This window comes from Streptomyces sp. NBC_00576 (assembly GCF_036345175.1).
Taxonomy (GTDB): domain Bacteria; phylum Actinomycetota; class Actinomycetes; order Streptomycetales; family Streptomycetaceae; genus Streptomyces.
This window is the reverse complement of the sequence record NZ_CP107780.1, coordinates 2,645,496-2,760,838: the sequence shown is the minus strand read 5'-3', so window position 1 is coordinate 2,760,838 and position 115,343 is coordinate 2,645,496. Positions and strand designations below refer to the sequence as shown.

Here is a 115,343-nt window from a genome sequence, read left to right as displayed (position 1 = left end):
CCGAGAACGACTTCGTGATCGTCCCCGACCCCGAGAACGTCATCGACCTCCCCCCGGCCGCCGTCGCCGTCCTGTGCGACCGGCGTGCGGGCATCGGGGGTGACGGACTGTTGCACGTCGTACGGTCCGCCGCGCACCCCGAGGCCAGGGGCATGGCGGCCGAGGCGGAGTGGTTCATGGACTACCGCAACGGCGACGGCTCGATCGCGGAGATGTGCGGCAACGGGGTGCGGGTTTTCGCGCGCTACCTCCAGCGGGCCGGACACGTGACCGAAGGGGACCTCAAGGTCGCCACGCGCGGGGGCGTGAAGGTCGTGCACCTCGCCAAGGAGGGCGACGTCACCGTGGGTATGGGCAAGGCGTTCCTCCCCGAAGGGGAGGTCACCGTGCGTGTCGATGAGCGCAGCTGGCCCGCGCGGAACGTGAACATGGGCAACCCGCACGCGGTCGCCTTCGTGGACGATCTCGCGCACGCTGGAAACCTGTTCACCCCGCCGCCGTTCAGCCCCGCAGCCGTCTATCCGGACGGGGTCAACGTCGAGTTCGTGGTCGACCGGGGCCCGCGACACGTCGCGCTGCGCGTGCACGAGCGCGGTGCCGGTGAGACCCGCTCGTGCGGCACGGGCGCGTGTGCCGTCGCCGTGGCCACCGCCCGGCGCGACGGCGCCGACCCGGCTGTGACCGGGACCCCGGTGACGTACACCGTAGATGTGCCCGGCGGGCGCCTGGTGATCACCGAGAGGGCCGACGGCGAGATCGAGATGACCGGGCCCGCGGTGATCGTCGCCGAGGGCGAGATCGACGCGGAGTGGCTGGAAAACGCGATCAACTGAAGTGTTTATGCCCGGGTATCGCAGGCTGCAGGTTCGATGGAATGCGGAAACGTAATCCTTGGGCCTGTCCAGGATTGAAATCAGGGATGATCGCGGACTGGGTGGCTTGAATGCACGGGCCCCCGAACCGTCGCTCGAATGGGTGATCCGTTTCACGCTCGACGAGAGGTGGTCAGTCGCGCGTGATGGGCTCGGTAGCATCAAGCACCGGCCCGGACGGGGGAACAACGCCATCCCCTGAGCCGCCGTCCGCCATGGGGCATCCCGTCCGCCGGTCCAGGTAGCCGGAGGTGCCCATGAGTGCGGAGGCCACGAATCCCGCGAGCCCAGGTGCTGTGACGTCCTCGCCCAAGCTCGCGGCCTCGCTGGAACAGGACGGGCCCCCGTCGCCCCGCCGACGGACCCGCCCCCGGATCGATCTGCGCCGACTCGGCAGAGCGGCGTTCCTCGGCTCCGCGACCCGCGACCGGCTGCCCGACGCCATCGGCCATGTCGCCGAGGCGCACCGAGCCCACCACCCCGACGCCGACCTGGAACCGCTGCGCCGGGCCTACGTCCTGGCCGAGACCTCGCACCGCGGCCAGATGCGCAAGAGCGGCGAGCCGTACATCACGCACCCCCTCGCCGTGACTCTGATCCTCGCCGAACTCGGCGCGGAGACCACGACCTTGACGGCGTCTCTGCTCCACGACACCGTCGAGGACACGGATGTGACGCTGGATCAGGTCGGTGAGGAGTTCGGCGCCGAGGTCCGCTACATCGTCGACGGCGTGACGAAGCTGGAGAAGGTCGACTACGGCGCCGCCGCCGAGCCCGAGACCTTCCGCAAGATGCTGGTCGCCACCGGGAACGACGTGCGCGTGATGTCGATCAAACTCGCCGACCGGCTGCACAACATGCGCACCCTGGGAGTGATGCGCCCCGAGAAGCAGGAGCGCATCGCCAAGGTGACGCGGGACGTGCTCATCCCGCTCGCCGAACGGCTCGGCGTCCAGGCGCTCAAGACCGAACTGGAAGATCTGGTCTTCGCGATCCTGCACCCGGAGGAGTACCAGCACACCCGGGAGCTGATCGTCGACAACGCCTCCCGCGCCGACGACCCGCTCGCCGAGATCGCCGACGAGGTACGCGTGGTGCTGCGCGACTCGGGGATCCAGGCCGAAGTCCTCATCCGGCCACGGCACTTCGTGTCCCTGCACCGGGCGTCGCGCAAACGCGGCCGGCTGCGCGGCTCCGACTTCGGGCGGGTCCTGGTGCTCGTCAACGAGGACGCCGACTGCTACGGCGTACTGGGCGAGCTGCACACCTGCATGACGCCCGTCGTCTCGGAGTTCAAGGACTTCATCGCCGTACCCAAGTTCAACCTCTACCAGTCGCTGCACACGGCCGTCGCCCGTGCGGACGGTCAGGTCGCCGAAGTCCTCATCCGCACCCACCAGATGCACAAGGCCGCCGAGGCCGGAGTCATCGCGCTCGGCAATCCCTACGCTCCTCCTTCGGAGGAGCAGACCGACACTGACCGGGCACGGACCGACCTCGACGGCGACGGCGAGCGCATCGACCCCACCCGGCCCGGCTGGCTGTCCCGTCTCCTCGACTGGCAGGAGGCCGCGCCCGACCCCGACACCTTCTGGTCCACCCTGCGCGAGGACCTGGCCCAGGACCGCGAGATCACCGTCTTCCGGGCCGACGGAGGCTCGCTGGGGCTGCCAGAGGGCGCGAGTTGCGTGGATGCGGCGTACGCGCAGTACGGAGAGGACGCGCACGCCTGTATCGGCGCCCGGGTCAACGGCCGGCTGGCGACGCTCAGCACGGTCCTGCGGGACGGCGACACCGTCCAGCTCCTCATGGGGCAGGACCCGGCCTCCGAGCCCTCCAGGGAGTGGCTGGAGCACGCGCACACACCCGTCGCCAGGATCGCCATCCAGCGCTGGCTGGCCGCCCACCCCGTGCACAGCGATCCGGCGGACGCGCCGAGGACCTTCGGTGCCCCCTGGGAAGCCGAGGAGGCCACCGCCGAGGCCGCCCGCGCGGCCGTCGACGCCCGCTCGGCCCAGGACGATGCCGCGTCCCCCGACCCCGCCGCGACCGCCGTCGTCGACCAGCCCGGCGCGACCGTACGGCTCGCCGGTTGCTGTACGCCCGTACCGCCCGACGAGGTCACCGGCTTCGCCGTGCGCGGGGGAGTGGTGACCGTCCACCGGGTGGAGTGCGCCGGGGTGGCGCACATGAAGAGCACGGGGCGCGCGGAGGTCGGGGTGCACTGGGGGGACACCACCGAGGCCCGCGTCACCCTGGTCGCCGAATCGTTCGGGCGGCCCCATCTGCTGGCCGACCTCACCGAGGCCATCGCCCTGGAGGGCGTCGCGATCGTCTCGGCGACCGTCGAACCCCCCAGCCAGCAGCGCGTACGCCACACCTACACGCTCCAACTCCCGGACGCGGCGCACCTTCCGGCCCTCATGCGGGCCATGCGCAACGTGCCGGGCGTGTACGACGTGAGCCGGGCGCAGCATCACGTGGCGGCTCCCTGAGGCACCCGTTCGGGTGGGCTCGGTGCGAGTCGTCGCCCTCCGGCGCGCGGGCGCTGGTAGCGGTGGTGCATGCTGCTCAACCCCCGCACCCGGTTCACGTCGGCGCTGCTCGCCTCCGCCGTCTCCGTCTGCCTCGTCGCCGCGAGTGCCCCAGTGGCCCCCCTGGGCGTCGGCGACCGCCTATTCCCGCACCTGGGCAACCCCGGGTACGACGTGGCGTCGTACGACCTGGCCTTCAGCTACTCCGGCTCCAACAGCAAGCCGCTGTCCACCGTCACGACCGTCGACGCCTGGACCACCACCGCACTCGAACAGATCAACCTCGACTTCTCCCACGGCAGTGTCGGGTCGGTCGAGGTCGACGGTGAGCCGGCGTCGTTCACCAGTGCGGGCGAGGACCTGGTGGTGACGCCCCGAACACCGCTGCCCGCCGGGAGCTGGACGCGGATCACCGTGCGGCACACCAGCGACCCCGTGTCCGCGGCGGGCCGGGACGGGGGCTGGGTGCGGACCCACGACGGGCTCGCGATGGCCAACCAGGCCGATGTCGCGCATCTGGTGTTCCCGTGCAACGACCACCCCTCCGACAAGGCGATGTTCACCATCAGGGTCACCGCTCCGAACGGATACACGGCGGTGGCCAACGGGCTGCCGGCAGGCGTCGACCGGGTCGGCGGGGCCACGACCTGGACATACCGCACCCAGCACCCCATGGCCACCGAGCTGGCGCAGGTGTCCATCGGCCGCTCCACCGTGCTGCACCGCACCGGACCGCACGGGCTGCCCCTGCGCGATGTCGTGCCCACCAAGGACCGTGCGCTGCTGGAGCCGTGGCTGAAGAAGACGCCCGCGCAGATCGAGTGGATGGAGAGCAAGGTCGGCCGCTACCCGTTCGAAACGTACGGGCTGCTCATGGCCGAGGCGTCGACCGGCTTCGAACTGGAGACACAGACACTCTCTCTCTTCGAGAGAGGACTGTTCACCGAGCCCGCGTACCCCGAGTGGTACGTCGACTCGATCATGGTGCACGAGCTGGCCCACCAGTGGTTCGGCGACAGTGTCAGCCCGCGCGTCTGGTCCGACCTGTGGCTCAACGAAGGACATGCCACCTGGTACGAGGCCCTGTACGCGGAGGAGAAGGCAGGCCGGAAGCTGGTGGACCGGATGAAGGCGGCGTACGGGTCCTCCGACCGCTGGCGGGCCGCCGGCGGACCACCGGCCGCCCCCAAGCCGCCCAAGCCAGGCCAGAAGATCGGCATCTTCCGCCCCAACGTCTACGACGGGGCCGCCCTCGCGCTCTACGCCCTGCGCCAGGAGATCGGCCGCCCGGCGTTCGAGCGGGTGGAGGAGGCGTGGGTCGGCCTCCACAAGGACGGTGTCGCGGGCACCGCCGACTTCGAGCGCCTCGCCTCCGGCATCGCCGGGCGGGACCTGGGCGCGTTCTTCCAGGCGTGGCTGTACGCGGAGAAGACACCGCCGATGCCCGGGCACCCGGACTGGAAGTCCGTCGCGCCCACGACATAGCGCCGCGGAATAACACCGTGACGAGACGGGGCGTGCCGTGCGACCATCTTCAGGTCGGCGGCGCTGCCCCCGGCTTCACGGGACGGGTTCCGGGAATCTCCCGGGCGGCTCGTGCGTTGTGATCAGTGACGGGGCTCGCTCCGCCGCCACACACGAAACCTCATCGACGTTAGGACCCAATGACCTCCTCTTCTTCCCCTTCCCAGGACACTGAGCGCCTCGCGCACACCTACCCCGAAGGTCTTCGGGCCGATGCCCTGATGGAAGAGGACGTCGCCTGGAGCCACGACATCGACGGAGACCGGGACGGCGAACAGTTCGACCGCTCCGAGCGCGCGGCCCTGCGCCGCGTGGCAGGCCTCTCCACCGAGCTCGAGGACGTCACCGAGGTCGAGTACCGCCAGCTCCGCCTGGAGCGGGTCGTGCTTGTCGGCGTGTGGACCACGGGGACCATCCGGGACGCGGACAACTCGCTCGCCGAGCTCGCCGCCCTGGCGGAAACCGCGGGCGCGCTCGTGCTCGACGGCGTCGTCCAGCGTCGCGACAAGCCCGACGCAGCCACCTACATCGGCTCCGGCAAGGCCAACGAGCTGCGGGACATCGTCCTCGAAACGGGCGCGGACACCGTCATCTGCGACGGTGAGCTGAGCCCGGGCCAGCTGATCCACCTCGAAGACGTCGTCAAGGTCAAGGTCATCGACCGTACGGCCCTGATCCTGGACATCTTCGCCCAGCACGCCAAGTCCCGTGAGGGCAAGGCCCAGGTCGCGCTCGCGCAGATGCAGTACATGCTGCCGAGGCTCCGCGGCTGGGGTCAGTCGCTGTCCCGTCAGATGGGCGGCGGCAAGGGCGGCGGCCTCGCCACCCGTGGTCCCGGTGAGACCAAGATCGAGACGGACCGGCGCCGGATCCGCGAGAAGATGGCGAAGATGCGCCGGGAGATCGCGGAGATGAAGACCGGCCGCGAGATCAAGCGCCAGGAGCGCCGCCGCAACAAGGTGCCGTCCGTAGCCATCGCGGGTTACACCAACGCCGGCAAGTCCTCGCTGCTCAACCGCCTCACCGGCGCGGGCGTGCTGGTCGAGAACTCCCTGTTCGCGACCCTCGACCCGACCGTGCGCCGGGCCGAGACCCCGAGCGGTCGGCTGCACACGCTGACCGACACGGTCGGTTTTGTGCGGCACCTGCCGCACCACCTGGTCGAGGCGTTCCGCTCCACCATGGAGGAGGTCGGCGACGCCGACCTGATCCTGCACGTGGTGGACGGTTCGCATCCGGACCCGGAGGAGCAGCTGGCGGCCGTGCGCGAGGTCATCAGGGACGTCGGCGCCACCGGCGTACCCGAGATCGTCGTGATCAACAAGGCGGACGCGGCGGACCCGCTGACACTCCAGCGGCTGATGCGGATGGAGACGCGTTCGATCGCGGTCTCCGCACGCACCGGTCAGGGCATCGACGAACTGCTCGCGCTGATCGACAACGAGCTGCCCCGGCCCTCGGTCGAGATCGAGGCGCTCGTGCCGTACACCCGCGGCAAGCTGGTCGCCCGTGCCCACACCGAGGGCGAGGTGATCTCCGAGGAGCACACCGCGGAGGGCACGCTGCTCAAGGCGCGGGTGCACGAGGAACTGGCGGCGGAACTGGCGCCGTACGTTCCGACGGCAGCGGCGCTCTAGGCTCCGCCGGGCAGGTGCATCGTCGCCTGCGGGTGCGATGTGGCTGGTCGCGCAGTTCCCCGCGCCCCTGAACAGGCCCCATGCCTTCGGCATGGGGCCTGTCGCGTCACTGCCCCGCGTACTTCCCGCTCACCTCGTCGTACACACCCTTGGCCACCTTGCCCAGGCGCGGGCCCGCCAGCCAGCCCGAACTCACCGGGCCGATCGAGGTGTTGGAGACCAGGGTCGGGTTGCCGTCCGAGCCCGTGGCGACCCACCCGCCGCCGGAGGAACCGCCGGTCATGGTGCATCCGATCCGGTACATCGTCGGGTCCGACCTGACGATCGACAGCCGGCCCGGCTCGTCCTGGCACTCGTACATCGTCTCGCCGTCGAACGGCGCCGCCGCCGGATAGCCGGTCGCCGTGATGCTCCCGACCTGCGAGACGGCAGGCGCGGCGAAGTCCACCGGAAGGGCCGAACCGACCGTCTCCTCCAGCGACTTGCCGCTGCCGCCCTTCTCCGGCGTCACATGGATGACCGCGAAGTCGTACGGAGCTCCGTCGCCGCCCGTCGAACCGCCCTGCTCGATCCACTGGTCCGAGGTCTGAGCCCAGTCACCCCACCAGACGCCGTAGGGAGCGATCTCCGCGCGGGGGGTGTTCTCCACCTCGGCGCTCGACCTGCCCGAGTTGTTGTACGAGGGCACAAAGGCGAGGTTGCGGTACCAGCCGCCCTTCTTGCCGGCGTGCACACAGTGGCCCGCCGTCCAGACGAGGTTCGACTTCCCCGGGTGAGCGGGGTCCGCCACCACGGTCGCCGAGCAGACCATCGTGCCCTCGGGGGCGTCGAAGAACACCTTGCCCGCCTCGGGCACGTTGGCGTGGTAGGCGGGCGGCACGGCCTTCGCTTCCACAGCCCGCGGTGTCGGGTCGGTGACGCCCTGGTCGCCCGAGAGGTCGTTCGCGTCGACGCTCTTCTCCGGATCGTCGGCGTCCCGCATGCGGTCCGTGTCCCAGAGGCCCTCGATGATCGGGTTGACGTAGTCCTCGGCCTCGCGCAGCCAGTCGTCCTTGTTCCAGTTCTTCCAGGCGCCGTTCTTCCATTTGTCGAGGTCGATCCCGTGCTCTTTGAGCTTGTCCTTGAGCCCGTCCGGGATCGTGATCTTTCCGGCCCCGTCGTCGGTCGCGGAGGCGGAGGACTGTCCGCTCGCGTCGGAATCCCCGGAGTCGGAGGCGCCGCAGGCGGTCGCGGTGAGTGCGAGGGCCACGGCCAGGCCGACGGCGGCCTGCACGGGGGGGGTTCCGCGGCGCGTGCCCCTCCCTCTGCGGGCGATGAAGGGTGGGCGTATCGGTCGCATGGTGTGACTCCCCCTGGCGTGGTCGAACCGTGTGCTGTCCTCGCACGGCATCACACACTATGCGGTCGCTGTGGGGGGCGACCGGTGGAACGGCAACGGTTTCGCTACGGGTGCGCTGATCTGCTGATCGTGCGGCGGAGCGCCGATGGGACGTCCTGTCACGGCTGTTTTTGGAGTGCCTGCGGGGCGTTAGGTTTCGCGGTCGCGCTGTTCGCGGAGGAGCTGGCGGCGCTGTCCGCCGCGCATGACGCGTGGGGTTCTCGACCGGCGCCCGCGTCGGCCGGGAGCAGCGCGCTGATCGACGGCAGGGCTCCGGGAAGGCCACGGATGCCGCCTGGCGTGCAGGGGGTGTCGGCCTGTGCGCATCGGGCCGAGTCGCACCAGCAGCACTCCGTCACGGCAAGGATCTTGAGAAGACCCGTGACTCCCGTGGTGCGCCGGGTGTTGGTAACGGGAGGGGTGTATCGGCGAGTTGGTGGTTGGCGGGGCGGCGGAGCAGTGGGGAGTCGGGGCATTGGGGTTGCGGGAGTCCATGGAGACGGGGGAGCACGCGGGAGCGCGGGAATCCCGGGCGGCGTCGGCGGAAAGGGACGCGGAGGTCGAGGTGTGCGCGGGCGCGCGCGGGGCGCACGAGGGGATTCTGCGGCGTCAGTCGGCGCGTGAATCGTCGGCACGCACCTACGCGCGCGCCCTGCCGATCGTCCCCGTTCGGGCACGCGGGCTGACGATCGAGGGTGCCGACGGCCGCCGCTACCTCGACTGCCTCTCGGGCGCGGGCACACTGGCCCTCGGACACAACCACCCCGTCGTGCTGGAGGCGATCCGCAGGGTCCTCGACTCGGGGGCGCCGCTGCACGTCCTCGACCTGGCGACCCCCGTCAAGGACGCCTTCATCACCGAACTGTTCCGCACCCTGCCGCCCGGCCTCGCCGACCACGCGCGCGTGCAGTTCTGCGGACCGGCCGGGACGGACGCGGTGGAGGCCGCGTTCAAGCTCGTGCGCGCCGCGACCGGCCGCACCGGCATGCTCGCCTTCACGGGTGCCTATCACGGCATGACCGCAGGGTCGCTCGGTGCCTCCGGCCACGCGACCGACGTACGCGTCGCCCGGCTGCCTTTCCCCCAGGACTACCGCTGCCCCTTCGGGATGGGTGGCGTGCGGGGTGCCGAACTGGCCGCCCGCTGGACCGAGTCCGTCCTCGACGACACCAAGTCGGGCGTGCCCTTGCCCGCCGGGATGATTCTCGAACCCGTCCAGGGCGAAGGCGGGGTGATTCCCGCGCCGGACACCTGGATGCGGCGCATGCGACGGATCACCGAGGCCCGCTCGATCCCGCTGATCGCCGACGAGATCCAGACGGGAGTCGGCCGCACCGGGACATTCTGGGCGGTGGAGCACAGCGGGGTCACCCCCGATGTGATGGTGCTGTCCAAGGCCATCGGAGGCAGCCTGCCGCTGGCCGTCGTGGTCTACCGCGACGACCTCGACGTCTGGGAACCCGGCGCCCACGCGGGAACGTTCCGCGGCAACCAGCTCGCCATGGCCGCAGGCACGGCCACACTGACGTACGTCCGCGAGCACGGCCTCGCCGACCGCGCGGCCAACCTCGGCGCCCACATGCTCTCCCAACTCCGGCGGCTGGCAGCGGAGTTCCCGATCATCGGCGATGTGCGCGGCCGGGGACTGATGATCGGGGTCGAACTGGTCGAACCGGACACGGAACGGGGAGCAGACGCCGTTTCGGACTCCGCCGACGGCTACCGGGAACCCGATCCGGACGTCTTCCCCGGGCCCGCCGACGGTGGGCCGCGTCCCGCCGCGCCCGAACTGGCCGCCGCCGTACAGCGGGAGTGCCTGCGACGGGGTCTGATCGTCGAGCTCGGTGGACGCCAGGCGAGCGTCGTCCGCCTGCTGCCCCCACTGACCATCAGCGACGAACAGGCCACCGCGGTACTCGACCGGCTGGCCGACGCGGTGGCGGCCGTGGCGCGCGGCCACACCGACTCCGGCCGCCCGCACGCCACGCACTCCGAGCGAGCCGGGTAGCCCCGACCCGATGCCCGACCGTACCAACCCGGTTCACCCCCGCACGCGCACTCGAACAACCTCAAGAGGAACCGTCTTGAACAGCACCCCCGTACCCGAAGGCCGTTCCCACCCCACCTCCGCGCGAGGGTCCGGGCACGGGAGGGAAACCGTGCCCCGGCAGAAGGGAGCAGCCGCAGGAGCCGCGTGGTCGCGCGGTGCCACGGCCGACCTCCTGGAACACCTCGACCCCCACACCGCGGCCCAGGCCGCCGCCACCGAGAACCTGTTGCGCTGCTGGGTACGGGAGAACAACCTCGCCGCCCCCGACGGCGGCACCCTCCGCATCCCCCTCCCCACCAGCGGCACCGCCCTGCTGGCCCCGGTCCACTACTGGTCCCCGACCGGCTGGCACCGTTTCGGCCTCCCCCACCTGGCCGACGCCCCCGCAGGCGCACCAGCCGCCGACGCGGTCACCGTCGCGACCCTGCTCGCGAGGGAGGCGTACGACGGCCCGAAGCCGGCCGAAAGCGATACCGGCCCGGTCACCGCGGCGCCCACGGCCGACGTGAACGGCATGTCAGCAGCGATCGATGCGCCGGCACCGCCGACTCCCGTCCCCTCCCTCCTGCCCCCCGACGCCGTCGATCTGGTCGCACGGGTCGCCGACTCCGTTCGCCGGACCGCCACCTTCATCACCGACCGCCGTGCACAGCCGGCCGACGGCCCCGACCTCTTTCTCGCCGCCGAGCAGGCGCTGCTGCTCGGCCACCCGCTGCATCCGACCCCCAAGAGCCGCGAAGGGCTTGCCGAGGCCGAAGCACGGCTCTACTCACCGGAGTTGCGCGGCTCCTTCCCGCTGCACTGGCTGGCGGTGGCACCCTCCGTACTCGCCACGGACTCCGCCTGGACCGAGCGCGGCCGCCCCATCCGCGCCGAACAGCTCACCGCTCAGCTGATCGGCGCCGCACTGCCGCTGCCGCTGCCCGACGGCTACGCGGCCCTCCCACTGCACCCCTGGCAGGTCCGCGAGACCCGGCACCGCCCACAGATCGCGGCCCTGTTCGAGGCCGGTCTGCTCCGCGACCTCTGCACCCATGGCTCCCCCTGGCACCCCACCTCCTCCGTACGCACCGTCCACCGCTCGGGCGCCCCCGCGATGCTGAAGCTCTCGCTGGGGCTGCGCATCACCAACTCCCGGCGCGAGAACCTCCGCAAGGAACTCCACCGGGGCGTCGAGGTGCACCGGCTGCTGCGCGGCGGACTGGCCAAGCAGTGGCAGTCCACGCACCCGGCCTTCGACATCGTCCGCGACCCGGCCTGGCTCGCCGTCGACGACCCGGACGGCAGCCCTGTCCCCGGCCTCGACGTGGTGATCCGGCACAACCCGTTCCACCCGGCGGACGACGTGTCCTGCATCGCGGGACTCGTCTCGCCCCGGCCTCGCACCCACTTGGACGACACATCCGACCACCAAGCCGAGGGCCCGGTCCTGCGGTCCCGACTGGCCGAGGTCGTCACACGTCTCGCCGGACGAACCGGCCGCCCGCGCGGAGCCGTCGCCGCCGAGTGGTTCCTGCGCTACCTGGAACAGGTCGTACGGCCCGTGCTCTGGCTGGACAGCGAGGCAGGCATCGCCCTGGAGGCCCACCAGCAGAACACCCTGCTCCTACTGGACGGCGAAGGCTGGCCCCGGGGAGGCCGTTACCGCGACAACCAGGGGTACTACTTCCGCGAGTCCCGGCGCGCCGAACTCGACGCCCGGCTGCCCGGCATCGGTGAACAGAGCGACACGTTCGTCTCCGACGAGGTCACCGACGAACGCTTCGCCTACTACCTCGGCATCAACAACGTACTGGGCCTCATCGGCGCGTTCGGCTCGCAGCACCTCGCCGACGAACAGCTGCTGCTCGCCGCCTTCCGGCGCTTCCTCGGGGACATCGCCTCGGGTCCCGCCCGACTTCGTACGTCCCTGCCCGGCTCTCTGCTGGACTCACCCGTCCTGCGCTGCAAGGCCAACCTGCTCACCCGGCTGCACGGTCTCGACGAGCTCGTCGGCCCTGTCGACACCCAGTCCGTCTACGTCACCATCGCCAACCCCCTTCATTCCTGACACCTCCGGCACCCCTGACCGCATCAACTCCCTTTCACCCCGAGGAACACGACACACCCCATCTCCTGAGAGGAGCGTCCCGTGCCTTCTGCCGACGCGAGCACCGACGCCCGTACCGACTCCCGAACCGCCCCGACCGCCCCGAGGTACGCCGATTTCCACACCGGCGGCGACAGCGAGGACACGCTGGAGCTGCGCCTGCCAGACGAGTTCGTCGCGCTGTTCGCCGACGACAGCGGGGCGGCGGACACCGTCGCCCCGGGAACCGATGACGATCTTCCCGACCGCATCGGGGACTGGGGGCCGAGCCTCACGCCCGCGGGCTCGTTCCACCTCGTCCCCGTACAGATCGAGCGCGATCTCCCGTTGATCGGCCGCTGGATAAACGACCCCACCGTCGCCACCTTCTGGGAGCTCGCCGGCACCGAGCGCGTGACCGAGGCCCATCTGCGGTCCCAGCTCGACGGTGACGGACACAGCGTCCCCTGTCTCGGCGTGCTGGAGGGCACCCCGATGAGCTACTGGGAGGTCTACCGCGCCGACCTCGACCCACTGGCCCGGCACTATCCCGCCCGTCCCCACGACACCGGAGTGCATCTCCTGCTCGGCGGTGTCGCCGATCGTGGGCGCGGACTGGGCAGCGTCCTGCTCAGAGCCGTCGCCGATCTCGTACTCGACAACCGCCCTTCCTGTGCGCGCGTCGTCGCGGAACCCGACCTGCGCAACACGCCCTCCGTGTCAGCCTTCCTGAGCGCAGGCTTCCGGTTCTCCACAGAGGTCGACCTGCCCGCCAAGCGGGCCGCCCTCATGGTCCGGGACCGGGGCCTGCGCGATGTGCTGTAGACCTCCTGTGTCCCTCCTGATCCCACCGTGCACTCCCGCCTTGATCACCCGATTGTCAGTGCCGCCCCGTAGGGTGGTCGCGCTATGACGAAGCCCTCACTCCCCGAACTCCTGCATGCTGCCGTCACCGCTGTCGGCGGTACGGAGCGCCCCGGCCAGGTGACCATGGCCGAAGCTGTCGCCGAGGCGATCGACGACGGTTCCCATCTGCTGGTACAGGCAGGCACCGGCACCGGAAAGTCGCTCGGCTACCTCGTACCCGCGCTCGCGCACGGGGAGCGGGTCGTCGTCGCGACCGCGACCCTCGCGCTGCAGCGCCAACTCGTGGAGCGCGACCTGCCCCGCACGGTCGACGCACTGCATCCCGTGCTGCGCCGCCGCCCCGAGTTCGCGATGCTCAAGGGGAGATCGAACTACCTGTGCCTGCACCGACTCCATGAGGGCGTGCCGCAGGACGAGGACGAGGGTCTCTTCGACCAGTTCGAGGCGGCCGCGCCCACCAGCAAGCTCGGCCAGGACCTGCTGCGCCTGCGCGAATGGTCGGACGAGACCGAGACCGGCGACCGTGACGGCCTCACCCCCGGTGTCTCCGACCGGGCCTGGGCACAGGTCTCCGTCTCCTCCCGCGAGTGCCTGGGCGCTTCGAAGTGCGCGTACGGAGCCGAGTGCTTCGCCGAGATGGCCCGCGAGCGCGCCAAACTCGCCGAGGTGATCGTCACGAACCACGCGCTGCTCGCGATCGACGCCATCGAGGGCGCGCCCGTCCTCCCACAGCACGAGGTGCTGATCGTCGACGAGGCGCACGAACTGGTCTCGCGGGTCACCGGAGTGGCCACAGGCGAGCTCACTCCCGGGCAGGTCAACCGTGCCGTGCGCCGCGCGGCGAAGCTGGTGAACGAGAAGGCCGCCGACCAGCTCCAGACCGCGGCCGAGGGCTTCGAGCGGGTGATGGAGCTGGCCCTGCCGGGCCGCCTGGAGGAGGTCCCGGAAGACCTCGGGTACGCCCTGATGGCGCTGAGGGACGCCGCCCGCACGGTGATCTCCGGGATCGGAGCGACCCGCGACAAGTCGGTCCAGGACGAGGACGCGGTCCGCAAACAGGCGCTGGCCTCGGTGGAGTCCGTGCACGACGTCGCGGAGCGGATCGCGAACGGCTCCGAGTGGGACGTCGTCTGGTACGAGCGGCACGACCGCTTCGGAGCCTCCCTGCGGGTCGCCCCCATGTCGGTGTCGGGCCTCCTCAGGGAGAAACTCTTCACGGACCGCTCCGTGGTCCTGACCTCGGCGACGCTCAAGCTGGGCGGCGACTTCAACGGCGTGGGGGCCTCCCTGGGCCTCGCCCCGGAGGGCACCGCGGGCGAAGACCTCCCGCACTGGAAGGGCGTCGACGTCGGCTCGCCCTTCGACTATCCGAAGCAGGGCATCCTGTACGTCGCCAAGCACCTGGCGCGCCCCGCGCGCGACGGCGACCGCGGCGACATGCTCGACGAGCTCACGGAGCTGATCCAGGCGGCGGGCGGGCGCACCCTCGGCCTGTTCTCCTCGATGCGGGCCGCCCAGCTCGCCGCGGAGGAACTACGGTCCCGCGTCCCCGAGTTCCCGATCCTCCTGCAGGGCGAGGAGACGCTCGGTGAGCTGATCAAGAACTTCGCGGCCGACCCGAAGACCTGCCTGTTCGGCACGCTGTCGCTCTGGCAGGGCGTCGACGTCCCGGGCGCCAGCTGCCAGCTGGTCGTGATGGACAAGATCCCGTTCCCACGCCCGGACGACCCCCTGATGAGCGCCCGCCAGAAAGCCGTCGAGGACGCCGGGGGTAACGGCTTCATGGCCGTCGCCGCCACCCACGCGGCGCTGCTCATGGCCCAGGGCGCCGGCCGCCTCGTACGGGCGACGGGGGACCGTGGTGTGGTCGCCGTACTGGACCAGCGGCTGGCCACGGCCCGGTACGGGAGCTATCTGAAGTCGTCCCTGCCGGACTTCTGGTACACCACGGACCCCAACGTGGTCAGGCGATCGCTGGCCGCGATCGACGTGGCGGCGAAGCAGACGGAGGACGCGCCGGCGGCCGAGGAGGCCGAGTCGGTGGAGGAAGCGTAGACACCGATGTGCCGGCCACCGACTTCAGTCGGTGGCCGGCACATCGGTGCGCCTGAACACGGGACAGCGCAGGGCCCCGGAACCGGCGCAGGGGTTCCGGGGCCCGGTCAGGGACGGAGGCGGGTCGTACGGCCCGCCTCCGGCAGCCCGTAGCTCTCACACGCGGCGGAGGACTGCCACCACCTTGCCGAGGATCGTCGCCTCGTCGCCGGGGATCGGCTGGTAGGCGGAGTTGTGCGGGAGGAGCCAGACATGGCCGTCCTCGCGCTTGAAGCGCTTGACCGTGGCTTCGCCTTCCAGCATCGCGGCCACGATGTCGCCGTTCTCGGCGACCGGCTGGCGGCGTACCGTCACCCAGTCGCCGTCGCAGATCGCGGCCTCGATCATCGAGTCACCGACGACCTTCAGTACGAAGAGCTCTCCGTCACCCACCAGTTGGCGGGGGAGGGGGAACACGTCCTCGACCGATTCCTCGGCGAGGATGGGACCGCCGGCGGCGATACGTCCCACAAGCGGGACGTACGACGCGGCGGGTTTGCCCGCGGTGTCCGTGGGCTGCACGGAAGCCCCTTGGTCGGAACCCCGTACTTCATAGGCGCGCGGGCGATGCGGATCGCGGCGCAGGAATCCCTTGCGCTCCAGGGCCATGAGCTGGTGTGCGACGGATGAGGTACTGGAGAGGCCGACTGCCTGCCCGATCTCACGCATCGACGGCGGGTAACCGCGTCGTTGCACGGAGTCCCTGATGACCTCGATCACGCGCCGTTGCCGGTCTGTGAGTCCCGAGCTGTCCGCTCGGATTCCTGGAGGTCGTCCAGGGAGGGACCGCTTGTGTCCCTCAGGATTCGTGGCTTCGTTCATCGCATGCACCGGCTCGAGTCGGCCCTGGGAGCGGTCCTGGGCAGTGATGGTGGCACTGTCTGCGGTGGTGGTCACGTCGGCCCCTCTCGATGGTCTCCCGTGCAGTGCAACGGTAGTTGCTTTCGAAAGGTTGCGCCAAACACACGTTCGAGTGAAAAACTGGGGATGGCCTGCCGCGATCAGATGTTTGGGTGTATGGCTGACGCCGTGCCGGGCGGACAAAAGGGCTGATTGTTGTACCTTCACCGCCGGGGCGGCGACCTCGTGGGCCGGTGCTCAAGTCTGCCACCCGGAACCCCGTCAACCGGGAACCGACCCCCGCTGTGCGCGGTTCTCACCGTATCTCCGCATGTTCCTCAGCGGTATGGCCGTGCGGCATATGTCGATACCGGTGCGACACGCGCGTACGCGGTGGATGTACGGGCCAATCCCCACATCTAGTGGTTGGATTGCGGCAGTAGCCCAGAAGTTGTGGTCCCCCGGGTCTCCGGCCCCTCGGACATCACCTATGCTGGGGGCTGCTTCGAGGGGCTCAAGGGCCCTTACGAGGCTATTGAGTCTGCTGTTACGGAGGGTTGGAGAGCATGCACTGCCCCTTCTGCAGGCACCCTGACAGCCGCGTGGTCGACAGTCGCACGACCGATGACGGGACGTCGATCCGCAGGCGCCGTCAGTGTCCTGACTGTTCCCGTCGGTTCACGACCGTCGAGACGTGCTCGCTCATGGTGGTCAAGCGGTCCGGGGTCACCGAACCGTTCAGTCGTACGAAGGTCATCAATGGCGTGCGCAAGGCATGTCAGGGGCGGCCTGTCACCGAGGACGCACTCGCCCAACTCGGCCAGCGGGTCGAGGAAGCAGTGCGGGCCACCGGAAGTGCCGAGCTGACCACCCATGACGTTGGGCTGGCCATACTCGGTCCGCTGCAGGAACTGGACCTCGTCGCCTACCTGCGATTCGCGTCCGTCTACCGGGCGTTCGACTCGCTGGACGACTTCGAGGCCGCCATCGCGGAGCTCAGGGAAGCGCCGTGCCGCCCCGCCGTGGACGACGAAGACCCGGTTGTGGGGCGCCAGGACGATCGCGGGTCCGGGGGGACTGCTCAGGTCCCCGTGCCTGCCAACGCCGCCGACTGACCGGCGGGCCGGACCCGGACAGCGCGTCGGACCCGGCCCCGGATGACGGCGAGCCGAAGACCTGCTGCGGGCGCATCGAGAAGGTGCCCGTGGCGCAAGAAACAACACCGTGTCATGGGAACAACGTGACACTTCTGGGCGTTTTGCCCGATACAGGGAGGCGGCATGACAGAGACGGCGAGCGGTCCGGCACGGAGTTCCCGCGCCAAGGGCAGCACCAAGGCGAGCAAGGGGCTGCGCATCGAGCGCATCCACACCACCCCCGGCGTGCACCCGTACGACGAGGTCGAGTGGGCGAGCCGTGACGTCGTCATGACCAACTGGCGCGACGGCTCGGTCAATTTCGAGCAGCGTGGCGTCGAGTTCCCCGACTTCTGGTCGGTGAACGCGGTCAACATCGTCACCAGCAAGTACTTCCGCGGTGCAGTCGGCACCCCGCAGCGCGAGGTGAGCCTCAGGCAGCTCATCGACCGCATCGTGAAGACGTACACGAAGGCCGGTGAAGACTACAAGTACTTCGCCTCTCCGGCCGACGCCGAGATCTTCGAGCACGAGCTGGCGTACGCCCTCCTGCACCAGATCTTCAGCTTCAACAGCCCCGTCTGGTTCAACGTCGGGACCCCGCAGCCCCAGCAGGTCTCGGCCTGCTTCATCCTGTCCGTCGACGACTCCATGGAGTCGATCCTCGACTGGTACAAGGAAGAGGGCATGATCTTCAAGGGTGGCTCCGGCGCCGGCCTGAACCTCTCCCGGATCCGTTCCTCCAAGGAACTGCTCTCCTCCGGCGGCAACGCCTCCGGCCCGGTCTCCTTCATGCGCGGCGCCGACGCGTCAGCAGGAACGATCAAGTCGGGCGGCGCCACCCGCCGCGCGGCCAAGATGGTCATCCTCGACGTCGACCACCCCGACATCGAGGACTTCATCGAGACCAAGGTGAAGGAAGAGGAGAAGATCCGCGCCCTGCGCGACGCGGGCTTCGACATGGACCTGGGCGGCGACGACATCACGTCCGTCCAGTACCAGAACGCCAACAACTCGGTCCGGGTGAACGACACGTTCATGAAGGCCGTCGAGTCGGGCGGCAAGTTCGGGCTCACGTCCCGGATGACCGGCGAGGTCATCGAGGAGGTCGACGCCAAGACGCTCTTCCGCAAGATGGCCGTGGCGGCCTGGGCCTGCGCCGATCCGGGCATCCAGTACGACGACACGATCAACCGCTGGCACACGTGCCCGGAGTCGGGCCGTATCAACGGCTCGAACCCCTGCAGCGAGTACATGCACCTGGACAACACGTCCTGCAACCTCGCCTCGCTGAACCTGATGAAGTTCCTGAAGGATGACGGCAAGGGCCGCCAGTCCTTCGAGATCGACCGCTTCGCGAAGGTCGTCGAGCTCGTCATCACCGCGATGGACATCTCCATCTGCTTCGCCGACTTCCCGACCGAGAAGATCGGCGAGAACACGCGCGCGTTCCGCCAGCTCGGCATCGGCTACGCCAACCTCGGCGCCCTGCTGATGGCGACCGGTCACGCGTACGACTCCGAGGGCGGCCGCGCCCTGGCCGGCTCCATCACCTCCCTGATGACCGGCACGTCGTACCGCCGCTCCGCCGAACTCGCCGCGGTCGTCGGCCCGTACGACGGCTACGCCCGCAACGCGCAGCCGCACCTGCGGGTCATGAAGCAGCACGCCGACGAGAACGACAAGGCCGTCCGGATGGACGACCTGGACACCCCGATCTGGGCCGCCGCCACGGAGGCCTGGCAGGACGTCGTCCGCATCGGCGAGAAGAACGGCTTCCGTAACGCGCAGGCGTCCGTCATCGCGCCGACCGGCACCATCGGTCTCGCGATGTCCTGCGACACCACGGGTCTTGAGCCCGACCTCGCGCTGGTCAAGTTCAAGAAGCTCGTCGGCGGCGGCTCGATGCAGATCGTCAACGGCACGGTCCCGCAGGCCCTGCGCCGCCTGGGCTACCAGGAGGAGCAGATCGAGGCGATCGTCGCCCACATCGCCGAGCACGGCCATGTGATCGACGCCCCGAGCCTCAAGCACGAGCACTACGAGGTGTTCGACTGCGCCATGGGCGAGCGGACCATCTCCGCGATGGGCCACGTCCGCATGATGGCCGCGATCCAGCCCTGGATCTCCGGCGCCCTGTCCAAGACGGTCAACATGCCGGAGACGGCGACCGTCGAGGAGGTCGAGGAGATCTACTTCGAGGCCTGGAAGATGGGCGTCAAGGCGCTCGCGATCTACCGCGACAACTGCAAGGTCGGCCAGCCGCTCTCCGTCAAGAAGAAGGAGAACGAGAAGGTCGCGGTGACCGCGAAGACCGAGGCGACGATCCGTGAGGCCGTCGAGAAGGTCGTCGAGTACCGCCCGGTCCGCAAGCGCCTCCCCAAGGGCCGCCCCGGCATCACCACGTCCTTCACGGTCGGCGGCGCCGAGGGCTACATGACCGCCAACTCCTACCCGGACGACGGTCTCGGCGAGGTCTTCCTGAAGATGTCCAAGCAGGGTTCCACCCTCGCGGGCATGATGGACGCCTTCTCGATCGCCATCTCGGTGGGTCTGCAGTACGGCGTGCCGCTGGAGACGTACGTCTCGAAGTTCACGAACATGCGCTTCGAGCCGGCCGGTATGACGGACGACCCCGATGTCCGTATGGCCCAGTCGATCGTCGACTACATCTTCCGCCGCCTGGCGCTGGACTTCCTTCCCTTCGAGACGCGTTCCGCCCTCGGCATCCACTCCGCCGACGAGCGCCAGCGTCACCTGGAGACGGGGTCCTACGAGCCGACCGAGGAAGAGGTCGACATCGAGGGCCTGGCCCAGTCGGCGCCCCGCACCCAGGAGCTGAAGGCCGTAGCGGCCCCGACGGCCGCCGTGGAGGCGCCCGAGCCCCTTCTCCAGCAGGTCCACACCAGTGCCGAACTGGTGGAGATGCAGCTGGGCATCCAGGCGGACGCCCCGCTGTGCTTCTCCTGCGGTACGAAGATGCAGCGGGCCGGGTCCTGCTACATCTGCGAGGGATGCGGGTCGACCAGCGGTTGCAGCTGACCTCGATCGACGGTCCTTGACCGGTGAGTGAGGGAGGAGGGGTGCCGGCCATGTGCCGGTGCCCCTCCTTCGTCCTGTCGTGGGCCACGTAACCTCCGTCCATGGGCGACGCGTTGCGGCTGCACGACGGTGACATCGGTGAACTCTCGGGGGCTGTCCGGGCTGCCGCTCTCGAAGCGCTGGTCCTGGATCTCCGGTCCCCGGATCCTGTGGTGCGTGACGAGCGCGCCTATGTCACGGCTGTCCGCTGGATACCCGGCCTCGACGCGGTGGAGCGGCGGTGGCTCGGGGACCGTGCGGCCGAGCTGTTCGACGATCCCGGCATTCAGGCGCGTGCGTTCGCTCCCCTGGTCCTCGCCCGGATCGTCGACGCGGGGGACTGGCGGCAGGAGTGGTGGGAGGCGTTTGCCGGGTGGTATCCCGTCGAGACCGATCTGCGCGGTTACGACGCCACGCTCGGCTGGGTGCACGCCGCCGCGCACGGAGCTGATCTGCTGGCGGCTCTCGCGGGGCGCACGAAGCAGGATCCCGCACCGCTGTTCGAGCTGGCCGTCGCGCGGTTGCTGGCCGATACCGGGCAGGTCTTCGACGCCCAGGAGGACGACCGGATCGCTCGTGCGCTGGCCCGGATTCTGTGCCGGCCCGGGCTCGTTGTCACCGAGTCGGTGGGATGGCTGGACGCCGTCGCGGCGGCGTTCCGGACGGGGCAGCCGGGGCCGGTTCCCCCGTGGGCCTCCAACACCATGCGCACGCTGCGCATGCTCTACCTGTTGGCCGACCGCGGACTGCTGACACCAGGAGGGGACGGCCCGCCGAGTACGGTCACCCATCGGGAGGCCGTACTCGATGCCCTGGCCGCCACCCTTGCGATGGTCACCCCCTACCTGCCCTCCCCTTCGGGGAGGGATCAGGTCTGACGCGTGCGGCCCATCTCCCTGGTGAACGTCGATGGGTCGTCCTCGAAGCCCTGGACGCCGGAGTGGAAGTCCCAGGACCCGGTCTCGTCGCGCACGAACTCCGCGACCGTGGCCGCCGTAGATCCCAGAACGCCGCCGAAGTCGTCCTCGGCCAGGACGTTGTAGCCCTCGCGAATGCGCAGGCCGGGATTGAGGACGCTCACGAACGTCCGGTGTGTGGAGCGCTGTTGGATGATGACGCCGACCACCACGCGCGTGTACTGGGCGCCCAGTCGGTCGAACTCCAGTGTCATGACCTCGTCCCAGCCGAAGCCCTTGCCGTCCTTGCTGTCCCGGTTGAGCGTGATCGTGCCGTCCGGGGAGCGGCTGTCGAAGTGCACCGCGTAGGCGGGATCGCCGTACGGATCGGTCGCCGAGTAGGTCGCGGCGACGATGTCGAGATCGGTGGGCGGCTGCCCCGCCGGACTCGGATCCCACTTCAGTGAGACTTCGGCCTTGCGGATCCCCTTGCTGAGGGCCTTCACCAGACTTCCCTTCCCCGTTCGCCGTGTCCTGTCGCTCCAACTGCCGGTACATCACAGCTGGTTGTACATCGTGCCACGCGCGCGGGGGCGCTCGCGCGGTCGTACTCCGCCCGAGCGTGACCGGCGCCACGCTGAGGGGCCTTACGATGGCGCGGTGCTGGTCAAGTGGATTCGCTGCACCGTGGTGGACCGCCGCGGTTTCGAACGGGGGCAGCGAAAGTGGGCGGGACTTCTGGGGGAGCCGGGATTCCGGGGGCAGGGTGGGGGCTGGAGCCGGGGGCGTCCCGGCGTGGCGCACGTCTTCGCCTTCTGGGAGAGCCGCGCCTTCTACGACTCCTTCATGGCCCGATCCCATGACCGGCTCGCCACCGCTCAGTCGGGCACCTTCAAGGACCAGCAGGTCAAGCTGTTCGACCACCGTTTCGATGTGAAGACTGGCTTCGAGCCCCGCTTCACGGACTCCGACCTGGTACGGGTGGCGCACTGCCGCGTCCACGAGGAGCGCGCCGAGCACTTCGCCCTGATGCAGGAGAAGGTCTGGAACCCCGCGATGGCGGGTTCGCCCGGCATGGTGCGAGGGCTGTTCGGCGAGGCGCCGGGGCACGAGTTCCTGATCCTGTCGATGTGGCGGTCGGCCGCTGAGCACGGCAAGTACCGCGCCGAGCGGGTGGAGCGGCTGGCGCTGCGGGCCCAGCTGGAGGCGGATGTCGCGGCTCTCGCCGGTGACATCGTCGAGCTGGAACCCACCTGGATAGTCTGAGATCCGAACTCTGCGTGCTCCAGTGCGCACGACATGTGTGACATACGCCGTATAGAGGCCGTGCAAGTGCCCGGTCGGCGCCGACCCGATCTAGGGTTTTGGCATGGTAAGACCACGGCGCATCGTCCTTGTCCGGCACGGCGAGTCAATGGGCAATGCCGATGACACCGTCTATGAGCGCGAGCCGGACCACGCCCTCGCCCTCACCGAACGCGGCTGGCGGCAGGCGGAGGAGACGGGCAAGCGGCTGCGCGAAGTGTTCGGGAAGGAGCAGGTCAGCGTGTACGTCTCCCCCTACCGTCGCACGCACGAGACCCTGCGCGCGTTCAGCCTGAACCCCGACCACATACGCGTACGCGAGGAGCCCCGGCTCCGCGAGCAGGACTGGGGCAACTGGCAGGACCGGGACGACGTACGGCTGCAGAAGGCGTACCGGGACGCGTACGGGCACTTCTTCTACCGCTTCGCCCAGGGGGAGTCCGGCGCCGACGTGTACGACAGGGTCGGCGGCTTCCTGGAGAGCCTCTACCGCAGCTTCGAGGCACCCGATCATCCGCCCAACGTGCTGCTGGTGACCCACGGGCTGGCCATGCGGCTGTTCTGCATGCGCTGGTTCCACTGGACGGTCGCGGAATTCGAGTCGCTGTCGAATCCGGGGAACGCGGAGATGCGGATGCTCGTTCTCGGGAGTGACGGCAGGTACACCCTTGACCGGCCGTTCGAGCGCTGGCGTGATCCGGAATCGTATGGAATCACCGGATAGAGTGGCAGGGCGATGACCGTTGATTCCTCACCTCAAGAGCGCCTGGAGCGCGCCCTGGCCAGCCTGCGCGGGCTTGCGGTGGGGGACGCGCTCGGGTCGCAGTTCTTCGTGCCCGTGAACCACCCCCTGCTCAAGCTCCGCGAGCTGCCGTCCGGCCCCTGGCAGTGGACGGACGACACGGAGATGGCGTGTTCCGTGGTGGCCGTGCTGGCCGCGCACCACCGCATCGACCAGGACGCACTGGCCCGTTCCTTCGCGCAGCACCACGACTTCGACCGCGGGTACGGCCCCGCGGTGAACCGGCTCCTGCGGCTGGTCCGGGAGGGCGGTGACTGGCGCGAACTGGCGTCCGCCCTGTTCAAGGGGCAGGGCTCCTGGGGCAACGGCGCGGCCATGCGCATCGCTCCCCTGGGGGCCTGGTACGCGGGCGACCCGGAGCAGGCGACCCATCAGGCGGAGATCTCCGCCTACCCCACGCATCAACACCGCGAGGCCGTGGTCGGTGCCATGGCGGTCGCCGCGGCCGCCGCCCTGGTGGCCGCTCCTGGCGGGCCGCCGGGCCCCGGTGCGCTCCTCGACGGTGTGATCTCGCTAGTCCCGAGAAGCGCCGTCTCCGCCGGGCTGCGGCGTGCCCGGGACATGCTCGACTACGCCGACGCGGGCACGGTCGCGGCCGTACTGGGCTGTGGCCGGCGTACGTCGGCGCACGACACCGTGCCGTTCGCGCTCTGGTCCGCCGCGCGTGCCCTGGGCGACTACGAGGAGGCCTTCTGGGCGACGGCCCAGGTGGGTGGCGACGTGGACACGAACTGCGCCATCGTGGGCGGCGTACTCGCCGCGGGAAAGGCCGGGGCGCCGCCGTCGGCGTGGCTGGAGCGGACGGAAACGCTGCCGGAGTGGGCACCTGCAGGGGCGTAGTGCGGGCGTGGGGCGGGCGTGGGGCGGCGAGCCGCTCCGCGGACGTCGCCGCTGTCGTACTGCACGCGCGCGTGCGGAATGCGTGTACCTGGGGCGAGGGCGCCTCGGCGAGGCGCCGCTGTGAGCGCCGTCGATCCAGGCGCTGGGGGAGCGGCGCCCGATGCTGGATTTCGGCCGCACCCACCCCCGCGCGGTCCCGCAGCCGCCATAGGTCGCTCCGGCGCTCGCAGCGACGTGTGGAGAGTGCGCCAGGCACCACACGCCCGTCTGGGAGCCGTGGCCCCGTCAGCAGCGCTTGCGGCCCGCTGCCGGGAGATCAGCCGCCCGCCGGGCCCGCGGTGCTTGCCGTGCCCGACAGGGCCTCCAGGTCGCTCTTGCGGACGCGGATCACGAACCAGGCGGTGGCGAGGGCCAGTAGGGCCATCGCGGCGGCCGGGATGAACGCCGTGGAGATGCCGTGGGCGAGTACCTCGTGGCTCCAGGGAGCGGGGAGTTGCTTGGTCCTGGCGAACTCCACCTTCTGCTCTGCCGTGGCCTCGGCGAGGAACTTGGGCACCTGTTTCTCCGCCTCGTCGCGGCTGGCCGCGCCGAACACCGTCGTCAGGATGGAGAGGCCGAGCGAACCGCCCACCTGCTGCGTGACGTTGAGCAGCCCGGACGCGGCGCCCGCCTCGTGCGCGGCGACCCCGGAGACCGCTGTCAGGGTCAGCGTCACGAAGTTCAGGCCCATACCGAAGCCGAACACCAGCATCGGGCCGAGCACCCCGCCGAGGTACGAGCTGTCGGGGGTGATGAAGGCCTGCCAGGTGAGCCCGAGCGTGGCCAGCGCCGAGCCGACCACCATGAACGGTTTGGGCCCAAGGACCGGCAGGAACCGCTGCGAGAGGCCCGCGCCCACGGCGATCGCGAAGGTCACCGGCAGGAAGGCGAGGCCCGCCTCGATCGGCGTGTACAGCAGCACGTTCTGTACGAACAGGACGATGAAGAAGAACATGCCGAACATCGCGGCGGCCAGGCTCAGCATGATCACGTACGTGCCCGAGCGGTTGCGGTCGGCGAACATCTTCAGCGGGGTGATCGGCTCCTTGGCGCGCATCTCCACAAAGACGAAGGCGGCCAGCAGGATCACCGCCGTGCCGAAGGACGCGAGGGTCACGCTGTCCCGCCAGCCCTCCTCCGCCGCGCGGATGAAGCCGTACACGAGGGACGCCATGCCCAGCGTCGAGGTCAGCGCGCCCACGATGTCGAAGCGGCCGGGGTGGCGTTCGGACTCGCCGATGTAGATCGGTGTGAGCACGGCGATCAGAAGGCCGATCGGTACGTTGACGAAGAGCACCCAGCGCCAGTCGAGCCACTCCGTGAGCATGCCGCCGGCGAGCAGGCCGACGGCGCCGCCGCCGGCCGAGACGGCGGCGAAGACCCCGAACGCCCGGTTGCGCTCCGGGCCTTCGGCGAACGTGGTGGTGATGAGCGCCAGCGAGGTGGGTGAGGCGATCGCACCGCCCACGCCCTGGAGAGCCCGCGCGGCCAGCAACTGCCAGGGCTCCTGGGCGAGTCCGCCCAGGAGAGAGGCCGCGATGAAGAGCAGGATGCCGGTCAGGAAGACCCGGCGGCGGCCGAGGATGTCACCGGCCCGGCCGCCGAGCAGCAGCAGGCCGCCGAAGGTGAGCGTGTAGGCGCTGACCACCCAGGTGAGGTCGGTGGTGCTGAACTTGAGGGCGTCTTGAATGTGCGGCAGCGCGATGTTCACAATCGTCGCGTCGAGTACCACCATGAGTTGGCAGGCCGCGATGACGGTGAGTGCTATTCCGGGATGCCCCTCCCGGCGGGCCGCACCTGGTTTCTGGTCCTTCGTCAACGAAGAGGTAGTCACTATTGGGTCCCCCATAAGAGCACTAGTGAACGCTTGCGTTCACTGTCGCGTCAAACGGTAGTGAGTCCCCGACAGTGAACGCAAGCGTTCACTGAACTCGCCGTCGCGTCGCCTGCCGGTCGCCGGGATAATCTCTGCGATTCACCTCGTCGGCGATCATGGCAATACCGACAATCCTGATAATCCTCGCACTCGCCACTCCCCCCTGCTCGCTGGAGACACTCAGATGGTTACTTCGCGCTGGACGGCTGCCCCCGCTCGGACGGCCTCCCCCCGCCGGCGCGGCGCCGTGCTCGAACGCGCGATCCTCGATGCCGCGCTGGAGCAACTCAGTACGGTCGGCTGGAACGGGCTCACGATGGAGGGTGTCGCCGCCGGAGCGCAGACCGGCAAGGCCGCGGTCTACAGGCGCTGGCCCTCGAAGGAGGACCTCGTCGCGGACGCGCTCCAGGCCGGGCTGCCGCGGTTCGACCGGGCACCCGACCTCGGGAACGTGCGGGACGACCTTGTCGAACTGTGCCGGCAGGTGCGGGAGGCGATGTTCTCGCGCCCTGGATTCGCCCTGCGCTCGGTGATTCACGAATGCGACAACCCCCAGGCGGAACGCTTTCAGAGCGTGATCTTCGGCGGGCTCGTCGAGCCGATGGTCAGGCTCCTCCGGGAGATCATCGACCGGGGAATCGAGCGGGGAGAGACACGTCCCGACGCTGCTAACGGCTACGTCTTCGACGCCATTCCGGCGATGATGATGTACCGAACGAAGGTGTGCGCGAGCGAATGGGGGGAGCGGGACATCGAGGAGATGATCGACCAGTTGATGGTTCCGCTGCTGCGGGCGGAGAGGGTCTGAAGTCGCTTGGGGGAACCGGGGTGACAAGGGGGGTTCCGGGCGGCGTAGGCTAAGACCGCCATGCCGTACGAAGCACCCACCCACACCATCGAGCGCTCCTTGCGCGCCACGACCGGAGCGAAGGTCATCGCCGGCGTCGACGAGGTCGGGCGGGGCGCGTGGGCCGGCCCCGTCACCGTCTGCGCGGCGGTCACCGGTCTCCGGCGGCCCCCGGAGGGGCTCACCGATTCCAAGCTCATCGCGGTCAAGCGGCGTACTCAACTCGCGGAGGTACTGCGGGAATGGGTCACGTCGTACGCGTTGGGGCACGCCTCTCCGGAGGAGATCGACGACCTGGGGATGACGGCCGCGCTGCGGCTCGCCGCGGAGCGTGCCCTTGAGGCGTTGCCGGTTCGCCCCGACGCGGTCATCCTCGACGGGAAGCACGACTACCTGGGGTCGCCGTGGCAGGTCCGCACGGTGATCAAGGGTGACCAGTCGTGCGTGGCGGTCGCGGCGGCGTCTGTGATCGCCAAGGTTCAGCGCGACAAAATGATGGCCGAACTGGGTATCGACCATGCAGACTTCGGTTTTGCGGCCAATGCCGGGTATCCGTCGCCCGTGCACAAGGCCGCGCTGGAGGAGCGGGGCCCCACCCCGTACCACCGGCTGTCGTGGGCGTATCTTGATGCGCTGCCCCAGTGGCGGCACCTCAAGAAGGCCCGCAGTTGGGCGAACGGGGGCGTTCCGGAGATCGAGGGCCAGCTCGGCTTCGACTTCTGACGATTCCGTCCGCACTCATGTGCCACCCGCCGATGCGAGTCGCATCGGTGTTTGATAAATATCAGGTCATGCCTCTCATTCCCGAGGAGCCTCAGATTCACGAGAGTGCCCAGGGTCCCCGCGTAGCTCCGGCCAGTGGCCGCACCGCGCAGACCCCTCGTCCCGTACCCGGTCCCCGCCCCGCGGCTTCGCCGCGTCCCGGCCGTCCGGGTCCCTTCCGGCCCACGGCGCCGGCCCAGCGCGCATCGCACGACGCGCCTGCGGCCGTGGCCTCGACCGCGGGCGCGGTCAAGCCCGGGCCGTCCGCGGCTCCGGCCGCCCCTGTCCCTTCTGCCCCTGCCTCCGAGGCCGCAGCGACCCCGCAGATCCAGCTGATCCCGGCTTCGGCCGAGGGTGCGCTGGACGCTGCCGAGGAAGCCGTCGACCTGCTCCTGGAGTCGGGTCGGGCCCCCGGCGAGGTGCTGGTGATCACCACCGGCGATCCGCACCCGTGGGCCACGCACGAGCTGTCCTTCGGCGAGGCGCCGTACTGGGCGCAGCACGACGCGGGCGACGACGTCTTCTACACCGACGCCGCCGCTCTGACCCGTGCCGGCTCTCGTCCCGTGGTCGTGGTCGCCGTCAACGGCGGTGCCGACGCGACCGCTGCGGCTCTTCCCCTGGCCCTCGGCCGAGCCGGTGCCCTGTTGATCGTCTGCGGTGACCAGCAGCAGATCAACTCGGTGCTGGGCGCGGGGGTCTGAGTCGGTTCCGGTTCGTCCGCGCAGCCCCGGGAACCGTCCCGGGGACGGCCGGTCCAGCGACACCGGACCGGCTGACGGAGGGTCACTGAAGCGGTAACGCGCGGAGGGCGCTTTGGCGTTCCCCGACACAGGCGCGCCGCGGCGGCGAAAGCACGCGTGCGCGTGCGGCCGTCGTGCGCGTTGCTTGCCGTGCGTGTCGGTTGCCGTCCAGGCGAGTTGTGTCCCTGTGTGTGGGGTTGTCGCTGTCGTACGTCGTACCGACGGACGCCGTTGTCCGCGGTGACTGTTCTTTGTGCGACTCCTCGTACGACGTGGACGTCACTCCTGGCCGGCAGGCGTGGCCGCACGGCGTGGTCAACCGGTGAAGCACCGGAAAGGCGACGCGGGGCGGCTGCTGTGCGCCGCAGTCAGCGGGCTGCCGCGCGGCGCAGGATGTCCGAGGCGGTGCCTCCGGTGCGGGGCATCGGCAGCGGTGGCGGTGCCTCGGACATGGCGAAGGGCTCCGGTGGCGAATCCGCGTTCGGGCGGCGCCCGCCGCGGCCCTCGCCGAGCACCTGCCAGCCGTCGCGGGTCAGCGTGATGTACGCACCGCAGCGCAGTCCGTGCAGTGTGCACGCGTCACGCAGTCCCCACATCCACGCGCCGTCCTCCTCCGTCCAGCGAGCGTCGCCGTCACGGCAGTAGAGCAGGACGGCAGTGCGCACCGGCGTGCGGCGACGCAGGTCGTGGGGGATGACCCGGCGCAACTGCGCGAGCAGCGAGTTGCGGAACATCCAGCCGTCGGCCGGCGCCGAGCGTCGGGTGAACGAGGCGCTCGCCCGCAGCCGTTCGTCCGGATCGAGGACAGCGACGATCGCGGTCGCGGGCCCCGGACGGTGCCTGGCGTGCAGTCCGCTGACGACCTCGCGGGGATTGCGCAGCAGGGGAATCCCGGCTGCGGCCCACTCCGCGGGTTCGAGCATGCGGGCTGCTGAGTTGGTGGAAGCGGCGGACAGGTCGGCAGACGTCGACATGGATGCCGCGGGGGACGGAGCAAATCCGAAGGTCACGGTCCTCCCTTCGGCTACGCGCCCACACTGCGGGCGGGAGATCGGACTTGGGGGAGCGCACACCGCGGCGGAGCCCTGCCGGACCACGGACACGCCGTGCGGGGAGCGGACTCCAATTCTTGCTGTCGAACTGGGTTGCGGCAACGAGCAAATGGGGCCACCGACCGGCTTCTGGCGATCTGTGGATTATATCCCTGCCAGGTGTGTCATTTGTAGATGCCTGGGGTGGCCAGGAACGTGCCGTTGGTCCGCTTGTTCGGCTTGGTTCATGTTCTCGTCATCAGCCCCGTAGAGCGGGGACCAGCGGTGACATACCCCACCCAGGGCCCGTCGGGGTATCCGGACCGTCATCGCGAGGGTCCACCTGGTCTCCGCGAAGTCGTCCGAAAGGGGGACCGGCTCCCCGGCGTACCGACGAGTGCCCTCAGTCGCCGGGTGCTGGTGCCGGACAATCGGCCCAACGTGCGCCCCGTAGAGGCTTGTTCACCGGCCGGAATACGTCCCTTCAGGTCTGCTTCGGTCGGCCCGCTGCCTCTCGTACGTCCAGGGCCGGCCCGTGGCGATGCGGCCGCCCTTGACCCGGTTGGCTGCTCCGTGACGGGTCGTGCGCACTTTGTCACCGTCGGGCGATTGGGCCGTTGTCAGTGCTGTGGGGTTGCATGGGGGCATGAGTAACCAGGAGCTGCGTGCCGAAGCCGACGCCATCCTTGCCGAGCTGGTCGGTGCCCGTGGAGGCTCGGCGCGGTTGCGGGAGGACCAGTGGCAGGCTGTGGCGGCCCTGGTGGAGGAGCGCCGGCGGGCTTTGGTGGTGCAGCGCACCGGCTGGGGCAAGTCGGCGGTGTACTTCGTCGCCACGGCTCTGTTGCGTCGGCGTGGCTCCGGCCCGACTGTGATCATCTCGCCGCTGCTGGCGCTGATGCGCAACCAGGTCGAGTCGGCGGCACGGGCCGGGATCCGCGCACGCACCATCAACTCGGCCAACCCGGAGGAGTGGGACACCATCTACGGGGAGGTCGAGCGCGGCGAGACCGACGTTCTCCTCGTCAGCCCGGAACGCCTCAACTCCGTGGATTTCCGTGATCAGGTGTTGCCCAGGCTCGCCGCCACGACCGGCCTGCTGGTGGTCGACGAGGCCCACTGCATCTCCGACTGGGGTCACGACTTCCGCCCCGACTACCGACGGTTGCGCACGATGCTGGCGGAGTTGCCGGCGGGGGTGCCGGTGCTGGCCACGACGGCGACCGCGAACGCGCGGGTGACGGCGGATGTGGCCGAGCAACTGGGCACGGGCGGCGGGGACGCCCTGGTGCTGCGGGGGCCGCTGGACCGGGAGAGCCTGCGGCTGGGGGTGCTGGCCCTCCCGGATGCGGCGCATCGGCTGGCGTGGCTGGGGGAGCGGCTGGGGGATCTGCCGGGTTCGGGGATCATCTACACGCTGACGGTGGCGGCGGCGGAGGAGGTCGCGGCGTCCCTGCGGCAGCGCGGGTATCCGGTGGCCTCGTACACGGGGAAGACGGAGAACGCCGACCGGTTGCAGGCGGAGGAGGATCTGCTGGCGAACCGGGTGAAGGCGCTGGTGGCGACGTCCGCGCTGGGGATGGGCTTCGACAAGCCGGACCTGGGATTCGTGGTGCACCTGGGGTCGCCCTCGTCCCCGATCGCCTATTACCAGCAGGTGGGGCGTGCGGGGCGTGGCGTGGATCATGCGGATGTGCTGCTGCTGCCGGGACGGGAGGACGAGGCGATCTGGGCGTACTTCGCCTCGGTCGGTTTCCCTCCCGAGGAGCAGGTGCGGCGCACTCTGGCGGTTCTGGAGGAGGCGGGACGCCCGTTGTCGCTGCCGGCGCTGGAGCCGTTGGTGGATCTTCGGCGTTCGCGGCTGGAGGCGATGCTGAAGGTCCTGGACGTGGACGGGGCCGTCAAGCGCGTGAAGGGGGGCTGGACCGCGACAGGGCAGCCGTGGGTGTACGACGCCGAGCGCTACGCCTGGGTCGCCAAACAGCGGGCCGCCGAGCAGCAGGCCATGCGGGACTACGTGGCGACCGACGGGTGCCGGATGGAGTTCCTGCAGCGGCAGCTCGATGACGAGAAGGCGGTCCCGTGCGGTCGTTGCGACATCTGCGCCGGACCCTGGCTCGATCCCGCCGTTTCGCTGGGTGCCCTCGCGGCGGCGACCGGTGAGCTGGATCGTCCGGGTGTCGAGGTCGAGCCGCGCCGGATGTGGCCCTCGGGCATGCCGGCGGTCGGGGTCGACCTCAAAGGCCGTATCCCTGTGGGGCAGCAGGCGGCCACCGGGCGCGCACTGGGCAGGCTGTCGGACATCGGCTGGGGCAACCGCCTGCGTCCGCTGCTGTCGGCGCAGGCCGCGGACGGGCCGGTTCCGGACGAGGTGCTGGCCGCCGTCGTGACGGTGGTGACCGACTGGGCCCGCTCACCCAGCGGCTGGGCGAGCGGCTCCCCTGACGCGATGGCGCGGCCGGTGGGGGTCGTCGCCATGCCCTCCCGCACCCGCCCGCAACTGGTCGCCTCCCTGGCCGAGGGCCTGGCCCGGGTCGGCCGACTTCCGCTACTGGGCAGCCTCGCCTACACCCCGCAGGCCGACGAGCACGCGGCTCACCGCAGCAACTCGGCCCAGCGACTGCGCGCCCTGGCTGCCTCGTTCACCGTGCCCGACGACCTTGCCGCTGCTCTTGCCGCCACCCCCGGCCCGGTGCTGCTTGTCGACGACTACACCGACTCCGGCTGGACGCTGGCCGTAGGAGCACGCCTCCTACGCCAGTCCGGAGCCGACCAGGTACTGCCGCTCACCCTTGCCCTGGCCGGGTGAGGGAGCCGTCGCTGACGGCCACACACCGCCGAACCAGCACAGCGTTCGGGCGTGGGTCCGTCCGCGTTTTCTGCGTCGGCGCGGCGATGTCGAAGCCTGCGATCTCCGACGCGTCGCTCGCGCAGGCCGCCGTAGACCGCCACGGTGCCGAGGCCGCGGCGGCCACACCGCCGTCCACCTGCCGCAGTACCCGGTCGTCGACGGTGGGGGGCCGCCTCCAGCGGTTCCCCGGCACGTAACCACTCGACGTGTGCGAGTTGTAGGAGCTGCGGGCCCGCCGTCACCATTTGCCGGATCGTGTTCGTCGCCCCTGACGGCGAAAAGGTGACCGGGTGCCGGCAAGTCCAACGCCGAAATCGCCGATCAACTCGTCCTGAGCCCGTTGATCGTACGCAGCCGCATCCGGCGCGCGATGACCAGACTGCCCGCCCGTGGTCGCGCTCAACTCGTCGTGGTCGCCTGCCGGAGCGGCCTGGTGCAACCGCGCCCGCATCCTGACAATCGATCGGACGCCCCGCGTCGGGCCGCCTTTGACGTGTCCCTGGTCGAGGTTATCCACAGGCTCAAGCGGAGTCTGGAAATCCGCGAGATCGTCATCGCATGACGAATCACGGCGAAACGCATCAGGTCACCCTCCGAACCCCGGCCGAACTGGCCGACGCCCTGCCCTATTTGCTCGGCTACCACCCCGAGGACAGCATCGTGCTGGTCGCGCTGCACGACAGGGACGGCCGCGGCCGGTTCGGCGGCCGCGCCCGGCTGGGAATTCCCGCGAACCCGGACGACTGGCCAGCCGTGGCACAGCAGTTGACGCACGGCCTGGTGACCGGAAGCCAGCGCAGAGGCGCGCGGCCCGAGAGCATGGTGGTGTACCTCTGCCAGGAACCGGCGGAGGGCGAAGCCCGGCATCAGGTGCGGGAACGGCTGCGCCCGCTCGCCCAGTTGCTGCGCACCGAGTGCGGCCGTCTCGACGTACCGGTGGTCGAGGCGCTGTGCATCGCCGACAGCCGTTTCTGGTCCTACTGCTGCGTGACACCCGAGTGCTGTCCGGACGACGGAGTGCCCATGGGCCTGCCCGGCACCTCGGTGCTGGCCGCCGCCGCGACCTATGCCGGTCTGCAAGTGCGGGGCACACTGAGCGAGTTGCGGGCCAGGTTCCACCCCTGGGAGACCGCTGCGGCACTGGAACAGGAACGCGCGCTCGACAGCGCGAACGCCCGTCTGGTCCCGCGGATCCTCGACGACGCGAGCCGCGCGGACGTGGCTGACGAGACCCTGCGACAGGCAGGCCGGGTCAGGAGCCGATTCGCCGACGCCCCCGCCGTGGCAGGCACGCTCTTGGCGGACCTCCGCGACGACGAACTGCTCACACACGACGAGGCCGCCACGCTGATTCTGGGCCTGCAGGATCGTACGACCCGCGATCGCGCGGCGGAGTGGATGGAGGGTGACGAGGCGGCACCTGCCCTGCGCCTCTGGCGGGCTCTCGCCCGCCGCTGCGTCGGGCCGTACCGCGAGCACGCCGCAGCACCTCTGACGCTCGCCGGCTGGGTCGCCTGGTCGACCGGCGACGATCTGGAGGCCAGGGAAGCCCTGGCCATGGCACTCGGCGCGGACCCTGGTTACCTGTTCGCCCGCCTGCTGCACCAGGCCTGCAACGAGGGCTTGGACCCGGAGTCGATCCGCCGCTGTCTGCGCGCGGAGCGCGGCGGCCGAACACGCGTGACAGCCGGGCCACCCCGAACGACGCAGGCCACCGAGCGAATCGGGACCGGCGACGCGGGCGAGGACACGGGCATCGGCTGGGGTGAGGACCCGGAGGGGTACGAGGCCATGAAGAGGTCATCAGGGACGAGCGGGGTCGATCGGCCGCAGAGGATCGACAGCGACCGCCGGATCGACGGCACCGAGGCCGCGACCCCCTCCGGCGACGTCGCGGGTCCCCCGTCCTGCTCGACGTCGATCAGCGGCGCTGCCCGGGCACTGGAGTCGGCCACGAGGCGCCGACGTCGGGTGGGCCCGGCAGACGGCGCCCAGACCCGCCCCCGAGCCGGGGGGACGGGCGGCACTCGTCCCCAGATCTCGGGCAGGCCCGTCGTACGTCGGCGCAGCGCCGGCGCGGAGGGAGCTGCCCTTCGCCGCGACCGGACGAAGGGGGACGAGGCGTGAACAGGCGGGGCGCAGTTCATGGGAGCCCTGGCGGGAATCGGGTGCCGGGCGGACGGATCGACATGGGCGAGACAGCAGAGGGACGCCCGCACCCTGACGGGAAAGGCGATCGCCGGCTGAGCAACTGCGGGATGCCTGAGGAACGACCTGCTGGTGGCGGGACAACTGACGGGTGTCCGGGCAACCGAGTGACGGTGTGCGGGCGGTTCGGCAACGGCGGAGCGCGCAAGGGGCGATTGAGCAACGGCAGTGCGCCCCACGTACAACTGACCGACGCCAGGACGGCTCACGGACGCCTCACCACCCCGACCCCAGCGGACAGCCGGTGCGGTCGTCCCGATACTGGCCGGACGCATGCTCCACCTCACCGCCATTCGGTCGGCTTGTCCCGCCGGAGGCGTGACTCGGGGAAGCTCTGGTCCGTTCACCTGAGTGGCGGAACCCCTGGACGGGCCGAGCCGCCGCACCACCCCCGTCCCGCCGAAACCCCCTATCAGGCGCCGAGCGCGCCCTCGGCGCCCAGAGAGCAGAAGAAGCCGCCCATGTATCCGCCGCCCCCGCCCTCGGCCGCCGACGACGACCGGCGGCCCGCAAGCACACCCACGCCGCCCTTGCGGGGAGGTGGCGGCGGAGTACCCGGGAGCGCAGGGGACCCGCGCGGCCCACAGCCGCGTTTCCCGGGCCCCGGGCGCCCTTCCGCACCTCCGCCGAGGGACACGCCATCGCTCGCGCCGCCTCCCTCGCCTCGAACACCGCTTGCTCCGGCCCCTGGCGCCCGGCGTGCAGCCCAACTGCCCCCGACCCACACCACCCTGATCTGCGTCGCCCTCCCCGGGCTCGCGATCTCCACGGACCAGGGGCAGCTCACCGGCCGGGGGCTGGAGGGTTTCTACCGCGGGGGCAGGCGTGTGCTCGCCCGGTGCCAGGTCCGTGTGGCCGGTCGCGAACCGCTCGCGGTACAGGCCCGGATGACCGCTGCCGACCGAGCCCGCTTCGTGGGGACGTTACGAGCCTCCCCGGACGGCGGTCCGGACCCTGACGTCGTCGTCGAGCGGATCCGCCACGCGGACGGCACGGAGCGGATCACCCTGCACAGCTCGGCGCAGCGCCTGCTGCGCCTGCCAGTCGAGGTATCACTCGGTACCGACCTGGCGGACCTGGGCGCGATCGCCTCCGGCACCGCAGGCCCCGAACTGCCCGCCAGTGTCCACGCCTTCGGCCTGCGCTGGTCCTGTGCCACCGGCGGCGCCGCCGTCACGGCCGACCCGCCACCCACCGACGCGCTGGCTTCCGCCGGCCTGTTGCGCTGGGAGCTCGTACTCCCCCCGGGTGGTTCCACGACCTTGGAGCTGCGCATAAGGCAGGACGGGGCGGGACCGGTGCGGGCCGTGGGACACGCGGCGACGAGCCCCCTCGCCCCGGCACGGGCGGTCGGTGACGATCCACGCGTCGAGGCGCTCCTCAAGACCAGCATCGATGACCTGCAGGCACTGCTCCTGCGCGACCCCGCGCACCCCTCCGACACCCATCTCGCCGCAGGGGCACCGTGGCGCTGTGGCATGGCCCCGGCCGAGGCCCTTGCCGCCGCACGAATGACGCTCCCACTCGGCACCGGGCTCGCGGCGGGCACGCTTCGAACCCTCGCTCGTACCCAGCTCCCGGGGCCGGGCCCGAGATCCGGCATGCTCCCCGGACCGCGCAGGGATGCCGGCCCACACCTGCCACCGGGCTGCACAGGCACGGAGGCCACCCTGCTCTTCCCCGTGCTCCTTGCCGAAGCCCGTCGCTGGGGGCTCCCGGAACAGACGACCGAGGAACTGCTCCCGACTGCCGAGCGCTGTCTGACCTGGCTGCTCACGACCGTGGACGACGACACCTACCTTGCCGATCCGCACCCTGGCGGCCCGCTGCGCTGTGAGACACAGGCCCATGCCCACCGCGCCGCCCTTCTCGGCGCCGATCTCCTCGACGCGTACGGCCGACCGGGCGGTGCCGGGCTGCGGCAATGGGCCCAAAGGTTGCGCACGGCGTTCCGGTCCGACTTCTGGATCGAGGACCGGAGCGGCGGCAGACCGGCGGCTGCCCGAACTCCGGACGGGCGCACCGTGCCGCACTTCGGTGCGATCGCCGCCCATCTCCTCGACACCGGTCTGCTGGGCGCGGGCGAGCCGGCCCCCGGGCTGCTCGACAAGGTGCAGACCGAGCAACTCGCCCGGCTGTTCGGCGGCCCGGCCATGGACTCAGGCTGGGGATTGCGCGGCCTGGGCGTCAAGGAGGCGGGATACAACCCTTTCGGCCACCGGAGCGGTGCAGTGCGGATCCAGGAGACCGCGGTGGCCATGGCGGGCCTGGCCACCGCCGGGTACGAGAAGGAGGCGAGTGCGCTGCTGCGCGGCCTCCTGGCGGCAGCCGAGGCTTTCCAGTACAGGCTGCCGGAGATGTACGCGGGAGAGCAGCGCACAGAAGGAGGCTCCCCGCTGCCCCACCCGGCGGCCTGCCGACCGTCGGCCACCGCTGCCGCCTCCGGGGTGCTGCTGCTCGCCACCCTGGCCGGCATCCGTCCGGACGCCCCGGCGAACGCTGTCATGCTCCGCCCGGTACGCAGCGTGCCGCTGGGCGAGATCAGCCTGACCGGGCTGCGGATCGCGGGTGCCCCCTTCTCCGTACGGGTCGGCCGTCTCGGCGTCGCCATGGTCGAGGAGGCTGCCGCAGGACTGCAACTGGGAGCGTGACCTCGTACGACATGTCTTGGGAGGAGACCGGAAGCGGTCTGTGACGCGCGTGCCCGACCCCCGTGGATCAGTCATGGGCGCGGCCGGAGAGGGGAGTGTTTATCGTCAGGCAGACGACTATGATCACGGCATGCCCTACGACCCGTCAGCCTTCCCGCCCTTTGCCGTCACCGTGGATCTGGTCGTGCTGACCGTGCGTCGTCATGCCCTGTGTGCGCTGGCGGTACGTAGGGGCGAGCAGCCCTTTCAGGGACGTTGGGCACTCCCTGGTGGCTTCGTGCGGGCCGACGAGGACCTGTCACAGGCCGCAGCGCGGGAACTGGCCGAGGAGACCGGCCTGCGCGCCCACGACCCGGTTGCCCCGGCTCAGGACAACGGCGCTCACCTGGAGCAACTCGCGACCTACGGCGACCCCAAGCGCGACCCCCGGATGCGGGTGGTCAGCGTCGCCCATCTCGCGCTCGCCCCCGACCTGCCCGCTCCTCGAGCGGGCGGTGACGCCAACAGCGCGCGCTGGGCACCCGTCGAGGAACTGCTGCAGCAGGGCGGCTACGGCCGCGACGGCGAACAGGCGGCACCACTGGCCTTCGACCACGCCCAGATCCTGTCGGACGGCGTGGAGCGTGCCCGTTCCAAGATCGAGTACTCGTCGCTGGCCACAGCGTTCTGCCCGACCGAGTTCACCGTCGGCGAGTTGCGTCGTGTGTACGAGGCGGTGTGGGGCGTCGCCCTCGACCCGCGCAACTTCCACCGCAAGGTCACGGGCACCCCGGGCTTCCTCGTCCCTACCGGAGGTACGACCACCCGGCAGGGCGGTCGCCCGGCCCAGCTCTTCCGAGCCGGTGGCGCCACCCTGCTCAACCCTCCCATGCTGCGTCCAGAGGTCTGACGCCGAGCTCGCTGGGGCAACACCTGCCTTTCAGTGGGCCCCGCCACACCCGATAAAACGGACATAACGCGCTATCTTGCTACGGGTGATCCAGGCCTTCGGACTGACCAGCAAACCTCGCAAGGAGCTTCCGCCCGCTGTCGACGACGTTTCCTTCGAGGCGCGCGCGGGCTGCGTCACCACGCTCCTCGGTACCCGGGGCGCCGGCAAGACAACGGTGCTCAGGCTGATGCTCGAACTCCACCAGGGACGTGGAATCACGTACTTCAGAGGCCGCCCCCTGCATCGCATCGCCCATCCGTCACGTGAGGTCGGCGTTCTCCTGGGAGATGTACCGGGGCACCCCGCGCGCACCGTCCGGGGCCAACTCCGCATGCTGTGCGCGGCCGCGGGCGTCCCGGTCCGCCGTGCCGACGAAGTTCTCGAGGTGGTCGGCCTCGTCAGCTTCCGTGACGAACGCCTGGGCACACTGGCACGCGGCATGGACCGTCGGCTCGGCCTGGCCTGCGCCCTGCTGGCGGACCCGCACACCCTTGTGCTCGACGCCCTCACCGACGGTCTGTCCGCCCGTGAACGCCATTGGCTGCACGGCATGCTGCGCGCCCACGCCGCCCAGGGCGGCACCGTCCTGTGCACCACCACCGACCCCAAGGAGGCGGCCCGCACCGCCGACCGGATCATCACCCTGGAACAGGGACGACTCGTCGCCGACCAGGAGGCCGCTGACTTCTCCCGCACCCGGCTGCGCCCCCGTGTCGTCGTCCGCAGCCCCCACGCCGCCCGTCTCGCGGCCCTGCTGACCAAAGAGGCCCGGACGGCGCAGCGCTCCGTGGAGGTCGTACAGGAGGCCGACAATCGGCTCTCCGTGTACGGCAGCACCTGTGCGGACATCGGCGAGACCGCGTTCCGGAACTGCATCCTCGTACATCAACTCGCCGACGAGGTCGGTGACATGGGGCCCGGCGCCTGCTCGACCCGCCAAGGCGAGCCGCAGGCGTGCCGCGAGATGCAGCCACCCTGGACACCCGGCGAGGGGCATGTGACCGATGGAGCAAGGGCCCTCGGCAAGGTCGGAGCATCCGGCGTGACCGGCGTGACCGGCGAGATCGGCGTGACCGGCGAGATCGGCGTGACCGGCGAGATCGACGGCGCGGCAGGACGGAAGGCTGCCGGGGCCACCCCTGAAGACGCTGCTGTGCGCCAGGGTTCAGCCACCACAGCGCCGACCGAGGTCCCCCGGGCGACCCGTCTCCCCGAGCCGAACGTGACCCCCAGCCGCTTGCCGGCGGTCACCCGGGTCTCCGAGCCGACAGTCGGCCGCACCTCGGCGACGTCCGCGACCGCACGCCCCCAGGGCGCCCGCCCGCACTCTTCCAGCGCCCTCATCCCCGACAGTCCGCCCCCGCTCCCACCCCCCATCTCCGTCCGCCCTGCTCCGAGTCCGCTGCGTCCTCTCCGCTACGAGCTGCGCCGGGCCCGCGGTGTCGGCACCGGGTTTCTGACGGGCGCCGCCGTGCTCGTCTCCTCCGCGCTCGTCGCCGTACTCCTGGCACGCATCGGCCACACTCCCCAGCATCGCCTGCTGGCCGCCTGGCCGCAGGAGCTGCCGCTGCCGCCCGCGGCAGTCGGCGCCGGGCTGTTGGGCGCCATCGCCTTCGGTGACGAGTTCCGCCACCCTGCCCTGGCGGTTGACCGCGGCACCGTGCCTCGCCGACTTGGACTGCTCGCCGCCAAGCTCCTCGTCGCCGCGGCCACCGGCCTGCTGCTGGCCTTCCTCACCGTGGGCTGCGACGCCGAAGTGCTCTACCTCGTCTACGGACGGGAGCTGGCGCAGGTTCCCGCGGACTGGCTAGCACTGACCGCGAGCTGGATCGGCCTCGTGATCGGCTGCGCGTGGGCCGGGGTGCTGGCCGCGGGTATCTTCCGGTCCACCACCGCCGGGCTCGCGGCGGTGGTCGCCGTACCGGTCCTGGTGGTGCCCCTCGTGCAGAAGGCCCTGGAGGGCTCGTCCGTGCGAAGTGCGGCCGGGTTCTCCGTGCGGCTGCGGGAACTGTTCCTGGCGCAGTGGCCGTTCGGGGGCGAGCGGTATCTGGCCGCCGGAGCGCGGATGATCGCCCAACCCGTCGGCGGCGCGCTGGCGTTGTCGCTGGCTGCTCTGCTCTGTGCGTATCTGCTCACGACCCTGCGAAGCAGGGTCCGATGACGATCGTCCGCGCCCCTTCCGGTCCTGCCCTGCGCACAACTCCCCGAGGAACGCCCGTTTCTTTCCGATAAGGCGTCAATTGCGACGGGGTGAGCGATCACCCTTTCGTGTGCTTTTCACCAAAGACCTCAAGGGAGTTGAAGACGGAGCCGACAAAGGATCCGTGAGTACCCTTGCGCACACCATGATGACCGCCGCCCGCTCCGCAGACTCCGGTCTCGTCGGCCCGGGCGGACTCGACCGCTACCCCTACGCCGAGGGCCCCGGCGCCGGCCGTGTGGGAGTCCCTTCCTGGGATGCCGCCGACCCGGAGCTGGGCCGCGTCGGTCGCCGATCCGCGGGCAGCCGCGGTCGCGGGCTGCACGGTCAACTCGTCCAGCAACTGGGCCAGATGATCGTCTCCGGCGACCTGGGCGCGGACCGTCCCCTCGTGCCCGAGGAGATCGGCCAGCGTTTCGAGGTCTCCCGCACTGTCGTCCGCGAGTCGCTCCGCGTTCTGGAGGCCAAGGGCCTGGTGAGCGCCCGGCCGAACGTGGGCACGCGCGTACGTCCCGTCAGCGACTGGAACCTCCTCGACCCCGACATCATCGAGTGGCGGGCCTTCGGACCGCAGCGCGACGATCAGCGCCGCGAGCTCAGCGAGCTGCGCTGGACGATCGAGCCGCTCGCCGCTCGCCTCGCCGCCGGGCACGGGCGCGAGGAGGTTCAGCAGCGGCTCGTCGACATGGTCGAGATCATGGGCCACGCCATGAACCAGGGTGACTCGATGACGTTCTCGCGCGCCGACGCCGAGTACCACTCGCTGCTCATCCAGCTCGCCGGCAACCGCATGCTGGAGCACCTCTCCGGGATCGTGTCCGCCGCTCTCCAGGTATCAGGCGGTCCGATCACCGGTTGTGACCGGCCCACCGAGGCTTCCCTGGCCCACCACGCCAGGATCGTCGACGCTCTCGCGGCGGGCGACGGCGCGGCGGCGGAGGCGGCCATGCGGCAGCTCCTCATGGTGCACCCCGAGGTGGAGCGCGTGGTCCCGGCCCCGCGCGAGCACTGACCGCGCGCCGAGGGCGGCGCGATCGGGAACCATGTCATTCCCGGAAAAATCGCTCACTCCCGTACCGTTGCTGCCGGGCCCCGTCGGATCCCGAGAGGGCTCGGCGGGGCCCGGCGGCGAGACCGGGCGACCGTGCGGTGAGCGGTGAGACGAAGAGGCGGCGGACCGTCCTCAGGGGTCCGGCAGGGCTGTGAAAACGGCTGTCGGCGCGGGCGGAGGGCGGTCGGGGCAGCCTGGTCGCGACCATGGCTGACCACCTCTAGCCATATCTGACCGCTTTTGAGTGCTTACGGGGTGTGACTCGGGCCACGCAGATTGGGCGTAACGCTTGCGGAAGCAGCGCGATGACCTAAGAGGTGACAGCCGCGGAGGGAATACGGACGCCGTTCAAGGCGCTGTGCATCTTCCCGGCCCTTGCCCGCGCCGTCGGCCCATCCCCAGTCGGCGGTCGTCGGCTCCTGTCCGTACTGGACGGGGCCGGAAGCCGTTTTCCAATCGTTCCGAGAGGTTGTTCGTGTCGGCCAGCACATCCCGTACGCTCCCGCCCGAGATCGCCGAGTCCGTCTCTGTCATGGCGCTCATCGAGCGGGGAAAGGCTGAGGGGCAGATCGCCGGCGACGACGTGCGTCGGGCCTTCGAAGCTGACCAGATTCCGGCCACTCAGTGGAAGAACGTACTGCGCAGCCTCAACCAGATCCTCGAGGAAGAGGGTGTGACGCTGATGGTCAGTGCCGCGGAGCCCAAGCGCACCCGAAAGAGCGTCGCAGCGAAGAGTCCGGCCAAGCGCACCGCCACCAAGACGGTCGCGGCCAAGACGGTGACCACGAAGAAGGCCACCGCCACCGCCACCCCGGCGGCTCCCTCGGCCGAGTCCTCCACCGAGGACGAGGCGCCCGTGAAGAAGGTCGCCGCCAAGAAGACGACGACCGCCAAGAAGGCGGTCGCGAAGAAGACCGTCGCCAAGAAGACAGCGGCCAAGAAGGCGACCGCCGGCAAGGACGACGCCGAGGGCGCCGAGGACGAGGTCCTTGAGGACGTCAAGGCCGGCGAAGAGGAAGAGGAGGGGGCCGAGAACAAGGGCTTCGTCCTCTCCGACGACGACGAGGACGACGCGCCGGCGCAGCAGGTCGCCGTAGCCGGTGCCACCGCCGACCCGGTCAAGGACTACCTCAAGCAGATCGGCAAGGTCCCCCTGCTCAACGCGGAGCAGGAGGTCGAGCTCGCCAAGCGCATCGAGGCGGGTCTCTTCGCCGAGGACAAGCTGGCGAACGCCGACAAGTTGGCCCCGAAGCTCAAGCGCGAGCTGGAGATCATCGCCGAAGACGGTCGCCGCGCCAAGAACCACCTCCTGGAGGCCAACCTCCGTCTGGTGGTCTCTCTGGCCAAGCGTTACACCGGCCGCGGCATGCTCTTCCTGGACCTGATCCAGGAGGGCAACCTCGGTCTGATCCGCGCGGTCGAGAAGTTCGACTACACCAAGGGCTACAAGTTCTCGACGTACGCCACCTGGTGGATCCGTCAGGCGATCACCCGAGCCATGGCCGACCAGGCCCGCACCATCCGTATCCCGGTGCACATGGTCGAGGTCATCAACAAGCTCGCGCGCGTGCAGCGCCAGATGCTTCAGGACCTGGGCCGCGAGCCCACCCCGGAGGAGCTGGCCAAGGAACTCGACATGACCCCGGAGAAGGTCATCGAGGTCCAGAAGTACGGCCGTGAGCCGATCTCCCTCCACACCCCCCTGGGTGAGGACGGCGACAGCGAGTTCGGTGACCTCATCGAGGACTCGGAGGCGGTCGTCCCCGCCGACGCGGTCAGCTTCACGCTCCTCCAGGAGCAGCTGCACTCTGTCCTCGACACTCTCTCCGAGCGCGAGGCGGGCGTCGTCTCGATGCGCTTCGGTCTCACCGATGGTCAGCCGAAGACCCTCGACGAGATCGGCAAGGTGTACGGCGTCACCCGCGAGCGCATCCGCCAGATCGAGTCCAAGACCATGTCGAAGCTGCGTCACCCGTCGCGTTCCCAGGTGCTGCGCGACTACCTCGACTAGGTCGCGGTCGTACGACACGGAAGGCCCGGCCCCCTCAGGGGGCCGGGCCTTCCGTGCTGAGCGGGGAGGAGGGTCGTCGCACCGGCGCGTGTGGAGCGGGGTGCTCCAGTCGGCGGCGTCCCTCTTTCGTGGCCCGAGCGTGCGGGGCGGAGCCCGTTGGATCACTCTGGGTTTCTCGTGATCATCCCAGAGTGAGGAGCGCGCATGCGTCACCCCCTTGTCCGGGCCCTGTCCCGGGCGCTGACCCGGTCGCTGGTTCTGGCGGCCGCGGCCGCCGTGATACCGCTGGCGTCCGCCGCCCCTGCGGCGGCCGACGGCGTCGTCGTCGGCGGATTCCCGGTCGAAGTGTCCGAAGGCCCGTGGACGGTGGCGCTGTCCAGTCGTGACCGGTTCGGGGGTATCCGGGCCGGGCAGTTCTGCGGTGGCGTGGCCGTCGGCCGGACCACCGTACTGACCGCGGCCCACTGCATGGGTGAGGACGTCCTGGGAGCACCACCCAACCGCGTTCAGGACCTGAAGGTCATCACCGGGCGTACAGACCTGACGTCGACCCAGGGCAAGGAGATCGCCGTACACGACACCTGGGTCAATCCGGGCTACGACAAGATCAGCAACGCCGGGGACTTCGCCGTGCTCACCCTCGCCGAGTCCCTCCCGCAGAGCTCGGTCATCGGGATGGCGGCTGCCGGCGACCCGGCTTACCAGCCCGGTACGAGTGCCACGGTCTACGGCTGGGGCGACATCACAGGGGGCGGCGACTACGCACGCGGTCTGCGCGCCGCACGCGTCCACGTGCTGTCCGATGCGCTCTGTGAGCGGGCGTATCCCGGCAGCGCCGACGGAACGTACCGAGCCGACAGCATGCTGTGTGCGGGCGAGGCCGCAGGGGGGCAGGATGCCTGCCAGGGGGACAGTGGAGGGCCGCTGGTCGCCCAGGGGCGGCTGGTCGGGCTCGTGTCCTGGGGGAGTGGCTGCGGACGGCCCAGCAGCCCGGGCGTCTATACGCGGGTCTCGGACGTCGTACGGACGATGGGGTGGGGCAACCTCGCTGCCCCCGGGAACGGCGGCTGAGGGGCCGTAGGTGGCGGCCTGAGGGGTTTTCGAGGCCCCGCCCGGTAACAGTGCCTGATGCCCCGTGAGCGGCTTGCGTGAAGCGGGCGGCCACTCCTGAATGCAGGAGTGGCCGCCCGAATCAACCGGCCTGTGCCGGGGCTGGCTCGTCGTCGAAGCGCAGTGTCAGCGGTCTTCTTCGGTGGAGCTGGCCGGAACGGTCGTCAGTCGCTCCGTCTCGTCCTGTATCTCAGCGGCGATCTTCTTGAGTTCCGGCTCGAACTTGCGACCGTGGTGGGCGCAGAAGAGCAGTTCTCCGCCGCTCGCCAAGACAACGCGAAGGTATGCCTGGGCGCCGCAGCGGTCGCAGCGATCAGCGGCCGTCAGCGGGCTCGCGGGGGTCAGAACAGTAGTCACGTCGCCTCTTCTCTAGCTCGACGAGCTGTCGTACCAGGGTCAACATCCAACCAGGCCGAAAACGTTCCCGCTCGTGGCTCTTCCTCGAAAAAATCTTTTCGAGACGGCTGTCTGCTGCCGGTTGGCGGCGAATGTGCCGTATTGCGTGTCTTTGTGTCTGTACGGGTTCGCGCTGTCTGTCGTCTGTAGGGGTGTCGGTCCTCCCGGCTGGGTTGCCGGTTGTTCTTGAGGACGTGCCCGGAGCCTAAATGGTTCATGCCTGGAAGGGAACGTGATATGTACTTCACTCCAACGAGGGATCGAACAAGTATGCGACCCTGGTTTAGTCTGAGTTTCAGACGAGGGTGGCGTTACATCGGCTCTACCAGGCCTCGGTACCCTCTGAGCGGTGACCGAAGCCGGGCCCTTACCCACCAGGGCCCCAACTGAAATTCAGCGAGGAGCGAACCGCGTGACCGCCGATACGTCCGTGCCGTCCACAGCGCTGCTGGCAGGAGCAGACCGGGACGGTTCCAACTACACCGCGCGGCACCTGCTCGTCCTCGAGGGGCTCGAGGCAGTGCGCAAGCGTCCGGGCATGTACATCGGGTCGACCGACAGTCGTGGCCTGATGCACTGCCTCTGGGAGATCATCGACAACTCAGTGGACGAGGCCCTCGGGGGCTACTGCGACCACATCGACGTCATCCTGCACGATGACGGTTCCGTCGAGGTACGGGACAACGGCCGCGGTATCCCCGTGGACGTCGAGCCCAAGACCGGCCTTTCCGGCGTCGAGGTCGTCATGACCAAGCTGCACGCCGGCGGCAAGTTCGGTGGTGGCTCGTACGCCGCCTCCGGCGGCCTGCACGGGGTGGGCGCGTCCGTGGTGAACGCCCTCTCGGCCCGCCTGGACGTCGAGGTCGACCGTGTGGGGAACACCCACGCGATCAGCTTCCGGCGCGGCGTGCCCGGCTCCTTCGCCGATGTCGGCCCCGACGCCACCTTCGAGCCGGGGGGCCTGCGCAAGACCAAGCGGATCCCCAAGACCCGCACCGGTACGCGCGTGCGCTACTGGGCCGACCGTCAGATCTTCCTCAAGGATGCCAAGCTCTCGCTTGAGCACCTCCACCAGCGTGCCCGGCAGACCGCGTTCCTGGTGCCTGGCCTCACCATCGTCGTCCGCGACGAGTTCGGGCTCGGTGAGGGCGGCAGCAAGGGCGAGGAATCCTTCCGCTTCGACGGTGGCATCAGCGAGTTCTGCGAGTACCTGGCCGCTGACAAGCCGGTCTGTGACATCCTCCGTTTCTCCGGACAGGGCACCTTCAAGGAAACGGTCCCGGTCCTGGACGACCACGGCCAGATGACGCCCACCGAGGTCACGCGCGAACTGGGCGTCGACGTTGCACTGCGCTGGGGCACCGGCTACGACACGAACCTGAAGTCGTTCGTGAACATCATCGCCACCCCCAAGGGCGGCACCCATGTCGCGGGCTTCGAACAGGCCGTCGCGAAGACGATGAACGAGGTGCTGCGCACCAAGAAACTGCTGCGCGTGGCCGAGGACGACATCGTCAAGGACGACGCCCTGGAGGGCCTTACCGCGGTCGTCACGGTGCGTCTCGCCGAGCCGCAGTTCGAGGGCCAGACCAAGGAGGTGCTCGGTACTTCGGCGGCTCGCCGCATCGTGACGAATGTGGTGTCCAAGGAGCTGAAGGACTTCCTTACCTCCACCAAGCGGGACGCCGCCGCCCAGGCCCGCGTCGTCATGGAGAAGGCCGTCTCTGCGGCTCGTACGCGCATCGCGGCCCGCCAGCACAAGGACGCGCAGCGCCGGAAGACGGCCCTGGAGTCCTCCTCGTTGCCCGCCAAGCTCGCCGACTGCCGCAGTGACGACGTCGAGCGCAGTGAACTGTTCATCGTGGAGGGCGACTCGGCGCTCGGTACGGCCAAGCTCGCCCGGAACTCGGAGTTCCAGGCCCTGCTGCCGATCCGGGGCAAGATCCTCAACGTCCAGAAGTCGTCCGTGACCGACATGCTGAAGAACGCCGAGTGCGGCGCGATCATCCAGGTCATAGGGGCCGGATCCGGTCGTACGTTCGATATCGACGCGGCTCGATATGGCAAGATCATCATGATGACCGACGCCGACGTCGACGGCTCTCACATCCGCACCCTGCTCCTGACGCTGTTCCACCGCTACATGCGGCCCATGGTCGAATCGGGCCGGGTGTTCGCCGCGGTACCGCCGTTGCACCGCATCGAGCTCATCCAGCCCAAGAAGGGCCAGGACAAGTACGTCTACACCTACTCGGACCGTGAGCTGCGCGAGAAGCTTCTGGAGTTCCAGAGCAAGGGTGTCCGCTACAAGGACTCGATCCAGCGCTACAAGGGCCTCGGTGAGATGGACGCCGACCAGCTGGCCGAGACCACGATGGATCCGCGCCATCGCACGCTGCGCCGGATCAACCTGTCCGACCTGGAGTCGGCCGAGCAGGTCTTCGACCTTCTGATGGGCAACGACGTCGCTCCTCGCAAGGAATTCATCTCCAGTTCGGCGGCAACGCTGGACAGGTCTCGAATCGACGCGTGACCCGTCCTGGGTTCAGGGCCGGGGTGACACTTGAAAGTGCCGCCCCGGCACCATCTCTCCACCCTGGGGTGGACACCCGACCCGCTGCGAATCCACCCTTGGTCCACCCCTGCTCCGATCCTCTGACGTGCCCTCTTCCGTAGCGTCGAAGGCGTCGACAGCACCCGCTGCCGACATCTGCCCCTTCTTCGCCCACGGAGGCCTGATGTCCGGGCTCGTTGATGCCTTGCTGATCGTCGCCGTCGTCGCCCTGGTGGTCGTGCGGCAGTTCCGCACACGCCGGATAGACACGGACCGGCGCTGGTGGGTCGTGCCCGTGATCCTGGTCGTCGTGGCACTGCGTGAGCCCGGCCTGATCGACATCCATCACCGCGCGGAGTCGATCACCCTGCTCACGGCCGAACTGCTCATCGGCCTTGCCACCGGAGCCGGTTGGGCCTGGACCACCCGTGTCTGGGCGGAGGCGGACGGCGAGGTGTGGAGCCGGAGCACCAAGGCGAGTGTCGTCGTGTGGATCATCGGGATCGGCCTCCGCGTCGGTCTCTTCGCCCTGGGCGCCGCGCTCGGCGTCCACCAGCACACCCCGGCCCTTCTCCTCGCTCTCGCGGCGACGCTGCTGCTCCGCGCCGGAATCCTGCACTGGCGGACGAAGTCCCTGGATCTGACATCCCCGAACCCGGAGTCGCTTCACCCGGCGTCCACGCCCTCGGCGCACCGGCAGACCACGGCTTACGGTGACGGCGTGAGTCTGCGGAAGGAGCGGGTGTGACGAGGAACGACTGGTTGCGCTGGCCCTCCAGGGAGGCGCTCGGCCGCGAGGGAATATCACGCAACCGCCGTCGGCTCGCCTGGGCCACCCGGCTGCTGGTCCTCGGCATGCTGCTGTGGGGAGCCGTCAGCAGCCATCCGCCCCGGGGCTGGGACTCGGCTCTGGCCGTCGGCGGAGTCCTGTTCGCCGCGCTGCTCGCCTGGGCGCTCTACCGGACAACTTTCCAGCACCGACTGTGGCCCTCTCTGGCGCTTCTACTGCTGCTTCAAGGCCTCGCGGTCGTGGGTCAGGCCGCGGGTTTCCGGGTGCCGGCCCTCGTCGTGTGGTGCGCGTGCGCGATCACGGCCCTGGAGAGAATGCCCCTGTCAGCCGCTCTGCCCATGAGCGTGGTGGCCCTCGGTTCGTACGCGGTGGTGGACGACGACTCCTTGCTCACCACGACCGTCACCACCATCGGTCTCGCCCTCGCCGGATACGTCCTGCGGCTCGACGCCGAAGCGCGCGGCAACGCTCAGCGGCTCCTCGCCCAGGAGCGAGCCGCGCGGGCCGCCGAAGCGGAGTCGGCGGCACTCGCGGAGCGCGCCCGGATCGCGCGAGAGATCCACGACGTACTCGCGCACAGCCTCTCGGCGCAGATGGTGCACCTGGAAGCGGCCCGCCTACTGATCGAGCGCGGCGCCGACCGGGACCGGATACTCGAACGGGTGGTGGCGGCTCGGGGAATGGCCCGCGACGGTCTGGCCGAGACGAGACAGGCCCTGTCCGCGTTGAGGGGCGAGATGTCCCCGTTGGAGGACTACCTGAAGGAAATCGTCGGCGTGACGGACGACGTGGGCGTCACCATTACGGGTGAGCGCAGGCCGCTGCCGGCAGAGGCGTCGCAGGCCGTACGCCGGGTGGCCCAGGAGGCGCTGACCAATGTCCGCAAGCATGCTCCGGGCGCCAAGGTCCAGGTGCGGCTGGACTACAGCGATCACCAAGTGACGCTGGACGTACGGGACTCGGGCGGTTCGCCGGGCGAACTCAAGGGGGTGGGCGGCGGGTACGGTCTGTTGGGCATGCGAGAGCGCGCCGAGTTGCTGGGCGGTTCGCTGGATGCCGGGCCGGACGAGAAGGGGTTCGTGGTGACGCTGAGGGTGCCGACATGACGGAGGAGGCCGGCCGGGAATCCGCGCGGGTGGTGGTCGCGGACGACCAGACCGTCGTACGGGAAGGCATCGTGATGCTGCTCGGTCTGCTGCCCGGGATCGAGGTAGTCGGAGCGGCCGGGGACGGGGACGAGGCCGTGCAGCTGGTCGCCGAACTGGCGCCGGACGTGGTCCTGATGGACCTGCGCATGCCGCGTTGTGACGGCGTCGAGGCGACTCGGCGGATCAGGGCGGAGTATCCCGGGACCCAGGTCGTGGTGCTCACGACGTTCGCGGACGACGAGTCGCTGTTCCGCGCGCTGCGGGCAGGCGCGCGCGGCTATCTCACAAAGGACGCGGACGGCGACGAAATCGTCAGGGCGGTGCACAGCGTGCTGTCCGGGGACGCGGGGCTGTCGCCGAGCATCCAGCGGCGGCTCCTGGAGCGGCTGACGGAGCCTGAGAAGAAGCAGGACGCGCCCGCCGAGCCGCCCGACGGGCTCACCACGAGGGAGACCGAGGTGCTGATGCTGATCGCGGACGGCCTCAGCAACCAGGAGATCGCAATCAAGCTGCATGTCTCCACGGCGACCGTGAAGACCCACATCAACAACCTCTTCGCCAAGACGGGAATCAAGGACCGTGCGCAGGCGGTGCGTTACGCCTATGGGAAGGGGTTGGTGCGTCCCCCCACGGGGTGAATCACCTAATGGGGTGAACACCGTGGCGAAGAAGAGTCGGGGATCTTCCCGTTCTGTCCATCCTTGGGCATGCAGTCAAGCACCGGTCGTCCTCGCAGGCGCGGGGGCGGTCCTGAGAGTTCGGCCAAGACCCATGAAGGTCATGCCGCCGTCCCGACCCATGGGGAGGTGGGCGGGGACACGCGGTTCGACGACCCCTGGTACGACGCGCTCGCCTCTGGCTGGGGTGAGTTGGACGGTACGGGTGCGCCCGCTCCCGTCGTTCCGCCCGCGCGCCGGGAGCAGGAGAGCCGGGGCGGTGGCGCGGCCGACGTCTATCTGGAGGTGCAGCGCAGCGCGGCCTTCCAGGAGGTACGCCGCCGGTACCGCAGGTTCGTGATCCCCGGTGTCGCGGTCTTCTTCTCCTGGTACGTGGGCTATGTGGTGACCGCGACCACGGCGCCCGGATTCATGGCGCGGCCCGTGACGGGCGCGGTGAACGTGGCGATGCTGGCGGGACTTGGACAGTTCCTCACGACGTTCCTGTTCACCTGGGCGTATGCGCGGCACGCACGGCTGCGCAGGGACCGGGCCGCGCTCGATCTGCGCTGGGACACCCAGGAACTGACGCGTGGCCTCCGAGGCGGTGGATCGTGACCGGCAACCATCAGATGCTGGCGCTGGTGCTGTTCAGCGCTTTCGTCGCCGTCACGCTGGCCATCACCACGTGGGTGAGCCGGCATCGACAGGGTTCGGCGGAGGAGTTCTACGCGGGCGGTCGGCTCTTCTCCCCGATGGAGAATGGTTTTGCCATCGCAGGCGACTACATGTCGGCCGCCTCCTTCCTCGGCATTTCCGGCCTCATCGCGCTCTTCGGCTACGACGGGCTGCTGTACTCGGTGGGCTTCCTGGTGGCCTGGCTCGTCGTGCTGTTCCTGGTCGCCGAACTGGTGCGCAACTGCGGGCGGTTCACGCTTGCCGACGTCATCGCGGCGCGGATGCGGGAGCGGCCGGTGCGGATCGCGGCGGGAACTTCCTCGGTCACCGTGTCCGTTCTGTATTTGGTGGCGCAAATGGTGGGAGCGGGCAGCCTGGTCGCGCTGCTGCTGGGCGGGACGAGCGAGGCGGCGCAGTCCTGGACGGTGATCGCGGTCGGCGCGCTCATGGTGATCTATGTGTCGTTGGGAGGAATGCGGGCCACTACCTGGATCCAGATCGTCAAGGCGGTCCTGCTGATGGGCGGGGCGATCGCGCTGACCGTACTGGTGTTGGTGCGGTTCCACGGCGACTTCGACCAGTTGCTCCGCACAGCGGCCGAGCGCAGTGGTCATGGTGACGCGTTTCTCGCACCCGGGCTGAGGTACGGCGGCGACTGGACCTCGCGTCTCGACTTCATGAGCCTGGGGCTCGCCCTCGTACTGGGTACGGCCGGGCTGCCGCACATCCTCTCCCGCTTCTACACCGTGCCGACCGCTCGGGCCGCGCGCCGTTCGGTCGTCTGGTCCATCGGGCTCATCGGCGGGTTCTATCTGATGACGATCGTCCTCGGCTTCGGCGCGGCAGCGATCGTCGGACCGCAGGCGGTCCGTGGGTCGAACGCGGCCGGGAACACGGCGGTCCCGCTGCTGGCCCTCGACCTGGGCGGTGGCGCGGACTCCACAGGCGGAACGGTTCTGTTCGCGATCGTCGCTGCCATTGCCTTCGCAACGATTCTCGCGGTGGTCGCAGGCATCACGCTCGCGTCCTCGGCATCCGTGGCGCACGACCTGTACGCGTCGCTGCGTCGCCCGCGCGCCAAGCCGCGCAGCGAGGTGGCCGTGGCCCGCACCGCCGCGGTCGGCATCGGCGTGGTCGCGATCGCCCTCGGCCTGTTGGCCCGCGACCTCAACGTCGCCTTCTTGGTGGGCCTCGCCTTCGCTGTCGCGGCGTCCGCGAATCTGCCGGTACTGCTCTACTCGCTGTTCTGGGGTGGCTTCACGACCCGGGGGGCGGTGTGGTCGGTGTACGGCGGGCTGATTCCGTCGGTGCTCCTCGTGCTGCTTTCGCCCGTGGTGTCAGGCAGCTCCGAGTCGCTGTTCCCGGGAGTGGACTTCCAGTACTTCCCGTTGCAGAACCCGGGGCTCGTCTCGATCCCGCTGGGATTCCTCGCCGGCTGGCTCGGCACGGTCACCTCGGCGGAGGACCCGGACAAGGCCAAGCATGCGGAGACCGAGGTGCGGTCGCTCACGGGAGCGGGAGCCGTTTAGCGGGCGGCGATTTCACTGTCGTACGACCCTGAGCGGGAGGCAGGCAAGACGCTCAGGGGGCCACCCATGCGTACCGGTGTTCGGGGCGGCCTGTGTCGCCGTACTTGAGGGAGAGACGGAGACGGCCTGCTTGTTCCAGGTGACGGAGATAGCGCTGGGCCGTGGATCGGCTCAATCCTGTCTCGGCGGCCACCTCGTGAGCCGAGAGCGGGTGGCCGGCGCGGTGCAGCACGCCGCAGATGAGGTCCGTGGTCGGTTCCGAGTGGCCGCTCGGGAGGTCGGGAGGTGAAGGTGCCGGCGGGGTGCGCAGGGCGCCGAAGATCCGGTCGACCTGCTCCTGGCCGGTGTGGCTCGGGTCGCCGACACGGTCGACGGTGCGGCGCAGGGCGGCGTAGGAGTCCAGGCGAGTGCGCAGAGCGGCGAAGGTGAACGGCTTGACCAGGTAGTGCAGCGCACCCAAACGCATCGCGGCCTGTACGGTCACCACGTCGCTCGCCGCCGTGATCATGATGACATCGGTGCAGTGGCCCTGTTCCCGCATACGGTGGACGAGTTCGAGTCCCGTCTGGTCGGGCAGGTAGTGGTCGAGCAGGACCAGGTCGATGGTGCCCTGCTGTACGGCGGCCAGGGCCTGGGCGGCGCTGTGCGCACGGGCAGCGATCCTGAACCCGGGAACCCTTTCCACGTACTTGGCGTTGATCTCCGCGACACGGAGGTCGTCGTCCACTACCAGGACGTCAATCATCGGGCCTCTCCCTCAGGGCCGACGAGCACAACAGACTTTTGCAAGCAGAAGAACGGCTTGCGTCCAGAAGACTGATGTTGTGGCATGCGCCATGTCTTCCGCCATCGAACTACGGGGCGCGAGCAAGATCTTCACAACTCCGTTGGGCTCGCCCGTCCTCAGGCGCGGGTCGCCCAGACATAACGGTGCTCCGGGCGGCCCGCGTCGCCGTACTTGAGCGTCAGCCTGGCCCGTCCGGTGCGCTCCAGGAGCTTCAGATAGCGCTGGGCGGTCTGGCGGCTCACCCCCGTCCGTTCGGCGATCTCCTGGGCCGACAGGGGGCCTTCGGCGTTGACCAGGGCGCGGCGCACGAGTTCCGCCGTGGTGGGGGAGTGCCCCTTGGGCAGTTCGGGCTCGGGCCCGGAGGACAGGGCGCCGAAGATCCGGTCCACCTCGGCCTGTTCGGCCTCGCCGCCGCCGTCGAGGGTGCGGCGCAGCTCCGCGTATGCCTCCAGCTTGGAGCGCAGCCCCGCGAAGGCGAACGGCTTGACCAGATACTGCAGCGCCCCCTGCCGCATCGCCGCCTGCACGGTCGACACGTCCCGGGCCGCCGTCACCATGATCACGTCGGTCTCGTGGCCGCGCCGACGCATCTCCTGGACGACCGAGAGGCCCGTGTCGTCGGGCAGGTAGTGGTCCATGAGGACGAGGTCCAACTGCGGCAGCGCCTCCAACTGCCGCAGTGCCTCGGCCGCGCTGTGCGCCTCCCCCGCGACGTGGAAGCCGGGCACCTTCTCCACGTACGCGGCGTTGACGCGCGCCACGCGGATGTCGTCGTCCACGACCAGTACCTCGATCATCTCGACTCCTCCTCGGGGGCGGTGGCGGGGGCGCTGGTGGCCGTGGTGGCGGCCGGCTCCAGGGACGGTTCCGTGTCCGGGACACGCACGTGCTGTCGTTCCGGCGCCGGGTCCGGCTCGGCGAGGGCCTCCGGCAGTACGACCATGAACTCGGCGCCCCCGCCCTCGGCATCGGCCACGCGCGCGCTGCCACCCTGCCGCTCCGCGAGCCGGCGTACCAGGGGGAGACCGATTCCGCGCTTGCCGTGCGCCGGGGGCTTCTTCGTGGACCACCCCTCCGTGAAGATCAACTCGCGCTGTTCCGCCGGGATTCCGGGCCCCGTGTCGCGCACTCTGAGGATCGCGGTACGGCCCTCCGCGCGCAGTTCGACCTCCACGCGTGCGTGCGCGGTGCCCGCGACGGCGTCCAGCGCGTTGTCGACCAGGTTGCCGACGACGGTGACCAGCCCCCTGGGATCGATCAGCCGGTCCGGGAGCAGCGTCCGGTCCGAGACCCACAGGGCGACGCCGCGCTCTGCCGCCACGGTGGACTTGCCGACCAGCAGAGCGGCGAGCAGCGGATCGCGGATCTTCTCGGCGACCTGCTCGGCGGTGGCCCGATGGTCGCCGACCACCTCGCCGACGAACTCCACGGCGTCGTCGAACATCTCCAGTTCGAGCAGCCCCAGGAGTGTGTGCATGCGGTTGGCGTGTTCGTGGTCCTGGGCGCGCAGGGCGTCGAGCAGACCGTGCGTGGAGTCGAGCTCGCGGCCGAGCTGCTCCAGCTCGGTGCGGTCGCGCAGAGTGGCGACGGCGCCCCCGTCGTCGGTGGGCATACGGTTGGCGACCAGCACACGCTGGCCGCGCACGGTGAGCAGGTCGGTTCCGGTCACCCGGCCGGCCAGTACATCGGTCGTACGTCCGGCGCCGAGCGCCTCGTCCAGGGAGCGGCCGACCGCCTCCTCGCCGATGCCCAGCAGGCGCTGTGCCTCGTCGTTGAGGAGCCGGACGCGGCCCGCGCGGTCCAGGGCGACGACACCCTCGCGGATGCCGTGCAGTACGGCCTCGCGTTCCGCGAGCAGTGCCGCGATGTCCGAGAAGGCCAGGTCACGGGTCTGCCGCTGGACTCTCCGGGAGATCACCCAGGCGGCGAGGGCGCCGACGGCCATGGCGCCGCCCGCATAGGCGAGCAGCCCCGGAATCGCGTGGAACAGCAGTGCGCGCACGCTGTCGTACTCGATGCCCACCGAGACAGCCCCGACGACCCTGCCGCCGGTGTCGCGCAGCGGCACCTTGCCTCGGGCCGAGCGGCCCAGGGTGCCACTGTCGATCTCCATGACCTCCTTGCCCGCCAGGGCCTGGCGGGGATCGGTGGAGACGACCCGGCCGATCTCCTTCGGATCCGTGTGCGACCAGCGCACGCCCCGCATGTCCATCACCACGACGTACTCGGCCCCGCTGGCCTTCCGGATCCGCTCCGCCTCGGCCTGCACCGGCCCGTCGACCGACGGCCTGCTTCCCTGCAGATCCTCGGCGATCTGCCGCTGGGCCGCTGTGGTCTGCGCGATCGCCAGCGCCCGGCGCATCGCCTGGTCGTCCAGCTGATCGCTGAGCGGCGCGAGGAACAGCCCGGTCGCGAGCACCGCGACTCCCGCGGCGATCGCCACCTGCATCAGCAGCACCTGCGAGAACATCCGCCGCGGCAGACCGAGGCGCAGGCGGCGTACGGGGGGAGTGGGGCTCATACCCATGACGGTACGGGGATGAGCGGCCTGTGCCGTAGTGGGGTGTGACGTGGATCCCTTGATCAATGCGTGTACAGGCGTGTACGGGGGTGCTTGACGGGTGGACTGCGGGCCGTACGGGGTGACGCCGCGCGGTCAGTGCACTGGAGCCGTGGACAGCACTACTTCAGTTCGCGCACCGCCACCACGTCCATCCGCGCCGGCGAACCCAACGCCGATCCGCAGCTCTCCGGGCGAGGCGGCAGCGAGGCACCCTGGGCCACCGCGACACTCCACCGGCGCCCGTCCGTGTGAGCGACGGTCACTTCCCAGCGCGGCGCCGAGCCGTCCGTTCGTACGATGCTCAGCGCGTCCGTCGCGTACTCGCGCGCCGCCGAGCGGACGGCCAGTTCCGCGGCCTGTCCGGGCCGCTCCCAGGCGGAGCCGCCGCGGCAGCCCTCCACAACGACACGCCCTTCGCGTACGCCCTGGAGGATCTCCTTGACGTGCGGGGCCTGGGCGCGGCCGTATGCGTATCCGTACGGCAGGACGAGCAGCGTCGGTGAGAAGCGATGTCCGCCGAGGTGCGTGACCTCCCAGGCGCCCTCGACCCCGGAGGCGGCCAGCTCGGCGGCGAGGGGGCGGCCGAGCAGCGCGCAGCAGCGGTCGCGCTTGCCGTTGGTGCAGACGAGCGCGAGGGGGTCCCCGGTGTGGGGCCGTCCCTGGAGCACGGTGTCGAAGGTATGCGGGGCGCCCTTGCCGAGGGCGGCGAAGTCGAGGTCGAGCAGTTGCTCGGGATCGCGGGTCGTGGCGCTGTGCAGCCAGCCGTTGCCGGGCGTGGTGTGGGCCACGTACACCCGCCGTACGGCAGGTGGCCCGAAGTCGGCGTGACGGCCGGGGCGGCGGATCAGGGCGATCCGTACGCCGGTGCCCTCAGCGGCCTTCTCCAGGGCCCTGCCGAGTGCGGGGTCCAGGTGGCTCGTGGTGAGCGCCTGGGCACCCCACGGGCCCGGCTGCTCGAGCAGCAGCCATGTCCTCGCGGTCGCCGCGGTTCCCGCGATGGGCTCGTCGAGGTCCCGGGAGACGGTTGCGCACCTACTCACAGAGGTGAGCCTAACCTGACTTGGAGCGGGGCGACTTCCAGCCGCGCGGAACGGGTGGTTCCGTCATCGGCCGGCTACCCCGGGAGCGGTTGCGGAGGGCGCTCACCCACGTAGGTTCCGGATGGGCGCATCCGCAGTGGACGCTCGCCGTACTCCTCCAGGGCGTGTGCGATCCAGCCCGCCGTACGGGCGACGGCGAAGATCGTCTCGCCTGCCGACGCTCCCATGCCGCAGGCGACCGTGAAGACGGCCAGGGCAAGGTCCACGTTGGCGTGCAGCGGTGTGTGGCGGGCGGTGGTGGTCACGATGTCGCGGGCCGCGGCGAGGGCGGGCGCGGCGTGGGGCATCTCCTCCAGGAGGGCGAAGAGGGCACGCGCGCGTGGATCCACGCCGGGGTAGAGCCGGTGGCCGAGCCCTGGGACGCGGCGGCCCGCACGCAGTTCGTCCGCGACCACGGGAGCCGCGTTGCCCTCGTCGAGCACGTCGAGGAGCATCCGGTGCGCCAGGCCGCTGGCGGCGCCGTGGAGCGGGCCTTCGAGGACGCCGAGCCCGGCCGAGACGGCTGCGTAGGGGTGCGCGCGGGCGGACGCGGCGACGCGTACGGCGAGGGTCGAGGCGGCGAGGTCGTGGTCGACGAGGAGGCCGAGTGCCGTGTCCAGGGCGCGCAGCGACGCCTCGTCGGCGATCCGGACGGTGAGCCGGGCCCATAGGCGGTGGGCCAGTGGGCCTTCGTCGCGGTGGTTGGGCGAGCGTGGCGGCAGGGCGGCGACGAGCGTGGGGATGAGGGTGCGGGCGGTGCCCAGGACGGTGTCCTCGGAGAGGTCGAAACGGAGCGGATCGGCCGCAGCCGCGGCGATCGCGGCGACCCGGAGCCGGTCGACCGGGTCACTGTGCTCCGGCAGCGCGTTGACGCAGCGGCGTGCGGCGGCGACGGAGGCCTTGGGAGCGGTGAAAGTGACCCCGGGGCGCAGAGTGCCGGTCCACAGCCATTCGGCGACTTCTTCGTAGGAGTGGCGCGCGGCCAGCTCGGCGGCGTCGACGCCCCGGAAGTAGTACCGGCCGTTGTCGATGAGGGTGAGCCGGGTCCGTACGGACAGCTCACCGCCGGAGCTCGAACTCCCGCTGCCCTCACGCTTGTTGCGGCGGGCGAGAGTCTCCACCTCGTTGGCGTCGAAGGTGCTGCCGCGGCCACCGGGATCGCGGCGGCTGCTGAGCTGACCGCGACTCACGTACGCGTACACGGTCTCGGGCTTCACGCCGAGCAGTTCGGCGGTCTCCCTGGTGCTCAGCCGACGGCTCGTGTGGTCGGGGGCGGGTTCTTGATCGCGCATGGGTGTCACCGTATCCATATGGATCATATGTTGATTCAATCAATATTGACATCGATTAAGTCAATCATGGACAGTCAAATCAAGTTCAGGGAGGAATCATGCCGATCAACCGGGCCGCTACAACCGCAACCACCGCTGTCGACGTACCGCGGGGGCTCGCGGGCGTCGTCGTCACCGACACCCGAATTGGTGACGTCAGGGGGCGCGAGGGTTTTTACCACTACCGCCAGTACTCCGCTGTCGAACTCGCGCAGACCCGGGGCTTCGAGGATGTCTGGCACCTCCTGGTCCACGGGGAACTGCCGGACGCGGACCGTCTCGCCGCCTTCACCGCGCAGACGTCGGCGCTGCGGCGGCTGCCCGACGAGGTGCGGGCGGCACTGCCGGCGATCGCGGCGGCGAGTGGCCGATCCGGACCGCTGGCCGGAATGCGCACGGCGCTGTCGCTGCTCGGCGCGGCAAAAGGCTTCCGCCCCGTGTATGACATCGACGCAGAGCAGCGGCGTGCGGACGCCCTGGTCGCCTCAGCGGCCGTGCCGACCGTCCTGACGGCGCTGCATCGGCTGGGCAAGGGCCTTGACCCGGTTGAGCCCCGGGACGACCTCCCGTATGCGGCCAACTACCTGTACATGTTGACCGGGTCGGAGCCGGACCCGCTGCACGCCAGGGCGATCGAGCAATACCTGATCTCAACCATTGATCACGGATTCAACGCATCAACATTCACGGCGCGGGTCATCACATCGACCGGGGCGGATGTGGCGGCGTGTCTGGTCGGAGCAGTGGGAGCACTGTCCGGCCCGCTGCACGGCGGCGCCCCGAGCCGCGCGCTGGACACCCTGGATGCGATCGGGACGACGGACCGCATCGACGCCTGGATCCGCGAACGCGTTCTCGCCGGCGACCGCGTCATGGGTTTCGGTCACCCGGTCTACCGCACGGAGGACCCCCGTTCCCGCATGCTCCGGGGCATCGCCGAGCAGTTCGGTGGCCCGCTGGTCGAGCTGGCGGTCGAGGTCGAGCGACGGGTGGAGGCGATCCTGGCCGAACTGAAGCCGGGCCGCGAACTGCACACGAACGTCGAGTTCTACGCGGGCGTGGTCATGGAACTGTGCGGCCTGCCGCGCGAGATGTTCACGCCGACGTTCGCGGCGGCCCGTGTGGTGGGCTGGAGTGCCAACATCCTGGAACAGGCGGAGGACTCGAAGATCATTCGGCCGGCGGCGCGGTACGTGGGGCCTGTACCCCCGGTGGCGGTGCCGTTGAAGGTCTGACGGCGGCCCGGAGGCGGTCCGCTGTCCGCAGGAGGCCTGACACACGTGTGGCCTGGTGCCGTTCTGGCGCCAGGCCTCATCGGGCTCGATCGAACAGGGACGGGGTGCCGGACTGCTCGTCGTCTAGGTGCCCTGATCTCTCAACGGTGCAGTGAGGTCAGGCGATTGGCGGACGCGTCTCGGGTGGGCGCGTGCTCGTGCGGTGATGTCAGGCGTCGGGAATGTCCGCCTTGGCGCGGATCAATGTCTCCCGGCTCACTACGACGATGCGTTCGTAGTCGGCACGAGCGGCGTCGGCGGGCAGCTCGCCGTCCAGCGCCTCGGTGGCCTCGGTGCCGATGACGGCGAAATTACCGTCACTGAGTTCGAACACGTCCGGGCAGTTGGCTCCTGAGTTACTGCCTCGGGCGCTCGGAGGCACACCGATGCGGCGCACGATCTTCAATGTGGGGTACCGGTCCTTCAAAGGTTCTGGGGACAGTGTTGGGCAGAAAGCTACTGCGATCGACGGTGCCTTCGTCCCCGCATCACCGAAAGTCGCTGGGTCGTGTCGTCGACGCGGGCGGGTTGACCGGCAAGTTGTCGCAGGTAGGCGTCAGTCCGACGGGGGATTGCCCACGACCCACCACTCGTCCGTATCGGCCTCGTCCAGGTCCCTGACAAGACCGTCGACCATCCGTCCGATCACGGCCTCGTCGGACGAGTCGTTCAGGGTCGCGCGCTGGCTCTTCGACGCTTCCCAGTAGTCCCGGAAGAGGGAGCTCTGGAAGAACTCGCGCAGGTACGTGTACAGCCCCTCCCGGTCCAGGATGTCGGCCTTGTAGAGGTGGAAGAGGTGGGAGTACCACGCGTTGGCGTACAGGAACTGCCTGCGTTTCTCCACCGGGATGCTCTTGTCGTAGGTATCGATCACCGCGGCGAGGGAGGGATCGTCGATCGCCCTGGCGAGTAGTTCCCAGTGCATGCGCTGCTGGTGTGCCAGAGCCTTGCGCCGGACCGCCAGTTCCTCGATCTCCAGGAGCCTTTCCTGGAGGCGTACCGCGTCGAGGCGCCGCTGTCGCGCTGCCAGCGTCACCGAGGCGGCGGCGAGCAGGAGAGTGAGCGCGGTGGAGCCCAGCCTCCCCGCAGAGTGCTTCCCTGTAGCCATGTCAACCCCCGAATCAGGCGGCCGTCCGCCGGTCGTCGGAGTGCGGGTCGACGGAGGGGGACCGGCGAGCGATGGGCGGCGCTTGCCGCCTCCAGAGTGCCGAGCGGCTCTGATCGGCGGGGGAGGCGGAGAGGAGGCGCACGGAAGGAAGCGAGGGTCGCACACTCCGGCGCCATGCCCAACGTGTGCCCCGCCCCGGCTGCCGACAATCGTTCACTCAGCGATGATTCCTCCGGCTCGTATCCTGGGGCGGCATTCGTTCCTCGTACGTGCGCGAGGCCGTGAGCCGGTGTGCGCGTCGGCGTGAGAGAGGTCGCAGATTGAATCAGCCGAGTCCGAGCCAGAGTCCTCGGCAGATCCCCGTCATCGTCCTCACCGGCTTCCTCGGTTCCGGCAAGACCACCCTCCTCAACCACCTTCTCCACCGCAGCGGCGGCAGCCGTATCGGGGCCATCGTCAATGACTTCGGGGCCATCGAGATCGACGCGATGGCCGTCGCGGGGGCGCTGGGGGACTCCACCGTGTCGCTGGGCAATGGATGTCTGTGCTGTGCTGTTGATGCGAGCGAACTTGATGTCTATCTTGATCGACTCACTCAACCCTCGGCCCGGATCGACGTCATCGTCATCGAGGCCAGTGGGCTCGCCGAGCCGCAGGAACTCGTACGGATGGTGCTCGCCAGTGAGAATCCCCGGGTCGTGTACGGGGGGCTCGTCGAGGTCGTCGACGCCGTCGAGTTCGATGACACCCGGGTGAAGCACCCCGAGGTCGACCGGCATCTGGCCCTCGCCGATCTCGTCGTCGTCAACAAGGTCGGGCGGGTCGCCGACGGCGGTGAACGGGTCCTGGGGATCGTCCGCGGGCTGGTCGACCGTGCAGCTGTCGTGCCGGCCGACTACGGGCGGGTCGACCCCGAGTTCCTCTTCGACTGCCGGCCGACCCAGGAACGCATCGGTCAGCTGACCTTCGACGACCTGAACGACCACGGCGAGGGCGAAGACGGTCACGAGGACAGCGCGGGGGACCATTCCGGGCATCTGCACGCCGCCTACGACAGCCTCTCCTTCAGCTCCTCGACCCCCCTCCATCCGCGTCGGCTGATGGACTTCCTCGACAGTCGGCCCGAAGGGCTCTACCGAATCAAGGGGTACGTCGACTTCGGGCCGCACGACCCGGGCAACCGGTACGCCGTGCATGCCGTCGGGCGGTTCCTGCGGTTCTATCCGGAGCCCTGGGGTGACGGCGAGGAGCGTCTCAGCAGGCTCGTCCTCATCGGGTCCGGGATCCAACTGCCCGTCCTCGGAAAGGACTTGGAGGCATGCATGGATGACGCCCCACACGCCGACGAGCACAACATGTGGGGCGTCCTGAGGTACGTACAGGAGCGGAGCCCGGAGGTTTCCGAAGAAGCCGGCGGACTCACACCAGGCTGACCTGCACCGGGCTGACCTACACCGGGCCCGTCACCACGCCCACCGTCTTCGGCAGGGACACGCCCGAACCATCGCGGCGCGGGTCCATCTCCGGGAGCTCCGCCGGGGTGCCGTTCTTCTGGGACGCTCGCGCCGGTGTCGGGCCCGCCCAGGCCAGGGACAGACAGTCCTCGCCCTTCAGGAACCGCTGGCAGCGGACGCCGCCGGTGGCGCGGCCCTTGCGCGGATACTGGTCGAACGGTGTCAGCTTCGCCGTCGTCTGCACGGAGTCGTCCAGCGTGCCCCGTGAGCCGGCGACCGTGAAGACGACCGCGTCCACCGCCGGGTCCACCGCCGTGAACGAGATCACCTTGGCGCCGTCCGTGAGCTTGATGCCGGACATGCCGCCGGCCGGGCGGCCCTGGGGGCGGACGTGGGCAGCCTGGAAACGCAGCAACTGGGCGTCGTCCGTGATGAAGACGAGGTCCTCCTCGCCCGTGCGCAGCTCGGCGGCGCCGACGATGCGGTCGCCGTCCTTGAGCGTGATGACCTCCAACTCCTCCTTGTTGGCAGGGTAGTCGGGGACCACACGCTTGACGACGCCCTGTTCAGTGCCGATCGCGAGGCCCGGGGACGACTCGTCGAGCGTCGTCAGGCAGACCACCGTCTCGCCGTCCTCCAGGGAGAGGAACTCCGACAGCGGGGCGCCGCCCGAGAGGTTGGGCGCCGCCATCGTGTCGGGCAGCCGGGGAAGATCGATGACGTTGATACGCAGCAGACGGCCGGCCGACGTCACCGCGCCCACCTCGCCCCGTGCCGTCGCCGGGACCGCGGAGACGATCAGGTCGTGCTTCGCGCGCCGACCGTCCTCGTCCGCCGGGAACGGCTCGCCGTTCGCCGTACGCGCCAGCAGGTCCGTCGAGGACAGCAGGACCCGGCACGGGTCGTCGGCCACCTGGAGCGAGACGCCGGCCGCAGGGGCGGCGCCGGCCGACTCCAGCAGGACCGTACGCCGCTCGGTGCCGAACTTCTTGGCCACCGCGGCCAGTTCGGTCGAGACCAGCTTGCGCAGCTCCGCGTCCGACTCCAGGATCCGGGTCAGTTCCGCGATCTCGGCGGCCAGCCGGTCCTTCTCGGACTCCAGCTCGATACGGTCGAACCGGGTCAGCCGGCGCAGCGGGGTGTCCAGGATGTACTGCGTCTGGATCTCCGAGAGGGAGAACCGCTCCATCAGGCGTTCCTTCGCCTGCGCGGAGTTGTCGCTGGAGCGGATCAGCCGAATGACCTCGTCGATGTCGACGAGCGCGGTGAGCAGGCCCTCGACCAGGTGCAGCCGGTCGCGGCGCTTGCTGCGGCGGAACTCCGATCGACGCCGTACGACCTCGAAGCGGTGGTCGAGATAGACCTCCAGGAGCTCCTTGAGGCCGAGAGTGAGGGGCTGGCCGTCCACCAGCGCCACGTTGTTGATACCGAAGGACTCCTCCATCGGCGTCAGCTTGTAGAGCTGCTCCAGGACCGCTTCCGGCACGAAACCGTTCTTGATCTCGATGACCAGGCGCAGGCCGTGGCTGCGGTCGGTGAGGTCCTTGACGTCGGCGATGCCCTGGAGCTTCTTCGAGCCGACCAGGTCCTTGATCTTGGCGATCACCTTTTCCGGGCCGACCGTGAAGGGCAGTTCGGTGACGACCAGGCCCATGCGGCGTGGGGTCACGTTCTCCACCGCCACCGTCGCGCGGATCTTGAACGTGCCGCGGCCCGTCTCGTACGCGTCCCTGATCCCGGCGAGACCGACGATCCGGCCACCGGTGGGCAGGTCGGGGCCCGGGACATGCCGCATCAGGGTGTCGAGGTCGGCGGCCGGGTAGCGGATGAGGTGACGGGCGGCCGAGATGACCTCGCCGAGGTTGTGCGGCGGCATGTTCGTGGCCATACCGACGGCGATGCCCGACGCGCCGTTCACCAGCAGGTTCGGGAAGGCGGCGGGCAGCGCCACCGGCTCCTGTTCCTGCCCGTCGTAGTTGGGGGCGAAGTCGACCGTGTCCTCTTCGATCGACTCCGTCATCAGGGACGTCGCGTCGGCCATGCGGGCCTCGGTGTACCGCATGGCGGCCGGCGGGTCGTCGTTGCCCAGCGAACCGAAGTTGCCGTGGCCGTCGACCAGCGGCACGCGCATGGAGAACGGCTGGGCGAGACGCACCAAGGCGTCGTAGATCGACGAGTCGCCGTGCGGGTGCAGCTTACCCATGACCTCGCCGACGACGCGGGCGCACTTCACATAGCCGCGGTCCGGGCGCAGGCCCATCTCGTTCATCTGGTACACGATGCGGCGGTGTACGGGTTTGAGGCCGTCGCGGGCGTCGGGCAGGGCTCGGGAGTAGATGACCGAGTACGCGTACTCGAGGAAGGAGCCCTGCATCTCGTCGACGACGTCGATGTCGAGGATCCGCTCCTCGAAGTCATCGGGCGGCGGGGTCTTCGTGCTGCGGCGGGCCATCGCTGCCGGCTCCTTGCTGAGACATGAACGGGATCTGACGCGGACCATTGTGGACTGCCGCACTGACAACGCGGACCAAGGCCCGTCCCTGCGGCGGTGTTGGGCGGTGGCCGCTGATGCTGAAACGTACCGCCTCCCACCCGAGGAATCTCGCTGTCGGCGTACGTCCGCCGGGAACTTCGCCAGCACTCCACACGCTTGCATACAGTGGCAGGACCGGCAGGAACAGAGCGGTTGCAACAAACCGCATCCGCGATCGAAGGGACGTACATGCCCATGGGTCACACGGCCACAGCCGAGGCAGGCTCCGGCGGCCTGACAGCGACCGAACACCGCCTCGCCAACGGGCTGCGCGTGGTGCTCTCCGAGGACCACCTGACCCCGGTCGCGGCGGTGTGCCTCTGGTACGACGTCGGGTCGCGCCACGAGGTCAAGGGCCGTACGGGCCTGGCTCACCTCTTCGAGCACCTGATGTTCCAGGGCTCGGGCCAGGTGAAGGGCAACGGCCACTTCGAACTGGTCCAGGGCGCGGGCGGTTCGCTCAACGGCACCACCAGCTTCGAGCGCACCAACTACTTCGAGACCATGCCCACCCACCAGCTGGAGCTCGCCCTCTGGCTGGAGGCCGACCGCATGGGCTCGCTGCTCGCGGCCCTCGACGACGAGTCCATGGAGAACCAGCGGGACGTCGTCAAGAACGAGCGCCGGCAGCGCTACGACAACGTGCCGTACGGGACGGCGTTCGAGAAGCTGACCGCCCTCGCCTACCCGGAGGGCCACCCCTACCACCACACGCCGATCGGCTCGATGGCGGACCTGGACGCGGCGACCCTGGAAGACGCGCGTGCCTTCTTCCGCACGTACTACGCGCCCAACAACGCAGTTCTGTCGGTCGTCGGGGACATCGACCCCGAGGAGACGCTCGCCTGGGTCGAGAAGTACTTCGGGTCGATCGCCGGGCACGACGGCAAGCCCGCGCCGCGCTCCGGCGCCCTTCCCGACGTCATCGGCGAGCAACTGCGCGAGGTCGTCGAGGAAGAGGTCCCGGCGCGCGCGTTGATGGCCGCCTACCGGCTCCCGGAGGACGGCACGCGTGCGTGCGACGCGGCCGACCTGGCGCTCACCGTCCTCGGCGGCGGCGAGTCCTCCCGCCTCTACAACAGGCTCGTACGGCGGGACCGTACGGCGGTGGCGGCCGGGTTCGGCCTGCTGCGGCTGGCCGGAGCGCCCTCCCTGGGGTGGCTGGACGTGAAGACGTCCGCGGACGTCGAGGTGCCGGTCATCGAGGCCGCCGTCGACGAGGAGCTCGCCCGGTTCGCCGCGGAGGGACCCACGGCCGAGGAAATGGAGCGCGCCCAGGCCCAGTTGGAGCGCGAATGGCTGGACCGGCTCGGTACGGTCGCGGGCCGCGCCGACGAACTGTGCCGCTTCGCGGTGCTGTTCGGTGACCCGCAGCTCGCGCTGACCGCCGTGCAGCGGGTGCTCGACGTGACGGCCGAAGAGGTCCAGCAGGCCGCCAAGGACCGGCTGCGCCCCGACAACCGCGCGGTGCTCGTCTACGAGCCGGTCTCCGGAGAGACCGCTGAGGACGCGGATCCCCCCGAGGACCCCGAGGCCGAGGCCACGGTCGAAGCCGGCGACAAGAACGAGGAGGCGGCCAAGTGACCGAGCTCGCCACGATGGAGTTCCACCCCCAGCCCCAGGCGGGCGAGGCCAGGCCCTGGGCCTTCCCGGCCCCCGGGCGGGGCACGCTCGGCAACGGTCTGACGGTTCTGCGCTGCCACCGCCCCGGCCAGCAGGTCGTTGCCGTCGAGGTGCTCGTCGACGCCCCCTTGGAGGCCGAGCCGGCCGGTCTCGACGGCGTGGCCACGATCATGGCCCGGGCCTTCTCCGAAGGCACCGACAAGCACTCCGCCGAGGAGTTCGCCGCCGAACTGGAGCGCTGCGGCGCCACTCTCGACGCGCACGCCGACCACCCGTGTGTGCGCCTCAGCCTCGAAGTCCCCGTGTCGCGGCTCCCCAAGGCGCTCGGTCTGCTGGCCGACGCCCTCAGGGCGCCCGCGTTCTCGGACAGCGAGATCGAGCGGCTGGTGCGCAACCGGCTCGACGAGATCCCGCACGAGACGGCCAACCCGGCCCGTCGCTCCGCCAAGGAGCTGTACAAGGAGCTGTTCCCGGCGGCCTCGCGCATGTCACGGCCGCGCCAGGGCACCGAGGACACGGTCGCGAAGATCGACTCGGCCGCCGTACGCGCCTTCTACGAGAGGCACGTCCGGCCCGCCACGGCCACCGCCGTGGTCGTCGGCGACCTCACCGGCATCGACCTGGACGCGCTCCTCGGCGACACCCTGGGGGCCTGGACGGGCACGTCGGCCGAGCCGCGGCCGGTGCCGCCGGTGACCGCCGACGACACCGGCCGGGTCGTCATCGTGGACCGCCCCGGCGCCGTACAGACCCAGTTGCTGATCGGCCGCATCGGCGCCGACCGGCACGACCGTGTCTGGGCCGCCCAGGTCCTCGGCACGTACTGCCTCGGCGGCACCCTCACCTCCCGCCTGGACCGTGTCCTGCGGGAGGAAAAGGGCTACACCTACGGTGTGCGGGCGTTCGGTCAGGTTCTGCGCTCCGCCCCGGACGGCACAGGTGCCTCGCTGCTCGCCATCAGCGGCTCCTTCGACACCCCGAACACCGGTCCCGCCCTGGAGGACCTCTGGAAGGTGCTCCGCACGCTCGCGGCCGAGGGGCTCACCGACGCCGAGCGCGATGTCGCGGTGCAGAACCTGGTCGGCGTCGCACCGCTCAAGTACGAGACCGCGGCGGCCGTGGCGAGCACGCTGGCCGACCAGGTCGAGCAGCACCTGCCCGACGACTACCAGGCGACGCTGTACCGGCAGCTTGCCGCGACCGGCACCGTGGAGGCCACCGCGGCGGCGGTCAACGCCTTCCCGGTGGACCGGCTGGTGACGGTCCTCGTCGGCGACGCGGCGGCGATCGAGGAGCCCGTCCGGGCCCTCGGTATTGGCGAAGTGAGCGTCGTATCCGCGGAGTAGCGGCGCGGGCGTAAACGACAGGGGCCCGGTGACGGAAGCGTCACCGGGCCCCTCTTTGTCCATGTTGATGCGCAAGTTGCCCGTATTGATGGAGAGGTTGACGGTCTGCACTGTGGCATGCGCGACAAAACCCGTGATCGGTTTGTTGATTGAAAGAGGTCCCGCTTAGCTTCTGTCCGGCTGTTCGTCATGCAGTGCGCCGCAGCCGCGGCACCGGACAGTCATCGCCGAGTCCCCGTACGGCGCGAGCCAGGGGAGCCGGGGACCCACCATGTGCAGTCCCTGGGGTGAATCGGACGCCCGCGCGTACAGCGAGGGGGCCCGTAGGAGACCTTCCTGCTCCGAACCCGTCAGCTAACCCGGTAGGCGAGAAGGAGGGAAAGGACCAACCACTACATGGCGTTCACCCGCGCCACCGGGAAGCACCGTCGTCCCAGCCGCCCCAGCCTTGTCACCCGTACTACCGCTCGCGCAGCCGGCGTCGCGGCCCTCGCGACCACCGGCGTCGTCGGCGCCCTCGCCGCCCCGGCGCTCGCCGCGGAGTCCTCTGTCGAGCAGACCGGCCTCACCCCGGTGATCTCCATCGGTGAGTCTCTCGCCGACCAGATAGACGCGCAGGCCGCCGCCCAGGAGCAGGCCGCCGAGCAGGCCGCTGCCGAGAAGCGGATCGCGGCCGCCGAGAAGCGGGCTGCCGCCGCCGCGCAGAAGGAGGCGGAGGAACGGGTCAAGGAGGAGCGTGAGGCGAAGGCCCGTGCCGCCCGCGAGGCCGAGCGCAAGCGCCTCAACACCTATGTCGCCCCGATCTCCGGCTCGTACATCTCCACGGGCTACAAGGCGGGCGGCGCCGTCTGGTCCTCCGGCAGCCACACCGGCGTCGACTTCCACGCCGCGTCCGGCACCGCTGTCCTCGCGGTGGGCTCCGGCACCGTCGTCGAGGCCGGCTGGGGTGGCGCTTACGGCAACAACATCGTGATCAAGATGATTGATGGCACGTACACTCAGTACGGTCATCTGTCGTCCATCAACGTCTCTGTGGGCCAGACGGTCACCCCGGGCCAGGAGATCGGCCTCTCCGGGGCCACCGGCAACGTCACGGGCGCGCATCTCCACTTCGAGGCGCGCACGACCCCGGAGTACGGCTCGGACATCAACCCCGTCGCGTACCTCCGCTCGCACGGCGTGAACGTCTGACGTCTTCGCGCACCACTTGTCGTCGCCCCGGCTGCCCCAGCCGGGGCTTTCGGCGTTTCGGAGGGGCCGGTGTCCAAAAAATATCCATGGATTCCGGCCTGCCGTCGGAAATTCCGGTTCTCTGCAATAGAGTCACTGAACACACGTCAATCGTCGACGTTTCACGGGGATTAAAGCGGAGGTCGGACATGCGTATTCCGGCGCACTCGGTATGCACGGCTATCCGGGACGACATCGTCGCCGGTGTCTACGAGCGCGGCAGCCGGCTCACCGAGGAACTGCTCGCGCGCCGGTACGGCGTCTCGCGCGTCCCCGTCCGTGAGGCCCTGCGCACCCTGGAGGCCGAGGGCTTCGTGGTGACCCGGCGGCACGCGGGCGCGTGCGTCGCGGAACCCACCGAGCAGGAGGCGTCCGACCTGCTGGAGATGCGCATGCTCCTGGAGCCGCTGGGCGCCTCCCGGGCCGCCCAGCGGCGCACCGAGGCTCACCTCAAGGTGCTGCGCGGCCTGGTCAGGCTGGGCCAGGAGCGGGCCAGGAGGGGCAACAGTGAGGATCTGCGCTCCCTGGGGGGCTGGTTCCACGAGACGCTCACCCAGTCCTCCGGAAGTCATGCCCTGGCCTCGACGCTCACCCAGCTGCGGCACAAGATCGCCTGGATGTACGCGGTGGAGGCGCCTGTCAACCCGGTCGAGTCCTGGGCAGAACACGGGGCGATCGTGGACGCGGTGGCGCGCGGTGACAGTGAGCGGGCGCGGGCGATCACAGCGCTGCACACCGAGCGGGCGACCGTCGTGCACCGGCTGCGCTTTCCGGGCGGCGGAGACCGTCAGGATCGTGTGAGGACTTCGCAACATCCCGTAAACATGACGGGTCTGCGTCATTAACACGGGCGCCGTATACAAAGAGGGTTGAATTCGCGGGGGATTATTTCTGCTGCCCGTGATCGGGAATTACGAAGGGCCCGCCCGATATTCGGGCGGGCCCTTCGTCATGTGCGGATGGTGCTTTTGAAGTGGCGTATGCCGCCACCGTCAATTGAGGACCCCGGGGGGCTCCTCAGACCGTCTCGGGGAGTTCCTCGAGGCCATCGGCCACCAGCTTCGCCAGGCGGTCGAGCGCGGCTTCGGCGCCCTCCGCTTCGGAGGCGAGGACGATCTCCTCGCCGCCCTGGGCACCCAGCCCGAGGACCGCCAGCATGGAGGCCGCGTTGACGGGGTTGCCGTCGGCCTTGGCGATCGTCATGGGGACGCCGGCGGCCGTGGCCGCACGGACGAAGATGGAGGCGGGGCGGGCGTGGAGGCCCTCCGCCCAGCCGACGTTGACGCGGCGCTCAGCCATGTGATGCTGCCCTTCACTGTCTCAAGGTTGTCTAGACCATTGTTCCATAGCGTGAAGCGTGCCGGGAGGCGGGTCTGAACCCGTCCCGGAACCGCGTTCGAACCCCGGCCTGGGCCCGACTTCGGTCCCCACAGGCTGCCTCGCGACGTTGTCGGACGCGAGCCGTACTCTGGGGCGCATGCAGAACTCGTCGGACCGGCACGAGTACCCCGCCCACTGGGAGGCGGACGTCGTGCTGCGCGACGGCGGCACCGCCCGTATCCGGCCCATCACCGCGGACGACGCCGACCGACTGGTCAGCTTCTACGAACAGGTTTCGGACGAGTCGAAGTACTACCGCTTCTTCGCGCCTTATCCGCGCCTGTCCGCCAAGGACGTCCACCGCTTCACCCACCACGACTTCGTGGACCGGGTGGGGCTCGCGGCCACGGTCGGCGGCGAGTTCATCGCCACCGTACGCTATGACCGCATTGATGCCGCCGGACTGCCCGCCTCCGGTCCCGCCACCGAGGCCGAGGTCGCTTTCCTGGTGCAGGACGCGCACCAGGGCCGGGGTGTCGCCTCCGCCCTCCTCGAACACATCGGGGCTGTCGCCCGCGAGCGCGACATCCGCCGCTTCGCCGCCGAGGTGCTGCCTGCCAACACCAAGATGATCAAGGTGTTCACGGACGCCGGGTACACCCAGAAGCGCAGTTTCGAGGACGGGGTCGTACGCCTGGAGTTCGACCTGGAGCCCACCGACCGCTCCCTCGCTGTCCAACGCGCGCGGGAGCAGCGGGCGGAGGCGCGCTCCGTACGGCGACTGCTCGTCCCGGGCGCCGTGGCCGTCATCGGCGTCGGCCGCGTCCCCGGCGGCGTCGGCCGCAGCGTCCTCGACCACATCAGGGACGCCGGTTTCACCGGTGACCTGTATGCGGTCAACAGCGCCTTCCCCCAGGACCAGAAGGACATCGACGGAGTACCGGCCCACCGATCGGTGGGCGACATCGAGGGCCCCGTCGACCTCGCGGTCGTCGCCGTCCCCGCCGCGTACGTCCCCGATGTCGTCGCCGAGTGCGGCGAGCACGGCGTGCAGGGGCTCGTCGTGCTCTCCGCCGGGTACGCCGAGAGCGGCCCCGAGGGGCGGGAACGGCAACGCGAACTCGTACGGCACGCGCGCACGTACGGGATGCGCATCATCGGCCCCAATGCCTTCGGCGTCATCAACACGGCGGAGGGCGTCCGGCTGAACGCGTCACTCGCCCCCGAGATGCCGAGGCCCGGGCGGATCGGCCTGTTCGCGCAGTCCGGGGCCATCGGGATCGCGCTGCTGTCCCGGCTGCACCGGCGCGGGGGAGGCGTCACCGGGGTCACAGGCGTGTCCACCTTCGTCTCGTCCGGCAACCGGGCCGATGTGTCCGGCAACGACGTACTCCAGTACTGGTACGACGACCCGGACACCGATGTCGTCCTCATGTACCTCGAATCCATCGGCAACCCACGCAAGTTCACACGCCTCGCACGGCGCACGGCGGCGGCGAAGCCACTGGTGGTCGTGCAGGGGGCGCGGCACGGTGGCGCCGCGCCCCAGGGGCACGCCGTACGGGCCACGCGGCTGCCTCACGCGACGGTGTCCGAGCTGCTGCGGCAGGCCGGGGTGATCCGGGTGGACACGATCACCGAACTGGTCGACGCGGGGCTGCTGCTGGCCCGGCAGCCACTGCCCGCCGGACCGCGGGTGGCCATCCTGGGGAACTCGGAGTCGCTGGGGCTGCTGACGTACGACGCGTGCCTCTCCGAGGGGCTGCGGCCGCTGGCGCCGCTGGATCTGACGACGGGGGCGTCGCCCGCGGACTTCCAGCGGGCGCTGTCGGAGGCGCTGGCGGGCGACACGTGCGACGCGGTCGTCGTCACCGCGATCCCCACGGTAGGGGAGGCCTCCGCCCGGGACGCCGCGTTGGCCGAGGCGCTTCGGTCGGCTGCGGCGGAGGTCCCGGGGAAGCCGGTGCTGGTGGTTCACGTGGAGCTCGGCGGGCTTGCGGAGGCGCTGTCGGCCGCGGCCAGTACCGCACCACAGGCAGCTTCGCCGGCACTCGGAGCCGCAGGCGGTGCCCAGGCGTTCCGCCCTGCGGGACGCGTGGCCACCACGGCAGCGGTGCCGGCACCCGTACCCCCGACCACCCCCGACTCCTGCTCCCGTCTCATCCCCTCCTACCCCGCAGCCGAGCGTGCCGTGCGGGCCCTCGGGGAAGCCGTGAAGTACGCGCAGTGGCGACGGGAGGCCGCCGAGCCCGGCAAGGTGCCCGAGTCCATCGACGCGGACATCGATGAGAAGGGGGCCGCCGAGCTGATCGGCGGGCTCCTCGCGCGCGGGCAGGGGCTCACCCTCGGTACGGACGAGACGTGCGAGCTCCTCGGGACGTACGGCATCCCGGTGCGAAGGGCCCTGCCCGCCCCCAGCCCCGAAGACGCGGTGGCCTCCGCGCGGACCCTCGGTTACCCCGTCGCCCTCAAGGCCACCGCCCCGCACTTGCGGCACCGCGCCGACCTGGGCGGCGTACGCCTGGATCTCGCCGACGAGGAGCAACTGCGGCGGGCGTACGCCGAACTGACCGGCCTCTTCGGGAACCCGGACGAGGTGCGGCCCGTCGTGCAGGGGATGGCACCGCGGGGAGTCGACACCGTCGTACGGGCGGTCATCGACCCGGCGGCCGGCGCGGTGCTCTCCTTCGGGCTCGCCGGGCCTGCCTCGCAGCTGCTCGGGGACACCGCGCACCGCCTGATACCGGTCACCGACCGCGACGCGGGCTCGCTGATCCGGTCGATCCGGACGGCACCGCTCCTCTTCGGCTGGCGCGGCTCGGCGCCGGTGGACACCGGGGCGCTGGAGGAGCTGCTGCTCAGGGTGTCGCGACTCGTCGACGATCATCCCGAGGTCATCGCGGTGTCCCTGGAGCCGGTGGTCGTCGCGCAGCACGGCCTGAGCGTGCTCGGGGCGTCGGTGCGGCTGGCGCCGCCGCCCGCCCGTGACGACCTGGGTCCCAGGACACTTCCTGTGTACTGAGCGGTGCCTCGCAGTCAGTGGGTCCCCGTAGGATGGGCACATGGCCAAGACCAGTACGTCGACCCAGGGGCTGCGAGCGGCGATCGAGCGCAGCGGCTACTACCCGGCCCTCGTGGCCGAGGCGGTGGAGGCCGCGATCGGCGGCGACTCCATCCGGTCGTACCTGGTCCACCAGGAGACGACATTCGACGCGAACGAGGTGCGGCGGCACGTGACCGTGCTCGTCCTCACGGGCAACCGTTTCATCGTCAGCCACACCGACGAGCAGGCCGAGGACACCACGTCTCCGACGCCGTACGCCACCACGTCCACGGAATCCGTGAAGCTGGGCCGGATCTCGTCCGTCGTCGTCAGCAGGGTCGTCGCCAACCCGGAGTCGTACACGCCGGGCACGCTGCCCCGCGAGGTCGTCCTGACCATCGGCTGGGGCGCCGTCGCCCGTATCGACCTGGAACCGGCCGCCTGCGGCGACCCCAACTGCGAGGCTGACCACGGCTACACGGGCAGCTCGACGGCGGACGACCTGAGCCTGCGCGTCAGCGAGGCCGGGGACGGCCCGGAGACGGTCCGCCAGGCACTCGTCTTCGCGCAGGCCCTCTCGGAGGCGACCGCGGACGTCACCCGCTGATGGCACAGCCGACCGCCTGGGACCACCCGGAACCGCTAGCCGTCTCCTCCGCCCCCGTCCCGCACTACGGCACGGGTTCGCTCGCCGACCTGCTGCCCACTATCGCCGCAGGCATGGACGTACCGGGAATGTCCCCGGCGATACCGGAACTGGCGCCCGCCGACCGGAACTGCGTGTTCCTGATCGACGGACTGGGCTGGGAGCAGCTCCGGGCCCACCCGGACGAGGCCCCCTTCATGAGCTCGCTCATGAGCAGCTCGCGCGGTGACACCGGCCGTCCGATCACCACCGGCTACCCGGCGACCACCGCGACCTCCCTCGCCTCCGTCGGCACCGGGCTGCCGCCCGGCGCGCACGGCCTGCCCGGCTACACCGTGCGCAATCCGGCCACCGGCGAGCTGATGAACCAGCTGCGCTGGCAGCCGTGGACGGACCCGCGCGCGTGGCAGCCGTACCCCACGGTCTTCCAGCTGGCACACAAGGCCGGTGTGCACACGGCCCAGGTCTCCTCGCCGACCTTCGAGAACACCCCGTTGACGAAGATCGCGCTCAGTGGCGGAACGTTCAGGGGGAAGCTGTCCGGCGAGGACCGCATGGATCTCGCGGCCGAGCAACTGGCCGCCGGTGACCGTTCGTTGGTCTACACGTACTACGCCGAGGTGGACGGCAAGGGTCACCGCTTCGGCGTCGACTCGGACGCCTGGCGCGGTCAGCTCATGTACGTCGACCGGCTCGTCCAGCGGCTGGCGGAACAACTCCCGCCGCGCGCCGCGCTGTACGTCACCGCCGACCACGGCATGATCGACATCCCGTTCGACGAGCAGCACCGCATCGACTTCGACGAGGACTGGGAACTGCGCGCGGGCGTGGCCCTGTTGGGCGGCGAGGGCCGCGCGCGGCACGTGTACGCGGTGTCGGGCGCCGAGGCCGACGTACTGACCTGTTGGCGCGAGGTGCTCGGCGAGCAGTTCTGGGTGGCCTCACGGGAGGAGGCGATCGCGGCGGGCTGGTTCGGACCGACGGTCGACGAACGGGTGTACGCGCGGATCGGCGACGTGGTCGCGGCGGCCCGGGACGACGTCCTGATCGTCGCCTCCGAGCGGGAGCCGAGGGAGTCGGCGATGGTCGGCAACCACGGTTCTATGACCCCTGCGGAACAGTTGGTCCCGCTGCTGCAAGTACGCTCCTGAGGCTCCGCCCCTGCCCGACAGTCCCTGCCCAGCTTCCTTCCCGTCTTCCGTGTGTCCGCGTATCTCGCCGAAAGGTGCTCAACCTCCCATGCCCGAGCTGGTGTTCTTCTCCGGAACGATGGACTGCGGGAAGTCGACGCTGGCGCTCCAGATCGGGCACAACCGGTCGGCCCGGGGACTTCAGGGCGTGATCTTCACGCGCGACGACCGGGCGGGCGAGGGCAAGCTCTCCTCGCGGCTGGGTCTGGTGACGGAGGCGGTCGAGGCGGCCGTGGGCATGGATCTGCACGCCTATCTGGTGGACCAGATGTCCAGGGGCGGCAAGGTCGACTACGTGATCGTGGACGAGGCACAGTTCCTTGCACCGGACCAGATCGACCAGTTGGCGCGAGTGGTGGACGACCTGGGGCTGGACGTCTTCGCGTTCGGCATCACCACCGACTTCCGCACGAAGCTCTTCCCCGGCTCCCAGCGGCTGATCGAGCTGGCGGACCGGATCGAGACCCTCCAGGTCGAGGCGATGTGCTGGTGCGGGGCACGGGCCACGCACAACGCCCGCACCGTGGGGGGCGTGATGGTCGTGGAGGGCGAGCAGGTCGTCGTCGGTGACGTGAACCACACGGCCGAGGAGGTCGGCTACGAGGTGCTGTGCCGACGCCATCACCGACGCCGTATGACAAGCGCCTCCGCGCACGCCTCCGTCATCTCTCCGGACGTGCTGCCGGTCAATTCGGCCTGATCGTTCTCCTCAGCCGCTCTTTCCGGCCGTTCTCGATACGATGAAGGTCACAATAACGTATCGGACATTTCGCGCTTCAACCTTCACCTGAAGCACACAAGTTGGCTAAGTTGACCTCCGAACACCTTCCCAAACCTGCTGTCCGGATCTGACAGTTGACTCGGGAGACGTACCACGGAAGGAGCTCGTCCCGCATGGCGCCGGAACGAACCCGAGATGATGGGCCGAGCCGTGAGGAGGTCCAGCAACGGATCAACAGCCTCTACGACCAGGCCGAGAGCTTCACCGGGACCTTCAACGCCACCCGCGCGATGAAGCTGGGGATACGCAGGCGCGTCAACCCGGCGCCCGACAACGCGCGCAGGCGCTCCGATCCCGTCCTCGACGAGGTCGCCCGTCCGTGGTTCGACGTGGGGCGCGCCCAGCTGGGCCCGACCGTGTCGGCGGTGCTGCCGCCGGACAGGAGACCGGCCCGCGCGACAGAGGCCCGGCCCGCTCGACCCGCCGCTCCTCCCGCCGAGCTGACCGCGCGTGCTGTGGCGGAGTTGACCGCCGGCCCTGTGGCCGCGTTGCCCGCGGGGCCGACGGCCGCGCTGCCGCCCGGGCCCATGGCTGCGCTGCCGCCCGCGCCGGTCGCCGAACTGTCCGCCGTACCCGTGACCGGCCTGTCGGCCGTGCCCGCGCCAAGGCGGGAAGCTCCGGGGGACCTGAACGCGCTTTCGGTCGAGCCCAGTTGGTTCCCGACGCAGGCCCAGGGCGCCGCTCCGTTCCCGGCGGCCGACTTCCTGCCCGCCGAGGACAGCTGGCGCCTCCCCAACACTGTGGACCAGGCTCAGCCGCAGCCTGCCGAGGAGTGGCAGCTGCCCCAGTCGGTCGGCCAGAGCGCGGACCCGTTCCTCGACGCGGGCACCCCCCTCTACGCGGGCACGCTCCGTGACGGGGACTACGCCCTCGTCACCGAACTCCCCCTCGTCACCGAACCGTTCCCTGTCGCCGACCCGTTCCCCGTGACGGAGACGACTTACGGCACGCAGGCGCCGCCCTACAGTGCGGAGACGTCGTACGGAACGCACACGCCGCCACACGGCACGCAGACCTACTACGGCACGGGAACCCACTACTTCGGCACCGAGTCGTTTCCGGCGGCTGGGACCGGCGCGAGCATCGGCAACGGCATCGCGTTCGTCTCGGAGTCCGGTGCGAAGGCCGCGAAGGCGGTCGCCTTCGCCCGTGCGCAGATCGGCAGACCGTGCGTCTGGGGCGCGGTCGGGCCGGGGTCGTACGACAACTCCGGTCTCATCCAGGCCGCTTGGAAGGCCGCCGGAGTCGCACTCCCGCGTGCCGTGCACGACCAGGCGAACGCCGGCATGGCGATCAATCTCGCCGACGTCCTGCCCGGTGATCTGGTGTTCTTCCACGGCGACGCGGGCCATGTCGGTCACGTGGGCATCTTCGTCGGCGACGGAATGATGATGCACGCGCCGAGTCCGGGGGCACGGGTCCGCGAGGACTCGATCTTCGCTGCCGGCGAGACGGCGATCCACAGCGTCCTGCGGCCCGCGTAGGGCCCTCCAGGGGGCCGTCAGCGGGCCCCCTGGATCAGCGAGAACATCGCCCCCTCCGGGTCCGTCACCGTCGCCACGCGGCCGTGTGCGCTGTCGTGCGGGGGCTTGACGACATGGCCGCCCAGATCCACCAGGTGGTCGGCCGCCGCGTCCGTGTCGGACACCTCGAAGTACGTCATCCAGTGCGGGCCCCGGCCGCGGGGCAGGAAGTTGCCCACGCCGTGGATGCCTGCGACGGGGCGGCCCTCGATGTGCAGGGTGACGTAGTCGAAGTCCGCCGACACCACGGGCTCCTCCTCGTAGCCGAAGACGGCCTTGTAGAACTTGGTGACGCTCGACGAGTCGCGGGTCACCAACTCGTTCCAGGCCGGGGTGCCGGGGACGCCGGTGATGCCCGTGCCCAGATGGGCGGCGGCCTGCCAGATGCCGAACACCGCCCCCATCGGGTCGGACGCGATCGCCAGCCGGCCCGCGTCGGCCGCGTCCAACGGGCCCACCCCCACGGTGCCGCCCGAGTGCCGGACCATCTCCGCCGTGAGGTCCACGTCGTCCGAGGCGAGGTATGGCGTCCAGGCGACGGGGAGATGGCGGTCCGGTGGCAGCTGGCCGATGCCGGCCACCTCCTGACCGTCCAGCAGGGCCCGTACGTACCAGCCGAGTTGCTGGGGTCCCAGCTCGAACTCCCAGCCGAACAACTCCCCGTAGAAATCCTGGGTCGCTGTCACTCCGTGCACCATCAGACTCACCCAGCAGGGTGTGCCGGGCGCGTGCCGGGCGGGTACTTCGCTGCTCCGGCCGGCCGACTCCCGTGCCTCGGTCATCGTCACTCTCTCCTCGACCCCTTGCGGTGGCCGTGTCACTTCCGCTGTCCGCCGTGTCGGCGGACCTGCCGCATGCCGTCGTGGGGCGTGCTCCGTTGCGTACGTCGGTCGTGTCGTGGCGCGATCCTGCGCGCACGCACGCTCCGTGCCGATGCTCGCACTGTCCGCGGTACCGCGCGCCCGGGCCGCGCCGACCCCGCACGTCCTCGTCCCGAGGGTGCCCGAATCGGCGTTTCCCGCCCGTTTCCGCGCGATTGCCGCAGAGTGTCCATCAGTCGTACAGCATGTGCCCGATCCCGTACGCCACGTGATCGAACCTGTCCGGCGGGAGAGTAACCCGACCTGGCCGTCGCGGCCACCCCGTGCGCAAGGATGGAGCCATGAACGCCATCATCTCCGCACCCGAACTAGTGAACGAGCTGGCCGGTTCCAACCCGCCGGTTCTGCTCGACATCCGCTGGCAGCTCAGCATGCCCACCGCGAGCGGCGCGGCGCCCTTCGACGGGCGCGCCGAGTACGCGGCGGGGCACCTCCCTGGCGCGGTCTTCGTCGACCTGGACCGGGACCTCGCCTCCGCGCCGGGGGCGGGCGGTCGGCATCCGCTGCCCGACCTGGCGGTGTTCGGTGCCGCCATGCGCAGCGCGGGCGTCTCGGCCGGCGTCCCGGTCGTTGTGTACGACGGCGGACAGGGCTGGGCAGCGGCTCGGGCATGGTGGCTGCTGCGCTGGACAGGTCACCCGGACGTGCGGTTCCTCGACGGCGGGTTGCCGTCCTGGGAGGGGGCGCTCGAGGCAGACGTACCCGCGCCCGCCGAGGGCGACTTCACGCCGGTGCCGGGAGCGGTGGAGTTGCTCGACGCGGACGGGGCCGCCGCGCTGGCACGCTCCGGGCTGCTGCTCGACGCGCGCGCGGGGGAGCGTTACCGGGGCGAGGTCGAGCCCATCGACCGGGTCGGCGGACACATCCCGGGCGCTGTCTCGGCTCCCACGAACGAGAACGTGGGGGCGGACGGCCGCTTCCTGCCCGCGGACGAGCTGACGGCTCGTTTCAAGACCCTGGGCGCGGCGGACACCACCGCGGTGGGCGTGTATTGCGGATCGGGCGTCTCGGGTGCCCACGAGGTCCTGGCCCTGGCGGTCGCGGGCATTCCGGCCGCGCTGTATGCCGGCTCGTGGTCGGAATGGTCGGGGGATCCGACGCGGCCCGTGGCCGTGGGGCCCAACCCGCAGTAGTTCAGTAGCTCAGTAGTTCGGCAGGTCGTTGAAGCGTTCGTCCGGATGGGGGCGTGAACAACCGTGGGGGCCGCATCGGACGGATGCGGCCCCCACAGTCGTTCGAGTAGCCCGTACGGGTTACTGCTCTTTGTTCTTCCGGCGTGTGCCGAACACGATCTCGTCCCAGCTCGGTACCGCCGCTCTACGGCCGGGACGGACGCCGTCCGCCTCGGCCTGGCGGTCGGTGGCGCCGACCAGACGGTCGCGGTGTGCGCCGACCGAGCGGGGCATGAGCACGTCCGCGTACGCGGAGCCGGCCGAGGCCGCGGGAGCCGGAGGCTCCTCCACCTCGGGTTCGGGCGCCGGTTCCTCCGGGGCTTCCGTGGAGGAGGGTCGTTCCGGCACGACCATGTCGCCGCGGAAACTCGGTACCGCTTCCAGAAGGCTCGTCAGCGAATCACGCTCGCTCGCGCTCACGCCTTCCTCGGTGAGCTCGGACGACGGCGCGGGCAGGACCGGACGGTCCAGCGGGCGGTCGCGCGGCAGCCGGGCGATACGCGGTACGAACGGGAAACTGGGCTCGGGCGCCGCGAGGTCGTCCGACTCGCCGATCAGCGAGCGGGCCTCCTCGTCGACGGCCTGCACGAGCCGCCGGGGCGGGTCGTACGTCCAGCTCGCCGAGTGCGGTTCGCCGGCCACCAGGTAGACCAGCAGGACTTCCCAGGTGCCGTCGTCGCGGCGCCAGGAGTCCCACTGGACGGTGTCCTTCTCGGCGCCTCGGATCACCAGCCGTTCCTGCACGGCCTCGCCGAGCTGTGGACCGGCGTTCTCGCCGGGCCGACGGACCGGAGTCTTCCGGGCCCGCTCGGCCATGAAGGCTCGCTCGGCCAGCACGGGGCCCTCGAAGCGGCGTACGCGATCGACCGGAATCCCGGCGAGCTGCGCCACCTCTTCCGCGGACGCACCGGCACGTATACGTGCCTGGATGTCGCGGGGGCGGAGATGACTCTCCACCTCGATCTCGATCTGGCCGAGGCGGGGACGGTCGCCGCGTACAGCGGCGCGCAGACGCTCATCGATCGGAAGCGTGTACTCCGTGCTGTCCGCAGCCTTCAGCACCAGCCGTGTGCCGTCGTTAGAGACGGCCACGACACGCAGTTCGGGCATGGGGACCTCCCGGGTGGTGCCTGCCGACGTCACGTGCGTCGCTGCTTCCGCTAGTCGAGTGTGGCCTGCCCGGGTGCAGCCTGCCACAACCTTGCCGAGTTGCCCGGCGTGTCGGGCTGGGGCCCGAGATCGCCGTTATGCCACGGTTATCTATTCGCAACGCTAAGTGACAAACTCCGTCACCCTGTGCAACGAGCCCCCTCTTGGCGGTCCTGGAAGGCCCCGGACGCCCAGGCGGGAGACCGGACCCAGGGTTCGCAACAGTACTCCATTTGGGCCACGTGCGTGGATTGGCACGCCACCCAATTCCTGCTGGGGAGTGCGAGTTGGCCGGTCCCCCACCGGTTCCGTGACCTCGGACGCAGCGCAGTTCACGTAAACGTCGGAAACGGAACCAATTGCTTCGCTACGCGCCGAGAACCCGCCGCAAGTAGTCATTCTGGAACAGACGTTCAGGGTCGAGCCGGTCCCGAAGGGCGGTGAACTCCCCGAAGCGGGGGTAGACACCGGCGAGGTACTCCGCGTCCCGCGTGTGCACCTTGCCCCAGTGCGGTCGTCCCTCGTGTGCCGTGAAGATGCGTTCGGCGGCGGTGAAGTACGCCTGGTAGGGCGTTCCGCGGAACATGTGGACGGCGACGTAGGCGCTGTCGCGGCCCGAGGCCGTGGAGAGCGCGATGTCGTCCGCGGGGGCCGTGCGCACCTCCACGGGGAAGCTGATCCGCATGTCCGACCGGTCGACCATCGCCTTGAGTTCGCGCAGCGTCGCCACCAGGGCCTCGCGCGGAACGGCGTACTCCATCTCCACGAAGCGCACCCTGCGAGGCGACGTGTAGACCTTGTAAGGGATGTCGGTGTAGGTCCGCGCGGACAGGGCCTTGCTGGAGATCTGGGCGATCGTCGGGATCGTGACCGGCACTGTGCGGCCGACCAACTGGGCCACCTGGAAGACGCCGTTGGAGAGGAACTCGTCCTCGATCCAGCCGGTGATCCGGTTGACCGGCTTCTCGGGGCCCGCGCTGCGGTTGTTGCGCTTGGTGTTGGTGCTGCCGGTGTGCGGGAACCAGTAGAACTCGAAGTGCTCGTTCTCGGCCCAGAGTTCGTCGAACGTGCTGGTGACCTTGTCGAAGGTCATCGGCTCCTCGCGGGCGGTGAGCAGGAAGAGGGGCTCCACGGCGAACGTGATCGCCGTGATGATCCCCAGGGCGCCGATGCCGACCCGGGCCGCCGCGAAGACCTCGGGATTCTCCTTCTCGGAGCAGACGAGCACCGAACCGTCCGCCGTCACCAGCTCTAGCCCCCTGATCTGGGCGGCTATCGAACCCGACTCGCGGCCGGTGCCGTGCGTGCCGGTGCTGGTGGCACCCGAGACCGTCTGCTCCATGATGTCGCCCATGTTCGTGAGCGACAGCCCCTCGCGAGCGAGAGCCATGTTGAGTCTCTTGAGTGGAGTGCCCGCCTCGACCGTGACCGTCATGTTCTCGCGGTCAACATTGCGGATGCCGGTCAAGAGTTGAGGGCGGATCAACACCCCGTCGGTGGCGGCGGTCGCGGTGAAGGAGTGACCGGTGCCGACGGCCTTAACCTTCAGACCGTCCACGGCTGCCTTTCGCACGGCGGCGGACAGTTCCTCCACGGAAGCGGGCGTGACCTCCCGGACGGGCCGGGCGGTGACGTTGCCCGCCCAGTTACGCCACGTGCCGCTCTTGCCGCTCACTGTGCTGCTCAACGGTGCCTCCCCGACACGGAGCCGGCCTCTTCAGCCGGCGGTACCCCAGGAAACCAACCGCGACCGCAACGGCCCCGGACGCCACCGGAACCCCGTACCCGGCGCTCGCACCGGCGGCGTCGATCACCCAGCCGGACATGGAGGAGCCGAGCGCGACGCCGACCGCGAGCCCGGTGCTCACCCAGGTCATGCCCTCGGTCAATTGTGCGCGTGGTACGTGCTGTTCGATGAGGGACATCGTCGTGATCATCGTGGGAGCGATGGACAGACCCGCAACGAACAGCGTCACGGCCAGAAACGGCAAGTTTCCGACCAGTAGGAGGGGGATCATACTCACGGCCATCGCACATATGCCCAGCAACCACCGACGTTCCGGGGCTCCCGGGAGGTGCAGCAGCCCGAACACGGCTCCTGCTGCGCAGGAGCCCGCCGCGTAGAGGGCCAGCACGACGCTCGCGGCGCCCTGATGGCCCCGCTCCTCGGCGAAGGCGACGGTGACCACATCGACGGCCCCGAAGATCGCCCCGGTCGCCGCGAAGGTGACCACGAGGACCTGGAGACCGGGGGAGCGCAGCGCCGAGCCGCCCCTGTGCTGCGCCCGCGGATGCGGCTTCGGCTCGGTCTCGCGCTGGGACGTCAGCCAGAACACGCCGACCGCCAGGAAACAGGCGGCGAGCAGCGGCCCCGCCTCCGGGAACCACGCCGTGGACAGCCCGATCGAGATGATCGGCCCGAAGATGAAGCAGACCTCGTCCATCACGGACTCGAAGGAGTACGCGGTGTGCAGCTGCGGGGTGTCCCGGTAGACGGCCGCCCAGCGCGCCCGGGTCATCGCGCCGACGCTCGGAACGCAGCCGATGCCGGCGCCGCACACGAACAGCACCCAGTCCGGCCACCCGAAGTGCGCGGCGAGCAACAGCCCGGCCGAGGCCAGCAGGGTGCAGAGCGTCGCGGGGCGCAGCACGCGGCGCTGCCCGTACTGGTCGACCAGGCGCGAGACCTGCGGGCCCGCCACCGCGGCGGCCAGGGCGATGGTCGCCGAGAGGGCACCCGCGAGCCCGTAGCGGCCGGTGAGCTGGGAGACCATCGTGACGACGCCGATGCCCATCATCGACAGCGGCATCCGGCCGAGGAACCCCGCGGCGGTGAAGCGACTGGAGCCGGGGGCGGCGAAAAGGGCGCGGTAGGGGCTGGGCACGGCGGTCTCCGGTCGATCCGGTAAGGCGTGAAGGACACCCGAGTAAGGCGTGAAGGAGGCCGATACATCTTACGTATCAGGTTCACCTGACGCACCCGCGAGGACGGGCCGGGATCCCGGCTGTCAGAGGGGGGTGGCAGGATCGGAACCATGCGAGATGCGCTCGACGCCACCCCCTACGACGCCCTGCTCCTGCTCTCCTTCGGCGGCCCCGAGGGCCCGGACGACGTGGTTCCGTTCCTGGAGAACGTGACACGCGGACGGGGCATCCCCAAGGAACGCCTCAAGGAAGTCGGACAGCACTACTTCCTGTTCGGCGGGGTCAGCCCGATCAACGACCAGAACCGCGCCCTCCTGGACGCCCTGCGCAAGGACTTCGCGGATCACGGTCTGGACCTGCCGGTCTACTGGGGCAACCGCAACTGGGCCCCGTATCTGACCGACACCCTGCGCGAGATGGTCCAGGACGGCAGACGCCGCATCCTCGTCCTCGCCACGAGCGCGTACGCCTCGTACTCGGGCTGCCGTCAGTACCGCGAGAACCTCGCGGACTCCCTGGCCGCCCTGGAGAGCGAGGGCCTCGACCTGCCCGAGGTCGACAAACTGCGGCACTACTTCAACCACCCGGGCTTCCTGGAGCCGATGATCGAGGGCGTGCTCACCTCCCTCGCCGAACTCCCCGAGGAAGTCAGGGACAGCGCGTACCTCGCCTTCTCGACCCACTCCATCCCGACAGCCTCCGCCGACACCTCCGGGCCCGTCGAGGACCACGGCGACGGTGGAGCGTACGTGAAGCAGCATCTGGACACCGCACAGCTGATCGCGGGCGCCGTGCGCGAGCGGACCGGCGTCGACCACCCCTGGCGGCTCGTCTACCAGTCGCGTTCCGGAGCCCCGCACATCCCGTGGCTGGAGCCCGACATCTGCGACCACCTGGAGGCGCTGCACGGCGCCGGGGCCCCGGCCGTCGTGATCGCGCCGATCGGGTTCGTGTCGGACCACATGGAGGTCCTGTACGACCTCGACACGGAGGCCAAGGCGAAGGCGGAGGAGTTGGGCCTGCCCATGCGCCGTTCCGCGACCGTGGGTGCCGACCCGCGCTTCGCCGCCGCCATCCGCGAACTCGTCCTGGAGCGGGCCGCCACCGAGAGTGGGCAGGACGTCACGCCGTGCGCCCTGGGCGCGCTCGGCGCGACCCGGAACGTCTGCCCCGTGGGCTGCTGCCCGTCCCGTGCCCCCAGGCCCGCCGCCGCGGGCGCCGACAGCTCGTACGCGTGAGGACTCCTGTGACCGACCCCCTGCTGCCCGAACTGCTCCGGCTCGCCCAGGAGGCGGCCCGCCGTGCGGGAGAGCTGCTACGGGACGGCCGGCCGGCCGATCTCGCGGTCGCCGCCACCAAGTCCAGCCCCATCGACGTCGTCACGGAGATGGACATCGCGGCGGAGAAGCTGATCACCGACGTGATCTCCGACCAGCGCCCGGACGACGGTTTCCTCGGCGAAGAGGGCGCCTCCAGCGAGGGCAGCAGCGGCATCCGTTGGGTCATCGACCCGCTCGACGGCACGGTCAACTACCTGTACGGGCTGCCTACTTGGTCCGTCTCCATCGCGGCCGAGCGGGACGGCGAGCGGATCGTCGGCGTGGTCGCGGCGCCGATGCGCGGCGAGACGTATCACGCCGTGCGCGGCGGGGGAGCCTGGGCCACCGGGGCCTGGGAGGGCGAACGCCGACTGGCCGTCCGCCCGGCCCCGCCCCTGGACCAGGCCCTGGTGTCGACGGGCTTCAACTACGTCGCCGAGGTCAAGGCCCACCAGGCCGAGGTGGCCCGGCAACTGATCCCGCTGCTGCGCGACATCCGGCGTGGTGGCTCGGCGGCGGTCGACCTGTGCGATGTGGCGGCGGGCCGCCTGGACGGCTACTACGAGCGGGGTCTCAACGCCTGGGACGTCGCCGCGGGTGACCTGATCGCCCGAGAGGCGGGCGCGCAGACAGGTGGGCGCCCCGGAGAGCGCCCGTCACGGGATCTGACGGTCGCGGGCACCCCCGGCGTCTTCGAACCCCTCCAACGCCTCCTGGAGGACTTCGGCGCCTGGCACGACTGAGGCCAGGGTGCGGGCCCACCAAGGCCCACTGCCCCCACGCCTCCGGCTTTGTGGTCCCGAAGGCGAACGAACCAAAAAAGGGGGAAGCCCCGGCACTGGATCGATGCCGGGGTCCCCTTTTTTTCTATTCTGCGGGCTGATCAGACGCTGGCCGCGCCGACCTCCACACCGTGTTCGGCGGCGAGGCGGCGCAGGTCGTCGAGCTCGGCCTGTTCCACCTCGGCGAGGAAGTCGTCGCCCTCGTCACGAGCCCGCGTCAGGTCGGTCTCGGTCGCCCTTATGCGCTGCAGAAGTCCTGCGGTGAATGCGTCCATGCTGCGCCCCCTCGTCCTGGGTCGTGGGTCGATGGCACGGGGGTGTGCCGTTCGGAAGGGGCGATCACGTCTCCAACTGGGTGCCCAGCGCTGCCCTGCTGGGCGGCGACGGTGCCGGACACCCACGCCCGCTCCGCGGAAAGCGGTTCGTTGTGCCACTAGGTGTCATGGCACACGCAGAGCGTGATCGCGGGGTGTAAAACCGTCCTCCCCCCGCTCCCTGCGGAGGAAACCTCAACCCGCCGAGAATTCTTCCCTCCGGCGTCGACAGGGTCGGCTCCGGGCCGGCGGGAAGGTGCCCTGCGGTGATCGTCCGGGGCCCTCTTACAACCGGTTTACGGGCGAAAGCGGCAGGATGGAGGCCTGACCATACGAACAGATCCCGCCAACGTGCCGTCCTGGCCCGCGGGCGACCCCGAGGAAGGACAAACGACGTGCGCGTACTCGTCGTCGAGGACGAGCAACTGCTCGCCGATGCGGTGGCCACCGGACTGCGCCGGGAGGCCATGGCCGTCGACGTCGTGTACGACGGTGCGGCGGCCCTGGAGCGCATCGGCGTCAACGACTATGACGTGGTCGTCCTCGACCGGGACCTCCCGCTGGTGCACGGCGACGATGTCTGCCGCAAGATCGTCGAGCTCGGCATGCCCACACGCGTGCTGATGCTCACGGCTTCCGGAGATGTCAGTGACCGGGTCGAGGGACTGGAGATCGGCGCCGACGACTACCTCCCCAAGCCCTTCGCCTTCAGCGAGCTGACGGCACGCGTGCGTGCCCTCGGCCGGCGTACGAGCCTGCCGCTGCCGCCCGTCCTGGAGCGCGCCGGCATCAAGCTCGACCCGAACCGCCGCGAGGTCTTCCGCGACGGCAAGGAGGTCCAGCTCGCGCCCAAGGAGTTCGCCGTCCTTGAGGTGCTGCTGCGCAGCGAGGGTGCGGTCGTCTCCGCCGAGCAGCTCCTGGAGAAGGCCTGGGACGAGAACACCGACCCGTTCACCAACGTCGTACGGGTGACCGTGATGACCCTGCGTCGCAAGCTGGGCGAGCCCCCTGTGATCGTCACCGTGCCCGGTTCCGGCTACCGGATCTGAACTCGATGGCCACGACACCCGCTCCCCCGAAGGCGCCTCCGAAGCCCACCTGGGACCCGAGGAAGCCGCAGCAGCTGCCCTGGCTGCGCCCGACCATCCGCATACGCCTCACGCTGCTCTACGGCGGCATGTTCCTGATCGCCGGCATCCTGCTGCTGTCGATCATCTATCTGCTGGCCGCCCAGGCCATCCGCGGAGGCAACAACCAGTCGTTCCAGATCTCCGGCAGCGGCGTCAGCATCACCAGCGAGACATGTCCGGTGCTGAACGCCGCGACCAATGACGTCCAGCTCAACGCGGCGCTCAAGTCGTGCAACGACGCCCTGCGGCAGCACGCCCTGGACGACCTGCTCAGCCGTTCGCTGCTCACGCTGCTGGGCCTCGCCGTGATCGCCTTCGCCTTCGGTTACGCCATGGCCGGCCGGGTCCTTACGCCGCTCGGCCGGATCACCCGCACGGCCCGCGCGGTGGCCGGCTCGGACCTGTCCCGCAGGATCGAGCTGGACGGCCCCGACGACGAGCTGAAGGAGCTGGCGGACACCCTCGACGACATGCTGGAGCGCCTCCAGCGGGCGTTCACCGCTCAGCAGCGATTCGTCGGCAACGCCTCGCACGAGCTGAGAACGCCGCTGGCGATCAACCGAACGCTCCTCGAGGTGCACCTGTCGGATCCGGGGGCGCCGCCGGAGCTCCAGCAGCTGGGCAAGACGCTGCTGGCGACCAACGAGCGCAGCGAGCAGCTCGTCGAGGGGCTGCTGCTGCTCGCCCGCAGCGACAACCAGATCGTCGAGCGGAAACCGGTCGACCTCGCCGAGGTCGCCTCGCAGGCCGTCGATCAGACGCATGCCGAGGCGGAGGCCAAGGGGGTCGTGTTCCGCGGGAAGTGCGATCCCGCGGTCGTCCAGGGCAATGGCGTGCTGCTGGAGCGGATCGCGCTGAACCTCGTACAGAACGCGGTGCGATACAACGTGCCGGAGGACGGCTGGGTCGAGGTGACCACCGCGGTCCAGCACGGGCAGGCGGTGCTGGTGGTGTCGAACACGGGTCCCGTGGTCCCGGCGTACGAGATCGACAACCTCTTCGAGCCCTTCAGGAGGCTGCGTACGGAGCGAACGGGCAGCGACAAGGGTGTGGGCCTCGGACTGTCGATCGCGCGCTCTGTGGCGCGCGCTCACGGCGGTCATATCTCGGCCCAGCCGCGTGAGGGGGGTGGGCTCGTGATGCGAGTCGCCCTTTCTATCTGAGATCATGTCGCCGACACGCGAGGATGTTCGCTTTGCGCGGAATTTCCGGGGTACCCTCCCGGCGGCCTCGTGTGCGATCGATCACAAGGGCGAATTTCCGGCCATCTACTCTCCGTGATCATGAAAGCCACCGTAAGGCCCGGATAATCCGGGTTTTCGGGGGTCGTGATCACGGGAAGTACACGGTGGGGGCCTTTGAAGTGTGGCATTCGGACCGTGTACGGTCCCGATCGCCATCCATGCCGATCTCTCTCGAGGGGGTCGGTTGGGTGTCGATTGAGTAACAGACCTTGATGTGAGGCAAAATCTCCGCCTCAGGTCGGGCACAAGTCCGGCCTCTCACGCGTTACCTGCGCTGAGACACCGCAGACACCCAGAGGGGGAGAGCGCGACATGGCAACGGATTACGACACCCCACGCAAGACCGACGACGACGTCGACTCGGACAGCCTTGAAGAACTCAAGGCGCGTAGGAACGACAAGTCGACTTCCTCCGTGGACGTCGACGAGTTCGAGGCCGCCGAGGGCCTCGAACTGCCCGGAGCGGACCTCTCGAACGAGGAGTTGGCCGTCCGGGTGCTGCCCAAGCAGCAGGACGAGTTCACATGCATGACCTGCTTCCTGGTGCACCACCGCAGCCAGCTGGCCCGCGAGAAGAACGGTCAGCCGATCTGCCGCGACTGCGACTGAGGCAGGGTCGGCCGTGACTGGCTCGACCCCTCCTTGGAAGCGCCGTTTCCCCCTGCGGGGAGCGGACCAGGGGCCGCAGGACGGCCCTCATGGTGTGCGTGACGACGAGCGGGGCTCATCCGATACCGGATCGGCCTCGCTCGAACCGGCCGCCAGGCCGGCCGACCACGGGGAGGATCTCCCGGTGCCGGCCGAGCCTTCCGTCCCCGTCGTCGCAGGGCGACGGACGGCAGCGATCCGGCAGAAGGCCAGGGAAGGCGTCCGTAAGGGCGGCAGCCGGGCCAGGGCGGGCCTCGCCTACCTCACCGACCGGATCATCGAGATCGCCCCGCGTATCCCCGTACGCGACCTCGCCACCCTCCGTCGACAGTTCCCGGGCCTCGGGCCCGAGCAGCTCGCGGACAAACTCGTCGCGGGCGCCGCGAGCGCGACGGCGACCGTCGGGGCGGGCATCGGGGCCGCGGCGATGCTGCCGGTGCCACCGGCCATGCCGACCGAGCTGGCCGCCGAGATCACCGGCGTGGCCGCGATCGAGCTGAAAATGATCGCCGAGCTGCACGAGGTCTACGGCGCGCGGCCACCGGGCGGCCTGAAGCAGCGCAGCACCGCGTACCTGAATTCGTGGTCGGGCGAACGCGGGATCGACGTGACGAAGCCGTCGACGATCAACTCGGCCCTCGGGGGCCAGATGAAGCGCGAACTGCGCCAGCAGATCATGAAGCGGATGGTCCGGGACCTGCCCAACCTGATGCCGTTCATGGTGGGCGCCGCCGTCGGCGCGGTCATGAACCGGCGCGACACCCGAAGGCTCGCGGACCGCATCCGCAAAGACCTGCGCCAGTTCCAGGTCCCCTGGGACCAGCTCCCGGAGTTGCCCCCGCTGGAGCCGCCCGCGGACGCGCTGGACCTCGGGAACAACGGGCCGAAGGAACTCGGGACCTAGAGGTCCCGCGAGGCGTGGTCAACCCTGTGTGCACACGTGGCGGGCAGGTCTTTGCCCGCCGCGGAGGAAGAATTTGCCGACGTGCCCGAGCCGCCGCTCCGCCGGTTCAGCCCGCGTCGCGCGCAGCGGCCGCCCGCGCCGATTCCAGTGCCGCCACCAGCTGTTCGGGCTCCCGTGTCGACAGATACAGGTACGGGGTGGGGTCCTTGGGGTCCGTGACCTGCACGCGCAGTGCCGTGGGGATGTAGGAGCGCAGGAGCATGAAGGCGCGGGTGTCCGCCTTGTACGTGCGCCAGGCGCGCGCTTCCTCCGCGTCCAGGATCTCCGCCTCGCCCAAGGCCGCCACCGGGATCTTCGCCTCGCCCGCGATCAACGCGTCGCCCACGACCCGGATCCGGATCGAGCCGTACGAACTCGCCGCCACCGCGGCCACCGCGGTACCGCCCACCAGGCCGCCGAGCAGGGGCAGCGTGCCGAACGGGAGCAGGATCAGGGCGAAGGAGACGCCGACCAGGAACGAGATCAGCCACCAGGAGCGGGGGGCCGTGAGGCGTTCTTCGTAGGGGGAGGCGGAAAGCTGCATGGAGCCAAGCTTGGCATGGTGTCGGTCGACGGCCGACTCGCGGGTAAGGTCTGCGGCTGTGAGTGGTCCTTCCGCAGCTCTGAAGCCTCCCGCCGACGCCGTGGCGCCCGTGCGGCACCCGGACGCGCCCGCGCCCGGAGAGCTCCTCGGCTCCCACTACGAACAGTGTTTCGGATGTGGAATCGGGCAGGCCCACGGGCTGCACCTCGCCGCGCGGGCCGGAGACGGGGTCACGGTCACCGCCGAGTTCACCGTGCGGGCCGCCCACCAGGGTGCCCCTGGCCTCGCCCACGGCGGCGTGCTCGCCAGCGCGCTGGACGAAACGCTCGGCTCGCTGAACTGGCTGCTGCGTACCATCGCGGTGACCGGACGGCTGGAGACCGAGTTTGTCCGGCCCGTGCCTGTCGGCACCCTGCTGTACCTGGAGGCCGAGGTCACGGCGGTGGCCCGGCGGAAGATCTACTCGACCGCGACCGGACGCATCGGAGGCCCCGACGGGCCCGTCGCGGTGCGTGCCGACGCCCTCTTCATCGAGGTCAAGGTCGACCACTTCATCGACAACGGCCGCCCGGAGGAGATCCAGGCAGCCATGAGCGACCCGGACCAGATCCGACGCGCCCGCGCATTCGAGGTGAACCCGTGAGCCCCGCACCCACGGGCCGTGAGCCCCTGGACGTTCTCATCCGGCGCGTCGATCCGGACGTACCGCTTCCGGCGTATGCGCAGCCGGGTGACGCCGGGGCCGATCTGCGGACCACGGAGGGGTGCGAACTGGCGCCCGGGGAACGGGCTGTTCTGCCCACCGGTGTGTCTGTCGCGCTCCCGGACGGGTACGCGGCCTTCGTGCACCCTCGTTCGGGGCTCGCGGCCCGGTGCGGTGTCGCTCTGGTGAATGCCCCGGGGACGGTTGACGCCGGGTACCGTGGGGAGATCAAGGTGATCGTGGTGAATCTCGACCCGTACGAAACCGTGCGATTCGAGCGCTTCGACAGGATTGCCCAACTGGTTGTCCAGCAGGTCGAGAAGGTCCGCTTCCGGGAGGTCGCGGAACTTCCCGGCTCGGCGCGGGCCGAGGGGGGCTTCGGGTCCACCGGCGGTCACGCCTCGGTGGGCGGTGGAAGCGGTCACAGCGGTCAGGCCGCATTGGGCGGCACAACGGGTGGGAATCGATACGCTTCGGTCGTATCCGACCGGGAAGGACAGTGACGTGTTCGGACGTCGCAAGAAGAAGGGTGCCGCCGAGGACGCGGCCGGCGAGGCCGAGCAGGTCGTCGACAGCGTCGACACTGAGGCGGACGAAGCAGCGGGTTCGCGTGCGCGCGTCCGGCTGGAGCCGGAGCCGCGTCCCGACGGACCCTGGGACGACACCGAGGTGCGCGAGCCCGGCGAGGGCCGAGTGGACCTGGGCGGACTGTTCGTGCCCGGAGTCGACGGCATGGAGCTGCGGGTCGAGGTCGCGGGCGACGCGATCGTCGCGGCGACCGTCGTGCTGCGCGACAGCGCCGTGCAGCTCCAGGCCTTCGCCGCGCCCAAGCGTGAAGGTATTTGGGGCGAGGTGCGCGAGGAGATCGCCGGCGGCATCACCCAGCAGGGTGGCATCGTCGACGAGGTCGAAGGGCCGCTGGGTTGGGAGCTGCGGGCGCAGGTGCCGGTGCAACTGCCGGACGGCACGGGTGGTTTCCAGGTCGTGCGGTTCGTCGGCGTGGACGGTCCGCGGTGGTTCCTGCGGGGTGTCATCTCCGGGCAGGGTGCCGTGCAGCCGCAGGCCGCCGGTCTGCTGGAGCAGATCTTCCGGGACACCGTCGTCGTCCGTGGCGAGGGGCCGATGGCGCCTCGCGACCCGATCGTCCTGAAGCTGCCGAACGACGCGCAGATGGTGCCCGAGGGCGTCCAGCAGGAGGAGGCCGGTTCCCGCTTCTCCGGCGGCATGGGCCAGCTGCAGCGCGGACCGGAGATCACCGAGGTTCGCTAGGCGCTCCGCCAAGAGCTCCGCTGGTTACGCGGTCGTTTGCCGCGGGTCGGTGAGGGCTGGTCGCGCAGTTCGCCGCGTCCCTTTCGGGCCCCGGTTTCGCAGCCGGGTATTGCGTTTCGCGGAACGGTCCGTATCCCTTGACCTTGGGTTCTAGTGGTTGTCGCAACACCCCAGTTCAGGGGATGCGATGGACTTCAAGGTCCGGGACCGGTCCGTTGTCCAGGGGCGCCGTCCCTTGTCCGAGGAACGGCGCCTCTACCTTCAGCTCATGCAGCAGGGGTACAGCAACACCGAGGCATGCCGGATCGTCGGCATCAACGAGAAGACCGGGCGGCGCTGGCGTAACGGCCGGGCGCCGTCCGGCAGGAACGTCGGGGCGTCACCGGTCACCGTGGTGGCGCCTCCTCCCGGTCCCTCGCGGTATCTGCGCGAGAGCGACCGCATTTACATCGCCGACCGGCTGCGGGAGAAGGCCACGGTCCGTGCGGTAGCCGTCGAGCTGGGCCGCAGCCCGTCCACGGTCAGCCGGGAGATCCGCCGCAACCGCCACCCGGTCAGCGGCCACTACCGGCCGCACGCCGCGCAGGCCCGTGCCGATGCCCGCCGACCCCGACCCAAACCCGGGAAGATCGGCCAGAACCCCCAGCTGCGGGACTTCATCCAGGACCACCTGGCCATACGGTGGAGCCCTGAGCAGATCTGCCAGGCTCTGAGGGCCCAGTTCCCGCAGCGGCCGGAGATGCACGTGGTCCACGAAACGGTCTACCAGGCCCTCTACGTCCAGGGCCGGGGTGAGCTGCGCCGCGAACTGGCCCGCGCCCTGCGCACCGGCCGCGCCCACCGCAAACCCCGCCGCCAGGCCCAGCGGCGCCAACCCCGATACGCCACCCCCATGGTCATGATCAGCGAACGCCCCGCCGAAGCGGAGGACCGGGCCGTGCCCGGTCACTGGGAGGGCGACCTGATCATCGGCAAGGACGGGAAGTCGGCCATCGGCACCCTGGTCGAGCGCGCCACCCGCTACGTCATGCTGCTGCACCTGCCGGCAGACCATGGCGCCGAAAGCGTCCGGGACGCACTGGTCACAACCGTCCAGACTCTGCCCACCCACCTCCGACGGTCCCTGACCTGGGACCAGGGATCAGAGATGGCCGCCCACGGCTCCTTCACCGTCACCACGGACGTCCCGGTCTACTTCTGCGACCCGGCCAGCCCCTGGCAGCGCGGATCGAACGAGAACACCAACGGTCTGCTCCGGCAGTACTTCCCCAAAAGCACCGACCTGGCGGCCCACACCCGCGAACACCTCGACGCCGTCGCCACCGAGCTGAACGGCCGCCCACGCAAAACGCTCGGCTGGGAAACCCCAGCCGAGCGCCTGCATAAACTACTCACGGCCTGATCAACACGACCACGTGTTGCAACGACCCCTAGAAACCGCCGACGAGGGGTACGGACCGTTCTTCGTTCGGCGGTGCGTCAGGGTTGCGTCAAAGACGTACACCGGCCAGCTTCCCGTCCCTTTTGTCAACATTGTTGGACGTAGGGTCGACGCTGCGTGAGCAGTAGACACGGGAAGACAATGAGGCCATGGGTCGCGGCAAGCTTCGGATATACCTCGGTGCGGCACCGGGCGTCGGCAAGACGTACGCGATGCTGTCCGAGGCGCACCGCCGTGTCGAGCGGGGCACGGACTGCGTGGTCGCGTTCGTGGAGCACCACAGCCGGCCGCGCACGGAAGTGATGCTGCACGGGCTGGAAGAGATCCCGCGCCAGGAGTTGCCCTACCGCGGATCCGTGTTCACCGAGATGGACGTGGACGCCGTGCTCGCCCGCCGGCCGCAGATCGCCCTGGTGGACGAACTGCCGCACACCAACATTCCCGGCTCGCGCAACACCAAGCGCTGGCAGGACGTGGAGGAGCTGCTGGCCGCGGGTATTGACGTGATATCGACTGTCAACATTCAACATCTTGAGTCGTTGGGTGATGTGGTTGAGTCGATCACTGGTGTACGTCAACAGGAGACCGTCCCCGACGAAGTGGTCCGGCGTGCGGAGCAGATCGAGCTGGTCGACATGTCCCCGCAGGCGCTGCGGCGGCGGATGGCCCACGGCAACATCTACAAGTCCGACAAGGTCGACGCGGCTCTCGCCAACTACTTCCGGCCGGGGAACCTGACCGCTCTGCGGGAGCTGGCGCTGCTGTGGGTGGCGGACCGGGTCGACGAGTATCTGACCGAGTACCGCAGTGAGCACCAGGTTTCCAGGATCTGGGGTTCGCGGGAGCGGATCGTGGTCGGACTGACCGGCGGGCCCGAGGGCCGTACGTTGATCCGGCGCGCCACGCGGCTCGCGGAGAAAGGCGCCGGCGGCGAGGTCATGGCCGTCTACGTAGCCCGCAGCGACGGCCTGACCAACGCCTCGCCGAAGGAACTGGCCGTCCAGCGGACCCTGTCAGAGGATCTCGGAGGAACGTTTCACCATGTGGTCGGGGACGACGTCCCGGTGGCCCTGCTGGACTTCGCGCGGGGCGTGAACGCCACGCAGATCGTGCTGGGTGTCTCCCGGCGCAAGACCTGGCAGTACGTCTTCGGGCCAGGGGTCGGCGCGACCGTGGCCCGGGACTCGGGGCCCGACCTCGACGTCCACCTGATCACCCACGACGAGGCCGGCAAGGGACGCGGGCTGCCCGTGGCCCGGGGCGCCCGGCTCGGGCGGGCGCGGATCATCTGGGGCTGGCTGGTCGGCGTGGCCGGTCCAGTGGGCCTCGCGCTGCTGCTGAACGCCGTCGACCTCGGCCTCGCCAACGACATGCTGCTGTTCCTGGCGCTCACGGTGGCGGCGGCCCTGCTCGGCGGCCTCTACCCGGCGCTCGCCTCGGCGGCCTTCGGCTCGCTGCTGCTGAACTACTACTACACGCCGCCGTACCACCGGCTGACCATCGCCGACCCGAAGAACATCGTCGCTCTGGTGATCTTCTTCGGGGTCGCCGTGTCGGTGGCGTCCGTCGTGGATCTGGCCGCCCGGCGCACGCATCAGGCGGCCCGGCTGCGGGCCGAGTCGGAGATCCTCTCCTTCCTCGCGGGGAGCGTCCTGCGCGGCGAAACCAGCCTGGAGGCCCTCCTGGACCGGGTCCGGGAGACCTTCGGGATGGAGTCGGTGGCGCTGTTGGAGCGGGCGGGCGACGTCGATCCGTGGACCTGCGCGGGCAGCGTCGGCACCCGGCAGGCGGTGGAGCGGCCGGAGGACGCGGACGTGGACATGCCGGTCGGCGACCACATGGCGCTCGCGCTGTCCGGCCGGGTACTCCCCGCCGCCGACCGGCGCGTGCTGGCCGCGTTCGCCGCCCAGGCGGCCGTGGTCCTGGACCGCCGACGCCTCCAGTCCCAGGCCGACCAGGCCCGTACCCTCGCCGAGGGCAACCGGATCCGCACGGCGCTGCTCGCCGCCGTCAGCCATGACCTGCGTACGCCACTGGCCGGGATCAAGGCGGCGGTCTCGTCGCTGCGGTCGGACGACGTGGCGTGGTCCGAGGAGGACCAGGCCGAACTGCTGGCCGGCATCGAGGACGGCGCCGACCGGCTCGACCACCTCGTGGGCAACCTGCTGGACATGTCTCGGCTCCAGACCGGCACTGTCACCCCGCTGATCAGGGAGATCGACCTCGACGAGGTGGTGCCGATGGCGCTGGGGGGCGTACCCGAGGACAGTGTCGAGCTGGACATTCCGGAGACCCTGCCGATGGTCGCCGTCGACCCCGGGCTGCTGGAGCGGTCGGTGGCCAACCTGGTCGAGAACGCCGTCAAGTACAGCCCCGACGGGGAGATGGTGCTGGTGGCCGCCAGCGCCATCGCCGACCGGGTGGAGGTACGGGTGGTGGACCGCGGGCCGGGCGTGCCGGACGAGGCGAAGGACCGCATTTTCGAGCCCTTCCAGCGATACGGTGACGCTCCGCGCGGGGCCGGGGTGGGGCTGGGTCTCGCGGTGGCCCGGGGGTTCGCCGAGGCGATGGGCGGCACCCTCCAGGCCGAGGACACGCCTGGTGGCGGGCTCAGCATGGTGCTCACGGTGCGGGCGGCCGGGGCGGGAGCGGGGGGAGTGGGAACAGAAGTGCCAGGGCTGTCAGAGGTGTCAGCGGTGCCGGCAGTTTCGGCTGAGTCGGAAAGGCAGGCGTCATGACCCGGGTGCTGGTGGTCGAGGACGAGCCGCAGATCGTGCGTGCCCTCGTGATCAACCTCAGGGCACGCAAGTACGAGGTCGACGCGGCCTCCGACGGTGCCACCGCCCTCGAACTCGCCGCCGCCCGCCACCCCGACGTGGTCGTGCTCGACCTGGGACTGCCCGACATGGACGGCGTCGAGGTGATCAAGGGGCTCCGGGGCTGGACGCGGGTGCCCATTCTGGTGCTGTCCGCCCGTCACTCGTCCGACGAGAAGGTCGAGGCGCTCGACGCGGGCGCCGACGACTACGTCACCAAGCCCTTCGGCATGGACGAACTGCTGGCCCGGCTGCGGGCCGCCGTCCGCCGGGCCGAGCCCACCGGGAGCGGCGAGGACGACGTCATGGTGGAGACCGACGAGTTCACCGTCGACCTGGCTGCGAAAAAGGTCCACCGCGGGGGGCGCGACGTACGGCTCACCCCCACGGAGTGGCATCTGCTGGAGGTGCTCGTGCGCAACACGGGACGGCTGGTCAGCCAGAAACAGCTGCTCCAGGAGGTCTGGGGGCCGTCGTACGGCACGGAGAGCAACTATCTACGGGTGTACATGGCGCAGCTGCGGCGCAAGCTGGAGTCGGATCCCTCGCATCCGAAGCACTTCATCACCGAACCCGGGATGGGGTACCGGTTCGAGCGGTAGGGGTGTCCCGGGGAAGGTCTGTGTTCCCGGGGTACGTTGGTGTCGGTGGGCGCCGGTACGCTTCAGGTATGAGTGCTGTTCCTCGTTCCGAGAAGCCGGTGGGCCGGTTTCGGCGCATGCTCGACCGGCTTTCCTCGTCGCAGGAGGACCTGGAGTCCGAGGAGTTGCGCGAAGACACCGTGATCGCCGGCTGTACGCGCATAGGTGACTGCCACGACCGACAGATAGTGACGGTTACTGGTACCTTGCGCACGGTCACGCTACGGCCGAGGGCGGGGGTTCCGGCCCTGGAGGCCGAGCTCTTCGACGGCTCGGCCGCGCTGGACGTGGTGTGGCTCGGCAGACGTTCCATCGTCGGGATAGAGCCGGGACGCAAGCTGATCGCGTCGGGGCGGATCTCGATGAGCCGGGGCCGCCGTGTGCTGTTCAATCCGAAATACGAACTGAGACCCCTCGGACGGGAGTAGCCGGTGACGTCGCTCGACAAGCCGACCGAAGACGCCCAGCACGATTCCAGGGCGGTGACCGAGGCCGCGCTCTTCGAGGCGTTCGGCGGTCTGCGGGGCATGATCGAGACGGTCCTGCCGGGGCTGCTCTTCGTCACGATCTACACGATCAACAAGGACCTGCACTCGTCGGCCATCGCGGCCCTCGGTGTCTCGGTGCTGCTGGTCGTGGTGCGCCTCGTCATGAAGGACACCGTCAAGCACGCCTTCAGCGGTGTTTTCGGCGTTGCCTTCGGTGTCGTCTTCGCGATGATGACGGGCAATGCCAAGGACTTCTATCTCCCCGGCATGCTCTACACGCTGGGGCTGTCACTGGCGTACATCATCACGACGCTGGCGGGTGTTCCGCTGCTCGGGCTGATCCTCGGCCCGGTCTTCAAGGAGAACCTCTCCTGGCGCACCCGTAATCCGGGACGGAAGAAGGCGTACGCGAAGGCCAGCTGGGCGTGGGGGCTGATTCTGCTCGCCAAGTGCGCGATTCTCTTCCCGCTGTACTGGTGGGCGGACACGGCGTCGCTCGGGTGGGTGCTGGTGGCGTTGAAGATTCCGCCGTTCCTGTTGGCCGTGTGGCTCACATGGGTGTTCCTGGCGAAGGCGCCGGCGCCGATTGATGTGTTCGCGGAGATGGAGGCGGAGGAGCGGGCGGCGGAGGAGCAGCGGAAGGCTGCGGCTTCTTCTTCCGAGTAGGGGGTGTGGGGGGCGGGCGTCGGCTTGTTTCGCCCCCGCCGCCCCTACCCGTCCCATCCCTGGGGGCTGCCGCCCCCAGACCCCCGCTTCGGCCCTGAAGGGGCCTCGTCCTCAAACGCCGGACGGGCTGAAGAAGACTTCAGCTCGGGGCTTCCTCCTTGCGTACCGACAGGAGGTCCTCCAGTTGTTCCTCCCTGGCCTGGGCGGCTACGAACAGGAGTTCGTCGCCTGCTTCCAGGGAGTCCTCGCGGGACGGGGTCAGGACGCGGGTGCCGCGGATGATCGTCACCAGGGACGTGTCCTCGGGCCACTCCACGTCGCCGACCTGAATACCGGCCAGCGCCGACTCCGGGGGGAGGGTCAGTTCGACGAGGTTGGCGTCGCCGTGGCTGAAGCGGAGCAGGCGTACCAGGTCGCCGACGCTCACCGCCTCCTCGACCAGGGCCGACATCAGGCGGGGGGTGGAGACGGCCACGTCCACACCCCAGGATTCGTTGAACAGCCACTCGTTCTTGGGGTTGTTGACGCGGGCGACGACGCGCGGAACGCCGTACTCCGTCTTCGCCAGCAGGGAGACGACCAGGTTCACCTTGTCGTCGCCCGTCGCGGCGATCACGACGTTGCAGCGCTGCAACGCGGCCTCGTCCAGCGACGTGATCTCGCAGGCGTCGGCCAGCAGCCACTCCGCCTGGGGGACTCGTTCGACCGAGATGGCCGTGGGGGCCTTGTCGATCAGCAGGATCTCGTGGCCGTTCTCCAGCAGCTCGCCCGCGATCGAGCGGCCGACGGCACCGGCACCGGCAATGGCGACCCTCATCAGTGACCGGTCTCCTCTTCAGGGCCCTCGGCGAAGGACGCCTCGACCTTTTCGACGTCGTCCGTACGCATCATCACGTGCACCAGGTCACCCTCCTGCAGCACCGTCTGCGAGCTGGGGAGTACCGCCTCGCCCAGACGGGTGAGGAACGCGACGCGCACGCCGGTCTCGTCCTGCATCTTGCTGATCTTGTGGCCCACCCAGGCCGACGACGCGTGCACCTCGGCGAGCTGGACGCCCCCGGTGGGATCCCGCCACAGCGGCTCCGCGCCGGACGGCAGCAGCCTGCGCAGCATCTGGTCGGCGGTCCAGCGGACCGTGGCGACGGTCGGGATACCCAGGCGCTGGTAGACCTCGGCGCGGCGGGGGTCGTAGATACGGGCCGCGACGTTCTCGATGCCGAACATCTCGCGGGCCACCCGGGCGGCGATGATGTTCGAGTTGTCACCGCTGGAGACGGCGGCGAAGGCGCCGGCCTCCTCGATGCCCGCCTCGCGCAGGGTGTCCTGGTCGAAGCCGACCCCGGTGACGCGACGGCCGCCGAACCCGGAGCCCAGTCGTCGGAAGGCGGTGGGGTCCTGGTCGATCACGGCGACCGTGTGCCCCTGTTGCTCCAGGGTCTGCGCGAGAGCGGAACCCACTCTGCCGCAGCCCATGATGACGATGTGCACGACCGTCCTTCCGATCCGTTGACTTGGCTTGAACAGGGTCTCAGACCCCCGCCCAAGCTTCACACGCACGGTCGGCGGAGGGCACCCCCGTGTGCTCTCCGTGTGTATGCGGGCCCCCTACCTGCGGCTGATGCTGCGGACGCTGGCCAGGGTCAGCAGGGCGAGGACGACAAGGGTGGCGCCGGCGCCGATCAGCTCTGCGGCGAGATGCTGCATGGGGGCTCCTGAGGAGAAAGAGGGTAAAGGTGACGTAAGGGGTGCTGTGATTTCGTCATATAGCCATGAGGACGCCGTTCCGGGGGCACTTGCCTGTCTCGCATGCCGGGATTTCACTCGGCAGACCGTCGGGATTTCACCCGGATGTGCCCAGAACAAGGCGGGGAGCTTACGATCCTGTCCGTGTCCAAACTGACCGACGTGCCCAAACGGATCCTGATCGGGCGCGCACTGCGCAGTGATCGGCTCGGCGAAACGCTCCTGCCGAAGCGCATCGCTCTCCCCGTCTTCGCCTCCGACCCGCTCTCCTCCGTTGCCTACGCTCCCGGGGAAGTGCTGCTGGTCCTGTCGATCGCGGGCGTGTCGGCGTACCACTTCAGCCCGTGGATCGCGGTCGCTGTCGTCGTACTGATGTTCACCGTGGTCGCCTCCTACCGGCAGAACGTGCACGCGTATCCGAGCGGCGGCGGCGACTACGAGGTGGCGAACACCAACCTCGGCCCCAAGGCCGGCCTCACGGTCGCCAGCGCGCTGCTCGTCGACTACGTGCTCACCGTCGCCGTGTCGATCGCCTCGGGCATCGAGAATCTCGGCTCCGCCGTCCCCTTCGTCGTCGAGCACAAGGTGCTCTGCGCGGTCGCCGTCATCGTGCTGCTCACGCTGATGAACCTGCGGGGCGTCAAGGAGTCCGGGAAGCTGTTCGCGATTCCGACGTACGTGTTCGTCGCGGGCGTCTTCATCATGATCGCGTGGGGCGCGTACCGCGGGCTGGTGCTGGACGACCACATGCGCGCGCCGACGGCCGGCTACGAGATCAAGGCCGAGCACCAGGGGCTCGCCGGGTTCGCACTCGTGTTCCTGCTGCTGCGCGCCTTCTCCTCCGGCTGTGCCGCGCTCACCGGCGTCGAGGCCATCTCCAACGGTGTGCCGGCCTTCCGCAAGCCCAAGTCCAAGAACGCGGCGACCACGCTCGCGGCGATGGGCATCCTCGCCGTCACGATGTTCTGCGGGATCATCGTGCTGGCCATGGTCACCAAGGTGCGCATGGCCGAGAACCCCGCGAACGACCTGCTGGACAACGGAGTCGCGGTCGGCTCCGGCTATGTCCAGAACCCGGTGATCTCACAGGTCGCCGAGGCCGTGTTCGGCGACGGCAGCTTCTTCTTCATCCTGCTCGCCGCCGCCACCGCGCTGGTGCTCTTCCTGGCCGCCAACACCGCGTACAACGGCTTCCCGCTGCTCGGCTCGATCCTCGCGCAGGACCGCTACCTCCCGCGCCAGCTGCACACGCGCGGCGACCGGCTCGCCTTCTCCAACGGCATCGTGCTGCTCGCCGGTGCGGCGATCCTGCTGGTGTGGATCTACGGGGCGGACTCGACCCGCCTCATCCAGCTGTACATCGTCGGCGTGTTCGTGTCCTTCACGCTCAGCCAGACCGGCATGGTCCGGCACTGGAACCGCCACCTGGCCGCCGAGAAGGACCAGGCGAAGCGCCGGCAGATGATGCGCTCCCGAGCCATCAACACGTTCGGCGCCTTCTTCACCGGGCTGGTGCTGGTCGTCGTCCTCGGTACGAAGTTCACGCACGGTGCCTGGGTGGCGCTGCTCGGCATGGTGATCTTCTACGCGGTGATGACCGCCATCCGTAAGCACTACGACCGGGTCTCCGAGGAGATCGCGGCCCCGGAGGGCCCGAGCGACGACAGCGTACGGCCGTCGCGGGTGCACTCCGTCGTCCTGATCTCGAAGATCCACCGGCCCACGCTGCGCGCGCTCGCCTACGCGAAGCTGATGCGCTCCGACACGTTGGAGGCGCTCAGCGTCAACGTCGACCCGGTGGAGACGAAGGCGCTGCGGGAGGAGTGGGAGCGGCGGGGGATCACCGTGCCGCTCAAGGTGCTCGACTCGCCGTACCGGGAGATCACCCGGCCGGTGATCGAGTACGTGAAGGGGCTGCGCCGGGAGTCGCCGCGCGACGCCGTGTCCGTGATCATCCCGGAGTACGTGGTCGGCCACTGGTACGAGCAGCTGCTGCACAACCAGAGCGCGCTGCGCCTCAAGGGGCGCCTGCTGTTCACGCCGGGCGTCATGGTGACGTCGGTGCCCTACCAGCTCCAGTCGTCCGAGGTGGCCAAGAAGCGGGCCCGCAAGCGGCAGGACTGGAACGCGCCCGGATCCGTCCGGCGTGGGCCCGCCGAGGAGCGGACGCACGAACCGAGCACGAAGAACTGACGGCTGTCGGGAACCGCGTCTGGTATTGGCTTGTGGTGAGTGGTCGGGCGGCACCCACGTAGACTGGTGGGCTGTTGTCCGGCCGTTCCCTTTTCTCTCCCCTGGAGTCACCCCGCCATGCAGGCAGAACCGAAGAAATCGCTGGCGGGGCAGGAGTACGAGGTCGAGGTCGGTCCCGTCGCCCATGGCGGCCACTGCGTCGCCCGTACGGACGACGGGCAGGTGCTCTTCGTACGGCACACGTTGCCCGGTGAGCGGGTCGTGGCCAGGGTGACGGACGGCGAGGAGGGGGCGCGGTTCCTGCGCGCCGACGCGGTGGAGGTGCTGACGGCGTCCAAGGACCGGGTCGAGGCCCCCTGTCCGTACGCCGGCCCCGGCCGCTGCGGCGGCTGCGACTGGCAGCACGCCAAGCCGGGCGCACAGCGCCGCCTCAAGGGCGAGGTCGTCGCCGAGCAGCTGCAGCGGCTCGCCGGCCTGACCCCGGAGGAAGCCGGCTGGGACGGCACGGTGATGCCGGCCGAGGGCGACAAGCTGCCGCCGGGCGAGGTGCCTCAGTGGCGTACGAGGATGCAGTACGCGGTGGACGCGGACGGCAACGCCGGGCTGCGGCGCCACCGTTCGCACGAGGTCGAGCCGATCGAGCACTGCATGATCGCGGCGGCCGGCATCAGCGAGCTGGGCATCGAACAGCGCGACTGGGCCGGGATGGAGTCCGTCGACGCGATCGCCGCGACCGGATCCCAGGACCGCATGGTCATCCTGGAGCCGAAGCCGGGTGCCCGTCTGCCCCTCGTCGAGCTCGACAAGCCCGTCTCCGTCATGCGTGTCGAGGAGCACGACGGTGGCATCCACCGCGTCCACGGCCGCGCGTTCGTCCGCGAGCGCGCCGACGGCCGTACGTACCGGGTCGGCAGCGGCGGCTTCTGGCAGGTCCACCCGATGGCGGCGGACACGCTGATGAAGGCGGTCATGCAGGGCCTGCTCCCGCGCAAGGGCGACATGGCCCTCGACCTCTACTGCGGCGTGGGCCTGTTCGCGGGCGCCCTCGCCGACCGGATCGGCGACAAGGGCGCGGTCCTCGGCATCGAGTCGGGCAAGCGCGCTGTCGAGGACGCCCGGCACAACCTCGCCGCCTTCGAACGCGTACGCATCGAACAGGGCAAGGTCGAGGCGGTTCTGCCGCGCACGGGTATCACCGAGGTCGACCTCATCGTCCTGGACCCGCCGCGGGCGGGGGCCGGTCGCAAGACGGTCGAGCAACTGGTGAAGCTGGGGGCACGCAAGATCGCGTACGTGGCGTGCGACCCGGCGGCGCTCGCGCGGGACCTGGGGTACTTCCGGGACGGCGGGTATCGGGTGCGTACTTTGCGGGCTTTCGACTTGTTCCCGATGACTCATCATGTGGAGTGCGTGGCGATTCTGGAGCCGGTGGCCAAGGGGGCCTGACCTGGGGTTTCGCGGATGGCTGACCGGTGCGGTCTGTTTCCGGTCAGCCATCGGGTCGAGTAGGTCGGCTGCCAGCTGGGGCGTTCTGATCTGCGGTTTTGCGCGGGATCGGTGCCCAGGTCGGCAGCGGTGCGAATCTGCGTCCAGGAACGTTGACGCGCTTCGAACAACTCGACACCGAAGGCTTCCGCGCCTATCTCTCCGAAACCAGTGCGTCAGACCTCCTCGGACTTCCGCAGCGCCTGCCACGTCGTCGGCCCCACGATCCCGTCCGCGTCCAGTCCCGCCCGCTTCTGGAAGGTGACGACGGCCCCGTGGGTCAGGGGGCCGAAGTCGCCGTCCACGTCGCCGACTTCGGTGATGTTGTGCAGGTGCCTCAGCAGGCACTGGAGCTCGCGGACCTGGCTGCCGCCGTCGCCCTGCTTGACGGTGAAGTCCCATGTGCCGCTCCAGCCCGCGGTGTAGCCGCGGCCGTGGGTGCCGTCCTCGTACATGGCGGGCTTCTCACAAGTGGGTGGCGCCGCGGACGCCGAGGTCGAGTCCCGCAGGGTGTACGTCACCGTCGTCGCCGTGCCCAGCGCGAACACCGCCAACGCCGCGACCAGGACTGGCCGCGCCCACCGCCGGGGACGCAGTCTGGGCAGCCGGGCCGAGCGGGCGGCACCCGCTGCCTGTTCCACCTGCCGCAGCAGGGCTTCGGCGCCGATGCGTTCGGCATGGGTGCGGGCCAGGCAACCGGTGATGATCTGCCGCCAGGCGTCCGGGAGTTCGGCTGACAGCCGCAGCTCCTCGGCGCCGCGCGCGTAGCGCACGGCGGCGTCGCAGCGGGCCTCCGTGGTGCCGCCGGGCAGCGGGAACGTGCCGGTCAGGGCGATGTGCGCGAGGACACCGAAGGCCCAGACGTCGGCGGAGGGCCGGACTCTCGTGCCCCGCTCGTCGACCTCCGGCCAGAGCAGCTCCGGCGGCGTGTAGTCCGGGGTCGCGAAGGCGGGCGCGTAGGCGTGGGTGCCCTCCAACTCCGCGGCCATGTTGAAGTCGGCGAGCCGTACCGAACCGTCCTTCAGCAACAGCACGTTGGCGGGTTTGAGGTCCCCGTGCACCCAACCAGCGTGGTGCAGCTGGTGCAGGCCCTCGCAGATCTGGGCGAGCAGGGCGGGGCCCGCCGCCGGCTTCGGCTCGCGTTCCAGTACGGCGTCCAGGGAGCCCTCGGCCCGTTCCAGTACGAGGACGGTGGCGCCGTCGAGCTCCGGGTGGCCGGGGTCGTCGATCGTCAGGGTGTCGTACATCCGGATCAGGCGGGGTGCGCGCAGCTTGCTCAGCAACTCCACTTCCCGTTCGGCCAGTTCACGCAGATGGTGCAGCTGGCGTGGGGTGCGGGTGCCGGTGGGCAGGAACTTCAGGGCCACCTGGCGAGGCAGGTCGGGCCCGTCGTCGCCGACGAGTCTGCCCGCGTAGACCGTGGCGAACGCACCGGAGGCGAGGGATTCGCGGACTTCCCAGGAGCCGACCTGGTAACCCTGCGGGACGGGGATGGCGTACGGCTGCCCGGTCATCGGACCACCTCGCTCCGGGCCGGGGCGAGTACGGCCAGGTCGTCCTCGCGGACCAGGTCGAACCGGAGCGCCAGCGAGACCAGTGACTCCTTCTTGCCGTTGACGCGTTGCCCGGGCTCGGCCGTGTCAGGGCCCGGCCTCAGACGCAGTTTGACGGCGAGGTAGTCGATGTTCCAGTAGACGGCCGAGCGGTTGACCGTCGGCCAGGCCGGCCGCAAGCGGTCCACCAGCTGTTCGACCGCCGGCAGCGGGGCATGCGGTTCGCCGCGCAGGCGCGGTTCGCACAGGGCGGTCAGGACCGCGAAGTACCGCTTGGTGCGATCGAGGGTGAACGCGGGTGCCGTCAGGGATCCGGAGAGGCCGTGGCGGGCGACGCTGCCGAAGGCGTGGCGTGGCGCCCATACGTCGAAGGTGAGCAGGTCGCCCGAGGCGGGCAGGACTACGCGCGAGAACTCGAAGGGCACGGGCGCGTCGAGGCGGCCTGGTGTGACCTTGACGTGTTCGCCCGCGCCTTCCGGGTTCTCCACGACGTAGGTCTGGTGCTCGCTGAGATTGCTCAGCAGCCAGAAGTTCCGGTGCGCCGTGATCTCGCCGGCGACCCTGGGCACACCTTCGTGCGCGATCGTGAGGCCTTCGCCCCCCTCTGCCCTGCCGAACACGAGCCGCTCATCAGCAGCGATCCTGAGTTGCCCGTCCGTGCCGCCGCACGGCGGTGGTACCACGATGACGCTGTACACGGAGTCGTCCCCCTTCTCCGACGCCATGGGGGCGCACCCCCAGTCCAACCAGGGGCAGAGTAAGGGATGCCTCGCCGAGCAAGCGAAGTTTTGTCCGCGCTACCGCAAGTCTGTGAAGGGGCGCGGTGCCTCCCGCCTCCTCGCAGTCGGGGATCAGCGGGGGTGGGACAGTTCGTGATCGTCGAGGTCCGGGATCGATGTCTGGCAGAGGGAAGACACATCGAGCTCCGGGCGGTGCAGGCGACTTGATCGGTCGCCGGCATCAGCCGGAGCTTCGTTGCGTACAGACCGGGCGGACCGCGCGTTGTCCTACCCTCGCGACCTGCACACTCACGCGATCACCCGGGCTTTGAACCGCCCTGAGGAACCTTCGCCCCTCACACTCCGTGATACTGAGTCAGAGGCACCGACGAGACATACCGATCAACTTCGAAATCCTCGTCACACGAATACCGGAGCTGCCGTCACCCTGCGGCTGGACGGCATGCTGAGAAGCTGGGGTTCGTCCACACCAGATTCTGAAGCGTCTCACCGCCGTAGCCGCCATCCGCGCTGATCCCTTCCTCCCGCTGGGCCCGGATGAGGGCGCTCTTGGTAGCGGGACCGAAGTCGTTGTCGACGTCGAGGGACTCGCCGTAGCATGCGTTCAGAGTGTGCTGTAGCCAGCCGACGCCAGCGTGATTTGCCCCCTTGTGCATATAGCACGCCGAAGACTTTCCGCTAGCCGTTTTGATGGCCGGGACTGGGACCTGATACGCACCTTCATACTTAGCAGTGTTGCACGCACCAAGATACGTATATGCAGCAGCGGGCGAGGCGGTGGTGACGCCGATCCCGAGGCCGGTCAGCAGCATCACCCCAGCGGAGGCAGCTGCCTTGATCCGTGCAGTTCTGGGCTTCGTCATCTGATTCTCTCCGGTCCGGTTCTTATTGCTCATGTCTTGAAGTGAATTTCTACCCTGAAGGTGCGACAGCGGAAGGTTGCACAGCAAGGGTGAGACCTCGCCGCACCAAGGCTCGCCGAAGGTCCCCATCCGGCCATGTTCAATGGGCGAGGTCGCCCTTGAACGTGTTGCTGGCGAGGTCCATGGAGACGCTGTACTTGGTGCCGTCCCTGACATCGCTGGCGATCACGCGCCACTGGTTCAGGTCGCTCGACTTGTAGAACTCCTTCCAGGAGTTGCAGGTCGTGCCACCGGAGGACGGATGGAAGCACACCCGCACTACCAGCGGGCTGGCGTTACCCCAGCTGGTGATCTTCAGGTTGATGTCGCTGCACCGCGAGGTGGTGGTGTAAGGACCGAAGCGGTGCTCAGCCTGGTCCGTTCCCATGCTGAAAGTCTTGCTGGCCGCGCCCCCGTGGCAGGTCGCGGCTGCCGCTGTTGACGCGCTGCCGACCGTGAGCGCGCCGGCCGCCATGACCAGTCCACCCGCGACCGCCGTCAGTCGCTTCGCCGTCGTTTTCATATTCCCGTTCCCCCATGGGTCGATGGTGGGTGTTTCAGTACGAAGAAAGCAGCTGTGGCTATAAGAAATAGGGAATGACCTGCTGTAGCTGCCCGTGCGAGGTCCCCGACGAATGTTCGGCTATGAGGCAATGGCCAGGCTACGGGGATTGCGGTTCGAGAGCTCCCTATAACTCTTCAGGGTGGTCCGAGGGCGTGGGGAGCCGGACACTTGGTGAGCCCATGCGTGCAGGCGGACGAGGACGGATGTCAACGGCCGCTCATCGGCGCCCGTGTCGAGGGGGCGGGGGCCTTCGGCCCATACGGATCCGACGACGATGAGGACGAAGGCCACACGACGCTCGGAGAGCAGCAGCTGGTGCAGGCGCTGCCAGACCCCGGCCTCGTTCCAGTCCCGCAGCCGTCACCAGCAGGTCATCCCCGAGCCGAAGCCCAGCTCCTGGGGCAGAAACTCCCCGCGGATCCCGGGGTACAGCACGAACAGGATCCCGCACAGCACCCTGCGACCATGCCCACAACTCGTAAGAGCACCGAGCGCGCCGGTCGTCAGACGGTGGCGGTCGGCGGGGTCCACCGGTGGGTGCGGGGTACCGCGCTGGATAGGCCGTAGTCCTTCTTGAGGGTTTCCGGGATCGCGTAGTGCATGACGCGTCCACGGGTGAGGGAGGACAGTTCGAGGACCGTGGTGAGGTGGCCGAGGCGGTCCAGGGCCCAGGCGCCGAGGGGAGAGCGGTCCTCGATGGTCTCCAGGACGCCGAGGAGGTGGGGCACGGCCTTGACGACGGTGTCCCACGCGGTGCGCGGTACGCGGAGCCAGTCGGCGCAGGTGTCGCCGATGAGGTGGCGGATGAGGGCGGAGACGATCGGGTCGAAGAAGGTGCCGGGCACGACTTCCTCGTAGAGGTCGATCAGCTGCCGGGTCAGCTGGGCGCCCTCCTCGGAGGGCCCCATGTGCCGGACCATGTACAGGTCGAGGAACTGGCGGGCCTCGTCGAGACTTTGGGGGACGGCGTTCTGGTCGACGCCGAGCATGGCGCCGACGACGCGCCACGCGTAGTAGTAGGCCTCCGCGCCCTCGGTCGACATGTGGATGCCGAGGCGGTGCAGGCTGTCCAGGACGAGCAGGGAGAAGAACATCTGCCCGCCGATCATGTCCTCCTGGCAGATCGGTGTGCCCAGGGTCTCGGTGTCCCAGCGCTTCTCGCGGGTGAGGTGGTGGCGGATGGAGGCGTGCAGGAGACGGACCTTCTGGGCGGCGGGGATGAATCGGCTGCCGGCTTCGAAGGCGTCGGGCTGCATCAGATAGACGGTGAACTGGCCGGTCTCCGCCATCCGTTTGGACGGGTACTTCAGGCCGTGGCTGGCCGACAGCAGCTTTGCCACGTGCGGCACGACGTAGCAGGCGGGCATGGAGGCGAAGGACAGCGCGGTGGAGATGTGCACGTTGTTGTCGATGAAGAACAGCCGGGCTTTCTCCATCTCCGACCAGTCCACCCAGGCCGGCGGGGTGCTGGTGGCTTCCAGGTACTCGCGTGCGACGTCGGGCAGTCCGTCGGGCAGGGGAGCGCCGACGGTGGAGACGTAGCGCATCAGGGTGTTGAACTTGCCTACCTCCCCGCGTTCGAAGAGTGCGGCGACGGTGGCATCGGCGAGTTCGTCCCCGGTCTGGCGCAGGTCGTTCATCGATGTGTTGGTGTAGGTCAAGGCAGGGTTTCCTCATCTTCCTCGGGGGTGTCCACGACAAGCGGGAGGTCGGCTGCCCGGAACGGCACGGGCTCGCGCCACCGCGCTGCGAGGGTCAGGACAGGCGTACCGCCGCGGAATGCGCCAGCGCGGTCAGTCCGTTGGTGGCCTGCGCCGGTAGATCCAGCTCGTGGAGGGCGCCGAGAGCCTCCTCGACCCGTGCCCCGATCATGTCCTCGATGCGGTCGGGCGCCCTCAGCCGGCGCATCACCTCGCGCACCGCGTCCAGTCCCTCCCCGTCCAGGTCGCCCCGGCCCAGCAGGGAGTTCAGCAGTTCACGCTCCGCGTCGTCGGCGAGCCGCCACGTCTCTGCCAGCAGTGCCGTGGGCCGTCGGCCGCGCACATCGTCGCCGTTGGCCTTGCCGGTGTGCTCGGGGTCTCCGAACAGCCCGAGCAGGTCGTCCCGGAGCTGGAACGCCTCGCCCAGTGGCAGCCCGTACGCGGAGTAGCCCTCGCGCAGCCGCGTGCCCGCTCCGGCCAGCGCACCACCGATCAACAGGGGGTGTTCGACGGTGTACTTGGCAGTCTTGTACCGGATCACCTTCAGCGACGCCTCGGTGTCCGGGCCTGCTCCGGTCCGCAGGATCTCCAGACACTCGCCCGCGATCAGCTCACGGGCCATCACCGCCCACAACGGGCGGGCCCGGACGAGATACGCGGCGGGCAGACCGCTGGTGGCGAACAACTGCCCGGCCAGCGCCATCAGCAGGTCCCCCACCAGCATCGCCAACGACCGCGCGGCGGCATCGGCGTCCGGACCAGCCTTTACGGCCCCGAGGAGGGCGACATGGGTGGTGGGACGCCCATGCCGCAGCGGGCTGTCGTCGATGAGGTCGTCGTGCACGATCGCGGCGGCATGCACCAGTTCCATCGAGGCCGCCGCCCGCACCAGCGCGTCGCTGTCCGGCTGCCCCACCGCACGCCACCCCCAGTAGCAGAATGCCGCTCGCAGCCGCTTGCCGTCCGCGACCGCCGCCTCCAGCCTCTCGGCCACCGCGCCGAGCATGGGATCGACCGCCGCGAACTCGTCGGCCTCCCGGGCGACGAACCGGCGCAGTACCTCGTCGACGCGGGCCTTGAACGCGGCCGGCTCCCACCGGTCAGACGTCACCGGCCGCCTTCCGGGCCAGGACGCGCTGGGCGAGGATCTCCAGGTGGGCCGGCGGCATGGCCGCGTACCGGTCCAGCACCAGGCGCCCACGCGCCACGAGCTCGTGCTCGGCCTCCGCCGCCAACTCCTCGGCGTCCGACCGGCGCAGCAGCCCCCGCACGGTCCCCAGGGCCGAACCCACCGTGCTCACCGCCAGATCGGCCAACCCGGCGGCCAGTAACAGCGCCTGGCCGTCCAAGCCTCCGCGCCGTCCCGCTTCGTGCGTCACGCCATCTCCCTCAACCGTCGTACATCCAGGCAGTCCTGCGCACACTGCCCTTCCGAGCATCGCGTTCAAACGGGTGCGACAGCGGAAGAACTCACGATCGAGTGATCCAACCGCTCGACCGCGGGACTGAAATGTTCGAAGGTTCGAGGCATGCAGGTCGGCAGTCGGGGTATACGCGTGCCTGTCGGACGACGGACCGGCAAGGACGAGACCGATCGACCGGGAGAGGCACATCATGTCGACGACCGCTGTGCGGACCGCCGAGCAGAAGATGGACGTTCCCGAGATCGCCGACCCTTCCAAGGTCGCGCCGAAGGACGCGCGGGAGTTGTCGAAGCTGTTCTTCGGCCGGCTCGCCGTGCTGGAGGAGGGCACGCCCGAATACCAGTACGCGCGCAACACGCTGATCGAGATGAACATGTCCCTCGTCCGCTACGCGGCCGGCCGGTTCCGCAGCCGCGGTCCGGAGGAGATGGAGGACATCGTCCAGGTCGGCATGATCGGCCTGATCAAGGCGATCGACCGGTTCGAACTGTCCCGCGAGGTGGAGTTCGCCTCGTTCGCCGTCCCTTACGTCGTCGGTGAGATCAAGCGGTTCTTCCGCGACACCTCCTGGGCCGTGCACGTGCCCCGGCGTCTGCAGGAAGCCCGCGTCCAACTGGCGCGCGCCAACGAGGAACTGCACGCCCGGCTGGGCCGGACACCCACGATCGGTGAACTGGCCGAGCTGATGAGTCTTCCGGAGGAGGAGGTCGTCGAGGCCCAACTGGCCTCCAACGGATACAGGTCGGCCTCCCTGGACGCGGCGATCAGCGGCAGTGCGGACGGCGAGGCCGCGCTGGCGGACTTCATCGGCGACGAGGACGCGGCCCTCGGACTGGTCGAGGACTTTCACGCTCTCGCACCGATGATCGCCGAACTGGACGAGCGCCACCGGCAGATCATCCACTGGCGCTTCGTCGACGAACTCACCCAGGCCCAGATCGGCGAACGCCTCGGCGTCTCCCAGATGCACGTCTCGCGTCTGATCACGCGCCTCCTGGCCCGTCTGCGCGAAGGCATGCTCAGCAATCACTGACCGCCGAGCAGCAGTCGCACCCGCAGCGCCGCGCACTGGTGCAAACGGCCTCCCGCCGGCGGTACACGCCCTACGGGCAGCCGCGGGCGAGCGCCAACAGCACCAGCCGGCCGGACGCCACCCACTCCTGCCTGGACAAACCCCAGGACACCTCAACCGGTTACACCGACGTCGGCGCCCGCAAGTACGACCCGGATCTGGGCCGCTTCATCGGCGACGACCCGGTCTGACCCCAGCGGCCTGGAGAGTTGCTACCCGCACTACTGCTTCGGGTCGAACGGAACGTACGGCACCTACCACTCGGAGAACGATCCGGACTCCAAGTACTGCAAGAGCTCTCACGCCTCCGACACGCAAGGCAGCGGCACCGGCGGCGGCGGTTCCAGCGGCTCGGGCAACGGCCACAGTGGCCGCTACGTCCTCGCGAATCCGTGCGGCAGCAGTCTTGTGCACCATGTCGTCAGTTCGCGGTCCCCAACCTCTCCGGTGTGTCCCGGCTACGACACCGCCCGGGACGACGGCATCTTCGTTCGTAAGTCCGCCGCCATGGGCGCCTCGGAGGGCGTGGCCGACACGGCTATAGGCTGGGGCGCCGCTATCGGTACCGGCATCGAGCCGGTTGGAGGCCAACGTCGCCAGCTGGTTCCAGATCGGGCGGTGTGAGCTGTGGGGATCTTTCTTCTGTTGTTCTGGGGCGGCGGCGCCTGCTTCTCGGTCTGGCGCGCCCGGAGGCTGTGGACGGACCCGGGTTACTACCAGCGCGTCGTGGACCAAAGGGTTTTCCGTTTCAAGGACGACGTGAGCCGCGGACTCGTGCGCGGGTGGGCTCCCTTCTCCGTCGGCGCGCTGGCGATGCTGGTGGCGATGGTGTTCTTCATCGTCATCGGTGCCGGTCAACACCAACACGGCAGCCCTTCCGCCGCGCCGGTCGTCGCTCTGCTGCTGGTACTCGTCTTCGTGATCGGCATCGTTCTCCAGCTCTCGATCGCATGGTTCAACAGCCCTCGCTGGTGCGTACCCCCCTACCTCCGACAGGAGGCAGGCGCATGGGCGGAACGTCACCCGCGCAAGGTGAGCTGACGCGACGCGCTGCGTGAGGCGAAGCGAGAACGGTGAGCTGGAGGAACGGTCACGGCCATGTCGATGACGCCACCACCCGACGACCCTGCGGCGGTCCAGCTGATTGCCATCCTCAACGACCCGGAAGCACCCGAGGCGGACCAGTACGACGCGGCCATGGATCTGGAGTTCCACGGCGGCGCCTGGCTGGAGCAGGCCATCTTCGAGGTCCTTCGGCGCGAGGACTTCAGCAGTGTCATCGCCCAGTTGTGCGCGGAGTCGCTCGCCGGAAGCTGGGCCCGCGAGGACCGGATCGACGAGACGTTCTTCCCTGAGCTCCGAGGCCCGGCCATCAGGGAGGTGCTCGGCATCCTCGGAGCCCGCGCACCGCACCTGATCCCCGAGGGGACACGGGACCGCTGACATCCCCGCCCGTCCGGCCGGTCCCTGTGAGGGGCCGGCCGGACGGGTTTCCGGCGTCAGCGCGCCGCCGGTCCGTTCAGGAACTCCGCGAGCGTGCGCGTCAGGGTGTTCTGGGCCGGTGCCGCGAAGAGCGGATCGAGGTGGTTCATGGCGGTGTCGGTCTCGTAAGTGGCGTACGGGATGCGAGAGTTGGCCACCACCGTGCGCGCCGCTGCCTCGATCGTGCCCTTGGCGTAGCTCGTGCCGAAGGCGTACAGCGGTACGTCGAGGCGGTCGGCGTGGTGCAGTCGCAGGCCCAGGGAACGGGCGAGCGCGGAGTCGGTGTAGGCGTCCGTGACGTCGAGGTCGACGGAGAGCCGGGCCGGCCAGTACCACTCCCACACGGCCGGCACCGGACCTGCGTACGCAGCCGCGACCCGGCCTATCGGTGTGATCCCGGTGTCGACCCAGCCGCGTACGTCCCCGCTGTCGGCGAGGTGTCCGGAGTGCACGGTGATGGAGTTCGGCCAGCCGAAGCCCGCGTCCACGAAGAAGCCCAGCAGGCCCGCGTTGGTGACGGTGTACGGCAGGCGCAGGGCGTCGGGCAGGTGGGGCTGGAGGAGGGAGGGGCCGTCGGGGTCGTGGAGTGCGTAGTGGCCGGCGAGCTGGTACCAGATCTGGGTGCTCTCCGCGCGGCTGCCGAGACCCACGCCGCTCAGGGTCAGGTCGAAGACCGCCCCGGCGTCGATGGCCGCGAGCCGTTCCCGTATCTGCTCCGGCGAGTCGAGGACGGGGTCGCCCGTCCCGTCGAACGCCCCGAGCACACCGCCGTCGACGACCACGAGTCCCGCGAGGTCCCGGTAGCCGGGGCAGCCGTCGAAGTCCCAGGCGGCGTACGCCATCGCGGTCGTCGCTCCCCAGGAGTGCCCGCCGAGCACCACACGCCGGCCACCGCGCCCCGCCGACCGGACGACGGCCCGGAGATCGGCGAGGGTCAGGGGCAGGCCCCAGTGCGCGGCGTAGGGGGAGGTGGCCGGGTCCTGGGTGCGGTAGTGGCCGTCCAGGTAGTAGGCGAGGGGGTCCGGGCCCGTGAAGCCGGTGCGGTCGGCGAGGTTCTCCTCCCGCCGGTCGAGGGCCCACACCTGCAACCCGGGCACGGCCGCGACCAGGTCACGGGCCAGCAGCCGGAAGTCGTTCGCGGCCCCGAACATGCCGGGCACCAGCACGAGGACGGTGGCCGCCGTTTCGGGGCCGACCTTGAGGACATGCACCCGGTCCGACCCGGCGGGTCCGCCCCCGCTGCCCACGGCCACGGGCACGTACGGCTCCGGGCCGACGGCCCCTGGTCCATTGGCGCCCGGTGTGCGTCCTGCGGCCAGTGCGGATCCGGCCCCCGTGCCGGACGCGGCCAGCGCCACACCGCCGATCATTCCACCCAGCACCGAACGGCGCGGCAGACGGCTCGTCATCTCACGTACCTCCAGGGAGAGTTGATCGAGACCAGCTTCCCTCTCGCCCTCGACGGCTCGCGCACCAGGGGTCACTTGCGCGTCTTCTCGACGGGCCTGCCGTCGGAGCACGGGCCGGCTGTTGTCGACGGGCCGCGTCCGAGGCGGGTACTGGGTGGCGGCGGCCCGCTTCCTGGTCACCGCCCGAGGTCGCCGAGGCCGGTGACCTCGGGTAGTGGCGACCGTCCGGCTCGGCGCCCCGCCTGGGAGAGCGCCCCGTGTCCGACGCGCACGTCGTCCTGACCGGTTTCGGCGACCCGCCCAGGTGCGCTGATCGGGACCAGTACGTTCCCTCGCCCGCCTCGGCCGGTCACCGACTCGCGGGCCCCATGGCCGACGACCGGGCCGGGGCGCCGGCGCCGGTCCCCGCTCTGTCGCGGACCCGGCGTACGAGGTCGGTGGCGGCCTCCGGCCACTCGGCGTGTTCGAAGGCGAAGCCCGCGTCGAGCAGCCGGCCGGGGACGACACGGCGGCTCTTCAGCAGGAGTTCGGTGTCCGAGCGGAGCGCGAACGCGCCCAGCTCCGCCATCCACCGCGTCGCGGGCAGCCCCACCGGCACACCCCACGCGGCGCGCAGCGCGTGCATGAACTCGCGCTGCGGGACCGGATGGGGAGCGGCGAGGTTCACCGGTCCGGCGAGGTCGTCCCGTTCGGTCAGGAACTCGACGGCGCGTACGAAGTCGTGGTCGTGGATCCAGGACACGTACTGCGCGCCGCCCGCGACCGGGCCGCCGAGGCCGAGCCGGGCCAGCCGCAGCAGGATGTCCAGGACACCGCCGCGATCCGGGCTCATCACCATGGCGGTCCGCAGGGCGACCTTTCGGGTAGCAGGGGTCGCGGCCTGCTCCTGGGCCGCCTCCCAGGCCTTGGCGATCTCGACGCTGTAGGCCCAGTAGTCCGGTACGCCGGGTTCGGTGCCGCCGATGAGGCCGGTCGCCTCGTCGTTGGGGGCGTCGAAGCGGTGGGCGTAGACGGTGGCGGTGCTCATCTGGAGCCAGAGCCGGGGAGGCCGCGCGGCGCCCGCGATCGCCTCGCCGACGATCCGGGCGGAGTGCACGCGCGAGTCCATCATGGCCCGCAGGTTGGCGGGGGTGTAGCGGCAGCTGACGCTGCGGCCGGCCAGGTTGATCACGACGTCGCTGCCGTC

Annotated in this window: 95 protein-coding genes, 2 pseudogenes and 1 riboswitch (2 of these 98 cut by a window edge); of the genes and pseudogenes, 64 read left to right on the top strand and 33 right to left on the bottom strand. The window is 69.8% G+C overall.

What is annotated here, in order from left to right; all coding sequences use genetic code 11:
* The 4 genes from dapF to hflX form a co-directional block, all read left to right on the top strand.
* Positions 1–833, top strand: partial view of a diaminopimelate epimerase gene (gene dapF / locus OG734_RS11445; protein WP_330287392.1) — the 3' portion only. It extends 37 nt beyond the left edge of the window; 833 of the gene's 870 nt are visible here — the last part of the coding sequence; its start codon lies beyond the left edge, outside the window; the stop codon is at positions 831–833.
* A 296-nt stretch (positions 834–1,129) separates the two neighbouring features.
* Positions 1,130–3,367 (top strand): RelA/SpoT family protein, encoded by a 2,238-nt coding sequence (locus tag OG734_RS11440; protein WP_330287391.1) that lies wholly within the window; start codon positions 1,130–1,132, stop codon positions 3,365–3,367.
* A gap of 69 nt (positions 3,368–3,436) precedes the next feature.
* Positions 3,437–4,891 (top strand): M1 family metallopeptidase, encoded by a 1,455-nt coding sequence (locus OG734_RS11435; protein ID WP_330287390.1) that lies wholly within the window; start codon positions 3,437–3,439, stop codon positions 4,889–4,891.
* 179 nt (positions 4,892–5,070) lie between these two features.
* Positions 5,071–6,567 carry a GTPase HflX gene (gene hflX, locus OG734_RS11430; RefSeq protein WP_330287389.1) on the top strand — a complete coding sequence of 499 codons (1,497 nt, stop codon included), beginning with the start codon at positions 5,071–5,073 and terminating at the stop codon, positions 6,565–6,567.
* Between the two features lie 106 nt (positions 6,568–6,673).
* Here the strand turns inward: hflX and OG734_RS11425 are convergent, their stop codons facing one another.
* Positions 6,674–7,906 carry a trypsin-like serine peptidase gene (locus OG734_RS11425; RefSeq protein ID WP_330287388.1) on the bottom strand — a complete coding sequence of 411 codons (1,233 nt, stop codon included), beginning with the start codon at positions 7,904–7,906 and terminating at the stop codon, positions 6,674–6,676.
* Between the two features lie 532 nt (positions 7,907–8,438).
* On the opposite strand from OG734_RS11425, the gene OG734_RS11420 reads away from it, so the two are divergent.
* The 4 genes from OG734_RS11420 to OG734_RS11405 all read left to right on the top strand — a co-directional run bounded on the left by OG734_RS11420 (position 8,439) and on the right by OG734_RS11405 (position 14,985).
* Complete coding sequence (locus OG734_RS11420) at positions 8,439–9,953, top strand: diaminobutyrate--2-oxoglutarate transaminase family protein (RefSeq protein WP_330287387.1); 1,515 nt, start codon at positions 8,439–8,441, stop codon at positions 9,951–9,953.
* Between the two features lie 76 nt (positions 9,954–10,029).
* The gene (locus OG734_RS11415) at positions 10,030–12,045 is read left to right on the top strand and encodes an IucA/IucC family protein (RefSeq protein WP_443064852.1); all 2,016 of its coding nucleotides are present in this window, start codon (positions 10,030–10,032) and stop codon (positions 12,043–12,045) included.
* 81 nt (positions 12,046–12,126) lie between these two features.
* A complete protein-coding gene (locus OG734_RS11410) occupies positions 12,127–12,888 on the top strand; it encodes a GNAT family N-acetyltransferase (protein WP_330287385.1) in 762 nt (253 codons plus the stop codon).
* A gap of 84 nt (positions 12,889–12,972) precedes the next feature.
* Positions 12,973–14,985: an ATP-dependent DNA helicase gene (locus tag OG734_RS11405; protein WP_330287384.1), complete on the top strand. Its 2,013-nt coding sequence runs from the start codon at positions 12,973–12,975 to the stop codon at positions 14,983–14,985.
* A 156-nt stretch (positions 14,986–15,141) separates the two neighbouring features.
* On the opposite strand, the gene lexA is transcribed toward OG734_RS11405, so the two are convergent.
* Positions 15,142–15,921 carry a transcriptional repressor LexA gene (gene lexA, locus OG734_RS11400; RefSeq protein ID WP_053743545.1) on the bottom strand — a complete coding sequence of 260 codons (780 nt, stop codon included), beginning with the start codon at positions 15,919–15,921 and terminating at the stop codon, positions 15,142–15,144.
* A gap of 509 nt (positions 15,922–16,430) precedes the next feature.
* On the opposite strand from lexA, the gene nrdR reads away from it, so the two are divergent.
* The 3 genes from nrdR to OG734_RS11385 all read left to right on the top strand — a co-directional run bounded on the left by nrdR (position 16,431) and on the right by OG734_RS11385 (position 20,959).
* On the top strand, positions 16,431–16,979 hold the full coding sequence (gene nrdR / locus OG734_RS11395; RefSeq protein ID WP_330287383.1) for a transcriptional regulator NrdR: 549 nt from the start codon (positions 16,431–16,433) through the stop codon (positions 16,977–16,979).
* Positions 16,980–17,144: 165 nt separating this feature from the next.
* Positions 17,145–20,042 carry a vitamin B12-dependent ribonucleotide reductase gene (locus tag OG734_RS11390; RefSeq protein WP_330287382.1) on the top strand — a complete coding sequence of 966 codons (2,898 nt, stop codon included), beginning with the start codon at positions 17,145–17,147 and terminating at the stop codon, positions 20,040–20,042.
* 101 nt (positions 20,043–20,143) lie between these two features.
* Complete coding sequence (locus tag OG734_RS11385; RefSeq protein ID WP_330287381.1) at positions 20,144–20,959, top strand: DUF2785 domain-containing protein; 816 nt, start codon at positions 20,144–20,146, stop codon at positions 20,957–20,959.
* On the opposite strand, the gene OG734_RS11380 is transcribed toward OG734_RS11385, so the two are convergent.
* Positions 20,950–21,483, bottom strand: coding sequence for a TerD family protein (locus OG734_RS11380; protein WP_330287380.1), 534 nt, complete (start codon positions 21,481–21,483; stop codon positions 20,950–20,952). The genes OG734_RS11385 and OG734_RS11380 overlap by 10 nt on opposite strands.
* A 154-nt stretch (positions 21,484–21,637) precedes the next feature.
* Between OG734_RS11380 and OG734_RS11375 the strand changes: the two genes are divergently transcribed.
* From OG734_RS11375 to OG734_RS11365, 3 genes are all read left to right on the top strand, one after another.
* Positions 21,638–22,243, top strand: coding sequence for a YdbC family protein (locus tag OG734_RS11375; protein ID WP_330287379.1), 606 nt, complete (start codon positions 21,638–21,640; stop codon positions 22,241–22,243).
* 103 nt (positions 22,244–22,346) lie between these two features.
* The gene (locus tag OG734_RS11370; protein ID WP_330287378.1) at positions 22,347–23,006 is read left to right on the top strand and encodes a histidine phosphatase family protein; all 660 of its coding nucleotides are present in this window, start codon (positions 22,347–22,349) and stop codon (positions 23,004–23,006) included.
* Positions 23,007–23,018: 12 nt separating this feature from the next.
* Positions 23,019–23,924 carry an ADP-ribosylglycohydrolase family protein gene (locus OG734_RS11365; RefSeq protein WP_330287377.1) on the top strand — a complete coding sequence of 302 codons (906 nt, stop codon included), beginning with the start codon at positions 23,019–23,021 and terminating at the stop codon, positions 23,922–23,924.
* Between the two features lie 316 nt (positions 23,925–24,240).
* On the opposite strand, the gene OG734_RS11360 is transcribed toward OG734_RS11365, so the two are convergent.
* On the bottom strand, positions 24,241–25,797 hold the full coding sequence (locus OG734_RS11360; RefSeq protein ID WP_330287376.1) for an MFS transporter: 1,557 nt from the start codon (positions 25,795–25,797) through the stop codon (positions 24,241–24,243).
* A 226-nt stretch (positions 25,798–26,023) separates the two neighbouring features.
* On the opposite strand from OG734_RS11360, the gene OG734_RS11355 reads away from it, so the two are divergent.
* The 3 genes from OG734_RS11355 to OG734_RS11345 all read left to right on the top strand — a co-directional run bounded on the left by OG734_RS11355 (position 26,024) and on the right by OG734_RS11345 (position 28,152).
* On the top strand, positions 26,024–26,647 hold the full coding sequence (locus OG734_RS11355; RefSeq protein WP_330287375.1) for a TetR/AcrR family transcriptional regulator: 624 nt from the start codon (positions 26,024–26,026) through the stop codon (positions 26,645–26,647).
* A gap of 60 nt (positions 26,648–26,707) precedes the next feature.
* A complete protein-coding gene (locus OG734_RS11350; protein ID WP_330287374.1) occupies positions 26,708–27,409 on the top strand; it encodes a ribonuclease HII in 702 nt (233 codons plus the stop codon).
* 68 nt (positions 27,410–27,477) lie between these two features.
* Positions 27,478–28,152, top strand: coding sequence for a hypothetical protein (locus tag OG734_RS11345; RefSeq protein ID WP_330287373.1), 675 nt, complete (start codon positions 27,478–27,480; stop codon positions 28,150–28,152).
* Positions 28,153–28,559: 407 nt separating this feature from the next.
* On the opposite strand, the gene OG734_RS11340 is transcribed toward OG734_RS11345, so the two are convergent.
* Positions 28,560–29,201: a hypothetical protein gene (locus OG734_RS11340; RefSeq protein ID WP_330287372.1), complete on the bottom strand. Its 642-nt coding sequence runs from the start codon at positions 29,199–29,201 to the stop codon at positions 28,560–28,562.
* A gap of 667 nt (positions 29,202–29,868) precedes the next feature.
* On the opposite strand from OG734_RS11340, the gene OG734_RS11335 reads away from it, so the two are divergent.
* The 9 genes and pseudogenes from OG734_RS11335 to OG734_RS11295 all read left to right on the top strand — a co-directional run bounded on the left by OG734_RS11335 (position 29,869) and on the right by OG734_RS11295 (position 44,193).
* Positions 29,869–32,028, top strand: a complete 2,160-nt coding sequence (locus OG734_RS11335; RefSeq protein WP_330287371.1) for a RecQ family ATP-dependent DNA helicase — start codon at positions 29,869–29,871, stop codon at positions 32,026–32,028.
* A 337-nt stretch (positions 32,029–32,365) separates the two neighbouring features.
* Positions 32,366–32,518, top strand: a pseudogene (locus OG734_RS11330) (LuxR C-terminal-related transcriptional regulator); the annotation flags it as partial.
* Between the two features lie 110 nt (positions 32,519–32,628).
* The gene (locus OG734_RS11325; protein WP_330287370.1) at positions 32,629–34,197 is read left to right on the top strand and encodes a DUF4192 domain-containing protein; all 1,569 of its coding nucleotides are present in this window, start codon (positions 32,629–32,631) and stop codon (positions 34,195–34,197) included.
* A gap of 815 nt (positions 34,198–35,012) precedes the next feature.
* Positions 35,013–36,929: a glycogen debranching N-terminal domain-containing protein gene (locus tag OG734_RS11320; RefSeq protein ID WP_443065078.1), complete on the top strand. Its 1,917-nt coding sequence runs from the start codon at positions 35,013–35,015 to the stop codon at positions 36,927–36,929.
* Positions 36,930–37,059: 130 nt separating this feature from the next.
* Entirely contained in the window at positions 37,060–37,818 is a 759-nt protein-coding gene (locus OG734_RS11315; protein WP_330287369.1) for an NUDIX hydrolase, read from the top strand.
* An 85-nt stretch (positions 37,819–37,903) separates the two neighbouring features.
* Positions 37,904–40,021 (top strand): ABC transporter ATP-binding protein, encoded by a 2,118-nt coding sequence (locus tag OG734_RS11310; protein ID WP_330287368.1) that lies wholly within the window; start codon positions 37,904–37,906, stop codon positions 40,019–40,021.
* A 163-nt stretch (positions 40,022–40,184) separates the two neighbouring features.
* The gene (locus OG734_RS11305; protein WP_330287367.1) at positions 40,185–41,072 is read left to right on the top strand and encodes a FadR/GntR family transcriptional regulator; all 888 of its coding nucleotides are present in this window, start codon (positions 40,185–40,187) and stop codon (positions 41,070–41,072) included.
* Positions 41,073–41,586: 514 nt separating this feature from the next.
* Positions 41,587–43,122, top strand: a complete 1,536-nt coding sequence (locus OG734_RS11300; protein WP_330287366.1) for an RNA polymerase sigma factor — start codon at positions 41,587–41,589, stop codon at positions 43,120–43,122.
* A 204-nt stretch (positions 43,123–43,326) separates the two neighbouring features.
* Positions 43,327–44,193, top strand: a complete 867-nt coding sequence (locus OG734_RS11295; protein ID WP_330287365.1) for a serine protease — start codon at positions 43,327–43,329, stop codon at positions 44,191–44,193.
* Positions 44,194–44,358: 165 nt separating this feature from the next.
* Here OG734_RS11295 and OG734_RS11290 read toward each other — a convergent pair whose 3' ends face one another.
* Positions 44,359–44,589, bottom strand: a complete 231-nt coding sequence (locus tag OG734_RS11290) for a DUF7455 domain-containing protein (RefSeq protein WP_044471628.1) — start codon at positions 44,587–44,589, stop codon at positions 44,359–44,361.
* Positions 44,590–45,040: 451 nt separating this feature from the next.
* Between OG734_RS11290 and OG734_RS11285 the strand changes: the two genes are divergently transcribed.
* From OG734_RS11285 to OG734_RS11260, 6 genes are all read left to right on the top strand, one after another.
* The gene (locus OG734_RS11285) at positions 45,041–47,161 is read left to right on the top strand and encodes a DNA gyrase/topoisomerase IV subunit B (RefSeq protein ID WP_330287364.1); all 2,121 of its coding nucleotides are present in this window, start codon (positions 45,041–45,043) and stop codon (positions 47,159–47,161) included.
* A 205-nt stretch (positions 47,162–47,366) separates the two neighbouring features.
* Complete coding sequence (locus OG734_RS11280; RefSeq protein ID WP_330293629.1) at positions 47,367–47,930, top strand: DUF1453 domain-containing protein; 564 nt, start codon at positions 47,367–47,369, stop codon at positions 47,928–47,930.
* Positions 47,927–49,078, top strand: coding sequence for a sensor histidine kinase (locus OG734_RS11275; RefSeq protein WP_330287363.1), 1,152 nt, complete (start codon positions 47,927–47,929; stop codon positions 49,076–49,078). Before OG734_RS11280 ends, OG734_RS11275 begins: the two co-directional genes overlap by 4 nt.
* Positions 49,075–49,758 carry a response regulator transcription factor gene (locus tag OG734_RS11270; RefSeq protein WP_330287362.1) on the top strand — a complete coding sequence of 228 codons (684 nt, stop codon included), beginning with the start codon at positions 49,075–49,077 and terminating at the stop codon, positions 49,756–49,758. The genes OG734_RS11275 and OG734_RS11270 overlap by 4 nt, the downstream gene beginning before the upstream one ends.
* Before the next feature lie 69 nt (positions 49,759–49,827).
* Positions 49,828–50,394, top strand: a complete 567-nt coding sequence (locus OG734_RS11265; RefSeq protein WP_330287361.1) for a DUF485 domain-containing protein — start codon at positions 49,828–49,830, stop codon at positions 50,392–50,394.
* On the top strand, positions 50,391–51,983 hold the full coding sequence (locus OG734_RS11260) for a solute symporter family protein (protein WP_330287360.1): 1,593 nt from the start codon (positions 50,391–50,393) through the stop codon (positions 51,981–51,983). The genes OG734_RS11265 and OG734_RS11260 overlap by 4 nt, the downstream gene beginning before the upstream one ends.
* A 52-nt stretch (positions 51,984–52,035) precedes the next feature.
* On the opposite strand, the gene OG734_RS11255 is transcribed toward OG734_RS11260, so the two are convergent.
* From OG734_RS11255 to OG734_RS11235, 5 genes are all read right to left on the bottom strand, one after another.
* Complete coding sequence (locus OG734_RS11255) at positions 52,036–52,728, bottom strand: response regulator (protein ID WP_330287359.1); 693 nt, start codon at positions 52,726–52,728, stop codon at positions 52,036–52,038.
* 158 nt (positions 52,729–52,886) lie between these two features.
* Positions 52,887–53,567: a response regulator gene (locus tag OG734_RS11250; protein ID WP_330287358.1), complete on the bottom strand. Its 681-nt coding sequence runs from the start codon at positions 53,565–53,567 to the stop codon at positions 52,887–52,889.
* Positions 53,564–55,291 (bottom strand): sensor histidine kinase, encoded by a 1,728-nt coding sequence (locus OG734_RS11245; protein ID WP_330287357.1) that lies wholly within the window; start codon positions 55,289–55,291, stop codon positions 53,564–53,566. Before OG734_RS11245 ends, OG734_RS11250 begins: the two co-directional genes overlap by 4 nt.
* 161 nt (positions 55,292–55,452) lie before the next feature.
* Positions 55,453–56,373: a sucrase ferredoxin gene (locus OG734_RS11240; protein WP_330287356.1), complete on the bottom strand. Its 921-nt coding sequence runs from the start codon at positions 56,371–56,373 to the stop codon at positions 55,453–55,455.
* Between the two features lie 74 nt (positions 56,374–56,447).
* Positions 56,448–57,704, bottom strand: coding sequence for a citrate synthase family protein (locus OG734_RS11235; protein ID WP_330287355.1), 1,257 nt, complete (start codon positions 57,702–57,704; stop codon positions 56,448–56,450).
* A gap of 98 nt (positions 57,705–57,802) precedes the next feature.
* Here OG734_RS11235 and OG734_RS11230 point away from each other — a divergent pair, with 98 nt between their 5' ends.
* Positions 57,803–58,978: a citrate synthase/methylcitrate synthase gene (locus tag OG734_RS11230; RefSeq protein WP_330287354.1), complete on the top strand. Its 1,176-nt coding sequence runs from the start codon at positions 57,803–57,805 to the stop codon at positions 58,976–58,978.
* A 208-nt stretch (positions 58,979–59,186) separates the two neighbouring features.
* On the opposite strand, the gene OG734_RS11225 is transcribed toward OG734_RS11230, so the two are convergent.
* Together OG734_RS11225 and OG734_RS11220 are read right to left on the bottom strand one after the other, a co-directional pair.
* Positions 59,187–59,423 (bottom strand): hypothetical protein, encoded by a 237-nt coding sequence (locus OG734_RS11225; RefSeq protein ID WP_086772214.1) that lies wholly within the window; start codon positions 59,421–59,423, stop codon positions 59,187–59,189.
* A gap of 150 nt (positions 59,424–59,573) precedes the next feature.
* The gene (locus OG734_RS11220; protein WP_330287353.1) at positions 59,574–60,125 is read right to left on the bottom strand and encodes a DUF6082 family protein; all 552 of its coding nucleotides are present in this window, start codon (positions 60,123–60,125) and stop codon (positions 59,574–59,576) included.
* Positions 60,126–60,445: 320 nt separating this feature from the next.
* On the opposite strand from OG734_RS11220, the gene OG734_RS11215 reads away from it, so the two are divergent.
* Entirely contained in the window at positions 60,446–61,558 is a 1,113-nt protein-coding gene (locus tag OG734_RS11215) for a CobW family GTP-binding protein (protein WP_330287352.1), read from the top strand.
* A gap of 16 nt (positions 61,559–61,574) precedes the next feature.
* Here the strand turns inward: OG734_RS11215 and OG734_RS11210 are convergent, their stop codons facing one another.
* Positions 61,575–64,031: a DNA gyrase/topoisomerase IV subunit A gene (locus tag OG734_RS11210; RefSeq protein ID WP_330287351.1), complete on the bottom strand. Its 2,457-nt coding sequence runs from the start codon at positions 64,029–64,031 to the stop codon at positions 61,575–61,577.
* A gap of 270 nt (positions 64,032–64,301) precedes the next feature.
* On the opposite strand from OG734_RS11210, the gene OG734_RS11205 reads away from it, so the two are divergent.
* The 4 genes from OG734_RS11205 to OG734_RS11190 all read left to right on the top strand — a co-directional run bounded on the left by OG734_RS11205 (position 64,302) and on the right by OG734_RS11190 (position 69,156).
* On the top strand, positions 64,302–65,696 hold the full coding sequence (locus tag OG734_RS11205) for a M16 family metallopeptidase (RefSeq protein WP_330287350.1): 1,395 nt from the start codon (positions 64,302–64,304) through the stop codon (positions 65,694–65,696).
* Positions 65,693–67,081, top strand: a complete 1,389-nt coding sequence (locus OG734_RS11200) for a M16 family metallopeptidase (protein ID WP_330287349.1) — start codon at positions 65,693–65,695, stop codon at positions 67,079–67,081. The genes OG734_RS11205 and OG734_RS11200 overlap by 4 nt, the downstream gene beginning before the upstream one ends.
* A 215-nt stretch (positions 67,082–67,296) precedes the next feature.
* A riboswitch (cyclic di-AMP (ydaO/yuaA leader) is annotated at positions 67,297–67,465 on the top strand.
* Positions 67,466–67,477: 12 nt separating this feature from the next.
* Positions 67,478–68,272 (top strand): M23 family metallopeptidase, encoded by a 795-nt coding sequence (locus tag OG734_RS11195; protein ID WP_330287348.1) that lies wholly within the window; start codon positions 67,478–67,480, stop codon positions 68,270–68,272.
* A gap of 188 nt (positions 68,273–68,460) precedes the next feature.
* A complete protein-coding gene (locus OG734_RS11190; protein WP_330287347.1) occupies positions 68,461–69,156 on the top strand; it encodes a GntR family transcriptional regulator in 696 nt (231 codons plus the stop codon).
* Between the two features lie 172 nt (positions 69,157–69,328).
* Here the strand turns inward: OG734_RS11190 and OG734_RS11185 are convergent, their stop codons facing one another.
* Entirely contained in the window at positions 69,329–69,610 is a 282-nt protein-coding gene (locus OG734_RS11185) for an HPr family phosphocarrier protein (RefSeq protein WP_330287346.1), read from the bottom strand.
* 178 nt (positions 69,611–69,788) lie between these two features.
* On the opposite strand from OG734_RS11185, the gene OG734_RS11180 reads away from it, so the two are divergent.
* The 5 genes from OG734_RS11180 to OG734_RS11160 all read left to right on the top strand — a co-directional run bounded on the left by OG734_RS11180 (position 69,789) and on the right by OG734_RS11160 (position 76,775).
* Entirely contained in the window at positions 69,789–72,653 is a 2,865-nt protein-coding gene (locus OG734_RS11180) for a bifunctional acetate--CoA ligase family protein/GNAT family N-acetyltransferase (RefSeq protein ID WP_330287345.1), read from the top strand.
* 40 nt (positions 72,654–72,693) lie between these two features.
* Positions 72,694–73,281 (top strand): DUF5998 family protein, encoded by a 588-nt coding sequence (locus tag OG734_RS11175; RefSeq protein ID WP_053743507.1) that lies wholly within the window; start codon positions 72,694–72,696, stop codon positions 73,279–73,281.
* Positions 73,281–74,471, top strand: a complete 1,191-nt coding sequence (locus OG734_RS11170; protein ID WP_330287344.1) for an alkaline phosphatase family protein — start codon at positions 73,281–73,283, stop codon at positions 74,469–74,471. Before OG734_RS11175 ends, OG734_RS11170 begins: the two co-directional genes overlap by 1 nt.
* 88 nt (positions 74,472–74,559) lie before the next feature.
* A complete protein-coding gene (locus OG734_RS11165; RefSeq protein WP_330287343.1) occupies positions 74,560–75,210 on the top strand; it encodes a thymidine kinase in 651 nt (216 codons plus the stop codon).
* Between the two features lie 194 nt (positions 75,211–75,404).
* On the top strand, positions 75,405–76,775 hold the full coding sequence (locus OG734_RS11160; protein ID WP_330287342.1) for a C40 family peptidase: 1,371 nt from the start codon (positions 75,405–75,407) through the stop codon (positions 76,773–76,775).
* Between the two features lie 17 nt (positions 76,776–76,792).
* Here OG734_RS11160 and OG734_RS11155 read toward each other — a convergent pair whose 3' ends face one another.
* Positions 76,793–77,596, bottom strand: a complete 804-nt coding sequence (locus OG734_RS11155; protein ID WP_330287341.1) for a VOC family protein — start codon at positions 77,594–77,596, stop codon at positions 76,793–76,795.
* A gap of 380 nt (positions 77,597–77,976) precedes the next feature.
* Here OG734_RS11155 and OG734_RS11150 point away from each other — a divergent pair, with 380 nt between their 5' ends.
* Positions 77,977–78,828, top strand: coding sequence for a sulfurtransferase (locus OG734_RS11150; RefSeq protein ID WP_330287340.1), 852 nt, complete (start codon positions 77,977–77,979; stop codon positions 78,826–78,828).
* Positions 78,829–78,948: 120 nt separating this feature from the next.
* Here OG734_RS11150 and sepH read toward each other — a convergent pair whose 3' ends face one another.
* The 3 genes from sepH to OG734_RS11135 form a co-directional block, all read right to left on the bottom strand.
* On the bottom strand, positions 78,949–79,977 hold the full coding sequence (gene sepH, locus OG734_RS11145; protein WP_330287339.1) for a septation protein SepH: 1,029 nt from the start codon (positions 79,975–79,977) through the stop codon (positions 78,949–78,951).
* Between the two features lie 406 nt (positions 79,978–80,383).
* Complete coding sequence (locus tag OG734_RS11140) at positions 80,384–81,703, bottom strand: D-arabinono-1,4-lactone oxidase (protein ID WP_330287338.1); 1,320 nt, start codon at positions 81,701–81,703, stop codon at positions 80,384–80,386.
* On the bottom strand, positions 81,663–82,901 hold the full coding sequence (locus OG734_RS11135) for an MFS transporter (protein WP_330287337.1): 1,239 nt from the start codon (positions 82,899–82,901) through the stop codon (positions 81,663–81,665). Before OG734_RS11135 ends, OG734_RS11140 begins: the two co-directional genes overlap by 41 nt.
* A gap of 150 nt (positions 82,902–83,051) precedes the next feature.
* Between OG734_RS11135 and OG734_RS11130 the strand changes: the two genes are divergently transcribed.
* Complete coding sequence (locus OG734_RS11130) at positions 83,052–84,179, top strand: ferrochelatase (protein ID WP_330287336.1); 1,128 nt, start codon at positions 83,052–83,054, stop codon at positions 84,177–84,179.
* A gap of 8 nt (positions 84,180–84,187) precedes the next feature.
* Positions 84,188–85,003 (top strand): inositol monophosphatase family protein, encoded by an 816-nt coding sequence (locus OG734_RS11125; protein ID WP_330287335.1) that lies wholly within the window; start codon positions 84,188–84,190, stop codon positions 85,001–85,003.
* Between the two features lie 140 nt (positions 85,004–85,143).
* On the opposite strand, the gene OG734_RS11120 is transcribed toward OG734_RS11125, so the two are convergent.
* Entirely contained in the window at positions 85,144–85,317 is a 174-nt protein-coding gene (locus OG734_RS11120) for a hypothetical protein (RefSeq protein WP_330287334.1), read from the bottom strand.
* A gap of 434 nt (positions 85,318–85,751) precedes the next feature.
* Between OG734_RS11120 and OG734_RS11115 the strand changes: the two genes are divergently transcribed.
* The 4 genes from OG734_RS11115 (at position 85,752) to OG734_RS11100 (ending at position 89,282) form a co-directional block, all read left to right on the top strand.
* Positions 85,752–86,405 (top strand): response regulator transcription factor, encoded by a 654-nt coding sequence (locus OG734_RS11115; protein WP_006380516.1) that lies wholly within the window; start codon positions 85,752–85,754, stop codon positions 86,403–86,405.
* 5 nt (positions 86,406–86,410) lie between these two features.
* Positions 86,411–87,649 (top strand): sensor histidine kinase, encoded by a 1,239-nt coding sequence (locus tag OG734_RS11110; RefSeq protein WP_330287333.1) that lies wholly within the window; start codon positions 86,411–86,413, stop codon positions 87,647–87,649.
* Positions 87,650–88,042: 393 nt separating this feature from the next.
* Positions 88,043–88,339, top strand: a complete 297-nt coding sequence (locus OG734_RS11105; RefSeq protein WP_006380512.1) for a DUF4193 domain-containing protein — start codon at positions 88,043–88,045, stop codon at positions 88,337–88,339.
* A 13-nt stretch (positions 88,340–88,352) separates the two neighbouring features.
* Positions 88,353–89,282 carry a hypothetical protein gene (locus OG734_RS11100; protein ID WP_330287332.1) on the top strand — a complete coding sequence of 310 codons (930 nt, stop codon included), beginning with the start codon at positions 88,353–88,355 and terminating at the stop codon, positions 89,280–89,282.
* A gap of 106 nt (positions 89,283–89,388) precedes the next feature.
* Here OG734_RS11100 and OG734_RS11095 read toward each other — a convergent pair whose 3' ends face one another.
* Positions 89,389–89,865: a DUF3093 domain-containing protein gene (locus tag OG734_RS11095; protein ID WP_330287331.1), complete on the bottom strand. Its 477-nt coding sequence runs from the start codon at positions 89,863–89,865 to the stop codon at positions 89,389–89,391.
* Between the two features lie 58 nt (positions 89,866–89,923).
* Here OG734_RS11095 and OG734_RS11090 point away from each other — a divergent pair, with 58 nt between their 5' ends.
* The 8 genes from OG734_RS11090 to OG734_RS11055 all read left to right on the top strand — a co-directional run bounded on the left by OG734_RS11090 (position 89,924) and on the right by OG734_RS11055 (position 97,889).
* Complete coding sequence (locus tag OG734_RS11090) at positions 89,924–90,508, top strand: PaaI family thioesterase (protein WP_330287330.1); 585 nt, start codon at positions 89,924–89,926, stop codon at positions 90,506–90,508.
* On the top strand, positions 90,505–91,071 hold the full coding sequence (gene dut, locus OG734_RS11085; protein WP_330287329.1) for a dUTP diphosphatase: 567 nt from the start codon (positions 90,505–90,507) through the stop codon (positions 91,069–91,071). Before OG734_RS11090 ends, dut begins: the two co-directional genes overlap by 4 nt.
* A 1-nt stretch (position 91,072) precedes the next feature.
* Positions 91,073–91,837: a DUF3710 domain-containing protein gene (locus OG734_RS11080; RefSeq protein ID WP_330287328.1), complete on the top strand. Its 765-nt coding sequence runs from the start codon at positions 91,073–91,075 to the stop codon at positions 91,835–91,837.
* Positions 91,838–92,024: 187 nt separating this feature from the next.
* On the top strand, positions 92,025–93,239 hold the full coding sequence (locus OG734_RS11075; protein ID WP_330287327.1) for an IS30 family transposase: 1,215 nt from the start codon (positions 92,025–92,027) through the stop codon (positions 93,237–93,239).
* Positions 93,240–93,427: 188 nt separating this feature from the next.
* Positions 93,428–96,016, top strand: a complete 2,589-nt coding sequence (locus tag OG734_RS11070) for a sensor histidine kinase (protein ID WP_330287326.1) — start codon at positions 93,428–93,430, stop codon at positions 96,014–96,016.
* Entirely contained in the window at positions 96,013–96,696 is a 684-nt protein-coding gene (locus tag OG734_RS11065) for a response regulator (RefSeq protein ID WP_330287325.1), read from the top strand. Before OG734_RS11070 ends, OG734_RS11065 begins: the two co-directional genes overlap by 4 nt.
* A gap of 68 nt (positions 96,697–96,764) precedes the next feature.
* Positions 96,765–97,163: an OB-fold nucleic acid binding domain-containing protein gene (locus OG734_RS11060; protein WP_319199917.1), complete on the top strand. Its 399-nt coding sequence runs from the start codon at positions 96,765–96,767 to the stop codon at positions 97,161–97,163.
* Between the two features lie 3 nt (positions 97,164–97,166).
* Complete coding sequence (locus OG734_RS11055; protein ID WP_330287324.1) at positions 97,167–97,889, top strand: DUF3159 domain-containing protein; 723 nt, start codon at positions 97,167–97,169, stop codon at positions 97,887–97,889.
* Positions 97,890–98,028: 139 nt separating this feature from the next.
* Here the strand turns inward: OG734_RS11055 and OG734_RS11050 are convergent, their stop codons facing one another.
* A complete protein-coding gene (locus OG734_RS11050; protein WP_330287323.1) occupies positions 98,029–98,706 on the bottom strand; it encodes a potassium channel family protein in 678 nt (225 codons plus the stop codon).
* Positions 98,706–99,377, bottom strand: coding sequence for a potassium channel family protein (locus OG734_RS11045; protein WP_330287322.1), 672 nt, complete (start codon positions 99,375–99,377; stop codon positions 98,706–98,708). The genes OG734_RS11050 and OG734_RS11045 overlap by 1 nt, the downstream gene beginning before the upstream one ends.
* Positions 99,378–99,776: 399 nt before the next feature.
* Here OG734_RS11045 and OG734_RS11040 point away from each other — a divergent pair, with 399 nt between their 5' ends.
* Both OG734_RS11040 and OG734_RS11035 read left to right on the top strand, forming a co-directional pair.
* Complete coding sequence (locus OG734_RS11040) at positions 99,777–101,825, top strand: APC family permease (RefSeq protein ID WP_330287321.1); 2,049 nt, start codon at positions 99,777–99,779, stop codon at positions 101,823–101,825.
* Positions 101,826–101,942: 117 nt separating this feature from the next.
* Positions 101,943–103,271 (top strand): class I SAM-dependent RNA methyltransferase, encoded by a 1,329-nt coding sequence (locus OG734_RS11035; protein WP_330287320.1) that lies wholly within the window; start codon positions 101,943–101,945, stop codon positions 103,269–103,271.
* Between the two features lie 215 nt (positions 103,272–103,486).
* Here the strand turns inward: OG734_RS11035 and OG734_RS11030 are convergent, their stop codons facing one another.
* From OG734_RS11030 to OG734_RS10995, 8 genes and pseudogenes are all read right to left on the bottom strand, one after another.
* A complete protein-coding gene (locus tag OG734_RS11030; RefSeq protein ID WP_330287319.1) occupies positions 103,487–104,824 on the bottom strand; it encodes a serine/threonine-protein kinase in 1,338 nt (445 codons plus the stop codon).
* Complete coding sequence (locus OG734_RS11025) at positions 104,821–105,561, bottom strand: FHA domain-containing protein (RefSeq protein ID WP_330293628.1); 741 nt, start codon at positions 105,559–105,561, stop codon at positions 104,821–104,823. Before OG734_RS11025 ends, OG734_RS11030 begins: the two co-directional genes overlap by 4 nt.
* Before the next feature lie 464 nt (positions 105,562–106,025).
* Positions 106,026–106,499 (bottom strand): peptidoglycan-binding domain-containing protein, encoded by a 474-nt coding sequence (locus tag OG734_RS11020; RefSeq protein WP_330287318.1) that lies wholly within the window; start codon positions 106,497–106,499, stop codon positions 106,026–106,028.
* Positions 106,500–106,605: 106 nt separating this feature from the next.
* Positions 106,606–107,028, bottom strand: coding sequence for a hypothetical protein (locus OG734_RS11015; RefSeq protein WP_330287317.1), 423 nt, complete (start codon positions 107,026–107,028; stop codon positions 106,606–106,608).
* 327 nt (positions 107,029–107,355) lie between these two features.
* Positions 107,356–107,532, bottom strand: a pseudogene (locus OG734_RS11010) (transposase); the annotation flags it as partial.
* Between the two features lie 41 nt (positions 107,533–107,573).
* On the bottom strand, positions 107,574–108,731 hold the full coding sequence (locus OG734_RS11005) for an oxygenase MpaB family protein (RefSeq protein WP_330287316.1): 1,158 nt from the start codon (positions 108,729–108,731) through the stop codon (positions 107,574–107,576).
* 94 nt (positions 108,732–108,825) lie between these two features.
* Positions 108,826–109,881, bottom strand: a complete 1,056-nt coding sequence (locus OG734_RS11000; RefSeq protein ID WP_330287315.1) for a polyprenyl synthetase family protein — start codon at positions 109,879–109,881, stop codon at positions 108,826–108,828.
* On the bottom strand, positions 109,871–110,149 hold the full coding sequence (locus tag OG734_RS10995) for a polyprenyl synthetase (RefSeq protein WP_330287314.1): 279 nt from the start codon (positions 110,147–110,149) through the stop codon (positions 109,871–109,873). Before OG734_RS10995 ends, OG734_RS11000 begins: the two co-directional genes overlap by 11 nt.
* A gap of 232 nt (positions 110,150–110,381) precedes the next feature.
* Here OG734_RS10995 and OG734_RS10990 point away from each other — a divergent pair, with 232 nt between their 5' ends.
* From OG734_RS10990 to OG734_RS10975, 4 genes are all read left to right on the top strand, one after another.
* Positions 110,382–111,227: an RNA polymerase sigma factor SigF gene (locus OG734_RS10990; protein ID WP_443065077.1), complete on the top strand. Its 846-nt coding sequence runs from the start codon at positions 110,382–110,384 to the stop codon at positions 111,225–111,227.
* 38 nt (positions 111,228–111,265) lie between these two features.
* Positions 111,266–111,457, top strand: coding sequence for an RHS repeat-associated core domain-containing protein (locus tag OG734_RS10985; protein ID WP_330287312.1), 192 nt, complete (start codon positions 111,266–111,268; stop codon positions 111,455–111,457).
* Between the two features lie 436 nt (positions 111,458–111,893).
* The gene (locus OG734_RS10980; RefSeq protein WP_330287311.1) at positions 111,894–112,307 is read left to right on the top strand and encodes a hypothetical protein; all 414 of its coding nucleotides are present in this window, start codon (positions 111,894–111,896) and stop codon (positions 112,305–112,307) included.
* A 57-nt stretch (positions 112,308–112,364) separates the two neighbouring features.
* The gene (locus OG734_RS10975) at positions 112,365–112,709 is read left to right on the top strand and encodes a hypothetical protein (protein WP_330287310.1); all 345 of its coding nucleotides are present in this window, start codon (positions 112,365–112,367) and stop codon (positions 112,707–112,709) included.
* Positions 112,710–112,765: 56 nt separating this feature from the next.
* On the opposite strand, the gene OG734_RS10970 is transcribed toward OG734_RS10975, so the two are convergent.
* Positions 112,766–114,157 (bottom strand): alpha/beta hydrolase, encoded by a 1,392-nt coding sequence (locus tag OG734_RS10970; RefSeq protein WP_330287309.1) that lies wholly within the window; start codon positions 114,155–114,157, stop codon positions 112,766–112,768.
* 349 nt (positions 114,158–114,506) lie between these two features.
* Positions 114,507–115,343 carry the 3' portion of a TIGR01777 family oxidoreductase gene (locus tag OG734_RS10965; RefSeq protein WP_330287308.1) on the bottom strand. It continues 162 nt past the right edge of the window, so 837 of the gene's 999 nt are visible here — the last part of the coding sequence; the start codon falls outside the window, past its right edge; the stop codon is at positions 114,507–114,509.

What these genes read in the sequence shown, in the direction of transcription:
- OG734_RS11440 (WP_330287391.1), top strand. Translation starts at nt 1,130, where the DNA reads ATGAGTGCGGAGGCCACGAATCCCGCGAGCCCAGGTGCTGTGACGTCC.
- OG734_RS11435 (WP_330287390.1), top strand. Translation starts at nt 3,437, where the DNA reads ATGCTGCTCAACCCCCGCACCCGGTTCACGTCGGCGCTGCTCGCCTCC.
- hflX (WP_330287389.1), top strand. Translation starts at nt 5,071, where the DNA reads ATGACCTCCTCTTCTTCCCCTTCCCAGGACACTGAGCGCCTCGCGCAC.
- OG734_RS11425 (WP_330287388.1), bottom strand. Translation starts at nt 7,906, where the DNA reads ATGCGACCGATACGCCCACCCTTCATCGCCCGCAGAGGGAGGGGCACG.
- OG734_RS11420 (WP_330287387.1), top strand. Translation starts at nt 8,439, where the DNA reads ATGGAGACGGGGGAGCACGCGGGAGCGCGGGAATCCCGGGCGGCGTCG.
- OG734_RS11405 (WP_330287384.1), top strand. Translation starts at nt 12,973, where the DNA reads ATGACGAAGCCCTCACTCCCCGAACTCCTGCATGCTGCCGTCACCGCT.
- nrdR (WP_330287383.1), top strand. Translation starts at nt 16,431, where the DNA reads ATGCACTGCCCCTTCTGCAGGCACCCTGACAGCCGCGTGGTCGACAGT.
- OG734_RS11390 (WP_330287382.1), top strand. Translation starts at nt 17,145, where the DNA reads ATGACAGAGACGGCGAGCGGTCCGGCACGGAGTTCCCGCGCCAAGGGC.
- OG734_RS11385 (WP_330287381.1), top strand. Translation starts at nt 20,144, where the DNA reads ATGGGCGACGCGTTGCGGCTGCACGACGGTGACATCGGTGAACTCTCG.
- OG734_RS11370 (WP_330287378.1), top strand. Translation starts at nt 22,347, where the DNA reads ATGGTAAGACCACGGCGCATCGTCCTTGTCCGGCACGGCGAGTCAATG.
- OG734_RS11365 (WP_330287377.1), top strand. Translation starts at nt 23,019, where the DNA reads ATGACCGTTGATTCCTCACCTCAAGAGCGCCTGGAGCGCGCCCTGGCC.
- OG734_RS11355 (WP_330287375.1), top strand. Translation starts at nt 26,024, where the DNA reads ATGGTTACTTCGCGCTGGACGGCTGCCCCCGCTCGGACGGCCTCCCCC.
- OG734_RS11350 (WP_330287374.1), top strand. Translation starts at nt 26,708, where the DNA reads ATGCCGTACGAAGCACCCACCCACACCATCGAGCGCTCCTTGCGCGCC.
- OG734_RS11345 (WP_330287373.1), top strand. Translation starts at nt 27,478, where the DNA reads ATGCCTCTCATTCCCGAGGAGCCTCAGATTCACGAGAGTGCCCAGGGT.
- OG734_RS11335 (WP_330287371.1), top strand. Translation starts at nt 29,869, where the DNA reads ATGAGTAACCAGGAGCTGCGTGCCGAAGCCGACGCCATCCTTGCCGAG.
- OG734_RS11325 (WP_330287370.1), top strand. Translation starts at nt 32,629, where the DNA reads ATGACGAATCACGGCGAAACGCATCAGGTCACCCTCCGAACCCCGGCC.
- OG734_RS11315 (WP_330287369.1), top strand. Translation starts at nt 37,060, where the DNA reads ATGCCCTACGACCCGTCAGCCTTCCCGCCCTTTGCCGTCACCGTGGAT.
- OG734_RS11295 (WP_330287365.1), top strand. Translation starts at nt 43,327, where the DNA reads ATGCGTCACCCCCTTGTCCGGGCCCTGTCCCGGGCGCTGACCCGGTCG.
- OG734_RS11280 (WP_330293629.1), top strand. Translation starts at nt 47,367, where the DNA reads ATGTCCGGGCTCGTTGATGCCTTGCTGATCGTCGCCGTCGTCGCCCTG.
- OG734_RS11270 (WP_330287362.1), top strand. Translation starts at nt 49,075, where the DNA reads ATGACGGAGGAGGCCGGCCGGGAATCCGCGCGGGTGGTGGTCGCGGAC.
- OG734_RS11265 (WP_330287361.1), top strand. Translation starts at nt 49,828, where the DNA reads ATGCAGTCAAGCACCGGTCGTCCTCGCAGGCGCGGGGGCGGTCCTGAG.
- OG734_RS11255 (WP_330287359.1), bottom strand. Translation starts at nt 52,728, where the DNA reads ATGATTGACGTCCTGGTAGTGGACGACGACCTCCGTGTCGCGGAGATC.
- OG734_RS11250 (WP_330287358.1), bottom strand. Translation starts at nt 53,567, where the DNA reads ATGATCGAGGTACTGGTCGTGGACGACGACATCCGCGTGGCGCGCGTC.
- OG734_RS11245 (WP_330287357.1), bottom strand. Translation starts at nt 55,291, where the DNA reads ATGAGCCCCACTCCCCCCGTACGCCGCCTGCGCCTCGGTCTGCCGCGG.
- OG734_RS11235 (WP_330287355.1), bottom strand. Translation starts at nt 57,704, where the DNA reads ATGCGCGATCAAGAACCCGCCCCCGACCACACGAGCCGTCGGCTGAGC.
- OG734_RS11230 (WP_330287354.1), top strand. Translation starts at nt 57,803, where the DNA reads ATGCCGATCAACCGGGCCGCTACAACCGCAACCACCGCTGTCGACGTA.
- OG734_RS11220 (WP_330287353.1), bottom strand. Translation starts at nt 60,125, where the DNA reads ATGGCTACAGGGAAGCACTCTGCGGGGAGGCTGGGCTCCACCGCGCTC.
- OG734_RS11210 (WP_330287351.1), bottom strand. Translation starts at nt 64,031, where the DNA reads ATGGCCCGCCGCAGCACGAAGACCCCGCCGCCCGATGACTTCGAGGAG.
- OG734_RS11205 (WP_330287350.1), top strand. Translation starts at nt 64,302, where the DNA reads ATGCCCATGGGTCACACGGCCACAGCCGAGGCAGGCTCCGGCGGCCTG.
- OG734_RS11195 (WP_330287348.1), top strand. Translation starts at nt 67,478, where the DNA reads ATGGCGTTCACCCGCGCCACCGGGAAGCACCGTCGTCCCAGCCGCCCC.
- OG734_RS11190 (WP_330287347.1), top strand. Translation starts at nt 68,461, where the DNA reads ATGCGTATTCCGGCGCACTCGGTATGCACGGCTATCCGGGACGACATC.
- OG734_RS11185 (WP_330287346.1), bottom strand. Translation starts at nt 69,610, where the DNA reads ATGGCTGAGCGCCGCGTCAACGTCGGCTGGGCGGAGGGCCTCCACGCC.
- OG734_RS11180 (WP_330287345.1), top strand. Translation starts at nt 69,789, where the DNA reads ATGCAGAACTCGTCGGACCGGCACGAGTACCCCGCCCACTGGGAGGCG.
- OG734_RS11175 (WP_053743507.1), top strand. Translation starts at nt 72,694, where the DNA reads ATGGCCAAGACCAGTACGTCGACCCAGGGGCTGCGAGCGGCGATCGAG.
- OG734_RS11170 (WP_330287344.1), top strand. Translation starts at nt 73,281, where the DNA reads ATGGCACAGCCGACCGCCTGGGACCACCCGGAACCGCTAGCCGTCTCC.
- OG734_RS11165 (WP_330287343.1), top strand. Translation starts at nt 74,560, where the DNA reads ATGCCCGAGCTGGTGTTCTTCTCCGGAACGATGGACTGCGGGAAGTCG.
- OG734_RS11160 (WP_330287342.1), top strand. Translation starts at nt 75,405, where the DNA reads ATGGCGCCGGAACGAACCCGAGATGATGGGCCGAGCCGTGAGGAGGTC.
- OG734_RS11155 (WP_330287341.1), bottom strand. Translation starts at nt 77,596, where the DNA reads ATGACCGAGGCACGGGAGTCGGCCGGCCGGAGCAGCGAAGTACCCGCC.
- OG734_RS11150 (WP_330287340.1), top strand. Translation starts at nt 77,977, where the DNA reads ATGAACGCCATCATCTCCGCACCCGAACTAGTGAACGAGCTGGCCGGT.
- sepH (WP_330287339.1), bottom strand. Translation starts at nt 79,977, where the DNA reads ATGCCCGAACTGCGTGTCGTGGCCGTCTCTAACGACGGCACACGGCTG.
- OG734_RS11130 (WP_330287336.1), top strand. Translation starts at nt 83,052, where the DNA reads ATGCGAGATGCGCTCGACGCCACCCCCTACGACGCCCTGCTCCTGCTC.
- OG734_RS11120 (WP_330287334.1), bottom strand. Translation starts at nt 85,317, where the DNA reads ATGGACGCATTCACCGCAGGACTTCTGCAGCGCATAAGGGCGACCGAG.
- OG734_RS11110 (WP_330287333.1), top strand. Translation starts at nt 86,411, where the DNA reads ATGGCCACGACACCCGCTCCCCCGAAGGCGCCTCCGAAGCCCACCTGG.
- OG734_RS11105 (WP_006380512.1), top strand. Translation starts at nt 88,043, where the DNA reads ATGGCAACGGATTACGACACCCCACGCAAGACCGACGACGACGTCGAC.
- OG734_RS11095 (WP_330287331.1), bottom strand. Translation starts at nt 89,865, where the DNA reads ATGCAGCTTTCCGCCTCCCCCTACGAAGAACGCCTCACGGCCCCCCGC.
- OG734_RS11075 (WP_330287327.1), top strand. Translation starts at nt 92,025, where the DNA reads ATGGACTTCAAGGTCCGGGACCGGTCCGTTGTCCAGGGGCGCCGTCCC.
- OG734_RS11070 (WP_330287326.1), top strand. Translation starts at nt 93,428, where the DNA reads ATGGGTCGCGGCAAGCTTCGGATATACCTCGGTGCGGCACCGGGCGTC.
- OG734_RS11065 (WP_330287325.1), top strand. Translation starts at nt 96,013, where the DNA reads ATGACCCGGGTGCTGGTGGTCGAGGACGAGCCGCAGATCGTGCGTGCC.
- OG734_RS11060 (WP_319199917.1), top strand. Translation starts at nt 96,765, where the DNA reads ATGAGTGCTGTTCCTCGTTCCGAGAAGCCGGTGGGCCGGTTTCGGCGC.
- OG734_RS11050 (WP_330287323.1), bottom strand. Translation starts at nt 98,706, where the DNA reads ATGAGGGTCGCCATTGCCGGTGCCGGTGCCGTCGGCCGCTCGATCGCG.
- OG734_RS11035 (WP_330287320.1), top strand. Translation starts at nt 101,943, where the DNA reads ATGCAGGCAGAACCGAAGAAATCGCTGGCGGGGCAGGAGTACGAGGTC.
- OG734_RS11030 (WP_330287319.1), bottom strand. Translation starts at nt 104,824, where the DNA reads ATGACCGGGCAGCCGTACGCCATCCCCGTCCCGCAGGGTTACCAGGTC.
- OG734_RS11020 (WP_330287318.1), bottom strand. Translation starts at nt 106,499, where the DNA reads ATGAGCAATAAGAACCGGACCGGAGAGAATCAGATGACGAAGCCCAGA.
- OG734_RS11015 (WP_330287317.1), bottom strand. Translation starts at nt 107,028, where the DNA reads ATGAAAACGACGGCGAAGCGACTGACGGCGGTCGCGGGTGGACTGGTC.
- OG734_RS10975 (WP_330287310.1), top strand. Translation starts at nt 112,365, where the DNA reads ATGTCGATGACGCCACCACCCGACGACCCTGCGGCGGTCCAGCTGATT.
- OG734_RS10970 (WP_330287309.1), bottom strand. Translation starts at nt 114,157, where the DNA reads ATGACGAGCCGTCTGCCGCGCCGTTCGGTGCTGGGTGGAATGATCGGC.